At 59.9% G+C, this 92,842-nt stretch carries 84 protein-coding genes and 1 rRNA gene (1 of these 85 running past the window's edge); 53 read left to right on the top strand and 32 right to left on the bottom strand.

Going from position 1 to position 92,842, the window contains the following annotated elements:
* The first annotated feature begins 25 nt into the window (after nt 1-25).
* From rrf to LRL22_RS13335, 8 genes are all read left to right on the top strand, one after another.
* Nucleotides 26-140 (top strand): 5S ribosomal RNA (gene rrf / locus LRL22_RS13370).
* 165 nt (nt 141-305) lie between these two features.
* Nucleotides 306-1,271, top strand: coding sequence for a transcriptional regulator EbgR (gene ebgR, locus LRL22_RS13365; RefSeq protein ID WP_216979859.1), 966 nt, complete (start codon nt 306-308; stop codon nt 1,269-1,271).
* A 321-nt stretch (nt 1,272-1,592) separates the two neighbouring features.
* Nucleotides 1,593-4,667 carry a beta-galactosidase subunit alpha gene (gene ebgA / locus LRL22_RS13360; RefSeq protein ID WP_270905561.1) on the top strand — a complete coding sequence of 1,025 codons (3,075 nt, stop codon included), beginning with the start codon at nt 1,593-1,595 and terminating at the stop codon, nt 4,665-4,667.
* Complete coding sequence (locus LRL22_RS13355) at nt 4,664-5,119, top strand: beta-galactosidase subunit beta (RefSeq protein WP_270905560.1); 456 nt, start codon at nt 4,664-4,666, stop codon at nt 5,117-5,119. The genes ebgA and LRL22_RS13355 overlap by 4 nt, the downstream gene beginning before the upstream one ends.
* Nucleotides 5,120-5,221: 102 nt before the next feature.
* Nucleotides 5,222-6,667: an amino acid permease gene (locus LRL22_RS13350; protein WP_058056269.1), complete on the top strand. Its 1,446-nt coding sequence runs from the start codon at nt 5,222-5,224 to the stop codon at nt 6,665-6,667.
* Nucleotides 6,668-6,743: 76 nt separating this feature from the next.
* A complete protein-coding gene (locus tag LRL22_RS13345; RefSeq protein ID WP_179902794.1) occupies nt 6,744-7,082 on the top strand; it encodes a tRNA-binding protein in 339 nt (112 codons plus the stop codon).
* A 166-nt stretch (nt 7,083-7,248) separates the two neighbouring features.
* The gene (locus LRL22_RS13340) at nt 7,249-8,694 is read left to right on the top strand and encodes an amino acid permease (protein WP_040067598.1); all 1,446 of its coding nucleotides are present in this window, start codon (nt 7,249-7,251) and stop codon (nt 8,692-8,694) included.
* A gap of 295 nt (nt 8,695-8,989) precedes the next feature.
* Complete coding sequence (locus LRL22_RS13335) at nt 8,990-9,940, top strand: bile acid:sodium symporter family protein (RefSeq protein WP_058056266.1); 951 nt, start codon at nt 8,990-8,992, stop codon at nt 9,938-9,940.
* A gap of 79 nt (nt 9,941-10,019) precedes the next feature.
* On the opposite strand, the gene ovoA is transcribed toward LRL22_RS13335, so the two are convergent.
* Nucleotides 10,020-12,170, bottom strand: coding sequence for a 5-histidylcysteine sulfoxide synthase (gene ovoA / locus LRL22_RS13330; RefSeq protein ID WP_270905559.1), 2,151 nt, complete (start codon nt 12,168-12,170; stop codon nt 10,020-10,022).
* Nucleotides 12,171-12,533: 363 nt separating this feature from the next.
* On the opposite strand from ovoA, the gene LRL22_RS13325 reads away from it, so the two are divergent.
* Entirely contained in the window at nt 12,534-13,256 is a 723-nt protein-coding gene (locus LRL22_RS13325) for a head GIN domain-containing protein (RefSeq protein ID WP_201988094.1), read from the top strand.
* A 50-nt stretch (nt 13,257-13,306) separates the two neighbouring features.
* On the opposite strand, the gene fghA is transcribed toward LRL22_RS13325, so the two are convergent.
* Together fghA and LRL22_RS13315 are read right to left on the bottom strand one after the other, a co-directional pair.
* Nucleotides 13,307-14,143: an S-formylglutathione hydrolase gene (fghA, locus tag LRL22_RS13320; RefSeq protein WP_270905558.1), complete on the bottom strand. Its 837-nt coding sequence runs from the start codon at nt 14,141-14,143 to the stop codon at nt 13,307-13,309.
* 48 nt (nt 14,144-14,191) lie between these two features.
* A complete protein-coding gene (locus tag LRL22_RS13315) occupies nt 14,192-15,319 on the bottom strand; it encodes an S-(hydroxymethyl)glutathione dehydrogenase/class III alcohol dehydrogenase (protein ID WP_270905557.1) in 1,128 nt (375 codons plus the stop codon).
* A 119-nt stretch (nt 15,320-15,438) separates the two neighbouring features.
* Here LRL22_RS13315 and LRL22_RS13310 point away from each other — a divergent pair, with 119 nt between their 5' ends.
* The gene (locus tag LRL22_RS13310; RefSeq protein WP_270905556.1) at nt 15,439-16,344 is read left to right on the top strand and encodes a LysR substrate-binding domain-containing protein; all 906 of its coding nucleotides are present in this window, start codon (nt 15,439-15,441) and stop codon (nt 16,342-16,344) included.
* Between the two features lie 120 nt (nt 16,345-16,464).
* On the opposite strand, the gene LRL22_RS13305 is transcribed toward LRL22_RS13310, so the two are convergent.
* Nucleotides 16,465-17,328: a YicC/YloC family endoribonuclease gene (locus tag LRL22_RS13305; RefSeq protein ID WP_270905555.1), complete on the bottom strand. Its 864-nt coding sequence runs from the start codon at nt 17,326-17,328 to the stop codon at nt 16,465-16,467.
* A 147-nt stretch (nt 17,329-17,475) separates the two neighbouring features.
* Here LRL22_RS13305 and rph point away from each other — a divergent pair, with 147 nt between their 5' ends.
* From rph to LRL22_RS13260, 9 genes are all read left to right on the top strand, one after another.
* Nucleotides 17,476-18,192, top strand: coding sequence for a ribonuclease PH (gene rph, locus LRL22_RS13300; RefSeq protein WP_005339589.1), 717 nt, complete (start codon nt 17,476-17,478; stop codon nt 18,190-18,192).
* A gap of 75 nt (nt 18,193-18,267) precedes the next feature.
* Nucleotides 18,268-18,921 (top strand): orotate phosphoribosyltransferase, encoded by a 654-nt coding sequence (gene pyrE / locus LRL22_RS13295; RefSeq protein ID WP_139747657.1) that lies wholly within the window; start codon nt 18,268-18,270, stop codon nt 18,919-18,921.
* Between the two features lie 180 nt (nt 18,922-19,101).
* A complete protein-coding gene (locus tag LRL22_RS13290) occupies nt 19,102-21,531 on the top strand; it encodes a heavy metal translocating P-type ATPase (RefSeq protein WP_270905554.1) in 2,430 nt (809 codons plus the stop codon).
* The gene (gene cueR / locus LRL22_RS13285) at nt 21,532-21,921 is read left to right on the top strand and encodes a Cu(I)-responsive transcriptional regulator (RefSeq protein ID WP_270905553.1); all 390 of its coding nucleotides are present in this window, start codon (nt 21,532-21,534) and stop codon (nt 21,919-21,921) included.
* Between the two features lie 127 nt (nt 21,922-22,048).
* On the top strand, nt 22,049-23,203 hold the full coding sequence (locus LRL22_RS13280) for a GGDEF domain-containing protein (RefSeq protein WP_005339596.1): 1,155 nt from the start codon (nt 22,049-22,051) through the stop codon (nt 23,201-23,203).
* A 30-nt stretch (nt 23,204-23,233) separates the two neighbouring features.
* The gene (locus tag LRL22_RS13275; RefSeq protein ID WP_005339598.1) at nt 23,234-23,497 is read left to right on the top strand and encodes a YihD family protein; all 264 of its coding nucleotides are present in this window, start codon (nt 23,234-23,236) and stop codon (nt 23,495-23,497) included.
* 155 nt (nt 23,498-23,652) lie between these two features.
* A complete protein-coding gene (ccoG, locus tag LRL22_RS13270) occupies nt 23,653-25,104 on the top strand; it encodes a cytochrome c oxidase accessory protein CcoG (RefSeq protein WP_005357450.1) in 1,452 nt (483 codons plus the stop codon).
* Between the two features lie 103 nt (nt 25,105-25,207).
* Nucleotides 25,208-26,197: a serine/threonine protein kinase gene (locus tag LRL22_RS13265; protein ID WP_270905552.1), complete on the top strand. Its 990-nt coding sequence runs from the start codon at nt 25,208-25,210 to the stop codon at nt 26,195-26,197.
* 137 nt (nt 26,198-26,334) lie between these two features.
* Complete coding sequence (locus tag LRL22_RS13260) at nt 26,335-26,943, top strand: thiol:disulfide interchange protein DsbA/DsbL (RefSeq protein WP_005339604.1); 609 nt, start codon at nt 26,335-26,337, stop codon at nt 26,941-26,943.
* A 71-nt stretch (nt 26,944-27,014) separates the two neighbouring features.
* Here the strand turns inward: LRL22_RS13260 and pncB are convergent, their stop codons facing one another.
* Together pncB and LRL22_RS13250 are read right to left on the bottom strand one after the other, a co-directional pair.
* Nucleotides 27,015-28,193: a nicotinate phosphoribosyltransferase gene (gene pncB / locus LRL22_RS13255; protein WP_270905551.1), complete on the bottom strand. Its 1,179-nt coding sequence runs from the start codon at nt 28,191-28,193 to the stop codon at nt 27,015-27,017.
* Nucleotides 28,194-28,282: 89 nt separating this feature from the next.
* Complete coding sequence (locus tag LRL22_RS13250) at nt 28,283-28,918, bottom strand: nicotinamidase (RefSeq protein ID WP_005356142.1); 636 nt, start codon at nt 28,916-28,918, stop codon at nt 28,283-28,285.
* 74 nt (nt 28,919-28,992) lie between these two features.
* On the opposite strand from LRL22_RS13250, the gene LRL22_RS13245 reads away from it, so the two are divergent.
* Together LRL22_RS13245 and LRL22_RS13240 are read left to right on the top strand one after the other, a co-directional pair.
* Nucleotides 28,993-29,643 (top strand): NUDIX hydrolase, encoded by a 651-nt coding sequence (locus LRL22_RS13245; RefSeq protein WP_005339607.1) that lies wholly within the window; start codon nt 28,993-28,995, stop codon nt 29,641-29,643.
* Nucleotides 29,640-30,146, top strand: a complete 507-nt coding sequence (locus tag LRL22_RS13240) for a DUF523 domain-containing protein (RefSeq protein WP_042079758.1) — start codon at nt 29,640-29,642, stop codon at nt 30,144-30,146. Before LRL22_RS13245 ends, LRL22_RS13240 begins: the two co-directional genes overlap by 4 nt.
* Here the strand turns inward: LRL22_RS13240 and LRL22_RS13235 are convergent.
* The 3 genes from LRL22_RS13235 to LRL22_RS13225 all read right to left on the bottom strand — a co-directional run bounded on the left by LRL22_RS13235 (nt 30,071) and on the right by LRL22_RS13225 (nt 33,583).
* Nucleotides 30,071-31,036, bottom strand: a complete 966-nt coding sequence (locus LRL22_RS13235; RefSeq protein ID WP_270905550.1) for an acyltransferase — start codon at nt 31,034-31,036, stop codon at nt 30,071-30,073. The two genes, LRL22_RS13240 and LRL22_RS13235, sit on opposite strands and share 76 nt — an antisense overlap.
* Nucleotides 31,037-31,042: 6 nt before the next feature.
* Nucleotides 31,043-31,942 carry an acyltransferase gene (locus tag LRL22_RS13230; RefSeq protein WP_270905549.1) on the bottom strand — a complete coding sequence of 300 codons (900 nt, stop codon included), beginning with the start codon at nt 31,940-31,942 and terminating at the stop codon, nt 31,043-31,045.
* A gap of 126 nt (nt 31,943-32,068) precedes the next feature.
* Nucleotides 32,069-33,583 (bottom strand): YifB family Mg chelatase-like AAA ATPase, encoded by a 1,515-nt coding sequence (locus LRL22_RS13225; RefSeq protein WP_245132244.1) that lies wholly within the window; start codon nt 33,581-33,583, stop codon nt 32,069-32,071.
* A gap of 384 nt (nt 33,584-33,967) precedes the next feature.
* On the opposite strand from LRL22_RS13225, the gene ilvG reads away from it, so the two are divergent.
* The 6 genes from ilvG to ompA all read left to right on the top strand — a co-directional run bounded on the left by ilvG (nt 33,968) and on the right by ompA (nt 41,763).
* Nucleotides 33,968-35,614 carry an acetolactate synthase 2 catalytic subunit gene (gene ilvG / locus LRL22_RS13220; protein WP_179902783.1) on the top strand — a complete coding sequence of 549 codons (1,647 nt, stop codon included), beginning with the start codon at nt 33,968-33,970 and terminating at the stop codon, nt 35,612-35,614.
* On the top strand, nt 35,611-35,901 hold the full coding sequence (ilvM, locus tag LRL22_RS13215; RefSeq protein WP_042079763.1) for an acetolactate synthase 2 small subunit: 291 nt from the start codon (nt 35,611-35,613) through the stop codon (nt 35,899-35,901). The genes ilvG and ilvM overlap by 4 nt, the downstream gene beginning before the upstream one ends.
* Before the next feature lie 12 nt (nt 35,902-35,913).
* Nucleotides 35,914-36,858 (top strand): branched-chain amino acid transaminase, encoded by a 945-nt coding sequence (locus LRL22_RS13210; protein ID WP_236397756.1) that lies wholly within the window; start codon nt 35,914-35,916, stop codon nt 36,856-36,858.
* A gap of 143 nt (nt 36,859-37,001) precedes the next feature.
* Complete coding sequence (gene ilvD / locus LRL22_RS13205) at nt 37,002-38,843, top strand: dihydroxy-acid dehydratase (RefSeq protein WP_270905548.1); 1,842 nt, start codon at nt 37,002-37,004, stop codon at nt 38,841-38,843.
* 3 nt (nt 38,844-38,846) lie between these two features.
* Nucleotides 38,847-40,367: a threonine ammonia-lyase, biosynthetic gene (gene ilvA / locus LRL22_RS13200; RefSeq protein WP_043823214.1), complete on the top strand. Its 1,521-nt coding sequence runs from the start codon at nt 38,847-38,849 to the stop codon at nt 40,365-40,367.
* Nucleotides 40,368-40,668: 301 nt separating this feature from the next.
* The gene (gene ompA / locus LRL22_RS13195) at nt 40,669-41,763 is read left to right on the top strand and encodes a porin OmpA (RefSeq protein ID WP_270905547.1); all 1,095 of its coding nucleotides are present in this window, start codon (nt 40,669-40,671) and stop codon (nt 41,761-41,763) included.
* 79 nt (nt 41,764-41,842) lie between these two features.
* On the opposite strand, the gene LRL22_RS13190 is transcribed toward ompA, so the two are convergent.
* The 6 genes from LRL22_RS13190 to LRL22_RS13165 form a co-directional block, all read right to left on the bottom strand.
* Nucleotides 41,843-42,952 (bottom strand): YeeE/YedE thiosulfate transporter family protein, encoded by a 1,110-nt coding sequence (locus LRL22_RS13190; RefSeq protein ID WP_219296685.1) that lies wholly within the window; start codon nt 42,950-42,952, stop codon nt 41,843-41,845.
* A 121-nt stretch (nt 42,953-43,073) separates the two neighbouring features.
* A complete protein-coding gene (locus LRL22_RS13185) occupies nt 43,074-44,693 on the bottom strand; it encodes a methyl-accepting chemotaxis protein (protein ID WP_270905546.1) in 1,620 nt (539 codons plus the stop codon).
* Nucleotides 44,694-44,874: 181 nt separating this feature from the next.
* The gene (gene rarD / locus LRL22_RS13180; protein ID WP_270905545.1) at nt 44,875-45,771 is read right to left on the bottom strand and encodes an EamA family transporter RarD; all 897 of its coding nucleotides are present in this window, start codon (nt 45,769-45,771) and stop codon (nt 44,875-44,877) included.
* Between the two features lie 125 nt (nt 45,772-45,896).
* The gene (locus LRL22_RS13175) at nt 45,897-46,067 is read right to left on the bottom strand and encodes a hypothetical protein (RefSeq protein WP_005341999.1); all 171 of its coding nucleotides are present in this window, start codon (nt 46,065-46,067) and stop codon (nt 45,897-45,899) included.
* A gap of 126 nt (nt 46,068-46,193) precedes the next feature.
* Nucleotides 46,194-47,690, bottom strand: a complete 1,497-nt coding sequence (locus tag LRL22_RS13170) for an aldehyde dehydrogenase (protein ID WP_270905544.1) — start codon at nt 47,688-47,690, stop codon at nt 46,194-46,196.
* A gap of 124 nt (nt 47,691-47,814) precedes the next feature.
* Nucleotides 47,815-48,357, bottom strand: a complete 543-nt coding sequence (locus LRL22_RS13165; protein ID WP_005339643.1) for a cupin domain-containing protein — start codon at nt 48,355-48,357, stop codon at nt 47,815-47,817.
* A gap of 186 nt (nt 48,358-48,543) precedes the next feature.
* Here LRL22_RS13165 and LRL22_RS13160 point away from each other — a divergent pair, with 186 nt between their 5' ends.
* From LRL22_RS13160 to LRL22_RS13135, 6 genes are all read left to right on the top strand, one after another.
* Entirely contained in the window at nt 48,544-49,875 is a 1,332-nt protein-coding gene (locus LRL22_RS13160) for an aspartate aminotransferase family protein (protein WP_216952313.1), read from the top strand.
* A gap of 81 nt (nt 49,876-49,956) precedes the next feature.
* Nucleotides 49,957-51,453, top strand: a complete 1,497-nt coding sequence (locus tag LRL22_RS13155; RefSeq protein WP_167566080.1) for a CoA-acylating methylmalonate-semialdehyde dehydrogenase — start codon at nt 49,957-49,959, stop codon at nt 51,451-51,453.
* Nucleotides 51,454-51,536: 83 nt separating this feature from the next.
* Nucleotides 51,537-52,265 (top strand): glutamine amidotransferase-related protein, encoded by a 729-nt coding sequence (locus LRL22_RS13150; protein ID WP_069527013.1) that lies wholly within the window; start codon nt 51,537-51,539, stop codon nt 52,263-52,265.
* A 198-nt stretch (nt 52,266-52,463) separates the two neighbouring features.
* Nucleotides 52,464-53,435, top strand: a complete 972-nt coding sequence (locus LRL22_RS13145) for a LysR substrate-binding domain-containing protein (protein ID WP_270905543.1) — start codon at nt 52,464-52,466, stop codon at nt 53,433-53,435.
* 106 nt (nt 53,436-53,541) lie between these two features.
* Nucleotides 53,542-54,381: a PfkB family carbohydrate kinase gene (locus LRL22_RS13140; protein ID WP_270905542.1), complete on the top strand. Its 840-nt coding sequence runs from the start codon at nt 53,542-53,544 to the stop codon at nt 54,379-54,381.
* 347 nt (nt 54,382-54,728) lie between these two features.
* Nucleotides 54,729-55,181: an Rrf2 family transcriptional regulator gene (locus LRL22_RS13135; protein WP_005339654.1), complete on the top strand. Its 453-nt coding sequence runs from the start codon at nt 54,729-54,731 to the stop codon at nt 55,179-55,181.
* Nucleotides 55,182-55,253: 72 nt separating this feature from the next.
* Here the strand turns inward: LRL22_RS13135 and LRL22_RS13130 are convergent, their stop codons facing one another.
* Nucleotides 55,254-55,775: a ferredoxin-type protein NapF gene (locus LRL22_RS13130; RefSeq protein WP_005339657.1), complete on the bottom strand. Its 522-nt coding sequence runs from the start codon at nt 55,773-55,775 to the stop codon at nt 55,254-55,256.
* 140 nt (nt 55,776-55,915) lie between these two features.
* Here LRL22_RS13130 and LRL22_RS13125 point away from each other — a divergent pair, with 140 nt between their 5' ends.
* Nucleotides 55,916-56,131: a hypothetical protein gene (locus tag LRL22_RS13125; RefSeq protein ID WP_021231493.1), complete on the top strand. Its 216-nt coding sequence runs from the start codon at nt 55,916-55,918 to the stop codon at nt 56,129-56,131.
* Complete coding sequence (gene rmuC / locus LRL22_RS13120; RefSeq protein WP_019445769.1) at nt 56,128-57,468, top strand: DNA recombination protein RmuC; 1,341 nt, start codon at nt 56,128-56,130, stop codon at nt 57,466-57,468. Before LRL22_RS13125 ends, rmuC begins: the two co-directional genes overlap by 4 nt.
* Nucleotides 57,469-57,619: 151 nt before the next feature.
* Here the strand turns inward: rmuC and add are convergent, their stop codons facing one another.
* From add to glnA, 5 genes are all read right to left on the bottom strand, one after another.
* The gene (add, locus tag LRL22_RS13115) at nt 57,620-58,621 is read right to left on the bottom strand and encodes an adenosine deaminase (RefSeq protein WP_160881927.1); all 1,002 of its coding nucleotides are present in this window, start codon (nt 58,619-58,621) and stop codon (nt 57,620-57,622) included.
* 141 nt (nt 58,622-58,762) lie between these two features.
* The gene (gene glnG / locus LRL22_RS13110) at nt 58,763-60,181 is read right to left on the bottom strand and encodes a nitrogen regulation protein NR(I) (protein WP_005339666.1); all 1,419 of its coding nucleotides are present in this window, start codon (nt 60,179-60,181) and stop codon (nt 58,763-58,765) included.
* A 9-nt stretch (nt 60,182-60,190) separates the two neighbouring features.
* Nucleotides 60,191-61,246 (bottom strand): nitrogen regulation protein NR(II), encoded by a 1,056-nt coding sequence (gene glnL, locus LRL22_RS13105; protein WP_005356202.1) that lies wholly within the window; start codon nt 61,244-61,246, stop codon nt 60,191-60,193.
* Nucleotides 61,247-61,332: 86 nt separating this feature from the next.
* Nucleotides 61,333-61,911: a DUF4124 domain-containing protein gene (locus tag LRL22_RS13100; RefSeq protein ID WP_005356205.1), complete on the bottom strand. Its 579-nt coding sequence runs from the start codon at nt 61,909-61,911 to the stop codon at nt 61,333-61,335.
* Between the two features lie 115 nt (nt 61,912-62,026).
* On the bottom strand, nt 62,027-63,436 hold the full coding sequence (glnA, locus tag LRL22_RS13095) for a glutamate--ammonia ligase (RefSeq protein WP_005339672.1): 1,410 nt from the start codon (nt 63,434-63,436) through the stop codon (nt 62,027-62,029).
* A gap of 351 nt (nt 63,437-63,787) precedes the next feature.
* Here glnA and typA point away from each other — a divergent pair, with 351 nt between their 5' ends.
* Complete coding sequence (typA, locus tag LRL22_RS13090) at nt 63,788-65,599, top strand: translational GTPase TypA (RefSeq protein WP_041209495.1); 1,812 nt, start codon at nt 63,788-63,790, stop codon at nt 65,597-65,599.
* Nucleotides 65,600-65,838: 239 nt separating this feature from the next.
* Here typA and LRL22_RS13085 read toward each other — a convergent pair whose 3' ends face one another.
* The 5 genes from LRL22_RS13085 to def all read right to left on the bottom strand — a co-directional run bounded on the left by LRL22_RS13085 (nt 65,839) and on the right by def (nt 71,664).
* Nucleotides 65,839-67,281, bottom strand: a complete 1,443-nt coding sequence (locus LRL22_RS13085) for a TrkH family potassium uptake protein (RefSeq protein WP_005341967.1) — start codon at nt 67,279-67,281, stop codon at nt 65,839-65,841.
* Nucleotides 67,282-67,377: 96 nt separating this feature from the next.
* On the bottom strand, nt 67,378-68,754 hold the full coding sequence (trkA, locus tag LRL22_RS13080) for a Trk system potassium transporter TrkA (protein WP_005339689.1): 1,377 nt from the start codon (nt 68,752-68,754) through the stop codon (nt 67,378-67,380).
* Between the two features lie 87 nt (nt 68,755-68,841).
* Nucleotides 68,842-70,134, bottom strand: a complete 1,293-nt coding sequence (rsmB, locus tag LRL22_RS13075) for a 16S rRNA (cytosine(967)-C(5))-methyltransferase RsmB (protein ID WP_270905541.1) — start codon at nt 70,132-70,134, stop codon at nt 68,842-68,844.
* 60 nt (nt 70,135-70,194) lie between these two features.
* Nucleotides 70,195-71,139: a methionyl-tRNA formyltransferase gene (fmt, locus tag LRL22_RS13070; RefSeq protein WP_005357507.1), complete on the bottom strand. Its 945-nt coding sequence runs from the start codon at nt 71,137-71,139 to the stop codon at nt 70,195-70,197.
* A 12-nt stretch (nt 71,140-71,151) separates the two neighbouring features.
* Entirely contained in the window at nt 71,152-71,664 is a 513-nt protein-coding gene (def, locus tag LRL22_RS13065) for a peptide deformylase (protein ID WP_005357510.1), read from the bottom strand.
* Between the two features lie 108 nt (nt 71,665-71,772).
* Here def and LRL22_RS13060 point away from each other — a divergent pair, with 108 nt between their 5' ends.
* The 9 genes from LRL22_RS13060 (at nt 71,773) to LRL22_RS13020 (ending at nt 78,537) form a co-directional block, all read left to right on the top strand.
* The gene (locus LRL22_RS13060) at nt 71,773-72,864 is read left to right on the top strand and encodes a LysM peptidoglycan-binding domain-containing protein (RefSeq protein ID WP_270905540.1); all 1,092 of its coding nucleotides are present in this window, start codon (nt 71,773-71,775) and stop codon (nt 72,862-72,864) included.
* 1 nt (nt 72,865) lies between these two features.
* Nucleotides 72,866-73,981 (top strand): DNA-processing protein DprA, encoded by a 1,116-nt coding sequence (gene dprA, locus LRL22_RS13055; RefSeq protein ID WP_270905539.1) that lies wholly within the window; start codon nt 72,866-72,868, stop codon nt 73,979-73,981.
* Complete coding sequence (locus LRL22_RS13050) at nt 73,974-74,447, top strand: DUF494 family protein (protein ID WP_005339699.1); 474 nt, start codon at nt 73,974-73,976, stop codon at nt 74,445-74,447. Before dprA ends, LRL22_RS13050 begins: the two co-directional genes overlap by 8 nt.
* A 55-nt stretch (nt 74,448-74,502) precedes the next feature.
* Nucleotides 74,503-75,060 carry a DNA topoisomerase family protein gene (locus LRL22_RS13045; protein WP_005339702.1) on the top strand — a complete coding sequence of 186 codons (558 nt, stop codon included), beginning with the start codon at nt 74,503-74,505 and terminating at the stop codon, nt 75,058-75,060.
* Nucleotides 75,061-75,134: 74 nt separating this feature from the next.
* Nucleotides 75,135-75,638 carry a 5-(carboxyamino)imidazole ribonucleotide mutase gene (gene purE / locus LRL22_RS13040; RefSeq protein WP_005339704.1) on the top strand — a complete coding sequence of 168 codons (504 nt, stop codon included), beginning with the start codon at nt 75,135-75,137 and terminating at the stop codon, nt 75,636-75,638.
* 135 nt (nt 75,639-75,773) lie between these two features.
* Entirely contained in the window at nt 75,774-76,334 is a 561-nt protein-coding gene (locus tag LRL22_RS13035) for a Sua5/YciO/YrdC/YwlC family protein (RefSeq protein ID WP_019445779.1), read from the top strand.
* 112 nt (nt 76,335-76,446) lie between these two features.
* Nucleotides 76,447-77,355, top strand: coding sequence for an oxygen-dependent coproporphyrinogen oxidase (gene hemF / locus LRL22_RS13030; RefSeq protein WP_270905538.1), 909 nt, complete (start codon nt 76,447-76,449; stop codon nt 77,353-77,355).
* 103 nt (nt 77,356-77,458) lie between these two features.
* Complete coding sequence (gene aroE, locus LRL22_RS13025) at nt 77,459-78,280, top strand: shikimate dehydrogenase (RefSeq protein ID WP_270905537.1); 822 nt, start codon at nt 77,459-77,461, stop codon at nt 78,278-78,280.
* The gene (locus tag LRL22_RS13020) at nt 78,277-78,537 is read left to right on the top strand and encodes a DUF1488 domain-containing protein (protein WP_005357522.1); all 261 of its coding nucleotides are present in this window, start codon (nt 78,277-78,279) and stop codon (nt 78,535-78,537) included. The genes aroE and LRL22_RS13020 overlap by 4 nt, the downstream gene beginning before the upstream one ends.
* A 776-nt stretch (nt 78,538-79,313) precedes the next feature.
* On the opposite strand, the gene yihA is transcribed toward LRL22_RS13020, so the two are convergent.
* Nucleotides 79,314-79,970, bottom strand: coding sequence for a ribosome biogenesis GTP-binding protein YihA/YsxC (gene yihA / locus LRL22_RS13015; RefSeq protein WP_005339709.1), 657 nt, complete (start codon nt 79,968-79,970; stop codon nt 79,314-79,316).
* Between the two features lie 142 nt (nt 79,971-80,112).
* Between yihA and LRL22_RS13010 the strand changes: the two genes are divergently transcribed.
* From LRL22_RS13010 to hemN, 4 genes are all read left to right on the top strand, one after another.
* Entirely contained in the window at nt 80,113-80,730 is a 618-nt protein-coding gene (locus tag LRL22_RS13010) for a c-type cytochrome (RefSeq protein WP_005339710.1), read from the top strand.
* An 836-nt stretch (nt 80,731-81,566) separates the two neighbouring features.
* Complete coding sequence (yihI, locus tag LRL22_RS13005; RefSeq protein ID WP_019445784.1) at nt 81,567-82,154, top strand: Der GTPase-activating protein YihI; 588 nt, start codon at nt 81,567-81,569, stop codon at nt 82,152-82,154.
* Between the two features lie 11 nt (nt 82,155-82,165).
* Nucleotides 82,166-82,606 carry a DUF2489 domain-containing protein gene (locus LRL22_RS13000; RefSeq protein ID WP_164537978.1) on the top strand — a complete coding sequence of 147 codons (441 nt, stop codon included), beginning with the start codon at nt 82,166-82,168 and terminating at the stop codon, nt 82,604-82,606.
* 31 nt (nt 82,607-82,637) lie between these two features.
* Nucleotides 82,638-84,011, top strand: coding sequence for an oxygen-independent coproporphyrinogen III oxidase (gene hemN / locus LRL22_RS12995; RefSeq protein WP_270905536.1), 1,374 nt, complete (start codon nt 82,638-82,640; stop codon nt 84,009-84,011).
* A gap of 740 nt (nt 84,012-84,751) precedes the next feature.
* On the opposite strand, the gene LRL22_RS12990 is transcribed toward hemN, so the two are convergent.
* The 3 genes from LRL22_RS12990 to LRL22_RS12980 form a co-directional block, all read right to left on the bottom strand.
* Nucleotides 84,752-85,117, bottom strand: a complete 366-nt coding sequence (locus LRL22_RS12990) for a CopG family transcriptional regulator (RefSeq protein WP_270905535.1) — start codon at nt 85,115-85,117, stop codon at nt 84,752-84,754.
* A 1-nt stretch (nt 85,118) separates the two neighbouring features.
* Nucleotides 85,119-85,766: an AAA family ATPase gene (locus tag LRL22_RS12985; RefSeq protein ID WP_005339716.1), complete on the bottom strand. Its 648-nt coding sequence runs from the start codon at nt 85,764-85,766 to the stop codon at nt 85,119-85,121.
* A 97-nt stretch (nt 85,767-85,863) separates the two neighbouring features.
* Nucleotides 85,864-86,040 (bottom strand): hypothetical protein, encoded by a 177-nt coding sequence (locus tag LRL22_RS12980; RefSeq protein WP_005339717.1) that lies wholly within the window; start codon nt 86,038-86,040, stop codon nt 85,864-85,866.
* Between the two features lie 747 nt (nt 86,041-86,787).
* On the opposite strand from LRL22_RS12980, the gene arcA reads away from it, so the two are divergent.
* The 4 genes from arcA (at nt 86,788) to LRL22_RS12960 (ending at nt 91,611) form a co-directional block, all read left to right on the top strand.
* Entirely contained in the window at nt 86,788-88,008 is a 1,221-nt protein-coding gene (arcA, locus tag LRL22_RS12975) for an arginine deiminase (protein ID WP_005339718.1), read from the top strand.
* A 62-nt stretch (nt 88,009-88,070) separates the two neighbouring features.
* Complete coding sequence (gene arcC, locus LRL22_RS12970; protein ID WP_005339719.1) at nt 88,071-88,997, top strand: carbamate kinase; 927 nt, start codon at nt 88,071-88,073, stop codon at nt 88,995-88,997.
* Between the two features lie 79 nt (nt 88,998-89,076).
* Nucleotides 89,077-90,081 carry an ornithine carbamoyltransferase gene (gene argF, locus LRL22_RS12965; RefSeq protein ID WP_005339721.1) on the top strand — a complete coding sequence of 335 codons (1,005 nt, stop codon included), beginning with the start codon at nt 89,077-89,079 and terminating at the stop codon, nt 90,079-90,081.
* Nucleotides 90,082-90,204: 123 nt separating this feature from the next.
* Nucleotides 90,205-91,611, top strand: coding sequence for a YfcC family protein (locus LRL22_RS12960; RefSeq protein WP_042063764.1), 1,407 nt, complete (start codon nt 90,205-90,207; stop codon nt 91,609-91,611).
* A 132-nt stretch (nt 91,612-91,743) separates the two neighbouring features.
* Here LRL22_RS12960 and LRL22_RS12955 read toward each other — a convergent pair whose 3' ends face one another.
* Entirely contained in the window at nt 91,744-92,235 is a 492-nt protein-coding gene (locus LRL22_RS12955; RefSeq protein WP_005339728.1) for an arginine repressor, read from the bottom strand.
* Between the two features lie 200 nt (nt 92,236-92,435).
* On the bottom strand, nt 92,436-92,842 hold the 3' portion of the coding sequence (pyrI, locus tag LRL22_RS12950) for an aspartate carbamoyltransferase regulatory subunit (protein ID WP_005339730.1). The gene runs 58 nt beyond the window's last position; the window shows 407 of its 465 coding nt (coding positions 59-465); the start codon falls outside the window, past its right edge — the gene reads right to left on this strand; the stop codon is at nt 92,436-92,438.

Raw genomic sequence — 92,842 nt, 5'->3', positions numbered from 1 at the left:
TTCAAGTTAGTTTTAAAAGCTTTTGCCTGACGGCAATAGCGCCGTGGAACCACCTGATCCCATGCCGAACTCAGAAGTGAAACGCGGTAGCGCCGATGGTAGTGTGGCATTCGCCATGCGAGAGTAGGACACTGTCAGGCACCTATTTAGAAGAGGCCTCCCATTCGGGAGGCCTTTTTGCATTTCTGACTTCCAAAAATCTGCCATGCCGCCGGCATTTTAGTAAAAGTGCTGGGCTATCAAGGGATTGCCCGTTACTCTTTAGCCGTTGCCGATTAACACGTGATGCTGCCAGCGAGGTATTGATGGCTACGTTGAAGGAAATTGCACAGGAAGCGGGGGTTTCTCTCGCCACGGTATCCCGGGTACTGAACGAGGATCCCAGCCTGAGCGTCAAGGAAGAGACCAAGCAGCGGATCTTCGAGATTGCCGAACGGCTGGAGTACAAGACCAGCAGCGCCCGCAAGGGGGTACACAAGAGCAAGCTGCACTTTCTGGTGGTCTATGCCTATCCCCAGAGTACCGAGGTCAACGATCCCTACTATCTCGCTATCCGTTATGGCATCGAGACCCAGAGTGCCCGCCTCAATATCGAGCTGACCCATCTCTACAACTGTGGTGAAGGGCGTGAATTGAGCGCCGTGGATGGCATTCTGGTGGTCGGCACCCTCACGTCCGAGCGTCTGGCCCAACTCAGGGCTTGTTCCAGCCAGCTGGTGTTTGTCGACTGCCGTTCACCGGGAGAGTTCGACTCGGTCGATGTGGATCTTGCCCTGATCAGCCAGCAAGTGGTTGATTACTTTATCGCGCAGGGGCATCAGCGCATCGGTTATATCGGTGGCCAGGATGAGAATCCGGATCTGCGTGAATTGGCCTTCCGCGATTATGGCCAGCGGCTGGGGGTGGTGCAGGAGAGCGATCTCTATCGCGGCGACTTCTCCAGCGCCTCCGGCTACCAGTTGGCGAAGGAGATGCTGGCAGGGGATTGGCCCAAGGCGCTGTTCGTCGCCTCCGACTCCATCGCCATTGGTGTGCTGCGTGCCATTCATGAGAAGGGACTGGCGATTCCCCAGCAGATCGAGCTTATCAGCGTCAACGATATTCCGACCGCCAAGTTCACCTTCCCGCCGCTCTCCACGGTGCGGATCCACTCTGAGTTGATGGGCTCCCAGGGGGTCAATTTGCTGGTTGAGCGGCTGCGAGACGAGCGTGATATTCCACTCCGGGTGCTGGTACCGAGCAAGTTGACCCTGCGCGGCACCACTCGCTGATTTTAGTAAAACACCCTGCTTTTTAGTCGTGCCATCTTGCGGTGGTGCGACTCCTCTCCCAAGCAAACCTCTTTCCCATATCATCCAACAACTTCATATCATATTGTTTTATAGTTGATTTTATTGCTAATCAGCCAGCTGCCATCAACATCCATGCCACTCATCCATATCTTGCCCTCCTTTATCTCCCGCTTCTGATCTCGCTCACAAAACCATCTGTTCATTGTGATCAGGTTAAAACTTTACCAATCCCAAGCTGATATTTAGTAAATGTTTATCTAAAGTTTACCCAGTTAACGTTGCCTTGTTCCGGGAGGACATGTGAATAACTGGGAAAACGTCCAATTCGTTGGTGAAAACAGGCTGGCCCCGCGTGCCTACTTCTTCTCTTATGCCGACCACGCGCTGGCGGCCACCATGCAGCGCGAGCTGAGCCGCCGTTTTCTGAGCCTTGGCGGCCAGTGGCAGTTCCACTACTTCGACCACCCCCTGCAGGTGCCGGAGGCCTTCTATCACAGCCCCATGAGCGAGTGGGGCCAGATCACCGTGCCCAACATGTGGCAGATGGAAGGACATGGCCAGCTGCAGTACACCGACGAAGGTTTTCCCTTCCCCATCGATGTGCCCTTCGTGCCGACCAACAACCCCACCGGTGCCTATCAGCGCAGCTTCACGCTGAGCCCGGCCTGGGACGGCGAGCAGGTGATCATCAAGTTTGACGGGGTGGAGACCTACTTCGAGGTCTATGTGAACGGCCACTACGTCGGCTTCAGCAAGGGCAGCCGTCTCACCGCCGAGTTCGATATCAGTGCCTACGCCAAGGTTGGCGAGAACCTGCTGTCGGTGCGGGTGATGCAGTGGGCCGACTCCACCTATATCGAAGATCAGGACATGTGGTGGATGGCGGGGATCTTCCGCGACGTCTATCTGGTGGGCAAACCGGCCGCCCATGTGCAGGACTTCTTCATCCGCACCGCGCTGGCCGATGACAATCAGAGCGCTACCCTGAGCTGCGATATCCAGCTCGAGAACCTGGGGGCGGCCGCCCGTGATCACCGTCTGATCTGGTCGCTGCTGGATCAGGGCTGCGAGATCGCCAGTGGCTCCCTCGACCATCTCGCCATAGACGGCAAGTGTGATTGCCGCTTCACGCTGGATCTGGCCAACCCCCATCTGTGGAGTGCCGAAGATCCTTACCTCTATCAGCTGCAACTCTCCCTCTACAACGGTCAGGGCGAGCTGCTGGAAGTGATCCCGCAGCGGGTCGGGGTGCGTGAAATCAAGGTCAAGGATGGCCTCTTCTACGTCAACGGCCACTACCTCAAGCTGCACGGGGTGAACCGTCACGACAACGACCACCTCAAGAGCCGTGCGGTCGGTATGGACCGAGTGGAGCGCGATATCGTGCTGATGAAGCAGCACAACCTCAACTCGGTGCGCACCGCCCACTACCCGAACGACCCTCGCTTCTATGAGCTGTGCGACCAGTACGGCCTGTTCGTGATGGCGGAGACCGACGTGGAGACCCACGGTTTTGCCAACGTTGGCGATCTCAGCCGCATCACCGATGACCCCTTCTGGGAGCCGGTGTTCGTGGATCGCATCGAGCGCCACGTGCACGCCCAGAAGAACCACCCCTCCATCATCATCTGGTCGCTCGGCAACGAGTCCGGCTACGGCTGCAACATCAGAGCCATGTACCAGCGCTGCAAGGCGATCGACCCGACCCGGCTGGTGCACTACGAAGAGGATCGCGATGCCGAGGTGGTGGATGTGGTCAGTACCATGTATTCCCGCGTCTCCCAGATGAACTGCTTCGGCGAGTTCCCGATGGAGAAGCCGCGCATCCTCTGCGAATACGCCCACGCCATGGGCAACGGCCCGGGTGGCCTGAGCGAATACCAGCAGGTGTTCGACCGTCATCCCCACATTCAGGGTCATTACATCTGGGAGTGGTGCGATCACGGCATTCTGGATCAGGACGAGCAGGGACGCCCCGTTTACAAGTACGGCGGCGACTACGGCGACTACCCCAACAACTACAACTTCTGCATGGATGGCCTTATCTATCCGGATCAGACCCCGGGGCCGGGCCTGCGCGAATACAAACAGGTAATCTGCCCGGTCAAGGTGCGCGCCCTGGATCTGGCGAGCGGCAAGCTGGAAGTGGAAAACCGCTACTGGTTCTCCACTCTCGACGACATCCGTCTGCTGGTCGAAGTGAAGGCCGAGGGCGAACTGCTGGCCAGCCAGCAGATCCGGCTGGAAGGGGTGGCTCCCGGTGCCACCACTGAGCTGCAACTCGAACTGCCATCCCTCGATGGGCGAGAAACCTTCGTCCAGCTGCGGGTCATCAAGGCCACCGCCACCCGCTACAGCGCGGCGGAGCACGAGCTTGGCCAGTACCAGTTCCAGCTGAAGGTATCGACTCGCCAGCTGCGACCCTTTGCCAACCCCAACGCGACCCCGTTGCATATCGCCGATGAGCGGCTCGATTTGACCCTGAGCGGTAGCGGCTTTGCCCTGCGCTTCTCGCGCCTCGACGGCAAGCTGGTGAGCTGGCAGCAGGATGGTATCGAGCTGATTGAGCGCTCGCCGCGCCTCACCTTCTTCAAGCCGATGATCGACAACCACAAGCAGGAGTACGAGAGCCTGTGGCACCCCAACCACCTGCAGATCATGCAGGAGCACTTCCGTGGCTTAAGCTGGCGTCAGCTGGGTGAGGCGGTCGAGGTGACGGTGGAGAGCCTGATCGCGCCGCCGGTGTTCGACTTCGGCATGCGCTGCCGCTACGTCTACACCCTGAGCCCGAACGGCCAACTGCACGTGGCGCTCTGTGGCCAGCCCTACGGCGGTTATGACGACATCATCCCCAAGATCGGCTTCGAGCTGGGCATTCGTCAGGATCTCGACCGGGTGCACTACTACGGCATGGGGCCGGGCGAAAACTATCAGGACAGTCGCCAGAGCAACTGGATCGACAGCTTCAACAGCACAGTCGGCGAGATGTGGGAGCACTACCCCTTCCCGCAGGACAACGGCAACCGCCAGCAGGTGCGCTGGGCGACCCTGACCAACCGCCACGGTGCCGGTCTCTACGTGCGACCCGATGCCCCCATCAACCTGAGCGTCTGGCCCTACAGCTGGGAGCATATCCACGCGGCGCAGCACATCAACGAGCTGGAGCCCTGCGGTTATCTCACCCTCAATCTGGATCACAAGGTACTGGGGCTTGGCTCCAACTCCTGGGGCTCCGAGGTACTGGACTCCTGGCGAGTGCGTTTCGAGCCATTCAGCTTCGGCCTGACCCTGCTGCCCATCGCCCGTGGCAACCTCAATCCGGCTGCGCTGGCCGGGCTCGATCTCACCATCAACGGCGGGAGGAACCTCGCATGATCACCCTGGACAACCTGACCCTGTTCAAAAACATCTACCGGGAGGGCAAGAAGTGGGGCCGCTGCGTGGAGGCCATCAACAACCTGGCCAACCTCAAGCCTGGTATCTGCCACTCCATCGGTGACTCCCTCACCTATCGCTTGCAGGAGGGGGCCAGCCCGGCCACCTCACTGTTCGAGGGGCAGCGCCGCTACTTCGACGTCCACTACTACCTGGAAGGGGCAGAGACGGTGGTGTGGGCTCCCAAATCGGAGCTGGGGGTCGAGCAGGCCTATGACGACACCACCGACCGCGAGTGGCTGGCAGGCGAGGTGCGTGCGCGCCAGAAAGTCGGCAACGGTCAGGTGGTGATCTTCGAGAACGACGAGGCCTACCGTTTCGTCGGCGACGGGCCGGTGCGCAAGGTGATCATCAAGGTCACCGTCGAAGGCGGCTACTTCAAAAACAAATAACAAGCCGCTGGTTCTGCACTGACAAAAGCCGGAAGGGCGGGGCTCACCCTACAAATCATGCCCCGCCCTTTCGCGAGATAACTACAGGTCTGGAGATGCACCATGTCTGATTCCAAACGCAATACGATAGGCAAGTTTGGTCTGCTGTCGCTCACCTTCGCGGCGGTATTCAGCTTCAACAATGTCATCAACAACAACATCGAGATCGGTCTGGCCTCGGCCCCGATGTTCTTTCTGGCCACTATTTTTTACTTCATTCCGTTTTGCCTGATCATTGCGGAGTTCGTGTCACTGAACAAAAACTCCGAAGCGGGGGTGTATGCCTGGGTGAAGAGCTCCCTCGGCGGTCGCTGGGCCTTTATCTCCGCCTACACCTACTGGTTCGTGAACCTCTTCTTCTTCACCTCCTTGCTGCCGCGGGTTATCGCCTACGCCTCCTATGCTTTCCTCGGTTACGAGTACATTCTCACCCCGGTGGCGACCACGGCATTGAGCATGGTGCTGTTTGCCTTTGCCACCTATGTCTCCACCAACGGCGCCAAGATGCTCGGCCCCATCACCTCGGTGACCTCGTCCCTGATGCTGCTGCTGACCCTCTCCTACATCCTGCTGGCAGGTGCGGCACTGGTGGGCGGTGTGCAACCGGCCGACCCCATCACGGTAGAGGCCATGGTCCCCGATTTCAGCTGGGCCTTCCTCGGTATCACCACCTGGATCTTTATGGCAGCCGGTGGCGCCGAGTCGGTGGCGGTCTACGTCAATGACGTGAAGGGTGGCTCCAAATCCTTCGTGAAGGTGATCATCATCGCCGGGATCTTTATCGGCGTGCTCTACTCCATCGCATCACTGTTGATCAACGTGTTCGTGCCGAGCGGTACCCTGAAATATACCGGCGGCTCGGTGCAGGTATTTGAGGGGCTGGCCGCTTACTTCGGCCTGCCGGAGATCCTGATGAACCGCTTCGTGGGTCTGGTCTCCTTCACCGCCATGTTCGGCTCCCTGCTGATGTGGACGGCGACCCCGGTGAAGATCTTCTTCTCCGAGATCCCGGCCGGTATCTTCGGCAAGAAGACGGTCGAGCTGAACGAGAACGGCGTGCCTGCCCGTGCAGCCTGGATCCAGTACCTCATCGTGCTGCCGCTGATGGTGATCCCGACCCTGGGCTCCAACACCGCGCAGGATCTGATGAACACCGTCATCAACATGACCGCCGCCGCCTCCATGCTGCCGCCGCTGTTCATCATGCTGGCCTACCTCAATCTGCGTCTGAAGCTCGATCACCTGCCGCGGGATTTCAGGATGGGTTCGCGTACCACCGGCATCGCCGTGGTCTCGGTGCTGATCGCCATCTTCTCGGTGGGCTTCCTCGCCTCCACCTTCCCGACCGGCGCCGACATCATGACCATCATCTTCTACAACGTCGGCGGGATCGTGATCTTCCTCGGCTTCGCCTGGTGGAAATACAACAGATACGAGGCCTCCCTCAGCGCCGAAGCGCGTGCCAAAGAGGCTCAGCCGACGGCACAGGTCGCCATGCAGACGCCATAGGCACTGAATTGAATTCCAATCAAACCGGGTGGCCGTTGGCCACCCGCAAACCGTTGAACCAGAAAAGGAAAAGAGCATGAACGAGACGATCGAGTTTGCCGAATTCAAACGGGTCGAGATGAAGGTGGGCAAGGTGCTGGAGGTGGTGCGTCACCCCGGTGCCGACAAACTCTACATCGTCCAGATCGACGTGGGTGGCGAGCGGCCGCTGCAGACCGTCACCAGTCTGGTGCCTTACTACAGCGAAGAGGAGCTGATGGGCAGCGAGGTGGTGGTACTGACCAACCTCAAGCCCACCAGGATGCGCGGCGAGCGCTCCGAGTGCATGTTGCTCTGCGCCGAGACCCCGGACGAGAGCCAGAGCGTGCTGTTGCAGCCCCGGGTGCCGATGGCGCCGGGCACCCCGATCGTCTGACTGGTATTGCGAGCCGGTGCGGGAGACGGCACCGGTTCAGCAACGAGGCCGTGCACGCGGCCCGATCATAACAAGAGAGTAAAGCGCGGGGCCGACAGACCCTTGCCGAACACATCACAGAGTCACAGCGTTACCCGCAGGGAGCGCGAGTCCACTGGAGGACACCATGTCTGAATCCGTACGCGGCACCATAGGCAAGTTTGCCCTGTTGTCGATGACCTTTGCCGCCGTGTTCAACGTGCGCAACATCGTCAACAACAACATCGAGCTGGGGCTCAGCTCCGCCCCCATCTTCCTGCTGGCGACCATCGTCTACTTCATTCCGTTCGTCTTCATCATCGCCGAGTTCGTTTCGGCCAACAAAAACTCCGAGTCGGGGATGTACGACTGGCTGAAAAAGCCGCTCGGCACCCGGATGGCCTATCTGGGCTCGTTTCTCTACTGGTTTGTGAACCTGTTCTGGTTCGTCTCCCTGCTGCCCAACGTCATCGCCTACGCCTCCTACGCCATGCTGGGCTATGAGTACAGCTTCTCGCCCATGGTTACCTCGATCATCTCCATCGTGCTGTTTGCGGCGGCGACCCACATCTCCACCAAGGGAGCGAGCTGGCTCGGCAAGATTGCCGAGATCGTGGCCTACGGGGTATTTGCCCTGTTCGCCATCTATGTGCTGGGCGCCCTCATGGCTCTGAGTGGCGATCATGTGCCGGCCCAGCCCATCACGCTGGAGGCGATGACTCCCACCGTCAACTGGGCGACGCTGGGCATCATGTGCTGGATCTTCCAGGCGGCGGGCGGTGCCGAGACCGCAGCGGCCTACCTCAATGATGTGAAGGGGGGCCAGAAGTCCTTCATCAAGGTGATCATCAGTGCCGGTATCGTCATCGGTGCCATGTATGCGGTCGGTTCCCTCTTGGTGAACGTGTTCGTGCCGCGCGAGAGCCTCACCTATGCCGGCGGCATGGTGGAGATCTTCACCGGCATGGCGCAGTATTTCGGGCTCTCCGAGGCGCTGGTGGGCCGCTTCGTCGGCGTGGTGCTGTTCATCGCCATGTTCGGTTCCATGATGATGTGGACCTCGGCGCCGGTGAAGATCCACTTCTCCGAGATCCCGCAGGGGGTTTACGGCGAGAAGACCACCCAGCTCAACGAGCACGGCGTGCCGGTGCGCGCCGCCTGGTGGCAGTTTGTCTTCGTGTTCGCGATGCTGGTGGTCAACGGCTTCGGCTCCGAGTCGGTGCAGCAGATGATGAACACCGCCATCAACCTTACCGCCGGCACCGCCATGTTGCCGCCGATCTTCATCATGGTGGCCTACTTCGTGTTCCGCTGGAAACATGACGACACCCCCCGCGACTTCCGCATGGGGTCGCGCAAGTTCGGGATGGGCGTGGTATCGGTGCTGATCGCCATCTTCGTGGTGAGCATGAGCGCCTCCGCCTTCCCGGCCGGGGTGGATCTGGTGCGCGCCTTCTTCATCAACGTCTTTATGACCGCGGTATTCTCGGCGCTGGCCTACTGGTGGATCTCCCGCTTCGAGAAGCGGCAGGCCCGCAAGCTCGCCGGCAATGAGAAGAAAACCGGCAACGGCAAGCTGGCCAGCCAGCGCTGATCGGCTGGGTGAAAAAGCGGAACGGGCGGCCTTGGTCGCCCGTTTTTTTATCCATTTTTAGCCGTTTGGGAGCTGTCAGGGCCGGTTTATCGTCAACTTTTGCTACTCGATATGGCGAAGGCGTTAAGCATTGATGAACAATTATTCGCCGCTCAACTTTGCGCCTCTCCGTTATCGGGGTAAGCTGGAGGTTCGTTTTAGCGGGAGGTGCCAGACATCTCCCGCTCTGTTTCTTGTCTTCCCCAGTCCTGACTGCCGCCACGGCAGCAGGATGCCCTTCTGATGGAGACCTTTCGTGCGTCTGGATCCCTTTACTGTTGTGCTGATTGCGGTGGTCACCCTGGCCTCCCTCTTTCCCTGCGAGGGGCAGGTGGCCGTCTGGTTCGGTCTGCTGACCAAGCTGGCGGTGGCGCTCCTGTTCTTCATGCATGGCGCCAAGCTGTCGCGCCAGAACCTGCTGGCGGGCCTCGGTCACTGGCGGCTTCATCTGGTGGTGATGCTCAGCACCTTCGTGCTGTTTCCGCTGCTCGGGCTGCTGCTCACCCCGTTGGTGCCGAGCTGGCTGAGCCCGGCTATCTACCTCGGCTTCCTCTATCTCTGCGCCCTGCCTGCCACCGTGCAGTCGGCCATCGCCTTTACCTCGATGGCGGGGGGCAATGTGTCGGCGGCAGTGTGCAGCGCCTCGGCCTCCAGCATCCTCGGCATCTTCCTCTCGCCAGTGCTGGTGGGGATGATGATCCACGTGCAGGGGGAGGGGATCGACACCTGGCACTCCATTCAGTCCATCATGATGCAGCTGATGCTGCCGTTTGTGGTGGGGCATTTGTCCCGTCCGCTCATCGGCCGCTGGGTCGATAGCCACCGCCCGCTCATCGGCAAGCTGGATCAGAGCTCCATCCTGCTGGTGGTCTATGTCGCCTTCAGCGAGGCGGTGGTGCAGGGGATTTGGCACCAAGTAGGTTGGTACGACCTGGCCAGTATCGTGCTGCTGAGCTGCGTCTTGCTGGCGCTGGTGCTCTGCTGGAACGTCTGGATCAGCCGTCGTCTCGGTTTCGACAAGGCGGACGAGATCACCATCGTCTTCTGCGGCTCCAAGAAGAGCCTCGCCAACGGGGTGCCGATGGCCAACGTCATGTTCCCGGCCGCCAGCGTCGGGGTGATGGTGTTGCCGCTGATGATCTTCCACCAGATCCAGCTGATGGTCTGCGCCGTGCTGGCCCGCCGCTATCATGAGCAGGGGCATTGATACTCGCGCCATTTTGACTGCCATGAAAAGAGGGAGGCCCGTTGGCCTCCCTCTTTTCATCTGCATGTCGACCGGCGTGCTAGCGTTTGCGCCAGACGGTCAGCTGCGCCACCGTGTGCTGGTATTTGCGGGCGGTCTCGCGGATGACGAAAGGCACATCCCGCGGCGGGCAGTGCTCCTCGAACTCCGCCGCCAGCAGCCGTTGCAGCGCCTGATAGGTGGTGAGCGCCTCGCCGTTTTCGCGAATGCCGCCGAGCCAGTTGGCGGGCGGGGTATATTCCGCCAGCCAGGTATAGGGGCTGGTGAGCACCAGCAGGCCACCGCTGCGCAGTCGGGGAGCGATATCCCGCAGGAAGCGGGCGGGCTCCCGCAGCCGGTCGATCAGATTGGAGGCGAGCACCAGATCGTAGTGGTCATATTTGGGCTTGAGGTTGCAGGCATCCCCCTGACTGAAGTGGATGCGCTCAGCCTGACTCGCCCCCAGCCCGTGGCTCGACAGGCGCGCCTCGCAATACTCCACCAGTTCACCCTCCAGCGGAATGGCGTAGCGGAAGCTGTCCTGGCTGGCGAGGGCCAGCGCCACATCGATGAAGCGGGCCGAGTAGTCCACCCCGTCCACATGCTGGAAGTGGCGGGCCAGTTCGAAGCTGGCGCGGCCGGTGGCACAGCCGATATCCAGCGCCCGCTGGTGGTTGCTGCACAGCTCGCCAGCAAGATCAGCAAGCGTCTTGGCGTAGTTGGCTACCCCGAAGTGGCTCGGGCCGTACTGGAAGTCGAGGTACTGAGCGACCAGCGTGTCGGTTTCATAGGGATTCACGATAACGGGTTCCTGATAACGGGAGACCAGATAGCGGAAACCCGCATGCTGGAAGAAGTGACGCCGGAAGGCGTAACGGGATGATTTGAGCGCTTCGTTACCCGTGCTGATCCAGCTGCCGCCCTTGATCAGGGTGTGCTTGCCATCAAAGGTGGGGGTGGAGAAGTCGTCGTAGAGTGGGTGGATTTTAAAGCCGTCGAAACCGTCGATGGCGGTGCTGGTCCACTGCCAGACATTGCCCACCAGATCGAAGAACTCCCCTTGCGGGCAGGCATCCACCGGGCAGGAGGAGGCGAAACGGGCCAGATTGATATTGCCGGGGGCTTCCGTCCAGTCCGGCTGATCGCCGGGTAGCTGCTCGCGCAGCAGCATCCATTCCGCCTCGCTCGGCAGCTGGATGGGGAGTCCGGTCTGTGCCGCCTTCCAGCGACAGAAGGCAGCCGCCTCCAGCTGGTTTACCTCGACTGGCCAGTCCCAGGGCATGGCGATCTGCTCGGTCATCAGCCGCAGCTGCAACTGCCCGGGTTCGGCGGGGTCGCCGACCCAGAAGGTGGGCATCTGCGCCTTGGCGTACTGGCACCAGCCCCATCCCTCCTCATCCCACCACTGTTGCTGGCCATAGCCCCCCGCCTGGACGAAGGCGAGGTACTCGGCATTGCTCACCAGCATGCGGCTGGCCTGAAACGGGGCCAGCTCGATATGGCGCTCGCCATATTCGTTGTCCCAGCCGTAGGTGGCGTCCTGCTTGCCAAGGCGCACCTTGCCGCCGGCCATCGGCAGCAGGCTGTTGGCGGGCACCTGATCAATGCGATGGCGGGCTTCGGTGCAGGCGGGCCAATAAGGCTGCGGCCGCACCCAGGCGAGCGGCAACTGGCGGATCAGCACGCTGGAGGTCTCGAGGTGGATGCGCTCGTGCTCTATCCCCATCAGGATCACCCAGGCCGGGCTCTGCCAGTCGATGGGCAGGGTGAGCGGCATCTGGCGAATGAAATCGCACACCAGCGAACGGACTCTGGCCCGATAGCTGCGCAGCTCGGTGACTTTTGGCCAGTCGTAGTGGGTCTCGTCCAGATCATCCCAGCTCATCTCGTCCACCCCGATGGCGACCATGGCCTCGATGCGGGCATCCAGCCGCTGATCGATCAGGCGCGCCGCCAGCAGCTTGTTGATAAAGAAGGCGGCGGTGTGGCCGTAGTAGAAGATGAGCGGGTGGCGCAGCGGGATCGCCTTGTTGAACCAGGCCCGCTCATCGGCCAGACAGTCGAACAGCGAGTCGTAGAGATCGAAGGTCTGGCAGAAGTAGGCGAGCAGTTCGCGCCGTTTCTGCTCGGGATCGCTGCCGGTCAGCAGCGGGGTGCGAGTCGGTTCCGGCAGACCGGTGGCGGTGGCATAGAGAGGGCTTGCTTGGGTCACGCTCTGGCTCCTTGTTGGCAGTGAAGACTGACAAGACAGTGGTAATGACATTACCGCAATGGAGAGCTTGGTACGCACGAAGTACCACTATTGGCTCAACAGACCGGCAGGGCAATTAAAAACTTCCACGGGCTGTCAGCATAGTGACCGGCAGGACGACCCGCCAATCAGCCACAATCATATCCGTTCGAGAATGGTTATTTTCACCAAAATATGGTCTAAATGGCTCTCTTAATTCTTCGTTCTGTTCTGGGTGAAAAAGTTATTTCCTTTTGAATCATAATGTTAATTTTTGGCTCACGCTTTGCAGAGCATGAAAACCAATTGGCCCTGGATGGCCAACACATAAGGAGGAGAGTAGCGATGAAATGGATGATGGTTGTCATGTTGATGGCAGGGCTCAGTGGTTGTCACTGGCTGGATCAGACCAGAGTGACCGGAACGGGTGCTGTGGTCGAGCGCCAGCAGGCGCTCGGTGACGGGGTGACCCGGGTGCTGGCGGGGGTGCCTGCCACCCTCCATCTGGTAGCGGGGGAGCCGCGCGGTATCCTGATCAAGGGGCAGGAGAACCTGCTGCCCTATCTGGAGCTGACCGAGAGCGGCGACAAGCTGGAGATCGAGGTGAAGGAGGGTTACCGGCTCGATCCTACCGAGCCGCTGGAGCTGACCATCACCTTGCCGGTGTTGAACGAACTGGCATTGGCCGGGACCGGCAACGGCGATCTGAGCGGCTTCAAGGGCGATGAGCTGGTGCTGTCGGTGGCCGGTACCGGTGACATCGTCGCCAGTCAGCTGGAGCTGAAACGGCTGGAAGGGAATATCGCTGGCACCGGCAGTCTGGAGCTGGGCAGCGGTTCGGCACAGGCCATCGAGCTGAACATTGCCGGATCTGGCGATGTGCTCGGGAGCGAGATGCGCGGCAAGGAGGTAGAGGTCAATATCGCCGGCAGCGGTGATGTGGCTGTGCGGGCGCAGGAGACGCTGAAAGTCGGCATCGCCGGCTCAGGCAACATCGCCTACTGGGGCGATCCCAAGGTGGAGCAGCAGATCGCAGGCTCCGGCGGGGTGACCCGCGCGGGCAGCTGATATCAACCGATCACCACAACTGAAACAGGCCCGCAACGGGCCTGTTTTGATCAGAGGTGGCGGGCGTGAAAGCGCAGGTGCGCCTCGATAAAGCTCGCCACGAAGTAGTAGCTGTGGTCATAGCCCTCGTGGCGGTTGAGCTCCAGCGGCCACTCCTTGCTGGCTGCCACCTCGGCCAGCGCATCGATATGCAACTGCTCGGCGAGAAAGGGATCATCCAGTCCCACATCCACCAGGGTGGGCAGCGGCGTGACCGGCTGGTGGCGCAGCAGCTGGCAGGCATCCCACTCCTGCCACAACAAGGGATTGCTGCCGAGGTAGGCGCCGAGCGTTTTCTGGCCCCAGGGGCAGCGGCTCGGGTGGCAGATCGGGCTGAAGGCCGAGACCGAGCGGTAGCGACCCGGCTCCCGCAGCGCGGCGATCAGCGCCCCGTGACCCCCCATGGAGTGGCCGCTGATGGCGCGGCGGGTCGAGACCGGGAAGTGGGTCTCTATCACATCGGGCAGCTCGCGGGTGACGTAGTCATACATCTGGTAGTGCGCCTGCCAGGGGCTCTGGCTGGCATTGACGTAAAAGCCTGCCCCCATGCCGAGGTCATAACCGGGATCGTCTGCCACGCCGTCGCCGCGGGGGCTGGTATCCGGCGCCACTAGGGCTATGCCGAGCTCGGCGGCGATGCGGTGTGCCCCCGCCTTCTGCATGAAGTTCTCATCGGTGCAGGTGAGGCCGCTGAGCCAGTAGAGCACCGGTACCTTCTGGCCGGTGAGGGCCTGAGGCGGCAGATAGATGGCAAAATTCATCTCGCAGCCGAGCACGCTGGCGTGGTGGCGATAGCGCTTGTGCCAGCCGCCGAAGCTCTTGTTGCTGCTGATAATCTCCAGATTCATCGAAGGACTCCTGCACCCCGCCCACGAAGGCGGGCGGGGCGATCATGCTCAGTAGTGGATGACGGTGCGGATGCTCTTGCCTTGGTGCATCAACTCGAACGCCTCGTTGATCTGTTCCAGCGGCATGGTGTGGGTGATGAAGTCATCGAGGCGGAACTCACCCTGCATATAGCGCTGCACATAGCTCGGTAGCTCGCTGCGACCACGTACCCCGCCGAAGGCGCTGCCGCGCCAGACCCGACCGGTCACCAGCTGGAACGGACGGGTGCTGATCTCCTGACCCGCTCCGGCCACGCCGATGATGACCGACTCGCCCCAACCCTTGTGGCAGCACTCCAGCGCCGCACGCATCACCTTGACGTTGCCGATGCACTCGAACGAGAAGTCGACGCCGCCGTCGGTCAGCTCGACGATCACCTCCTGAATCGGTTTGTCGTAGTCGTTCGGGTTGATGCAGTCGGTGGCGCCCAGCTTGCGGGCCAGTTCGAACTTGCTCTCGTTGATGTCGATGGCGATGATGCGACCGGCCTTGGCCAGACGAGCCCCGATCACCGCCGAGAGGCCAATGCCGCCCAGCCCGAAGATGGCGACGCTCTCACCCTCTTTCACCTTGGCGGTGTTCATCACGGCGCCGATGCCGGTGGTGACGCCGCAGCCGAGCAAACAGACCTCTTCCAGCGGGGCGGCCGGGTCCACCTTGGCGATGGAAATCTCCGGCAGTACCGTGTATTCGCTGAAGGTGGAGGTGCCCATGTAGTGATAGATGGGCTGGCCATCCTTGGAGAAGCGGGTGGTGCCGTCCGGCATCAGCCCCTTGCCCTGGGTGGCGCGGATCTTCTGGCACAGGTTGGTCTTGCCGGATTTGCAGAATTTGCACTCGCCGCACTCGGGGGTGTAGAGCGGGATCACGTGATCGCCCACCTTGACGCTGGTGACGCCCTCGCCGACGGATTCGACGATGCCGCCCCCCTCGTGACCGAGGATGCAGGGGAAGACCCCTTCCGGATCTTCACCTGAGAGGGTGAAGGCATCGGTGTGGCAGACGCCGGTGGCGACGATGCGCACCCGCACTTCGCCCGTCTGGGGCGGCATGACCTCGATCTCTTCGATGGAGAGGGGCTGGCCCGGGCCCCAGGCTATGGCGGCCTTACACTTGATGCTTTGAACCTGTGCCATGACGGATGTCCTTATTGTTGAGCAGGGTGAGGTGAATGGGTTCGGACATCCAGTGTAGTTTCCCGCTTATTTGGTGATAATAAGGCGAAATCTGAAATCACTTTTACACATAGGTAATAATGTTCGGCTGGGAAGGGATCTGTGAATTTGTCAGCGTGGCGGAGCAGGGGGGCTTTACCCCGGCGGCGCGCAAGCTGGGGGTGTCGGTGGCGCAAGTGAGCCGGCAGGTGGCACAGCTGGAGGATCGGCTGCAGGCCAAGCTGCTGCTGCGCACCACCCGTCAGGTGCGGCTCACCGAGCTCGGCGAGATTTATTATCGCCACTGTCGCCAGCTGCTGGACAACCTCTATGAGGCGGAGCTGGCGGTGGGGCGCCATCAGGCGGTGCCGCAGGGCACCCTGCGCATCACGGCCCCGGTCTCCTACGGCGAGAGCCGCATCGCCCCGCTGGTGAACGACTTCATGGTGCGCTTCCCCCAGCTGGAGGTGACCCTCAACCTCACCAACCAGCTGCTGGATCTGGTACACGAGGGCTACGATCTGGCGCTGCGGCTCGGTCATCTCAAGGACTCCAGCCTGGTGGCGCGCAAGCTGGCGCAGCGGGTGCCCTATGTGTGCGCCTCGCCGGCCTATACCGCCCGCCACGGCATGCCCAACAGCCTCTCCGAACTCACCCGCCACACCTGCCTGGTGGGCAACAGCGACGAGTGGCACTTCACCCTGGATGGCCGTCCCCACAGCGTGCGGGTGCACGGCCTGCTGCACTGCAACAGCGGTCACGCCCTGCTGGATGCGGCGCTCAAGGGGATCGGCATCATCCAGCTGCCGGACTACTACGTCAGCGACCACCTGGCCCGGGGCGAGCTTATCGAGCTGCTGCCGGAGCTGCGGGCGCCGGCGGAGGGGATCTGGGCCCTCTATCCCCACAACCGCCACTTATCTCCCAAGGTGCGGCTGCTGGTGGACTATCTGGCCGAACGGCTGAGCGACCCTCACCAACCGGCGCTGGTGATGCCGATAGGCTAGGGTGTTCCCCGCCTGTTGACTCACTGGCGGCGGGCGACAGGTGCGATGGCCTGAAAATAAAAGAGCCCTTGAGGAATCAAGGGCTCTTTTGCAGGTAGCAACCGGATGGTCAGTGACCCATTACTCGATATTCTGGATCTGCTCGCGCATCTGCTCGATGAGGACTTTCAGCTCGACGGCGGACTGGGTCACTTCGGTATTGATGGACTTGGAGCCCAAGGTGTTCGACTCGCGGTTGAACTCCTGCATCATGAAGTCGAGACGACGGCCACAGGCGCCACCCTTCTTCATGATCTTGTTGGTCTCGCTGATGTGCATCTCCAGACGATCCAGCTCTTCGGCCACGTCGATCTTCTGGGCCAGCAGCACGATCTCCTGCTCGATGCGGGCCGGATCCAGCTCCACCTTGGCTTCGGCCAGGCGGTCGGTGAGCTTCTGGCGCTGCCACTCGATGATCTGTGGCAGGTGGACGCGCACCTTCTTCACTTCCACCTGAATGCCGGCCAGACGCTGTTCGATCAGCGCCTTGAGGTTGGCCCCTTCGCTGGCGCGGGAGGCGAGGAAATCTTCCATGGTCTGGTCAAAACCGCCGAGCAGCTCGGTGGCGACCGCGTCCATGTCCTGCTCGGCGGCGGCCATGACGCCTGGCCAGCGCAGCACGTCGACCGGGTTGAGCTGGCCCTGGCCCGCCTCTTTCATTACCCAGTTGGCGCTGTCGATGATGAGCTTGGCCAGCTCTTCATTGATGTGCAGCTGGCTGGCTGCGGCCTGAGCGGCTTCAAAACGCAGGTTGCACTCCACCTTGCCGCGCTGCAGCTTGGCGCGGAAACGCTCACGCAGTACCGGCTCCAGGCTGCGCAGTTGCTCCGGCAGGCGAATGTAGGTTTCCAGATAGCGCTGGTTGACCGAACGAATTTCCCAAACGGCTGTGCCCCAGTCGCCCTTGAATTCCTTGCGGGCGTAGGCGGTCATGCTGTGAATCATTGATTGTTCCGGGCTTGATGAAGTGTGCGGCCAGTATACTCAGCCCGGCCCTGCTCGTCAGCCGATGCCGAGGTTTTAGCGGCTGATATTTGGGGCGGGATCACTTATAATCCCCCGCCAATTTGAGCCAGCCCAGAGGTCCGTTCCATGTCACGTCCAAGCGATCGCAGTGCCGCGCAACTTCGCCCGGTTACCATTACCCGCAATTTCACCAAACATGCAGAAGGCTCAGTGCTGGTGGAGTTCGGTAACACTCGCGTGCTCTGCACCGCCAGCGTTGACACCAGCGTGCCGCGCTTCCTGAAAGGGAAGAACCAGGGCTGGGTGACTGCCGAATACGGCATGCTGCCGCGCTCCACTCACTCCCGGATGAACCGCGAAGCGGCCTCCGGCAAGCAGAGTGGCCGTACTCTGGAGATCTCCCGTTTGATCGCCCGCTCCCTGCGCGCGGCGGTAGACCTGACTGCGCTGGGCGAGCACTCCATCACAGTTGACTGTGACGTGCTGCAAGCCGATGGCGGCACCCGCACTGCTTCCATTACCGGTGCCTGCGTGGCGCTGGTGGATGCGCTGAACTGGATGGTCGAGAAGGGCATGATCAAGCAGAGCCCGCTCAAGCAGATGATCGCCGCCGTATCCGTCGGCATGTATCAGGGCGAAGCCATCTGCGATCTGGAATACATCGAAGACTCCGCCGCCGAGACCGACATGAACGTGGTGATGACCGAAGATGGTCGCATCATCGAGGTGCAGGGCACCGCGGAGGCCGAGCCCTTCACCCACGAAGAGCTGCTGGAGATGCTGGCGCTCGCCAAGGGCGGCATCGCCGACATCATTGCGCTGCAGAAGCAGTCGCTCTCCTGATTTTAAAAACGCGGCATTGACCGCGTTTTTTTATACCCCCACACAAGACAACGACAAGCCAAGCAAGGAGCCAGAATGAAAGCCTACCAGCGTCAATTTATCGAGTTCGCCCTGGAGAAACAGGTCCTCAAATTCGGTGAATTTACCCTGAAATCCGGTCGTAAAAGCCCCTACTTCTTCAACGCCGGTCTGTTCAACAGTGGCCGCGATCTGGCCCGTCTCGGCCGCTTCTATGCCGCCGCCCTGATGGATGCCGGTATCGAGTTTGATGTGCTGTTTGGCCCGGCCTACAAGGGGATCCCCATCGCCTCCGCCACCGCCGTGCAACTGGTGGAGCAGCACGATGTGGATGTGCCCTGGTGCTTCAACCGCAAGGAGGCCAAGGATCACGGCGAGGGTGGCAATCTGGTGGGCAGCCCGCTCAAGGGGCGCATCATGTTGGTGGACGATGTCATCACCGCCGGCACCGCCATCCGCGAATCCATGGATCTGATCCAGGCCAACGGCGCCTCGCTGGCGGGAGTGCTGATCGCGCTGGACCGTCAGGAGAAGGGCAAGGGCGAGCTCTCCGCCATTCAGGAGGTGGAGCGTGACTACGGCGCCCACATCATCGCCATCATCCAGATGAGCGACCTGATCCAGTATCTGGAAGAGAAGCAGGCCGAGCAGCCGGAGCTGGCCGAGCAACTGGTTGCCATGAAGGCTTACCGCGCCCAGTACGGTATCTGAGTCACCGCTCACACCGCACAATAGCTGAATGCGGCGCCCGTTTGTTCTCTGGCAGCAAACGGGCGCCGTTTTTTTCATCTGCAAAAAGTGGATCATGTGGCTTGAGCTTGCCCTTACAGTAAAGGTTAGGGTTTGCCTGTCGGCGTTTTGTGGTGCCGACGGGTTCCGGGGAGGAACAACATGACCACTCATCTTCAACCACCCATTCATCTGCAGTTGCCGCTCAGTGGCATGAGCTGCGCCAACTGCGCCAGCCGCATCGCGACCAGCCTCAACAAACTCGACGGGGTATCGGCCACCGTCAACTTCGCGCTGGAGCAGGCGGCCATCGAGCTGGCCAGCCCCGACCGTTTGCCTGCGGTGCTCGACAGCATCAAGAGTCAGGGTTACGACTACGGCAGCGAGACCTTTTTGTTCCAAATTACCGGCATGACTTGTGCCGGTTGTTCGGCTCGACTGAACAAGATGCTGGCCGCACTGCCCGGCGTTATCTCGGCCGAGGTCAACTTCTCCATCGAACAGGCCCGGATTGTGCTGGTACCCGGGATGCAGACCCCGGCCGCTTTGCGCGAGCAGATCGAAGCGCTCGGCTTTGGCGCCCAGCTGGCACAAGGCTCGGCCAGCGGTCGCCGCCAGCAGTTGCTGGAGCGGGAAGTGCAGGAGGCCGCCAGCGCCCGTCAGGCGCAGACCCGGGTCATCGTCTCGGCTTTGCTGACCCTGCCGCTGCTGGTTGGGATGCTGGCCATGGCCGGTCTGCTGCCTTGGCATCTGCCCGTCTGGCTGGAGCTGCTGCTCGCCACCCCGGTGCAGTTCTGGATCGGCGCCCGCTTCTATCGCGGTGCCTGGCTCGCCATCAAGAACCGCGCAGCCAATATGGATGTGCTGGTGGCTACCGGCACCAGCGCCGCCTACTTCTACAGCCTCTATCTGTTGTTGACGCTGGGGATGGCCGCCAGCGGCAAGCTCTATTTCGAGGCGAGCGCCATCATCATCACCCTGATCTCCCTCGGCAAGTTGCTGGAAGCTCGGGCCAGACGCAGCACCCAGTCCGCCATTCGCGAACTGATGGCGCTGCGGCCGGAAACTGCCACTGTCTGGCGTGGCGAGAGCTGGCAGAGCGTCGCCATCGACGAGGTGCTGCGCGGCGATCGGCTGCGGGTGCTGGTGGGGGAGCGGGTGCCGGTGGACGGCAGAATCGTGAACGGCGCCAGCGAACTGGACGAGTCGATCCTCACAGGCGAGAGCCTGCCGGTGCCGCGCGATGAGGGCGACTGGGTGCTGGGCGGTGCCATCAACCGCTCCGGCGTCCTAGAAATTGAAGCCACTACGGTGGGGGAGGATTCCAGCCTCAGCAAGATCATCGCGCTGGTGGAGAGCGCCCAGATGGGCAAGGCCCCGCTGCAACAGCTGGTGGACAAGGTCTCCGCCGTGTTCGTGCCGGTGGTGATGGCCATCGCCCTCTTCACCCTGCTGGCGTGGTACGCCATCGGCAACGATTTCGGTCAGGCACTGCTGGCGGCGGTGGCGGTGCTGGTGATCGCCTGTCCCTGTGCGCTGGGGCTGGCAACGCCGGCGGCCATCGTCACTGGCACCGGCGTCGCGGCGCGTCACGGCATTCTGATCAAGGATGTGGATACCCTGCAGAAGGCCCACGCCATCAAGGCGCTCATCTTCGACAAAACCGGCACACTCACTCAAGGCAAGCCGGTGCTGGCGAGCTGGAGCGGCAATGACGAGCAACTGCGCCTCGCTGCCGCCCTGCAGCAGGCGAGCGAACACCCGCTGGCGCTGGCCATGCGCGAGGCAGTCGGCAGCGGGGTGGCACTGCCTCAGCCGGAGGCGGTCGAGGTGCGGGTCGGTGCCGGCATAGTCGGTCAGGTGGCGGGCCACAGTGTCGCCATCGGCAATGGTTCCCTGCTGGCCCAGCTCGAGATTGAAATGCCGCAACAGGATGAACAAGCCGCCGATGGGGCGACCCGGGTTTGGGTTGCCGTTGATGGCACGGTCGCCGGCATCGCGGCACTGGCCGATACCCTGCGTCCCGAGAGCACGGAAGCCATCGCCACCCTGCGCCAGCGCGGTATCGCCAGCTGGCTGGTGAGTGGCGATGCACCGGCGCCGGTGGCCTATATCGCCGCCAAGCTGGGGCTGGACGGAGCCTTTGACTCCGTGTTGCCTGCGGGCAAGGTGGAGAAAGTGGAGGCGCTGCGGGGGCAAACCCGCGGGCTGGTGGCGATGGTGGGGGATGGAGTGAACGACGCCCCGGCGCTGGCGGCGGCGGATGTCGGTATCGCCATGGGCTCCGGCTCCGATGTGGCGATGGAGACTGCTTCCATCACCCTGATGCGATCCGACCCGCGGCTGGTGGCCGATGCCATCGACATCTCGGCGGCGACCTGGCGCACCATACAGCAGAATCTGTTCTGGGCCTTCGTGTTCAATATCATCGGCATTCCGCTGGCGGCGCTGGGCTACCTGAGCCCCGAGCTGGCGGGGGCGGCCATGGCCCTGAGCAGCATTACCGTTTTGAGCAATTCCCTGTTATTGAAACGCTGGCAGCCCAGGGCGGCGCACGGGCCAGCATCCAACCCGATCAGTAAGGAGGCATAAATGAACATCAGCAAGGTTGCCAAGGCCACAGGGCTGACCGCCAAGACCATCCGTTATTACGAGAGCATTGGCCTCATCACAGCCCCGGTACGCAGTGACAACGGCTATCGCAGTTACACCGAGGGGGCGTTGCGGGAGTTGCGTTTCGTCAAGCGGGCGCGGGAGACCGGCTTCAATCTGGAGGAGTGTCAGGAGCTGCTGGCGCTCTATCGGGATGAACACAGAACCAGCGCCCAGGTGAAGAAGCTGGCGCAGGAGAAGATCGTCGATCTGCGCTCCCGCATCGCCGGGTTGCAGGCCATGCTTACCTCCCTGGAAGGGTTGGTTTGCTGCTGCCACGGGGATGAAAATCCCGAGTGCCCGATCCTCGACGAATTGGAGAAGGGGTGAGCAAGGACTCACCTGCCAGCGCAGAAGAAATCGTTGTTGATTGATTAACTTCTTAATAAGCGGCGCTTTATTGTTGCGGGTCAGGGGGTAATGGTAGACTGCTCGGCTCTTGTACAGGAGTACTCAGTTGACCCAGAGTGTGACACGCCAGGTTAAGCAGGCCATTATGGCCCAGCTCTATACCCATGCATCGTTCAGTCTCCCCTGTTTGGGCGTGTTGGCATTTGGCTGGAGTCTGCTGTTTCACGACTATCTACCCGCCATCGAAGCGCTCGGTTGGCTGGCAGGCACTTTCCTGTGGCTGCTGGGTCGGGGCTGGCACCTGCGCTGGCGCCGAGCCCGCCTGCACCAGACACCGCTGCCAGTGCTGGAGCGGGAGCTCTTTATCGGAGCCACCATCACCTCCATCATCTGGGCTCTCGGGGTGCTGCTCTACATGGACAAGCTGCCCGATACCTACCGGGCCGCCATGATGATGCTCTCCAGCCTCATTCTTACCGGCAGCGCCATCATGCTGTTTGGCAGCCGCCGCACCCTCTATGGTTCCGCCCTGCCGCTGGGCATGGCGATGCTGTTCGAGCTGGGCAATGGCAACGAGCAGGAGCGGATCGTCTCCTGCATGCTGGCCGGCTATCTGTTTGTCTTTCTGCCAACTCTGTTGCGCCGGATGCGGCGAGATCAGATCGCCTCGCTCCACCACCGTTTCTCCAACGCCGAACTGGTGGCCGAACTGAAGGCGGTCTCCGAGCATTTGCGTCTCACCTCCCGCCTCGACGGCCTGACCGGCATCGCCAACCGCGCCCATCTCGACGACTCTCTGGAGCGGGCTTGGCGGCGCTGCCATCGCGCCCGGGCGCCGTTGTCGCTGGTGCTGGTGGATGTGGATTACTTCAAGCAGTTCAACGATCTTTACGGCCATCAGCTGGGGGATGACTGCCTGCAACAGGTGGCGGGGCTGCTGGCCGAGGTGGAGCGGCGCGAGGACGATCTGGCGGCCCGTTACGGGGGGGAAGAGTTTGCCTTGCTGCTGCCCTGCACCGGCATGCAGGGGGCACTGCAGGTGGCGGACAATGTCCGGCAGGCACTCAAGGAGCTGGCCATCCCGCACCAGAAGTCACTGGTCTCCGGTCGGGTCACATGTAGTTTTGGTGTTGCGACACTGATACCGGACAACAGCATGAAAATCGCCGATTTGATCCAAAAAGCGGATGCGGCACTCTATCAGGCCAAGCATAATGGGCGGGATCGAATCGAAGTAGCCTTGATGGGTAAGGTTGCCTGAATTTAACGTGACAGATTAAAGAGGTTGTCTATGCAATGTCATCGTATCGAAGAGCTGCTGGAGTTGTTGCAGCCTGCCTGGATCAAGGAACAGGATCTCAGCCTGGTGCAGTTTGTTGCCAAACTGGCCCAAGAAGCGGGATTTGAAGGGCCTCTGTCCGAGCTGACCGACGACATGCTGATCTATCACCTCAAGATGCGGGAATCCGACAAGCAGGCGATGATCCCCGGTCTGGCCAAGGATCATGTGCCCGATTTCAAAGAGGCACTGCTCAAGGCACGCGGAATCAAGTGAATCTTTAGCGGAAGCGCATCACCTCGGGGTGATGCGCTTTTTTGTTGCCGAAAATTGCGATCCAACCCCAATATTAGATACATCTAATCCACACAATTAGCATGCTGTTTAAGATATAATCCGCTCCATAACAAATAAGGGAGCGATGTCTTGCAATGGCCGACCACGATAAAATCGATATCAAGGACGTCACCGACAAGGGCGTAACCGGGACCTTCAACCCCAATACGTTCAAAGCCAGCGACGACAGATTCAACCCGGGTAACCGCATCTATGTGCGGGCCCAGAAAGGGTATTGGCAGCGGATGCGCAAGGCCATGGGCTGGTTCTTTGTGGCGCTGTTCGTGCTGCTGCCCTGGCTGCGTTACGACGGGCGACAGGCGGTGCTGTTCGACCTCGGTCACCAGCAGTTCCATATCTTTGGCGCCACCATCTGGCCGCAGGATCTGACCCTGCTCGCCTGGCTCTTCATGATCGCCGCCTTCGGACTCTTCTTTATTACCACCTTCCTCGGTCGGGTCTGGTGTGGCTATCTCTGCCCGCAGACGGTCTGGACCTTCATGTTCATCTGGTTTGAAGAGAAGCTGGAGGGGCCCGCCAACAAGCGGCGCAAGCTGGACGAGGCGCCCTGGAGCGGCGAGAAGCTGGCTCGCAAAGGGGCCAAGCATCTGGCCTGGCTGGCGATCTCGCTGGTGACCGGCCTGACCTTCGTCGCCTACTTCCAGGATGTGACTGAACTGGTGCCGGACCTCTTCACCCTGCAGGCCAGTGGATGGGTGCTGTTCTGGGTGATCTTCTTCACCATCATCACCTACGGTAACGCTGGCTGGATGCGTGCCATCATGTGTATCCACATGTGCCCCTATGCCCGCTTCCAGTCCGCCATGTTCGACAAGGACACCTTCATCGTCGGCTATGACACCAAGCGTGGCGAGACCCGTGGCGCCCGCTCCCGCAAGGCAGATCCCAAGGCGATGGGGCTGGGCGACTGTATCGACTGCGATCTCTGCGTGCAGGTCTGCCCGACCGGTATCGATATCCGCGATGGCCTGCAGTACGAGTGCATCAACTGCGGCGCCTGCGTCGATGCCTGCGACCAGACCATGGAGCGGATGGGCTACCCGAAAGGGCTCATCAGCTACACCACAGAGCACAAGCTGGCCAACGACTCCACCCATGTGGCTCGGCCCAAGTTGATCGGTTACGGGCTGGTGATGGCGGTGATGCTGGGGGTGTTTGTCTACAACGCCATGTCCATCATGCCGATGGGGCTCGATATCCTGCGGGATCGCAACCAGCTGTTCCGCGAAAACAGCGAGGGGCTCATCGAGAACACCTACACCCTCAAGATCCTCAACAAGACCCTGCAGTCCCAGACCTACCAGCTGGATGTGGAGGGCTTGCCCGAGTATCAGTGGTTCGGCCCCCGTGAAGTGACCCTGAAGGCGGGCGAGATCTACACCCTGCCGGTCAGTCTGGCGGTCGATCCTTACAACCTGAAACGGCCGGCGCTGGATATCCAGTTCGTGCTGAAACGGGAGGGTGCGGCGCCCGATGACAGCAAGGGCAACCTGCGCCAGGGCAGCAAGTTTATCAGCCGCTTGTAACTGCGTGTGGCTGCGGGCGGGGCGTGACAACTGTCCGGTCACCAGCGAGCACGGCAATGCCGATCAGTAGTGATAGAATGGGGCGCAACGGCGCCCCTTTCTTATGGTGGATGACATGCGTTTCAACTATTCCGACCTCAATCCCGACCTCATCATGGATGCGCTCGATCTCAGTGGCCTGCGGCTCGACTCCGGCCTTATCGAGCTCAACAGCTACGAAAACCGGGTCTACCAGTTTCAGGATGAGGATCGTCGCCGCTATGTGGTGAAGTTCTACCGTCCCGGCCGCTGGAGCAGGGCCCAGATCCTCGAGGAGCACGAGTTTGCCACCCGTCTCGCCGAGGCTGAGATCCCGGTCGCCGCACCGCTCGCCTTCGAGGGCGAGACCCTGCTGGAGCACGAGGGCTACCCCTTTGCCATCTGGCAGAGCGTCGGTGGCCGCCAGTTCGAGGTGGATAATCTCGACCAGCTTGAGTGGGTGGGGCGTTTCCTCGGTCGCATTCATCAGATCGGCGCCAGCAAGCCGTTTCATCATCGGGTGCGGCTCGATGTGGAGAGCATGCTGCACGAACCGCGTCAGCTGCTGGCGTCTGGCGAGTGGCTGCCAAGCGGGCTGGCGAAGCAATTCTTCGGGGTGCTGGACGAGCTGATTAAACATGTCAGCGATGCCATGACCCTGGATGTGGCGCAGATCTCCCTGCATGGCGATTGCCACCCGGGCAACATCCTCTGGCGCGATGGCCCCATGTTTGTCGACCTCGATGATTGCCGCACCGGCCCCGCGATTCAGGATCTCTGGATGATGCTGAGCGGCGAGCGCCACGAGCAGCAGATCCAGCTCGATACCCTGCTGGCGGGCTACGAGGAGTTTATGGAGTTCGACTCGCGGGAGCTGGCGCTGATCGAGCCGCTGCGGGCGATGCGCATCGTCCACTACATGGCCTGGCTGGCACGGCGCTGGGAAGATCCCGCCTTCCCCCGTCACTTCCCCTGGTTCAATACCGATCACTACTGGCGCCAGCAGATTGCGACCCTGCACGATCAGCTGGAGGCGCTCAAGGCACCACCGCTGAACCTGATGCCAAACTGGTGAAATTGAAGGGATCTTGCGTGGCAAGAGGGACTCGATCTCCGGCCCTGACCATTGACGTCAGCATGGCGAAACAATAGGCTTGGCACTGCTTCGGTTCGCCGGGCGTGCCTCACAGTGATCCCTTAACAGGAAACATCATGAAAAAAGTTCTATTTTTCCTTGCTGCCATGCTGATGATCCCCATGGTTCACGCCGCCCCCGAGTTCAAGGAAGGCGTCAACTACGATGTGGTCAAACAGACTGGCAGTGCCCAGCCGGAAGTGATGGAGTTTTTCTCCTACTACTGCCCGCACTGCGCTACCTTCGAACCGATCGTTGAACAGTTGAAGGCCGGGTTGCCAGAGGGTGTGCCCCTCAAGAAGAACCCGGTTGCCTTCCTCGGCCGCGAAATGGGCCCCGAGATGCAGCGTGCCTATGCCGTTGCCAGCCTGCTCAATGCCGAAGCCAAGCTGACTCCGGCCATCTTCACCAAGATCCACACCCAGCGTCAGCCGCCGATGAGCCGTGACGATGTGAAGAAGATCTTCGTGGACAACGGCGTACCGGCTGAAGAGTTCGACGGTGCCGTCGACAGCTTCGCCGTCTCCGGCATGGTCTCCCAGTTCGATCGCAACACCGAGAGCTACAACATTCGCGGTGTACCGGCTTTCCTGGTGAACGGCAAGTACATGGTGAAGATTGAATCCATCACCTCTCAAGAGCAGTTCAACAAGCTGGTGCAGTTCCTGCTGGCCAAGAAAGACTGATACCCCTTGAGTCGATAAAAAGCCCGCCGGTGCGAACCGGCGGGCTTTTTGTTTTCTGATTGTCGGGAAGATCAGACCCCGACGTGGAACGCCTGTTTGAGGTTGCGGATAAACTCTGCATCCCGGCAGAGGGTCTTGCCCGGGCTGTCGGAGATCTTGGCAACCGGGCCGCCATTGCACTCGATCAGCTTGAAGACGATGTTCATCGGGTTGACACCGGGCAGATCGCAGGTGAGCTTGGTGCCGATGCCGAAACTGGTGTTGATGCGGCCACGGAAGTGGCGGAACAGCTGCACCGCCTTGTCGAGGTTGAGCCCGTCGGAGAAGACCAGGGTCTTGTCGGTGGGGTCGATGCCGAGCCGCTGATAGTGGCTGATCGCCTTCTCGCCCCACACGACGGGATCGCCTGAGTCGTGGCGCAAGCCCTGATAGCTGCTGGCCAGCTCGAAGTCGAAGTCCCGCAGGAAGGCATCCATGGTGATGCAGTCGGTCAGTGCGATGCCGAGATGGTCGGTGAACTCGTCCAGCCAGCTGGTGAGGGCAGCGCGCTGGCTGTGCTCCAGCGGGAAGCCGAGCTGCTGGTGCGCCTGGAACCACTCATGGGCCTGGGTGCCGACCGCGGGCAGCTTGTACTTCTGGGCCAGCATGTAGTTGCTGGTGCCGCGAAACGCCGGCAGCCGCTCCTTGAGGCGACCCACTACAGCATCCTGTACCGCGTGAGAGAAGCGGCGGCGGGTGCCGAAGTCGATGAGGTTAAACTCGCTCATCTCGTCGCTGCTCAGCTCCTTCTCCAGCTTGTCGATCTTCTGATCGAGCCGCTCCAGCGCGTGGCTGACGCCGAACTGGGGGTAGCGGAAGCGGTTGCGCATCTCGCTGATGATGGCGAGCACCGGGATTTCCCACAGGATCACATCCTGCCAGGGGCCCTCGACCCGCACATTGATGCGGCCATCCTGCTCGAACACTTTGAGCAGCGAGGCGTCGAGTGGCTTGCGGCGCAGGTGGTCGAGGTAGTCAGGGGTGAAGAAGGGACGCTCGGCCAGAAAATCGAGCTCTGGCTTGGTCAGTCGCAGGGAACCGGCGAGGCGCAGTTGCTCCTCGATCTGCCCCATCATGGGCAGCAGATCCTCTTCATTGCGGCTGTGAAACTCGGCCACCACCTCGGCATCCGGATAGCGATGGAACACCGCCTGCTGCATATGCAGCTTGTAGGCGTCGGTGTCGAGCAGGCTGGTAAGAATCGGTGGCATATCAGGCTCCCCGCAGGCGAGCGAACGCCAGTTGCATAGTTAAATTGCAGGAGCCGCTATCGGATAGGCTGGTGAGGATTGCGGGCATATCAGGCGTCCAGCAGGCGTTGTACATCGATCAGGGTCTGGGCCAGTTCGGCCCCTGCCTCGATCATCTGGGTGTGGGCGCTGGCAACCGTCGCGGGGGCGATGCCACGGCAGGCATCGAGATGGACGATTACCCGGAAACCGGCGCGGCGCAGTTGCAGCACGCTGGTTTTGACACAGTAGTCGGTGGCGAGGCCGCCGACCAGTACGGTATCGACCTGGCGGGCTTGCAGGAATTCGATGAGTCCGGTGCTGCGCCGTTCGGCCAGGTCGTGGAAGCAGGTGCCGTAGGGATGGAGATCCGGTTCGACCCCCTTCCAGACGAAGAAGTCATAGTCGATGGGGGCGGGCAGGCCGTCGAGCAGCTCAAAGCCCTTGCTGCCCGGTACGCAGTGCACCGGCCAGGTGAGGTCTGCATTGGGCAGGTCCAGCGGCAGCAGCATGCCGGCGGGGTCAGAGACGGCCCAGTCGGCATTGGCGGGGTGAGAGTCTTTGCTGCCGATCCGCAGCGTGGCGAGGGTGGCCTGAGCGTTTAGCGCAGCCACAATATCATCACCGCCCGCGACGGGCAGTTCGTTCGGGCAGAGGGGGGTAAAGCCCTTCTGCGCATCAATATCCAGGCTGGCGACGGTTCCCATGATTGGCTCCTGCACATACTATTCGTGTGATATTATCTACCAAACATTAATGGAAGGCGAGCAGGGCGATCGGCATGCTGAGAATGAGTCTGGATATGGTGGTGCTGCGGTTGCATGAGGAGCGGCTCGAACTGCTGCTCGAGACCCGCGATCGCCCCCCCTTTGCCCACTGCTGGCAACTGCCTGCGCTGCGCATCGATGAGACCCGGGATCGGGATCTGGATGCCGCCCAGCGCCGTCTGCTGGCGGAGTGGGGGCTCGGTCACTGCTACAGCGAGCAGGTCTGCACCCTCGGCAATCTGGAGCGGGATCCCCGCGGCTGGTCCACGACCTTGGTCTATCTCTGTCTGGTTGATCCGGAAGTGGAAGCGATCCACGGTTGCTGGCATCCGCTCGCCAACCTGCCGGGGCTGAGCCTCGCCTTCGACCATGTCCAGCTCATCGCCAAGGGGCTGGAGCGGTTGCGGATCAAGAGCCGCTACAGCACCCTGCCACTGCAACTGCTGGGGCCCGAGTTCACCCTATCCGAGGTGCAGCGCGCCTTCGAAATCATCCTGCAGACTCCCATGAATACGGCGGCATTTCGCAAGCGGATCCATCGCGCCGACATTCTGGTGGATACCGGCCGCAAGCGCACCGGCAAACAGCGTCCTGCCATCCTCTACCGGCTGGAGAGCCCCTGCTGCGTGATGTTCGATCAGGTGATGCATGGAGCGGAAGCATGAGTGAGACCGGCGTGCACAAGGTGCTGGTGAGTGCCTGCCTGCTGGGTCAGCCGGTGCGTTACGACGGCCAGAGCAAGGGGATCGTCAGCGACTGGCTGAGTGCGCTGGGTGCCGAGGGGCGGGCGCTGGCCTTCTGCCCCGAAGTGGCGGGCGGTTTGCCGACCCCGCGCCCTCCTGCCGAGCGACAGGGCGAACGGGTAGTGACGGCAAGCGGAGTGGATGTGACAGCCGAGTTTGATTGCGGCGCCGAGCTGGCGCTGGAAATCTGTCAGACGCAGGGCATTCGCTTCGCCCTGCTGAAAGAGGGGAGCCCCTCATGTGGCAGCGGCCGTATCTATAACGGCCGCTTTGAAGGGGTTTCTGTGGCGGGCGAGGGCAAGACTACCGCCCTGCTACGCCGCCACGGTATTGCCGTTTTTTCCGAAGATCAGTTGGTCGAGTTGGCCTCGGCACTCTCTTTGGATTCCTCCCCGGATTTGGCGGCAACCGGCAGCGGCGCCTGACCGCTCTGCCACCCCTCCAGCACCTCGTCCTTCTCCTGCCAGCGCTGGTTTAGCCACTCCTGAAAACCGCGCTTGAACTGCTTGTCGTTGAAGTAATCTCCTATCAGCTGCTCATTCACCGGCAGCTCCTCAATCCGCACCTGAATGCGTTTTACCCGTCCCATCAGGAAGTCCTTGAACGGGGTCTCGGCGTTGTCCGGATAGCGGATGGTGACATTGATCAGGCTGTCGAACTGCTCGCCCATGGCCGCCAGTGTAAAGGCCAGTCCTGCCGCCTTGGGCGGCATCAGGTGACGATAGCGGGAGCGGGCCGCATCCCGTTTCTGCTCGGTGAAGCGGGTCCCTTCCACGAAGTTGATGACGGTAGTAGGGATGTGGCGAAACTTCTCGCAGGCGTTGCGGGTGGTCTCGATATCCTTGCCGCGCAGGTGCGGGTTCTTCAGCAAAAACTCCCGTGAGTAGCGACGCATAAAGGGCATATCGAGCCCCCAGCAGGCGAGCCCCAGCAGCGGGATGTAGATCAGCTCGTGCTTCATGAAGAACTTGGGCGCCGGCAGCCTATCGCGGAACAGGTGGCCGAGCACCACGATATCGGTCCAGCTCATATGGTTGCTGATGATGAGATACCAGCCATCCTTGCGCAGCTTGGTATTGTCCTCCACCTGCCAGTCAATACGGGTGGTGAGGCGGATCACCAGCGCATTGCAGGCAAGCCACAGTCTCATGAGGCGGTTGTTGAGGCGGCTGCAGGCGCGGCCAAAGGCCGGGATCGGCAGTACTAGTTTGGCCAGCGACACCAGCAGGATCAGGCTGGCGCACAAGGCGGTGAAAAGGATGGTCAGGCCCGCGCTGATGATCAGCACCAGCGGGCCGGGAAGCAGGGATAGCATGAATGTTTACTGCGCCTTGGTTGCCAGCAGTTGGCTCAGGGTCTGGTCCTTTTCGTGCCAGATCCCGTTCAACCACTGTTGAAACTCTTGTTGGAACTCGGGGTCATTGAAGTAATCCCCCACCAGCTTGCGGTCGATCGGCAAATAGCGGACCTGAACCTTGATTTGCCTGACCCGGCCACACATGAAGTCCCAGTAGCTGGGGATGCCGTCCGGATAGGCGATGGTGACATCCACCAGTTGATGCAACTGGTCACCCATGGCTGCCAGGGTAAAGGCGATGCCGCCTGCTTTCGGTTGGAGCAGGTGACGATAGGGCGAACCCTGCTTCTGATGTTTGCCCTTGGTGAAGCGGGTGCCTTCGACGAAGTTCATCACACTCACCGGAATGTGGCGGAACCTGGCACAGGCTTTACGGGTTGTTTCAATGTCTTTTCCCTTCAGATGGGGATGCTTTTCCAGAAATTTCCTGGAATATCGCCGCATGAAGGGGAAGTCGAGCGCCCACCATGCCAGACCGAGAAAAGGTACCCAAATCAGCTCTTTCTTGAGGAAAAACTTCAGGAAGGGGATTTTTTGGTTAAAAACCCGCTGCAGTACCAGTATGTCGACCCAGGATTGATGGTTGGCAATCACCATATACCACTCATTCCGGTGCCCTTTGTCCACTCCGACCACCTCGAAAGGGGTTTTGATGATGGTTTTCTGGATCAGATTGTTGAAACCGATCCAGCAGCTGGCACAGCCATCGAGCAGCCAGTTGCAGAGGGTGCGCCACCCCTTGAGGGGGAGCAGGAGCTTGAGCAGACCCAGCGAGAAGATGGGGACAAACCAGAAGAGGGTGTTGAAAAAATAGAGCAGGGTGGAGAGGCTGCCGCGCAGTCGCTCTGTCAGCTTGTTGGGCATGAGTCGGGTCCGTCTTGCTGTCGATAAAGGGCCATCAAGTGGTCAGATCTGTGGCCATAATATCAGCCGATTGCCCGTGAGACCATTCAGAGCCGTTATGGGGTCGGACTCACCCTTTCCCTTCTGTCAGCTGCTGCGCAGTCGCGACAGCAGCCGGTCCATGGCGCGATAACCGAGCGCCTCGATAAGATGCTCCTTGCCGATGGCGGGTTGCCCGGCCAGATCGGCGATGGTGCGTGACACCCGCAGGATGCGATGCCAGGCCCGGATGCTGAGCCCCAGCTTCTGGATGGCGTTCTCCAAAAATTCGGCATCTTGCGGTGATAGGCGGCAAATATCCTCTATCTCACGGCTATCCAGCAGGTTGTTGAGCTTGCCGTTGCGACTCAGCATGCGCTCCCGTGCCACCAGTACCCGATCGCGGATCTGCTGGCTCGACTCCCCCCGCTCCGCCTTGCCGGTCAGGCTCCCCTTGGGTAGCAGTGGCACTTCCACAGTCAGATCGAAGCGGTCGAGAAAGGGGCCGGAGAGCTTGCCGAGGTAGCGCAAGATCTGATCCGGGCTGGAGCGGGTCTGGCCGTCGCCATAGTGGCCACAGGGGCTGGGATTCATGGCGCCGACCAGCTGGAAGCGGGCGGGAAAATCCACCTGGCGGGCGGCCCGGCTGATGGTGATGTGGCCCGTCTCCAGCGGCTCACGCAGGGAGTCGAGCACCTTGCGCTCGAATTCGGGCAATTCATCCAGAAACAGCACCCCGTTGTGGGCCAGCGAAATTTCGCCGGGCCGCGGGTGGCTGCCACCGCCCACCAGCGCCACCGCTGAGGCACTGTGGTGGGGCGTGCGATAGGGTCTGTGGTGCCAGTGACCGGCGCGCGGGGTGAGGCCACCGATGGAGTGGATTGCGGCGGTCTGCTGCGCCTCCTGCTCGCTCAGCGGCGGCAAGATGCCGGGCAATCGGCTCGCCAGCATGCTCTTGCCGGTGCCGGGCGGGCCGATGAACAGCAGGTTGTGGCTGCCGGCGGCGGCGATCTCCAGCGCCCGCTTGGCCTGTGACTGGCCGATCACATCCTGCAGGTCCGGCACATCTGGCAGGCTCTCCGCGCTTTGGGGATCCGGCAGCGGCAGTTCGTACTGGCCTGCCAGCCAAGCTGTGACGGCCAGCAGCTGATGGGCGGTGCGCACCTCGGCATCCTGAATGAGAGAGGCTTCCGGGCCGTTCTCTCGCGGTACCAGCAGGGTGCGTCCCGCATCCCGGCAGGCGAGTACGGCAGGCAGTACCCCGAGTACGGGACGAATTTCGCCTGTCAGGGCCAACTCCCCTAAAAATTCGTGATCGAGCAGATATTTTGCCGGTATCTGCTTGGAAGCGGCGAGAATGCCGATAGCGATAGCCAGATCGAAGCGGCCTCCCTCCTTGGGCAGATCGGCGGGGGCCAGATTGACGGTGATGTGTTTGCTCGGGAACTCGAAATTGCCGTTGAGCAGGGCGCTGCGCACCCGATCCCGCGACTCCTTCACCGAGGTTTCCGGCAGGCCGACCATGTTGAAGGCGGGCAGGCCGTTGGAGAGGTGAACTTCCACTGTAACTTGCGGGGCCGCGATCCCGAGGCTGGCACGGCTATAAACCACAGCTAATGACATAAATCCCGTCCTTGAGTTGATATATGTTCTGACTAACTGCTTGTTGTTGGTTTTTTATTCCAGAGTTCCGGCTGAGGAATAGCCAAAATCAGTGGGTTGTCACAGAAAAAAGGCTTGCCCAATAAAAATCACCGTGCTAGTTCTAATAGCCATTCGCGGTAGAAACCGCCCCAATTTCACAGGATTTCCGGTTGTAACTATGAACATGGCCTCCCGTTTCGTCAGCATTATTGTGGTCCTAGTGGTGATTATTATCTCACCGCTCGGGGCTCGTTTAGCTGCACGGAACAAGGGATAGACCCACCACCGGACAGAACGAAACAAGCGACCCCCGAGCCTCACAGCTCGGGGGTTTTTTTTCGACCAAAGGACAGGATTTTCCACATGAACGGCGCGCAGTTTTTGGTACAGGCTCTCAAGAAACAGGGTGTGACCCAGGTGTTTGGTTACCCGGGCGGGGCCATCATGCCGGTCTACGATGCTCTGTATGACGGTGGTCTGGCCCATCAGCTCTGCCGCCACGAGCAGGGTGCCGCCATGGCCGCGGTCGGTTATGCTCGCGCCTCCGGTCAGGTGGGGGTCTGCATCGCTACTTCCGGCCCCGGCGCTACCAATCTGGTAACCGGTCTGGCGGAGGCGCTGCTCGATTCGGTGCCGCTGGTGGCCATCAGCGGTCAGGTGCCCTGTTCCGCCATCGGCACCGATGCGTTTCAGGAGGTCGACGTGCTCGGCATGTCCCTCTCCTGTACCAAGCACTCCTTCATGGTGACCGATGCCGCCGATCTGGGGCGGGTGTTGGCAGAGGCTTTCGCTATCGCCACCGAAGGTCGCCCCGGCCCTGTGCTGATCGATCTCCCCAAGGATGTGCAACTGGCCGCGGTGCCTGCCCAGAGCCCGCTGTTTGCAGTGGAAGAGCCGGAGGTGCTCAACCCCTCGGATCTGGCCGCGGCCCGCACCCTGCTGGCTGCCGCCGAGCGCCCGGTGCTCTACGTCGGTGGCGGAGTGGGCATGGCCAATGCCGAGCAGCAGTTGCGCGACTTTGCTGCCGCAACCGGCATGCCAGCGGTCACCACCCTCAAGGGGATTGGCGCGCTCGACCCCGACAGCGCCGTTTACCTCGGCATGCTCGGCATGCACGGTACCAAGGCGGCCAACTATGCGGTGCAGCAGTGCGATCTGCTGCTGGTGGTGGGTGCCCGTTTCGACGACAGGGTGACCGGCAAGCTGGAGGAGTTCGCCCCCGAAGCGAAGGTGATCCATCTCGATGTGGATGCCGCCGAGTTCGGCAAGCGCCGCGCCGCCGAGGTGGGGATCACCGCGGATCTCAAACAGGTGCTGCCGCGCCTCGCCATGACTCTCGACATCGCCCCCTGGCGTGAACACTGCGCCGCCATGGCCCGCGAATATGCATTTCGCTACGACCACCCGGGTCAGGCCATCTACGCCCCGGCCCTGCTCAAGCAGCTCTCTGCCCGGCTGCCGGAGAGCAGCGTGGTGGCCTGCGATGTGGGTCAGCATCAGATGTGGGTGGCCCAGCACATGCGTTTCACCAGCCCGCGCAACCACCTCTCCAGCGCCGGTCTCGGCACCATGGGTTTCGGCCTGCCTGCCGCCATCGGGGCCAAGATGTCGCGCCCGGAGGATGAAGTGGTACTGGTGAGCGGTGATGGCTCTTTCATGATGAACGTGCAGGAGCTCGGCACCATCCGCCGCGCTCAGCTCAAGGTGAAGATGGTGCTGCTGGATAACCAGCGCCTCGGCATGGTGCGCCAGTGGCAGGAGCTGTTCTTCGACGGCCGCTACAGCGAGACCATCCTCTCCGACAACCCCGACTTCGTCGCCCTGGCTGCTGCTTTCGGCATCCCCGGCGAGACCATCACATGCAAGGAGCAGATAGCCGGAGCCCTCGATCGCCTGCTGGCAAGCGAGAGTGCCTATCTGCTGCATGTGGCTATTTCAGAGGAAGAAAACGTCTGGCCCCTGGTTCCGCCGGGAGTCGCCAACCACCAGATGATGGAGCAACGCCCATGAACCCGCACACCCTTGCACAACCAGCATTTGCACAGCACACCCTGCATATCCACGCCCAGCCCAGACCGGAAGTGATGGAGCGGGTGCTGCGGGTGGTGCGTCACCGCGGCTTCAATCTCTGCGCCCTCACTATGGAAACGAGAGCGGAGCAGGATTGCCAACAGCTGCGGATCACGGTTACTGTCGAGTCGGTGCGTCCCATCCAGCAGTTGTGGAGCCAGCTGGTGAAGCTGGTGGACGTCTCCCGGGTCGATGCACTGGAACAGCAACCCCGGATCAGAGCTTAAGGAGCCAAGCCAATGTCACAGCCTTCCCAATCCGCCACTCACCCCCAATACATCTGGTTCAACGGCAAACTGGTGCCCTGGCAGGATGCCCAGGTGCACGTAATGAGCCACGCCCTGCACTACGGCTCCTCGGTGTTTGAGGGTGTGCGTGCCTACGATACCCCCAAAGGCACCTGTATCTTCCGTCTGCAGGAGCACACCCGCCGCCTGTTCGACTCCGCCAAGATCTACTGGATGGACGTCCCCTACAGCGAGTCCGACGTGAATGAAGCCTGCCGCACCGTGGTGCGCGAGAACGGCCTGAAGAGCGGCTACCTGCGCCCGCTGGCCTTTGTCGGCAACGTGGGGCTGGGGCTGCATCCGCCGCTGGATGCCAAGGCTGACCTGATGGTGGCCGCCCTGCCGTGGGGCGCCTATCTGGGGGAAGAGGGACTGAAAAACGGGGTGGATGTCTGTGTCACCTCGTGGAACCGGCTCGCTCCCAACACCATTCCCACCGGTGCCAAGGCGGGCGGCAACTATTTGTCATCCCAGCTGATCAGCCGTGAGGCCAAGCGCAACGGCTTCGCCGAGGGGCTAGCGCTGGATGTGAACGGCTACCTGAGCGAAGGGGCGGGGGAGAACCTGTTCCTGGTGAAGAATGGCGTGCTGTTCACCCCGCCCGCTACCGCCGCCATCCTGCCCGGCATCACCCGCGACACCATCATGACGCTGGCGCGCGACTTGGGTTATGAGGTCCGCGAGCAGGCGCTGCCCCGTGAGGCGCTCTATGTCGCAGACGAAATCTTCATGACCGGCACCGCCGCCGAGGTGACCCCGGTGCGCTCGGTGGATCGGATGCAGGTGGGCGCCGGTTGCCGTGGCCCGGTGACCGAGCAGCTGCAAAACGCCTTCTTCGGCCTGTTCAATGGCCAGACCGAGGACAAGTGGGGCTGGCTGACGCCCGTCAACGACTGATAAGAGAGGGGAGGCGCTGTGCCTCCCCGAGTCGCTTCCGGTGAGCGCTTCTCAGAGAAGCCTTCACCAGGATCGATTCCGATCCACTCGTATCATCACCGCATAACGCATCGAGCCCATATGGGCATTCAGGGAGTAGAGACATGCCGAAGTTGAGATCCGCCACCACCACCCACGGACGTAACATGGCCGGGGCCCGCGCCCTGTGGCGTGCCACCGGAATGACCGATCAGGATTTCGGCAAACCCATCATCGCCGTGGTCAACTCCTTCACCCAGTTCGTGCCGGGCCACGTCCACCTCAAGGATCTGGGCCAGCTGGTGGCCCGCGAGATCGAAGCCGCGGGTGGCGTTGCCAAGGAGTTCAACACCATCGCTGTGGATGACGGCATCGCCATGGGCCACGGCGGCATGCTCTACTCCCTGCCATCCCGGGAGCTGATCGCCGACTCGGTGGAGTACATGGTCAACGCCCACTGCGCTGATGCTATGGTCTGCATCTCCAACTGCGACAAGATCACCCCAGGGATGCTGATGGCGGCCCTGCGTATCAATATCCCGGTCATTTTTGTCTCCGGCGGCCCGATGGAAGCGGGCAAGACCAAGCTCTCCGACCAGATCATCAAGCTGGATCTGGTGGATGCCATGATCCAGGGCGCCGATCCCAAGGTCTCCGACGCCCAGAGCGAACAGGTGGAGCGCAGCGCCTGCCCCACCTGCGGCTCCTGCTCCGGCATGTTTACCGCCAACTCCATGAACTGTCTGACCGAGGCGCTTGGCCTCTCCCAGCCGGGTAACGGCTCGCTGCTGGCGACCCACGCCGATCGTGAGCAGCTGTTCAAGCTGGCGGGCCAGCGCATCGTGACGCTGGCCAAACGCTGGTATGAGCAGGATGACGAGACCGCTCTGCCGCGCAATATCGCCACCAAGGCGGCGTTCGAGAACGCCATGGCGCTCGATATCGCCATGGGCGGCTCCACCAATACCGTACTGCACCTGCTAGCGGCGGCGCAGGAGGCGGGTGTCGACTTCACCATGGCCGATATCGACCGCATGTCGCGCAAGGTGCCGCAACTGTGCAAGGTGGCGCCCTCTACCCAGAAGTACCATATGGAAGATGTGCACCGCGCCGGTGGTGTGGTAGCGATTCTGGGCCAGCTGGAAAAAGCGGGTCTGGTGCATGGGGATACCCGCACCGTGCTGGGTTGCTCCCTCGTCGAACAGCTCAATGAATATGACGTCAGCCGCCAGCCGAGTCAGGAGGTGGTGGACTTCTACCGCGCCGGCCCTGCCGGTATCCGCACCACCAAGGCGTTCAGTCAGGATTGTCGCTGGCCAGAGCTGGATCTGGACAGAGCCGAAGGCTGCATCCGCTCGCTGGACAACGCCTACAGTCAGGAGGGCGGTCTGGCGGTGCTCTCTGGCAACCTCGCTGTCAATGGCGCCATCGTCAAGACTGCCGGGGTGGATGAGGAGAACCTCACCTTCCGTGGCCCTGCCCGGGTGTTCGAGAGTCAGGAGAGCGCGGTGAACGGCATCCTCGACGGTACCGTGAAAGCGGGCGAGGTGGTGGTGATCCGCTACGAAGGGCCGAAAGGGGGCCCAGGCATGCAGGAGATGCTCTACCCCACCACCTATCTGAAATCCATGGGATTGGGCAAGGCGTGCGCCCTGATCACCGATGGCCGCTTCTCCGGCGGCACCTCGGGCCTCTCCATCGGCCACGTCTCGCCGGAAGCCGCTTCCGGCGGCACTATAGGTCTGGTGGAGGATGGCGACATCATCAGCATCAACATCCCGGCCCGCAGCATGGTGCTGGAGGTGGCCGACAGCGTGCTTGCTACCCGCCGCGTCGCCGTGGAAGCCCGTGGCTGGAAGCCGCTCGATCGTCAGCGTCAGGTCTCCTTTGCCCTGCGCGCCTATGCCATGTTCGCCACCAGCGCCGATAAAGGCGCGGTGCGCGATCGCTCAATGCTGGGGGAATAAATCATGGTCTCTGCGGCGGATTATCTACGCAAGGTGTTGCTCTCCCCCGTCTATGAGGCGGCGCGGGTCACCCCCTTGCAAACCCTGAAGAAACTCTCCGAGCGGCTCGGCAACCACGTCAGCCTGAAGCGGGAGGATCTGCAACCGGTCCACTCCTTCAAGCTGCGCGGTGCCTACCACAAGATCGCCACCCTGACCGAGGAGCAGAAAGCGCGCGGCGTCATCGCCGCCTCTGCTGGCAACCACGCGCAGGGGGTCGCCCTCTCGGCCGCCAAGCTCGGTATCAAGGCGATCATCGTGATGCCCAAGACCACGCCGGACATCAAGATCGACGCGGTGCGCCGGCAGGGAGGCAACGTCATGCTGTTTGGCAACAGCTTCGACGAGGCCTATGGCGAGAGCCGCCGCCTCTCCGAGCTGGAGGGTTACACCCTGATCCCGCCGTTTGACGACGTCGAGGTGATCGCCGGGCAGGGCACCATCGGCAAGGAGTTGCTGGAGCAGGATACCCACCTCACTCACGTCTTTGTGCCGGTGGGCGGCGGTGGGTTGGCCGCCGGGGTGGCGGTCTATATCAAGCAACTGCTGCCGGATGTGAAGGTGATCGGGGTGGAGGCGGAGGGGTCCGCCTGCCTCAAGGCGGCCATGGCGGCTGGCGAGCCGGTCAATCTGGAGCGGGTCTCGCTGTTTGCCGACGGGGTGGCGGTCAAGCGCATCGGCGAGGAGACCTTCCGCCTCTGCAACCAGTATCTGGACGAGGTAGTGACCGTCTCCAACGACCAGATCTGCGCCGCGCTCAAAGACATCTTCGACGACTGCCGTGCCATCGCCGAGCCGTCGGGGGCCCTGTCGCTGGCGGGCCTCAAGGCCTACAGCGAGCGGGAGCAAGTCAAAGGGGGGCGGATGGCGGCCATTCTCTCCGGCGCCAACGTCAACTTCCACAGCTTGCGCTACGTGTCGGAGCGCTGCGAGATTGGCGAGAAGCGCGAGGGCATGCTGGCGGTGACCATCCCCGAGCGCAAGGGGGCCTTCCTCGACTTCTGCCGTCAGCTCGGGCCGCGCATGGTGACCGAGTTCAACTATCGCTACGCCGATGCCGAGCAGGCGTCGCTGTTCGTCTCGGTGCGTCTCACCGGCGGTGATGAGGAGCTGGGTCAGATCATCGATCAGCTCGGTGGCAACGGCTACCCGGTGGTCAACATGACCGAGAGCGAGCTGGCCAAGAACCACGTGCGTTACATGATTGGCGGCCGCCCGGCCCGGCCCCTTGGTGAACGTCTCTACAGCTTCAAGTTTCCGGAGCAGCCTGGTGCCCTGATGCGCTTCCTCGAGACCTTAGGCTGTCGCTGGAACATCAGCCTGTTCCACTACCGCAACCATGGTGCCGACTACGGCCGGGTGCTCTGTGCCTTCGAGCTGCCGGACGAGGACGTAGCAGCCTTCCACGACTACCTGCGCGAGATTGGCTACGGCTGGAAAGAGGTGAGCGACGACCCCGCCTACCGGCTGTTCCTAGCCAGTTGAGCAAGGGGGCTGCAACAACTCATCAGGAGGGAGGCGTTATGCCTCCCTTTTCTATTGCTGCGTGTGGATAGGTCCACTCCGTACGACGCAACGTCATGGTTTAACTGGCAAAACAGTGTGAATAGGTACATAGGTGATTTTTACGCCGGATATTGCTGGCAAGCTCACACTCCTGATGGCTTGGTCATTTGAGGCTGCGTTCGGATGGGATACCCTGAATAGCGGAGAGGCCGCCTGACGGCTTCACACAGGGAAAGTGCGCACTCAGGCGCCCATAACGACTTATTGCAGAGGCGAAAATATGAATAAATCCATGCTTGCCGTATTGGTCAGTGGTTTGCTGGCGGCCGGTGCCGTGCAGGCCGCCGCTCAGGACAATACCTGGTATGTCGGTGGCAAGGCCGGTTGGTCCAATTACTATGGCGTTGACCACAATCAGTATGCCGAGTCGATTGCCCAGACGTTGGGTAATACCAGCGAGAACACGGATGATCTGGGTCTGGGCCTGTTCGCCGGTTACCAGCTCAACCCCAACCTGGGTTTCGAGCTGGGCTATGACTGGCTTGGCAAATACGACACCACTTCGGGCACTGGCACCAATACCCTCAATACCGAAGCCAAAGGCCAGATGATTCAGGCCACCATGAAGATCAGCTTCCCGGCAACGAATGTGCTCGATCTTTATGGCCGACTGGGCGGTGCTTATGCCTGGACGGATAGCGAGATCAGCTTCGCCAATACCAGCGAGACCGGCAAGAAGCATGGCGCCGCCTTCGTTGGTGCGCTGGGTGCCGAATATGCCATCGATCGTGACTGGGCCGCCCGTCTGGAGTACCAGTACACCACGCCGCTGGGAGATGCCTCTCTCGATCGCTCCGGTATCGAGATGGATAACGGCCTGATCTCGTTCGGGATGCTCTATCGCTTCGGTCAGCAAGGTGGCGAGGTCGTAGCACCGGCGCCCGCTCCGGCTGCCGAACCGGCCCCTGCGGTCGTGGTGGAGCCCAAGACCTTCAGCCTGAGTTCCGATGTGCTGTTCGAGTTCAACAAGGCGACCCTCAAACCGGCGGCCAATCAGGCGCTCGATGCCCTGTTCAGCCAGATTGTGGCGGCCAATCCGAAGGATGGCGTCGCGACAGTGGTGGGTTATACCGACCGCATCGGTTCCGACAACTACAACCTGACCCTTTCCGAGAAGCGGGCCCAGAGCGTGGCCAGCTATCTGGTATCCAAAGGCTTGTATGCCGACAAGGTGCGGGTCGAGGGGCGTGGCAAGGCCAATCCGGTTACTGGCAACAACTGCGCCAGCCGCTCCAAGCAGGAGCTGATCGCCTGTCTGGCACCGGATCGCCGGGTGGAAATCCATCTGGAAGGGGTCTCCCAGCCTGTCCAATAAGCAGAGCGACGGGAGCAATAAATGTAAAAACGGGAGGCTTGGCCTCCCGTTTCTTATGGGGTGTTTACGATGTCGCGCCTCAGAGCCCGAACAGCGGGCGCAGGCGGATGCCGATCAGGCTGCCAGCCAGGGCCATCAACATCCAGACCCAGCCGTGCAGGCTGCCAGAGGCGGTGCCATCGAAGAAGCCGCCGAGGTTGCAGGCGGCGTACATGGCGCCCATCCCCATCAACAGGCCGCCGATGATGGAGGCCAGACTGTTGCCGATCCGCATCGGGGCGAAGTTGCCGCCCCCGCTGATGCAGCGCGCCAGCATTGCCCCCAGAATGCCGAGCCAGAACATGCCGACCATGGGATTGATGAAGAGTGGCTGGGCCAGCTTGGGGTTGCCCTCGAACAGGCCGAACAGAGAGGCGCCGCGCAGCGCCATGTCATAGACGGCGCCGGTGATGGTCCAGGCCGAGCCGTGCAGAGCGACCACGGACGAGTTGAGCAGAGCTATGATGATGCCGCCGGTCAGCACGGTAAAGCGGCCATCGCGCCAGAACAGATTGCCGCCGCTGAAGAGGGGCTTGAGCTCGCCGGTACGCTTGAGTTCGCTGTTGCGAAACAGCAGGAACAGCGCAGCGACCAGCGCCAGGTTGAGCAGCATGCCGCTCCAGATATTGCCGGTCAAATCCTTGGCCAGCACCACATGGCTGGAGAAGGTAGCCTCCAGTTCGGGGCGGAACTGGTTGCTGATAAGGGTGCCGATGCCGTAGCAGATCAGCACCAGCCAGAAGCGGGGTTGTCCCTCGCCGCAGCAGTAAAGAGTGCCGGTGGCACAGACGCCTGCCAGCTGCATGCCGATGCCGAACAGGAAGGCACCGACGATGAAGGGAATGCCGATAGCCATCACGTTACCCACCATGGCATCGCCAAACAGGGCGTGGCTAAAAGAGAGGAAGGTGGTGAACAGCAGAATCTCGATGGCGATGGTGAGCAGGTGAACCCGTACGTAGTAGCTGTTGCGTTTGGTCAGCATCTCGCGCCAACCGAATACGATGCCGAAGCGACTGAAGGAGAGGGTGAAGCCGAAGCCGAATCCGATCAGGGCCATCAGAGCCCATTTCATACCAAAGGTGTTGCCAAGCCAGAGTAACGCTCCCCCCGCGATTACCACGATGGGGAGCGACCATTTTCGAGTCATGTCAGTTGATCCTTGCAGTTGGTTTTCAGAGGGGCGGATCCTATTCCCTCATGGAGTCTAATGCTACCCATTTAACCAGTGCAGAGAAAAAGGGGGCGCTGACTCCCGTCAGCGCCGGGGATCAATGGCGGGTGGTGTCGAGATGGAAGTGGTGAGTCTGTCTGGTCAGGATGCGGGCGTGCTGGGCGACCATGGTCGCCTCTTCGGCGGCCTGACTGGCGCTCTGGTTGGCCTCTGCCGCCAACCGCGACATCTCCCCGACCTGATGGTGGATCCCCTGCACCAGTCGGGTCTCATCGCTCATCAACTGATCGACCTGAGCGATGCGCTGGTTGATCTCCTCGCAGCTCTGCGCGATCCGGGCGACGCTCTGGCGCGCTGTCATTGTGTGAGTGACCGCTTGTTCGACCCGTGCCAGTTCGGTATCCATCTCGTTGGCGGCGCGCAGGCTGACATCCTGGATCTTGCCGATGATGGTGTTGATCTCGGTGGTGGCGCTGCCGGTGCGGGTCGCCAGCGAGCGTACTTCATCCGCCACCACGGCAAAACCTCGTCCCTGTTCACCTGCCCGCGCCGCTTCAATGGCCGCGTTCAGCGCCAGCAGATTGGTCTGCTCCGCAATATCGTGAATGGCGCCCGCCAGCCCGGCAATCTGCTGCGAGAGGCCAGCCAGATCCGAAATGGTATGGGAGACCTGCTTCACTCCCGTGACTTGCTCCCCGATCACCTGTTCCACGGTGTGGATGGCGATCGTCGCCTCTTGTGCCCGCTCTGCTGACTGCAGGGTTTGCTCCCCTACCTGATGCAGCTGGCTACCCGCCTGTTCAATGGAGTGGGTGAGCTGCTCGATGGCCTGTTCGATATGGTGGGCCGCCCCGACCTGCGCCTGACTGTCATCGGTGTGCCGTTGTGCCATGGTGGTCAGGCTGGTGGCGCGATCATCCAGCGTACTGGCGCTGCGTTGCAGGGACTCCACCAGGGTTGCCAGTTGGTCACGCATGGCCCCGATCTGGCGGATCAGCTCGCCGATGGCATCAAGGCCCGGCTCCGGCATGGGGCGGTTCAACTCCCCTTCGGCGATGGCGGCGGTGGCCTTGCCAGCGGCCAGCAGTCGCTGTTGGGTGGGGCGTCCCAGCCAGAATATGAGTCCGACCCCCAGCAGAGCGGCGCACAACAGCAGGCCGTAGCAGAGTCGGGTGGTGTTGGCGAGATGGGCCATCTGCTCGGCGGCATACTCGTTGCCGCGGATGACGGTGGCGTCCACCCCTAGCCGGTGGGCGTTATAGAGGGTGTGCAGGCGCGCCGCAATCGCGCCCGCCTGCGCCAGATCCCCCGCCTTGATGGCGGGGACAAACTTGTCGTTGAGCAACTGCCAGAACAGTTCCCCCTGCATTTTTTGCTCCCCCAGCAGCAGCTCCCTGAGGGGCTCGTTCAGGTTGCTCTCTTGCCAGAAGCGGTTACGGCCCTCGAACTCTTGCTGAAGCCGGGTGAGTGTTTGCAGCAGGTGCTCCCGCTCCTCCGGTTTGGCATGGAGCAGGGTGTAGACCTGCAACTGGGATTCGATGAGGTAGAGAGGCGGCGGCAGAATATCGGCTACCACATCCTTCCCCTGTCCCATCTGATCGGCTGCGCTCCGGACCGAATAAAGCCCGAAAAAGCTGATGGAGATCAGCGTGATAATGACCATGATCCCCAGAACCTGACCAAAAAGCAGGGATCTGTCGTGAATGTGCTTGAGCATGTTGCCTCCATTCGGCTCCGTTCATGGATAGCATAGCTCTCTGGCGGGATAGTGAGACTCGGGTGTGTTCTGTTGATGGTCAGTCGGCTTCTGGAGAAGGGGAAGTCGCAGTCTGAAAACCGCCGGTGGCACGAAAAAGAACCCCGGCTGATGAGCCGGGGTCGCTGGTGGTGAGGCTGTGTCAGGTCCGGCTTGGCGCGGCTTTGCCGCTGCGCAGCCCATCCAGACTGAACAGCACCAGCGCGCTCCAGATGCAGGCAAAGGTGAGCAGTTTGTCCATCGCCAGCGCTTCCCCATAGAGGGTGACTGCGAGGATAAACATCAGGCTGGGGCCTATGTACTGGAAGAAGCCCAGGGTGGAGAGCTTGAGCCGGGTCGCGGCGGCGGTGAAGCAGAGCAGGGGGGCCGTAGTGACGGCGCCTGCGGCGATCAGCAGCAGGTTGAGGTGCCAGTCGTTCTGGGTGAGATGGCTGGTGGGGCTGTCGGCAAAGCCCCACAGATAGATGGCCGCTGGCGGCAGCATGATCATGGTTTCGATCAGCAGACCGGTGAGGGCATCGAGGGCCAGTTTTTTGCGCACCAGTCCATAGATAGCGAAACTCGACGCCAGCACCAGCGCAATCCAGGGCAAGGAGCCAAAGGCGATAAGCTGGATGGCCACGCCGGCAAAGGCCAGCGCCACCGCCCACCACTGCAGGCGGCGCAGCTTCTCGCTCAGAAACACCATTCCCAACAGTACGTTGAACAGCGGGTTGATGTAGTAGCCGAGGCTGGCATCCAGCATATGGCCGTTGTTGATGGCCCAGATGAACAGCAGCCAGTTGCCGCCGACGGTAACCGAGGTAAACGCCAGGGTGAGCAACACTTTTGGCTGGCGCAGCACCGCCTGCACCTTGTGCCACTGGTGTCCTGCCAGGGTGAGTACCATCAGCAGCACGCAGGACCAGATCATCCGGTGGGTCAGGATCTCGGCGGCCGGGACGGCAGAGATGGTCTTGAAATAGATGGGGGCTATGCCCCAAAGGGTATAGGCGCACAGGGCGTAGATGACGCCCTGACGCTGGATCTGTTGCGGCATGCGGATGACCTTTACTGAAGCGTTGGATGCGGGAAAACATCGCAAAAAATCAGTGTAGCGATCCTTTTGCGGGGAAAGAAGCGAATAAACGAAGTTTGAGGGATAGGAGGAGGGTGGCTGGCAGGTCAGCCTTTACCACGGCGGATCTTGTCGACATCCATCAACAGCCACAACATCAGGGCAATGGCGGAGATCCAGGGGCCCCAGGTCACGTAGGCCTCGCCGTGCCCCAGCACGAAGAACAGCAGGGGCAAACCGATCACCAGAAAAAGTACGCTTCCCAGAAAAAATAGCATTTTTGTCTTTATATTTAACATGTTGGCTTTTTTATCATTATAAGGATTGAGCCCGGTGATGGAAGGCCAAAAATACAAAAGGGGGATTTCTCCCCCTTTTTGATCCGATAGTGCTGCTTTGTCGTGTTATTCCAGCTGAATCCAGGTGCTTTTCAGCTCGGTGTACTTCTCCAGCGCATGAAGTGACTTGTCGCGACCGTTACCGGACTGTTTGAAGCCGCCAAATGGCATGGTCATGTCACCGCCGTCCCAGTTGTTGACGAACACGGTACCGGCGCGCAGGGCGCGGGAACCTTTCACCGCCTTGTTGAGATCAGCCGTCCAGATCGCCGCCGCCAGCCCATAGTCGGTGTCGTTGCCCAGCGCAATGGCTTCTTCCAGCGTATCGAAGCCGGTCACCGCCAGCACAGGGCCGAAGATCTCCTCGCGGAAGATGCGCATCTGCGGGGTCACGTCGTCAAAGATGGTGGGTTCGATATAGAAGCCGCCACTCTCCATATTGGTGCGGTTGCCCCCCAGCAGCAGTTTGGCCCCCTCCTGCTTGCCAATCTCGATATAGCGCAGCACCTGCTCCATCTGGATGTGATCCACCATGGCGCCGATGCGGGTCGCAGGGTCGAGCGGGTTGGCCGAGATCCACTCGCGGGCATGGGCCAGCAGTCGCTCCATAAATTGCGGTTTGATGCTGTTTTGTACCAGCAGGCGGGAGGCGGCGGTGCACACCTCGCCCTGGTTGTAGAAGATGGCGCCAGCGGCGCTCTTGGCCGCAGCGTCCAGATCCGGTGCGTCGGCCAGTATGATATTGGGGCTCTTGCCGCCGCACTCCATAAAGGCGCGCTTGAGGTTGGACTTGCCGGAGCACTCCACCAGATGTTTACCGATCTTGGTGGAGCCGGTGAAGGTGATGCAATCCACATCCATGTGCATGGCCAGCGCCTCGCCCACGGTGTGGCCAAAGCCCGGCAGCACGTTGAACACGCCGTCCGGAATACCCGCCTCCTTAGCCAGACCTGCGATACGCAGGGCGGTCAGGGGGGATTTCTCGGAAGGCTTGAGAATGACCGAGTTGCCGGTAGCGAGCGCCGGGCCCAGCTTCCAGCAGGCCATCACCAGCGGGAAGTTCCATGGAACGATGGCGGCAACCACCCCGAGCGCTTCGCGGGTCACCAGCGCCAGTGCTGACTCCTCCACCGGGGCGACCTGATCGTAAATCTTGTCGATGGCTTCGGCATTCCAGGCGATGCAGTTGGCGGCGGCGGGGGCGTCATAGCCCATGGCATCGCCGATGGGTTTGCCCATATCCAGCGACTCCAGCAGCGCCAGCTCCAGTTTGTTGAGACGCATCAGTTCGGCGAAGCGCTGCATGATCTGCTTGCGCTGTTTCGGTGGCAGGCCGCTCCAGCGTTTATCATCGAATGCGGCACGAGCGGCCTTAACCGCCAACTCGGCATCGGCTGCATCGCAGGCCGCCACCTTGGTCAGCAGCTTGCCGTTGGCCGGGTTGATGCAATCGAAGGTGGCGCCATTGACGGCATCCCGATAGCTGCCGTTGATAAAGGCTTGCGAGGGCAGGGTCAGATGGGCGGCCTTGTGTTGCCACTGGGCCAGGGTCAGGTCACTCATGTTCACTCCTTGAACCGGCAAAAGTCAGTTTCCGCGTATCAATATGCTAAACATCCTGCCGCTTGTAAATCCACCTTGTAACAATTCATTAAACATTGCCCCCCTGCCGATGCGCCTCTGAATGTCAGAAACTGGCGGGGGTGTTGGCCGAAATCAGCACGCACTCCTGTTCGCCACTATTGCGAAAACGGTGGGGGGTACGGCTGTCGAAGTAGTAGCCATCCCCGGCGCCCAGCAGGTAGATCTGCTCGCCCACGGTCACTTCAACCTCGCCCTTGATGACGATGCCGCACTCTTCACCCTCGTGGCTCAGCATGTCGTCGCCGGTGTCGGCGCCAGGTGGCAGCACCTCCTGCAACATGCCGATGGCGCGGTTGGCACGGCTGTGCCCGACCAGCCGGTAGCTGATGGGATGCGTGCCGAGATCCGGCATATCGGCGGCGCGGAAGATCACTTCGGTGCCCATTTCGGTCTCTTCGGTGAAGAAGCTGGCCAGCGACATGGGGATCCCTTCCAGCACCTTGCGCAGGGAGGCGACAGAGGGGCTCACCTGATTTTTCTCGATCTGGGAGATAAATCCGTTGGTCACACCGGAGCGCTTGGCCAGCTCGCGCTGGGAGAGGGCCGCCTTGGTGCGAACCGCCTTGAGGCGGTGACCGATATCCATCGATAGACACTCCTTGACTGTTTACTATTATTAAAATTGTGTTAAATATCTTATACCACCCTGCTGATGCGTCTAGCTAGGGGTGGCACCAGACAGGGCGATAACGGGCCCTTTTTTATGGATTCAGGTGTTTAATTTAATAGGCATTGGCCGACAGTTGCTAAACACCTTAAGGATGAGGTGACCATGAAACCGATCAGCGACATCAATACGCCCTCCGACATGTCCGCCTTCTGGATGCCGTTCACCGCCAACCAGCAGTTCAAGGCGGCGCCGCGTATCCTGAAGTCGGCAGAGGGGATGTATTATCACTCAGAGGATGGCCGCAAGATACTGGATGGCACAGCCGGACTCTGGTGTTGCAACGCGGGCCATGGTCGGCGCGAGATTGCCGAGGCGGTCTCCCAGCAGATTTCCCACCTCGATTTCGCCCCCACTTTCCAGATGGGCCACCCGTTGCCGTTCGAGCTGGCCAACCGGCTGGTGGAGATCGCTCCCCAGGGCTTTGGCCATGTCTTCTATACCAACTCCGGCTCAGAGTCGGTTGATACCGCGCTCAAAATCGCACTGGCCTGGCAGCGGGCTCGCGGTCAGGGCACCCGCACCCGGCTGATTGGTCGCGAGCGGGGTTATCACGGGGTTGGCTTTGGCGGCATCTCGGTGGGGGGCATTCCTGGCAATCGCAAGTGGTTTGGCTCCCTGCTGACCGGGGTGGATCATTTGCCCCATACCCTCAACATCGCCAAAAATGCCTTCACCAAAGGGTTGCCTGAGGAGGATGTGGCGCTGGCCGACGAGCTGGAGAAGATCGTTTTTCTGCACGATGCCAGCAACATAGCGGCGGTGATCGTCGAACCCATCGCCGGCAGTACCGGCGTGCTGATGCCGCCCAAAGGCTACCTCAAGCGGCTGCGGGAGATCTGCACCAAACACGGCATCCTGCTGATTTTTGACGAGGTGATCACTGGTTTCGGTCGCCTTGGCTCTCCCTTCGCCGCGCAGGAGTTCGATGTCATCCCCGACATGATCACCTGCGCCAAGGGGCTCACCAACGGCGCTATCCCCATGGGAGCTGTGCTGGTGCAAAAGCATATTTATGACGACATGATGGCGGCAGGTAAGGGGGCTATCGAGCTGTTCCACGGCTACACCTATTCCGGTCATCCGGTGGCTGCTGCTGCGGGTCTGGCGACCCTCGAGATCTATCGCAACGAGAACCTGCTTAGCCGCGCCGCGGATCTGGCGGGCTACTGGGAGGAGGCGGCCCATTCGCTGAAGGGCTGCAAGCATGTGAAGGATGTGCGCAACTACGGGCTGGTGGCCGGTATCGAACTTGAATCCATGCCGGATGCGCCGGGCAAGCGCGCCTATGAGGTGTTTGTCCGCTGCTTCGAGAAGGGGGCGCTGATCAGGGTGACCGGCGACATCATCGCCCTGTCGCCACCCCTCATCATCGAGCGCAGCCAGATCGATGATCTCTTCACCCTGCTGCAGGATGCCCTGCAGGCACAACCCTAACCCATTTGATGGCCCCGCGCTGGCGGGGCCTTGCGTTGTCTTGTTCAGCGCAATCACCACATCAATTATCACGGAGGATACATGACATACAGGGTCAGCAACTTCATCAACGGCCAGCCGCAGGAGAGTCGCAGCGAGCGCCAGGGTGCCATCTTCAATCCCGCCTGCGGCAAGCAGCAGGGGAGTGTGGGGCTGTCGAGCGCCGCCGAGTGTCAGGAGGCGATCGCCATCGCCGAGCGCGCCTTTGCCGACTGGTCGCAAACCCCGCCGCTGGTGCGGGCCCGGGTCTTTTTCCGCTTCAAGGAGTTGATGGAGCAGCACAGAGATGAGCTGGCCCAGCTCATCAGCCGCGAACATGGCAAGGTCTTCTCCGATGCGCAGGGTGAGTTGACCCGCGGGCTGGAGGTGGTGGAGTTTGCCTGCGGCATTCCCCATCTGCTCAAGGGGGAGCATTCCCTCAACGTCGGTCGCGGGGTAGACAGCTACTCCATGATGCAGCCGGTGGGGGTTTGCGCCGGTATCACCCCGTTCAACTTCCCGGCCATGGTGCCGCTCTGGATGTTCCCGGTCGCTATCGCCTGCGGCAACACCTTCATTCTCAAGCCCTCCGAGAAGGATCCCTCCCTCTCGCTGCGGATGGCCGAGCTGCTCAAGGAGGCCGGTCTGCCGGATGGCGTGCTAAACGTGGTGAACGGTGACAAGGAGGTGGTAGATGTGCTGCTGACCGACCCGCGAGTAGGTGCCGTGTCATTTGTCGGTTCCACCCCCATCGCCCAGTACATCTATGCCACCGCCTCGGCCCATGGCAAGCGAGTGCAGGCGCTGGGCGGTGCCAAGAACCACATGGTGGTGATGCCGGATGCGGATCTCGATCAGGCGGTCTCCGCCCTGATGGGGGCTGCTTATGGGGCAGCGGGCGAGCGCTGCATGGCGATCTCGGTAGCCGTGGTGGTGGGTGACGAGACCGCCGATGCGCTGGTAGCCAAGCTGACGCCGCTGGTGGAAAAACTGCGGGTGGGCCCGGGGTTGGGCCAGAGCCCGGAGAACGAGATGGGGCCGCTCATCAGCAAGGAGCATCTGGCCAAGGTGCGCGGCTACGTGGATCAGGGGGTGGCCGAAGGGGCCGCGCTGCGGGTCGATGGTCGCACGCTGAGCCACGACGAGGGTTACTTTATCGGGGGCTGCCTGTTTGACGAGGTGACTCCCGAGATGCGCATCTACCGCGAGGAGATCTTTGGCCCTGTGCTCTCCATCGTGCGGGTGCCGGATTACGAGACGGCGCTGCGCCTCATCAATGAACATGAGTACGGCAACGGCACCGCCATCTTTACTTGTGATGGGGATACCGCGCGGGACTTCACGGCACGGGTGCAGGTCGGTATGGTAGGGGTGAACGTTCCCATTCCGGTGCCGATGGCGTTTCACAGCTTTGGCGGTTGGAAGCGCTCCATCTTCGGGCCGCTCAACATGCACGGGCCGGACGGGGTTCGCTTTTATACCCGGATGAAGACGGTGACGGCGCGCTGGCCCCAGAGCCTGCGCAGTGGTGCCGAGTTCTCCATGCCGACCATGAAGTGACGCGCTGGCGCGTGCTCATGGCCTAACCTCTTGCCCCCGCCGGTCGTTGATTGGCGGGGGCGAACTCTGTAAAGGAACAACAGATGCGATTGGGAATTCTCGATTGTGACCGGCTCGATCCCGATCTGGCGGATCGTTTTGGCCCCGTTTACTCCGAGATGTTTATCAGGGGCTTTGCGGCCCTGGCCCCCGAACTGGAATTTCGGGTCTGGTCGGCTCTCGATGGGGAGCTGCCGGAGGATCTGCACGAGTGCGATGCCTGGCTAATTACCGGCTCGCGCCACGATGCTTACAGTGATATCCCCTGGATTCAGGCACTGCGGGCGTGGATCCGCCAGGCGCACGATGCCGACGTCAAGCTGGCCGGTGTCTGCTTCGGTCATCAGGTGATCGCCCAAGCGCTGGGCGGAGAGGTGGTGAAGTCCACCAAGGGATGGGGGCTGGGAGTGTCGGTGCATCCCATGCTGGCAGATGAGCCCTGGATGGCGCCAGCGCGGGATCAGATCCGCATTCTGGCCAGCCATCAGGATCAGGTGGCCCTGCTGCCGCCGGGGGCGACCCGACTGGCGGGCAACGATTTTTGTCCCAACTTCATGTTCCTGCAGGGGAACAACATAGTGGCCATTCAGGGACATCCGGAATTTTCGGTGGAGTACAACCGGGCGCTGATCGAGCGACGCCGCGGCCTGTTGCCCGACGAGCGCTACCAGAGCAGCCTCTCCTCGCTGGAGGGAGAGGTGGATTCGGCGACCATGATGCAGTGGCTGCTGCAGTTTCTGGGGATCCTGCCGCTGCGGGCTGGCGCGGCCTGAGCCCGGTTTGTCAGCCACCCCTTCGGATGCTAGATTTTGTAGCAAAATGAAGGATCAAGCGCTGAGATGTCGGGATCGGATGGTACACTGGCCGCCCATGTGGCGGCCTATTTGTCTGGCTTGATTGCCGTCCCGGCCTGAGCCAAACCTGTCTGAGCCAAACCTGTCTGAGCCAAACCAGTGTGAGAGTGTGACGCCTTGAAACTACAGCAATTGAAGTACTTGATCGCGATCCGGGACCACAACCTCAACGTCTCGGTGGCATCCGATGCGCTCTATACCAGCCAGCCCGGGGTCAGCAAACAGATTGGCCTGCTGGAGAGCGAGCTGGGGGTGCGGATCTTCGAGCGCCGTGGCAAGCATCTGCACCGCATCACGCCGGTGGGGGAAGAGATCATCAAGTGTGCCGAGGCGATGCTCAACATTGAGAGCAAGATCAAGGCGATCTCCCGCGAGTATCTGGATCCGACTGTGGGCACCCTCAATATTCACACCACTCATACCATCGCCCGCTATCTGCTGCCCAAATCGGTTACCTACTTCACCAAGAAGTACCCCAAGATCTCGTTCCACCTCCATCCGGTGATGTCGGCGAGTAAGGAGCAGATCAGCAAGGGTTACTCCGATTTTTCCATCGTTGCCCACGAGATTGGCTTCGACAAGGAGCTGATCGCGCTGCCCGCCTACCTCTGGACCCTCTCGCTGGTGGTGCCGCAGGATCACCCGCTGGCCAAGGTGAAGAAGCCGACGCTGGAGCAGCTCTGCCACTACCCCATCCTCAGCTACGAGAGTGGCGCCACCGGTCGGCAGGTGCAGGACGAGGTGTTTCAGGCGGCGGGGCTGACCCCGAGCTACTACATGACGGTGATGGACGCCGGGGTGATCAAACGCTACGTGGAGCTGGGCTTTGGCATCGGCATCATCTCCTCGCTGGTGGCCAACGACACCGACAGCCCCGGGCTGGTCTCCATCAATCTGGAGCACCTGTTCAAACCCTGTCCGGCGCAGATCTGTTTCAGCAAGAGCATCTTGCTGCAAAACTACATGTATGACTTTATCAGCTCCTTCTCACCCCACCTCACCAAAGAGGTGATCCAGAGCGTGATGCAGCAGCCGAGTCAGGCGCGCATCGACGAGCTGCTGGCCGGGGTGGAGCTGCCCATCTATTGATCCCGGTCGGATTCCCGATCGCTGCCGGTTGTCTCTTCTGTCAGGCTGGGCTCTACTCGGGGTTCAGCCTGTCTCTTTTGGGCTATCTCCATCGTCCGAGGTCTCTATGTCCCGTATTCTGCTGCTTGCCAATCTCAACTGTGATCATGTGCTCTCCCTCTCCGAACCGCTGGTGGCGGGGGCCCGGCTGCAATATGTGGATCAGGGGCGCAGGCTCGGCGGTGGCGCCGCCAACACCGGCATCGGGCTGGTATGGGCGGGTCACGAGGTGACCATCGCCTCCCGTATCGGGCTGGACGAGACCGGCGACTGGCTGCTGGAGCAGGCGGCCGGTTACGGGCTGGATTGCAGCCATGTGGAGCGCTTTGGCGGTGAGACCGGCGAGTTGCTGATCCTGGTGGACTCCACTGGCGAGCGCACCATACTGCGCCGCCCGCGGCGTCCCGACCAGCCCGGCGATCTGCCGCTGGAGGGGGTGGATTGCCTCTATGTGAACTATCCCGGCACCGCCATCATCAGCTACATGCGCCAGATGCTCGGCAAGAGCTTCGTGGTGGCCCAGTATCCCAAGGGCGGCCAAGCGCGCCGCCCCTGTCATGTGCTGGTGGCCTCCCGCTCCGATCTCGGCGAGGTGAGCGACCCCTGGCAGCATGCCCGCCAGCTGGCGGGGGAGCAGCTCGAATGGCTGGTGCTGACCGAAGGCAAGGCAGGCGCAGTGGCCATCCACGGCGATGAGCAGATTAGGGTTGCCGCCCGTCCTGTTTCGGTGGTCGATACCACGGGGGCAGGGGATGCTTTCGCTGGTGGATTGATCCACGGTCTGGCGCGGGGCATGGCGATCAAGGATGCGTTGCAGTGCGCGGTGGACTGGGGGGCGTTTGCCGTCGCCTCCGAGAGCTCCATCCCCTCGGTTGCCCTGAAAAACTGGTTGAAACAACCCCACTGAACCACCTCCTTGACTGTCGATTGAAGGGCGGTTCGCAGGCCATATGGCTGCTGGTCGAAGGGGCTTGGTGAGGGGGACTATTCGGGAGATTTACCCGCCATAAAGCGGGTAAACGCCGGGCTAACCCGGCAAGTTTGCGATCAATCAAAGAAAGTGTCGATTTATGTGCATCTTCATCGACACCCGGTTGTGCTGCTCTTAACCTGTCACTCCGCAACTCAGATTAAGAGACAGGCCCCCCCCTCTGGCGAACCAATGGGCAAACAGAGGCAAACCGGTTGTCTCCTGCCTCTTAGCTCAATGTTGTCGTCCTGATTCCTGGCTTGTAGTAAGAGGCAAGTGCGACCATGCAACTGACACGATTTACCGACTACGCCCTGCGTACCCTGACCTTCCTGGCGGTTCAGCCGGGGGATCGCCTGTCGACCATTACCGAAGTGGCCGATACCTTCGGCATCTCTCGCAACCACGTGGTCAAAATTGTGCACCAGCTTGGCATCAAGGGGTACATCGAGACGGTACGCGGCAAGCACGGTGGCATCCGCCTCGGTCGCTCGGCGGTCTCCATCAATTTGCGGGATGTGGTGATGGACATGGAGCATGTGCTCTGTCCGGTCGATTGCAAGCGCGAGAACTGCCGTCTCTCCGGTGGTTGCCGCATTCAGGGCATTCTGCGCCGCGCCATGAACGCCTTCCTCGAAGTGCTGGGTGAGTACACTCTGGCCGATGCGGTGCGCGATCCCAATCGTCTCTGCCACCTGCTGGGTATCGAGCAAGAGACTATCGTGACCATGGCCTGACGGGGCGTGGAATATCGAACAAGATGTGAAAGGGGCCTGATGGCCCCTTTTGCTTTTGTACGCAGGTGGTTTTTAGCGACTGCCTGGCTGGCGGATCAGGGTGATGGCGCCGTGCAGGCAGGCGAGGCCACAGGCACCGCAGCCATTGCAGGCATCCATATTGACGTTGATGCCGTCGGCTGTGGCCTTGATCGCCTGTTGCGGGCAGGCATCTTCACAGAGCAGGCAGTAGAAGCCCTGCCGTGCCTGACAGCTCTCTTCAATCTGCACCCGGGTCTGCACCTGACGGCCCAGTTGCAGGTCGAGGGCGCCGGTGGGACAGGCTCTGGCGCAGCTGCCGCAGTAGCTGCACTGGCCGCAGGCGAGATCGAGCACCGGGGTACCGGCGATGGGGCTTCCTTCGTACTCCTCCTGGGTGGCCGGTTTGAGCAGACCGCGCGGGCAGGCTTTGAAACACTCGCCACAGCGGGTGCAGAGGGAGAGGTACTGGGACTCCTCGATGGCCCATGGCGGGCGCGCTTCATGGCAAACCACGGCGGGCTTGCGCGAAGCTTGCCAACCTTGTGTCAGCCAACGGAGGAAATAGTGAGTCATGCTCGCCCCTGATACCTATTAGGGGTTAATTTTATCGAAGTTTCGGGAAGCAGGCCAGAGAATAGCGGCCGTCAGGATCGCAAGCGCAGTTGCCCTTGTGTAAGCTAGGCGGGTCTTTTTACGTGGTTGAATGAAATCATATGTGGCTATTTCTCTGGCGTGCGTCCCTGCTCTATGTCTTTCCCCTGCTGATGTGGGCCTACTGCCGCATCAAGGATATCGAGTTCGCCGAGCTCGATACCGGCGTCAACACCCACAAGTGGGTGGTGCTGGCCGCCTACCTCATCTACGTGGTGATCTGGATTCTGGTTAACCGCTATCTCGAACTCTTCCTGCGTCAGCGGAGCCGCAAATGATCGACCCCGGGCTCTGGGGGATCTTGCTGCCTGCCGCCGTGCTGGCCCTCGGACTGGGCTGGTTGATCGGACGACGGGCCGCCACGGCGCAGGCTCAGGAGCTGATGCTGGCGCAGGAGCGTTATCAGGCGCTGCAGGATCGCTTCGACGAGTTGCAGGATGAGCGGATGCAAGGCCAGCAGAAGCTCGATCAGCAGCAGACCCTGCTCATCAAGCTCACCGCCCGCCTCAAGGATGCGGAAGCGACCCTGCGCAGCGAACGGCTGGCCGCCGCCGAGAAGCTGCAACTGCAACAGGAGGCGGAGCAGCGCCTCAGCCAGCAGTTCGAGAACCTTGCCAACCGGATCTTCGAGCAAAACTCCGGCAACTTCCGCGAATTGAACCAGAACAGCCTCGATTTGCTGCTCACGCCACTCAAGGAGCAGCTCGAGGGCTTTCGTCGTCAGGTGGGGGAGACCCACGCGCAGGAGACGGCCCAGCGCCACAGCCTCAAGTTCGAGCTGGAGCGCCTCGCCGAGCTCAATGCCCGCATGACCGAGGAGGCGGCCGCCCTGACCCGCGCCCTTAAGGGCGACAGCAAGCAGCAGGGCAATTGGGGTGAAGTGGTGTTGGCGCGGATCCTCAGCGAGTGCGGTCTGCGCGAGGGCCACGAGTACCACACCCAGGTCAATATCGAGGTGGAGAAGGGCAAGCGCTACCAGCCCGATGTCATCGTCCACCTGCCGCAGGAGAAGGACATCATCATCGATGCCAAGGTGTCGCTGACCGCCTACGAACGCTGGTACAACGCCGATGACGAGCTGGAGAAGGCGGTGGCGCTCAAGGAGCATGTCGCCTCGGTGCGCAACCATATCCGCGAGCTGGGCCGCAAGGATTACCAGCAGCTGCCCGGGGTGCGCACCCTCGACTATGTGCTGATGTTCGTGGCGGTGGAGCCCGCCTTCCTCACTGCCATGGAAGCCGATCCCTCGCTGGTGCGTTACGGTCTCGACAACAACATCCTGCTGGTGAGCCCCACCAACCTGATGGTAGCGCTGCGCACCATCGAGAACCTGTGGCGCTACGAGCGGCAGAACCAGAATGCCCGCCAGATTGCCGAGCGGGCCGGTCGCCTCTACGAAAAGCTGCGGCTGTTTGTCGAGGAGATGCAGCAGATGGGCGGCAGCCTGCACAAGGCGCAGGAGAGCTACGACAAGGCAATGGGACGGCTGGTCAACGGCCGTGGCAACCTGATTGCGCAGGTCGAGCGTTTCCGCGAGCTGGGGGTGGAGGTGACCAAGAGCCTGCCCGAGCCGCTGGTGGAACGGGCGCTGGAGCGCGACAAGGAGCGGGAGTAGTTAGCCTGATCCTGCTTGTCAGCAAAAGGCCCAAACCCGGTTTGGGTCTTTTGCTATCTGCCAGCTGGCCCAGTGCTTACTCATCATCAGAAATCCGCAAAGCAAACGGCCCACCGAAGTGGGCCGTTGTTATTTGCACTGCCGATGTGGATCAGCGGCTGGCAGCGCGGGCGCTCAGTTCGGCTTTCTCGCTATCGCTCAGGAAGGCCAGGGTCAGGCCGTTCTGCTGGGCAGTGCGGATCTCGCTCGCCGTCATGCCAGCGGCCGGGGCGGCTACTCCATATTCGTGTGGCAGGTCGATCCCTTCCACCGCCGGATCGTCGGTGTTGAGGCAGGCCAGCACTCCAGCGGCCAGGAACTGGCGGATCGGGTGTTCGGTCAGGCTCGCTACCGTGGTGGTCTGGACGTTGGAGGTGAGGCAGGATTCGATGCCGATGCGGTGCTCGGCCAGATAGGCCATCAGGGCCGGATCCTGAATCGCTTTGACGCCGTGGCCGATACGCTCGGCGCCCAGCTCGCGAATGGCTTGCCACATGCTCTCGGGGCCAGCGGCTTCACCGGCGTGTACGGTGACGCGCATGCCTGCATCGCGCACCTTGCGGAAGTGGTCGACAAAGAGTTCGCCCGGGAAGCCCAGTTCGTCACCGGCCAGATCGATGGCGACCAGCTTGTCGCGGTGAGCCAAGCAGGCGGCCAGCTCCTGATTGCACTGCTCGGTGCCGAAGGTGCGGCTCATGATGCCGATCAGGTTGGTCTTGATACCGAAATCGCGGCTGCCCGCGGCCACGCCGTCGATGATGGCTTCCACCACGCCCTGCGGGTGCAGCTTGTGGGCCATTGCCATATAGGCCGGGCTGAAGCGCAGCTCGGCATAGTCGATACCGGCGCGCAGCAGATCTTCCACGTTCTCGTAGGCGACCCGGCGGCAGGCGTCATAGTCAGCCAGCACGGCCACGCCCCAATCCAGCTTCTTCAAAAAGGCAACCAGACTCGGCTCGTTTTCGACGATCTGTACGTGGGGGCGCAGCGCCTCCAGCTCGAAGGCGGGCAACTGAATGTTGTGTTGGCGACCCAGCTCGAGGATGGTTTGCGGGCGGATGTTGCCGTCCAGATGGCGGTGCAGGTCGGTCAGGGGGAGAGATCTGTCAATCATGGGGGCGCCCTCGTCGAGTCAGGTTTGAAAGCCTGCCATTCTAGGCGGGGCTTTCAAAAAAGATACCCCGTTTATGGTTAAACGGGGTTCTGGCGGACGGTGATTTGTCAGGGCGTGATGGGAATCGTTTTTCCCCGGGACTCAGGAGAGATCGAGTTCCTTCAGCTTGCGGGTGAGGGTATTGCGACCCCAGCCAAGCAGGCGGGCGGCCTCCTGCTTGTGGCCGTGGGTGTGCTCCAGCGCCGTCTCCAGCATGATCCGCTCGAACTGGGGCATGGCATCGGCCAGGATGTCTGTCTCTCCCAGCGCCAGCTTGCTGGCCACCCACTCCTGCAACTGTTGCTGCCAGCAACCGGGTAACGCCGGTTGACCCGGTTCGGCGTTGTGGGTGATGGGGGTGAGCAGCTCGGCAGGCAGGTCGCCGACCAGCACTTCCTGACCGGATGCCATCACGGTGAGCCAGCGACAGACGTTCTCCAGCTGGCGCACGTTGCCCGGCCAGGGCAGGCGACTGATATAGGCCTGGGTATCTGGGTGCAGGCTCTTGGCCTCGACGTTCAGCTCTTTGGCGGCGCGTAGCAGGAAGTGGCGGGCCAGCTGGGGAATATCCTCACGGCGCTCCTTGAGGGCAGGAATATGGATGCGAATGACGTTGAGGCGGTGAAACAGATCCTCGCGAAACTCGCCATCGGCCACCCGCTTTTCCAGATTCTGGTGGGTGGCGGCGATGATCCGCACGTCTACCTGCACCGGCTGGTGGCCGCCGACTCGATAGAACTGGCCATCGGCCAAGACACGCAGCAGCCGGGTCTGCACATCCAGCGGCATATCGCCGATCTCGTCGAGAAACAGGGTGCCGCCGTCGGCCTGCTCGAAGCGGCCGTGGCGGATGTTGTTGGCGCCGGTAAAGGCCCCCTTCTCGTGACCGAACAGCTCGGATTCGATGAGATCTTTGGGGATGGCCGCCATGTTGAGGGCGATAAAGTTCTTGTGAGCACGCGGGCTGTGCTTGTGCAGAGCATGGGCGACCAGCTCCTTGCCGGTACCGCTCTGGCCGTTGATCAGTACCGAGATGCTGGAGCGTGACAGGCGGCCGATGGCACGGAACACCTCCTGCATCGCCGGCGCCTCACCGATGATCTCCGGTGTGGCTGTCGCCTCTTGCTGGCGAGACTTGCGCTTGGTGCGCTGCTCCTTGAGGTGATTCTCGGCGCGGCGCACCAGGGTCACCGCTTCGTCGATGTCGAACGGCTTGGGCAGGTACTCGAAGGCGCCGCGCTGGTAGGCGTTGACCGCGCTGTCGAGATCCGAGTGGGCGGTCATGATGATGATGGGCAGATCGGCCTGACGGCGGTGGATCTGCTCCAACAGGCTCAGGCCGTCGATACCGGGCATCCGGATATCGGAGAGGATCACATCGGGCGAGCGCAGCTCAAGGGCGTGCAGCAGGGCCTCGCCATCGGCAAAGCTCTCGCAGTTGAAGCCTTCGCTGCCGAGAGTGCGCTCCAGCACCCAGCGGATAGAACTGTCGTCATCGACGATCCACACTTTGGCGGTCATGGGGTTCCCTTACTTGCGAAGCGGTAGAAAAATGGTGAATTCGGTGTGACCCGGCCAGCTGATGCAGTCAATCCGCCCCTTGTGCTGGTCGATCAGGTTCTGGGCGATGGAGAGGCCGAGCCCGGTTCCCCCCTCCTTGCCGGTGATCATGGGATAGAACAGGGTGTCGCGAATGGCATCGGGAATGCCGGGGCCGTTATCGATGATCTTGATCTCCGCCGCCAGCCGGTAGCGCTGGCCGTGGATGGTGATCTGGAATGCAGTGCGGGTTTTGATACGAATAAGCCCGGTCTGATCGCCCAGTGCTTCGGCCGCGTTGCGTACTATGTTGAGAAACGCCTGCTGCAGCTGATCCGGCTCCATCTCGAATTCGGGGATGCTGGGGTCGTAATCCCGCTCGATGCGAACAGAGGGAGGGAGTTCGAGCTCCACCAGTCGGCGTACCTGCTCCAGCACCGAATGGACATTGTGCATCTGGTGACGGCCGGGGCGCTGGGGGCCGAGCAGCCGATCGACCAGTACCCGCAGCCTGTCAGCCTGTTCGATGATGATGCCGGTATATTCGCGCAGGGCCGGATCCGGCAGCTCTTTTTGCAGCAGCTGCGCCGCGCCGCGCAGGCCGCCGAGGGGATTCTTGATTTCGTGGGCCAGCCCGCGCACCAGCTCCTTGGCCGCCAGCTGCTGGGCATGTTGCTGCTGCTCCTGGCTGATCTTCTTCTGCTGGTCGATCTTGCGCAGCTCCACTACCAGCAGACGCTGTTCGTGGTCGGCCATCGGGGTGGCGCTCAGCTCCACCAGTCGCGGTTCTCCCTCTACCACCAGAGTCACTTCGCTATCGGTAAAGCCTTGCCCTGACACGAGGCACTGCTTGAGTCGCTGCAAATCGAGGGAGATATGTTCCAGCAGATGGGGCAGTTCGATGCCGATCAGCCTGCGTTCACTGAGGGAGAGCAGCTGTTCAGCCGCCGGGTTGACGAACTGGATGCAGAGCCGCTCATCCATCAGGATCACGGCGGTCAGCAAATTATCCAAGAGTGTTTTGGCGTTGTCCGAGCGGGTTGGCACAGGTTTCTCCCTAAAACGGTGCTACACACCTGTTATGCACCGATATGGTGCATAGAGTTTACCCGCATCGGTGCGCTATATCACCCCTAGTCGGCTTTGGGGGTGGGTTTGGGAGCCGGCGTCACGCTCGCTCTATGCAGGTAAAAGGTGACTGCACTGGATTTAGCAAGGATCGTACCGTCTTTGGCGAGCAGCTCGAGCTGAGCCTCGTGGGCGCCGCGATCGACGTTTTCGACGCGGACAGAGAGGCTGTTGCTGACGATGGGGGCGGCTTTGCCATCCAGGGTCAGGCGCACATCATACTGGGTCGGAGGTTTGGGGCTGATGGTGCCCTGAAAGACGATGTTGCCTGTGTTGTCGCGCAGGGTGCTGCCCTGTTCCGGGGAGAGGAGTTCGATGGTCAGCTTGGCCGCCTCTTTCTCTTTCTTGGCATCGGCGCCGGTCAGGCTGTTGAAGTTATCCACCTGCACCGATCTGGGCGCGCTGCTGCCCAGCAGCGGGGCGACCCGCAGATCGACCTCTTTGGCGTTTTTGCCGGGTGGTGGCGCATCCGAGTAGTGGGTGATGCCATTGCCATCGACCCAGGAGTAGACCTTGGCCGCGTCCGCACCGAACGAGGTCAGCAACAGGAGGCTGAGCACCCCTATGCCATGCTTGTTGTTCATCCATCTCTCCTTGACGGTATTTTGCTTAATCCTATCAGAGAAAAAACCCGCCAGATGGCGGGTTTTGTCACGATTAAGCAAGCTGACCAGATTTAAACGGACAGTCTGCTGAGACTTAGACGGAGTAGTACAGTTCGAACTCCAGCGGGTGCGGGGTCATGCGCACACGGTCAACATCCTGCTGTTTCAGTTCCAGATAGGAGTTGATGAAGTCATCGCTGAACACGCCGCCACGGGTCAGGAACTCGCGGTCAGCATCCAGAGCGGCCAGGGCTTCGTCCAGAGAACCGGCAACGGTCGGCACTTCTGCGGCTTCTTCCGGCGGCAGGTCGTACAAGTTCTTGTCCATGGCATCGCCCGGATGGATCTTGTTGATGATACCGTCCAGACCGGCCATCAGCTGAGCAGCGAAGGCCAGGTACGGGTTGGCAGCCGGATCCGGGAAGCGCACTTCGATACGACGGGCTTTCGGGCTCGGTACCACCGGGATACGGATGGAGGCAGAGCGGTTGCGGGCAGAGTAAGCCAGCATGACCGGTGCTTCATAACCCGGAACCAGACGCTTGTAGGAGTTGGTGGTCGGGTTGGCGAAGGCGTTGATGGCCTTGGCGTGCTTGATGATACCGCCGATGTAGTGCAGCGCCATCTCGGACAGACCGCCATACAGGTCGCCAGCGAACAGGTTGACGCCGTTCTTGGCCAGAGACTGGTGGCAGTGCATGCCGGAGCCGTTGTCACCGAACATGGGTTTCGGCATGAAGGTGACGGTCTTGTTGTAGGCGTGGGCCACGTTGTGGATCACGTACTTCAGTACCTGTACTTCGTCAGCTTTCAGCGTAAGAGTGTTGAAGCGGGTAGCGATTTCGTTCTGACCGGCAGTGGCTACTTCGTGGTGGTGAGCTTCAACGACCTGGCCCATCTCTTCCAGCACCAGACACATGGCGGCGCGGATATCCTGGGAGGAGTCGACCGGTGCAACCGGGAAGTAACCGCCTTTCACGAACGGACGGTGACCCTTGTTGCCATGCTCATAGGCAGTGCCGGAGTTCCATGCGGCTTCTTCAGATTCGATTTTCACGAAGCTGTGGCCCATGGTGTTGGAGAAAGTAATGTTGTCGAACATGAAGAATTCCGGCTCCGGCCCGAACAGCACGGTGTCAGCGATGCCGCTGGACTTCAGGAAATCTTCTGCACGTTTGGCGATGGAGCGCGGATCGCGATCGTAGCCCTGCATGGTGGCAGGCTCCAGCACGTCACAAACGATGTTCAGGGTGGTCTCTTCGGTGAACGGGTCCAGCTTGGCGGAGGCTGCGTCCGGCATCAGTACCATGTCGGATTCGTTGATGCCCTTCCAGCCGCCGATGGAGGAACCATCGAACATCTTGCCGTCTTCGAAGAAATCTTCATCAACCTGGTGAGCAGGGATGGATACATGCTGCTCTTTACCCTTGGTGTCGGTAAAGCGCAGATCAACAAACTTGACTTCGTGTTCCTGGATCAGGGCCAAAACGTTCTGGGCTGACATGCTAAGTAACCTCCGGTGTTAAAACTCTCTGGGTGAATGCGTCGTCGTATTCACATAAGCCAGTATCGTGCCAAGTTTGTGACAGCTTGATTTCAGGGCAATCTCGCTGAAGAGGCTCCCCAAAATCAGGCGATCTCGACTCGCGTTGCATCAATTTAGTGCGATGGTGGATCGTTTTGGTGCACTGTAATGGTGCGCGAAATACGGTCACTGCCCATCTAAGCAGGGTTTGTCAGAGAGGTCTATGATCCAGATCTGTTGTTATGCGCGAATGTACTGCAATTCTGCTAGGCAGATCACAAAGGCAAGAGTACAATTAGCGCCCAATTTTACCCGGTGATTGAGGCGAGAATGTTAGAGAATTTACGCAATATTGCGATTATTGCGCACGTTGACCACGGCAAAACGACTCTGGTTGATAAGCTGCTGCAGCAGTCCGGCACCCTGGACCGCTCCACGGAAGGCCAGGAACGGATCATGGACTCCAATGATCTGGAACGGGAACGTGGCATCACCATTCTCGCCAAGAACACTGCGATCCGCTGGAATGACTACCGCATCAACATCGTTGATACCCCGGGTCACGCCGACTTCGGTGGTGAAGTTGAGCGCGTACTGTCCATGGTTGACTCCGTGCTGCTGCTGGTTGACGCTGTTGACGGCCCGATGCCGCAAACCCGTTTCGTGACCCAGAAAGCATTCGCTCAGGGTCTGAAGCCGATCGTGGTCATCAACAAGGTTGACCGTCCGGGTGCTCGTCCTGACTGGGTAATGGATCAGGTATTTGACCTGTTCGACAACCTGGGCGCGACTGACGAACAGCTGGACTTCAAAGTGGTTTACGCCTCTGCACTGAACGGTTGGGCCACCATGGATCAGGACGTCGAGTCCGAGAACATGGAGCCGCTGTTCCAGGCCATCGTCGACAACGTGGAAGCCCCGAAAGCTGACACCGAAGGCGCGTTCCAGATGCAGATCTCCCAGCTGGACTACAACTCCTATGTGGGCGTTATCGGTATCGGCCGTATCACCCGTGGTCGCGTCAAGACCAACCAGCAGGTCACCATCGTTGGTGCCGACGGCAAGACCCGCAACGGTAAAGTCGGTCAGGTGCTGGGCTATCTGGGCCTGTCCCGTACCGAAGTTGCCGATGCGCAAGCTGGCGACATCATCGCCATCACCGGTCTGGGCGAGCTGAAGATCTCCGACACCATCTGCGACAACGGTGCTGTTGAAGCCCTGCCGCCGCTCTCCGTTGACGAGCCGACCGTGAACATGACCTTCCAGGTCAACACTTCACCGTTCGCCGGTAAAGAGGGCAAGTTCGTGACCTCCCGCAACATTCTGGAGCGTCTGAACCAGGAGCTGGTCCACAACGTGGCCCTGCGCGTGGAAGAGACTGATGATCCGGACAAGTTCCGCGTCTCCGGTCGTGGTGAACTGCACCTCTCCATCCTGATCGAAAACATGCGTCGCGAAGGTTACGAGCTGGCGGTATCCCGTCCGGAAGTAATCCTGCGTACCGTTGACGGCGAACTGCAAGAACCGTTCGAAACCGTTACTGTGGACGTGGAAGAAGCGCACCAGGGTTCCGTCATGGAGCAACTGGGTCTGCGTAAGGGCGAAATGACCAACATGACCCCGGATGGCAAGGGTCGTGTCCGCTTGGACTTCATGATCCCGAGCCGTGGCCTGATCGGCTTCCAGACCGAGTTCATGACCATGACCTCCGGTACCGGTCTGCTGTACCACACCTTCGACCACTACGGTCCGCACAAGGGTGGTAGCATCGGTGAGCGTCAGAACGGCGTGCTGATCTCCAACGCTACCGGTAAGGCTCTGACTTACGCCCTGTTCGGTCTGCAAGACCGCGGTCGTCTGTTCATCGGTCACGCGACCGAAGTGTACGAAGGCCAGGTGATCGGTATCCACTCCCGTTCCAACGACCTGACTGTTAACTGCCTGAAAGGCAAGCAGCTGACCAACATGCGTGCCTCCGGTACCGACGAAGCTCAGGTGCTGACTCCGCCGATCCGTATGACTCTGGAACAAGCTCTAGAGTTCATCGACAACGATGAGCTGGTAGAAGTGACTCCGAAGAGCATCCGTATCCGTAAGAAGCTGCTGACTGAGCTGGATCGCAAGCGCTCTGGCCGTGGTTAATGCCATGTGCTGAGCCTCAGCAGTCCTCGCGGCCGCTGACGGTTCACTGATAAACGGACCCAAACCTCTGGTTTGGGTCCGTTTTTTTATGCTTGTGATCCGCTCTGGCAATCCTGATGAGCTCGTTCAGGCTATCCGGTAATGGGGCTGATGAGCGTTGAGCGAAGGTCGTGGGGATGGTGAGATAAAAAGCCGCAGCGGGTGAACGCTGCGGCTTTTTGCTGGCTTGCAGTGAGGGATTACTGGCGCCAGAAGGAGGGGAAGAAGAGCACGGCGACTGTCAGGATCTCCAGTCGTCCCAGCAGCATGCCGAATGACAGCAACCATTTGGCCGATTCCGGCAGACTGGCAAAGTTGGTACTGGGGCCGACCACCGGGCCCATGCCCGGGCCGACGTTGGCAACGGCGGTGATGGAGCTGGATATGGCCGTCAGGGGGTCAAGCCCGATAGCGCCCAGCAGTGCAGCTATCACCAGAATGATGGCGAAGTAGGCCAGTACGAAGGAGATCATCGAGCGGATGATGGCGTCATTGACCGTCCGGCCGTTGTACTTCTGGGGGAATACGGCAGAGGGGTGCATCAGCTGGCGCATCTGCTTTCTGAACAGGGCGAATGCCACCTGTACCCGGAAGATCTTGAGACCGCCCGCAGTGGAGCCGGAGCAGGCCCCAAGAGCCAGCAGCACGATGAAGACGATGCTGGCGAGCGGCCCCCAGGTGCCGAAGTCACCAAGGCCGTAGCCGGTGGTGGTGAGTACCGAGACGATGTTGAAGCAGCTGATGCGCAGGGCATCCCAGAAGCCGAACAGGTCTCTCTCCCACAGATAGAAGGTCATGATGACGGTGACCCAGACCACCAGCCAGAAGAAGCCGCGCACCTGGGCATCCTTGAACAGGCTGTTGTCCCTGTGATTGAGGCTCTGCACATAGAGCAGGAAGGGCAGGCCGCCGAGGAACATGAACAGGGTGCCAATCCAGTGTGCCGAGTTGGAGAAGTGGGACATGGATTGATCGGAGGTGGAGTAGCCGCCGGTACTGAGAGTGGTCATGGCGTGGTTGATCGCCTCGAACATGTTCATGCCGCTGGCCCAGTAGGCCATGAAGCAGAGCATGGAGAGCACCAGATAGACCACGACGATGTTGTTGGCCACCGTCTTGGCACGCGGGGCGCTTTTGTCTGACCAGTCAGAGCTCTCGGTCTGGAACAGCTTCATGCCGCCAACGTTGAGGTAGGGCAGCACGGCTACCGCCATCACGATAAAGCCGACCCCGCCCAGCCACTGCAGGATGGAACGCCACAACAGGATACTGTGGGCCATGTTGTCGAGGCCGGAGAGCACGGTGGAGCCCGTGGTGGTTACCCCCGACATGGTCTCGAAGTAGGCGTCGGTGAAGTTGATGTGGGTGATGAAAACAAAAGGCAGGGCGCCGAAGGCGCAGGCCACCACCCAGACCGAGGTGGTGAGCAGGAACATCTCCCGCACCCCCAGATGAAACTCCGCCTTGCGACCATAGTGGAGGCAGAGCAGGGCGGCGCCGTGGGTGATCAGCACGGACTTGAGAAACTCGACAAATCCCTCTGACCCGGTGAGCAGTGCCAGCAAGGTGGGCAGCCACATGAAGAGCGCCAGCTTGGAGAGCACCAGCCCGAGGGTGAAGATGATGGGACGCAGCTTGATCATGTTCGATAACCTGGTCGTTGATTAACAAAAGACCCGGACCATCCCCTTGGGGGAGCTGAGCCGGGTCTGGTTTGACAGCCTGTGCGCATGAAGACGTTACAGGAAGAAGGGACTTGGCTGGAACAGCCGCTCCACTTCCGGGATGTACTTCTTGTCCACCAGGAACATGACCACGTGGTCATCCTGCTGGATTTTGGTGCGATCGTGGGCGATCAGCACCTCATCCCCGCGCACTACGGCACCGATGGTGGTACCCGGCGGCAGCTTGAGCTCGCCTACCGTCTTGCCGACCACCTTGGAGGTGTTCTCATCACCGTGGGCAATCGCCTCGATCGCCTCGGCGGCGCCGCGGCGCAGGCTGTAGACGTTGGCGATATCGGCCCGGCGCACGTGGGTCAGCAGGGCCGAGATGGTGGCCTGCTGGGGCGAGATAGCGATATCGATGGAGCCACCCTGCACCAGATCGACGTAGGCGCCGCGCTGGATCAGCACCATGGTCTTCTTGGCGCCCATCTTCTTGGCGAGCAGCGCCGACATGATGTTGGCCTCATCCTCGTTGGTCACGGCGATGAAGACGTCGATCTGGTCGATGTGCTCCTCGGCCAGCAGCTCCTGATCCGCCGCATCGCCACAGAAGACGATGGTGTTCTCCAGCAGTTCGGAGAGCTGCTCCGCCCGCTTCTGGTTGCGCTCGATAAGCTTGACGCTGTAGCGCTTCTCCAGCTGGCGGGCGAGACCGGCGCCGATGTTGCCACCACCGACGATCATGATGCGGCGGTAGGGGCTCTCTAGGCGCTGCAGCTCCGACATCACGGCACGGATATGGCCTGCGGCGGCGACGAAGAAGACCTCGTCATCCGCTTCGATGATGGTGGTACCTTGCGGGCGGATCGGGCGGCCCTGACGGAAGATGGCCGCTACCCGAGTTTCGATGTTGGGCATGTGCTCGCGCAGGGTGGAGAGGGCATTGCCCACCAGCGGGCCACCGTAGTAGGCCTTGACCGCCACCAGACCGACGCGACCACCTGCAAAATCAACCACTTGCAGGGCACCCGGATATTCGATCAGGCGACGCACATAGTCGGTCACCAACTGCTCCGGCGCGATCAGGTGATCCACCGGCACCGATTCCGGCAGGAACAGGCGATCCCGCTCGGTCAGATAGGCCGGTGAGCGGATCCGTGCCACCTTGTTCGGGGTGTTGAACAGGGAGTAGGCCACCTGACAGGCGATCATGTTGGTCTCGTCACTGTTGGTGACGGCGACCAGCATGTCGGCATCCTGGGCGCCCGCTTCGCGCAGCACCTTGGGGTGGGCGCCGTGACCGTTGACCACCCGCAGGTCAAACTTGTCCTGCAGTTCGCGCAGGCGTTCGCTGTCGGTGTCGACGATGGTGATGTCGTTGTTCTCCCCGGCCAGGTTCTCGGCCAGGGTGCCGCCGACCTGGCCGGCTCCCAAAATGATGATCTTCATAGGGAACGTCTACTCACGTTGATGCTGTAAAGGGGGGCGCCAGAATGGATCTGGCAGCTCTCCCGAATGAGGTTTGTCATGCCCGGCTCAGAGCTTGACCAGTTTGGCGTAGTAGAAGCCATCCATCTCGGCTTCACCCGGCAGGAACTGGCGACCCGGGCAGTCCGGGGTGTCCTGTTCGTGCAACGGTACCAATTTGGCATCTTTGGTCGCGGCAAGGAAGGCGCGGATCTGTTCGCGGTTCTCTTCCGGCAGGACGGAGCAGGTAGCGTAGAGCAGGGTGCCGCCGCTTTTCAGCTTGCCCCAGAGGGCATTGAGAATGCCGCGCTGCAGCTCGGCCAGCTCGCGAATGTCCTGATCACGGCGCAGCCACTTGATGTCTGGGTGGCGTCGGATGACGCCGGTGGCGGAGCAGGGGGCATCCAGCAGGATGCGGTCGAACTGGCCCTCCGGCCACCACTGTTCCGGCGCCGCGGCATCGCCATGGATCACCTTGGCGGTCAGGCCGATGCGATCCAGGTTCTCCTGCACCCGCTTGAGGCGGTTTTCGTCGGCATCGACGGCAACCACGCCAGCCAGCTTGGGCTGACGCTCCAGCAGGTGGGCAGTCTTGCCACCAGGTGCCGCGCAGGCATCCAGTACCCACTCACCCGGTTGCGGGTCGAGCAGTGCCGCGGCCTGTTGTGCTGCTCCATCCTGTACCGAGCAGTCACCCACTTCAAAGCCGGGCAGCTTGGTCACATCGCAAGGACGCTCCAGCAGGATGCAATCCTCGCCCTCTTCACCGGCCACGGCATTGATGCCGGCTTCGGCCATGCGAGCCAGCATTGCATCGCGGCTCTGGCGCTGGCTGTTGTTGCGGATCCACATGGGAGGGCGCTGGTTGTTCGCCTCCATGATGAATTCCCACTCATCGTGATAGGCCTGACGCAGGCGCTTGGTGAGCCACTCCGGATGACCGAGGCGAATGCTGGGAACGCGGTCGATACGCAGCAGAATGACTTCGGCGCTGCGCTGGAAGTTGCGCAGCACGCCGTTGATGAGGCCACGCAGGGAGGTGCCCTTGAGCAGTTTGACGGCGTTGACGGTCTCGGCCACCGCGGCGTGAGCCGGAATGCGGGTGTAGATGAGCTGATAGAGACCGACCAGGATGAGGTAGTGGAAAATGCGGCTCTTGTTTTTGAGCGGCTTGTCCATCATCTCGTTGACTGCCGCATCGAGGCGGGGCAGCCAGCGCAGGGTACCGTAGCAGAGTTCTTGCAGGAGAGCGCGATCACGGGGCGCAACCTTCTCCTGGGCAGCAGGCAGAACAGCGGAGAGGGATTGACCCTGATCCAGCACCTGTTGAATAACGAGAGCGGCCTGTGCACGTGTTTTCATAGAGTTACCTTAGATGCGCAAGTCGGGGCCTGGGCCCCGCTTGTGTCAATTCAATCCAGTTCAATTCAATTGCGTGCCGGGTTCAAACCAGTCGCGGCGAGAGTTGAGCAGATCCGAAACGGACATCGCCTTCTTGCCGGGCGGTTGCAGGGTCAGCAGGCGCAGTACCCCTTTGCCGGTAGCGATATCGATCCCCTGCTTGTCGGCCTTGAGCAGGGTGCCGGCGGGTTGGCCGTGGTCGCTGTCAATGACGGCGGCTTGCCATACCTTGACGGTCTGGTCAGCCACTTCAAACCAGCTGATGGGCCAGGGGTTGAACGAGCGGATGCAGCGTTCGATGGCAACAGCCTCCATCGACCAGTCGATGCGGGCCTCTTCCTTGGAAAGCTTTTCGGCGTAGTTGGCCAGCGCATCATCTTGCGCCTCGGCAGCGGTTTCACCGGCGGCCATGGCATTGATGGTGTCGACCAGAGCCTGCGGGCCCAGCTCGGCCAGCTTGTCATAGAGGCTGGCGGAGGTCTCGTCGGCGGCGATGGGGCAGCTTACCTTGCGGATCATGGCGCCGGTATCCAGTCCCACATCCATCTGCATGATGGTGACGCCGGTTTCGGCATCGCCCGCCCAGATAGAGCGCTGGATCGGTGCGGCACCGCGCCAGCGGGGCAGCAGGGAGCCATGGACGTTGATGCAGCCCAGCCGCGGGGTATCGAGTACCACCTTGGGCAGGATCAGACCATAGGCCACCACCACCATCAGGTCGGCACCCAGTGCAGCAAGCTCGGCTTGCGCCTCTTCCTTGCGCAGAGAGGCTGGTTGGTAAACCGGCAGGTTGTGGGCCAGTGCCAGCTCTTTGACTGGGCTGGCGGTGAGCTTCTGGCCACGGCCAGCAGGCTTGTCAGGCTGGGTATAAACGGCAACGACCTCGTGGTCGGAAGACAACAACGCCGCCAGGTGACGGGCGGCGAAGTCGGGAGTACCGGCAAAAATCAGTTTCAGCTTATTCAATGGGGCAGATCCTCAGAGGACTTTGCGATCTTCACGGGCCATCTTTTCCAGCTTCTGGCGAATGCGCTGGCGCTTGAGCGGGGACAAGTAATCCACAAACAGCTTGCCGACCAGATGATCCATCTCATGCTGGATGCAGATGGCGAGCAGATCGTCGGCTTCCAGCTCGAACGGCTTGCCGTTGCGATCCAAAGCGCGGATTTTGATCTGTTCAGCGCGAGGCACCAGAGCACGGCTGCCGGGCACGGAGAGGCAACCCTCTTCAATGCCGGTGCTGCCGCACTGCTCGATGACCTCCGGATTGATCAATACCAGAGGATCTTCACGGTTTTCAGAGACATCGATCACTATGATGCGCTGGTGAATGTCGACCTGAGTCGCGGCCAGGCCAATGCCTTCCTCCGCGTACATGGTTTCGAACATATCATCTACAATCTGTTGTAACTCGGGTGTAAAGGTCTCGACAGGGGCTGCAACGGTGCGCAGGCGCTCATCGGGAAAACGCAATACATCTAGAATGGCCATAGTTTTTTCTTTAGTTTCGTATAAATGCAGTCAATATTGGCGTAATTCTAGTCATTTACGCCGACAAAAAACAGCAACACTTTGCGTACAGAAGTAACAGGGAGTGTTATGTATCTGAAGCAAACCATCCTCGCCTGTCTGCTGGTGACCGTGAGTCAGGCAGCAGTGGCCCATCAGCTGAGGCTGAAAGCGGGTTACCCCGAAAGCTATGTAGTGCAAAAAGGCGACACCCTGTGGGATATCTCCGGCAAGTATCTTTCCGAACCCTGGCTCTGGCCCCGTCTCTGGAACATCAATCCGCAGATAGCCAATCCTCACTGGATCTACCCCGGTGATGTACTGCATCTGAGCTGGGTCAATGGTGAACCCCGGCTCGGCAAGGCGATGCAGGGTGGCAAGCAAGTCATTCGTCTTGGCCCGAAAACCCGTTACGAGAACAAAGCCAACCCCATTCCGACCCTGCCTATCAGCGAGATCGGCCCCTTCCTGCAAACCGACCATATTCTGGTTGACAGCCAGCAGCAGAAAACCCTGCCCTATCTGCTGGGGTCGGATCAGAAACATATCGGCATGCTGGAGGGGGACACCCTCTATGTGCAGGGCTCCCTGACACCGGGGCAGGTTTATGGCATTTATCACCCCGGAGTGGTCTACAAGGATCGCGAAACCGGTGAGCTGCTGGGCCAGGAGGCGATCTTTGCCGGTGTGGTGCGGGCCGTGGCGCGTCTTGATGGCGATCGGACCGAGGTGACTCTGACTCATAACCAGCGCGAAGTGCTGCAGGGCGACAAAGTGATGCCGCTGCCCGCTCAGGAGAACATGCCCGCCGTCTTCACACCGAAAGCGGCACCTGCCATCACGCCGGGCTATATCATCGATTTGCCGAACAAGACCCGGGGCGGTGGCAAGTTTGATGTAGTGCTGATCAACCGGGGCGGCCGCGATCAACTGGTCGCCGGGGATGTACTGGATGTCAGACGACCCGGTGCTGCTCTGGTCACCAAGAATGGCGATGTACAGTACAAGGAGCTCTCGTCGGTTTTTAACCGGGTGTTTTACAGCAGCAACAAGAAGACACCATTGCCCTCTGAAGCGATTGCCCGCGTCATGTTGTTCAAGGTGTATGACAAGCTGAGTTACGGTCTCATCATGCAGAGTAACGACATGGTGAGTGCGGGCTATCAGGTCACTCACTTCTGACGTGAACTACCCCGACGCGCGTCTGGCGCTCTGGCTAACTCTCGATGCGGTCACCGGTATTGGCCCGGTGACCGCTGCACGTCTGTTGGAACGGGCCGGGGGAAGTATTGAGGCTCTGTTTCAGAGCGATGAAGCGCAATTGCATGGTATGGGGTTGTCGTCAGAGCAGATCAAACAACTGCGCTGGCCCTCGCCGGTGGTTGAGCAGAGCCTGGCTTGGGCCGCTTTGCCTGACAATCTCCTTATTCCGCAAGATCACCCGATTTATCCACCCTTGTTGCGGGAAATTCCCGCGGCACCCCTGTTGCTCTACTGTCGTGGCGATCTTGCTGCGCTGTCGCTACCTCAGCTGGCAATGGTGGGGACACGCCATCCTACCTATGCAGGCAAAGATAATGCCTCCCGCCTTTGTAGCGAGCTGGTTGGATGCGGGTTAGCCATCACCTCGGGCCTTGCGCTCGGTATCGATGGTGTCTGCCATCAGCAAGCGCTGGCTGGTGGCGGTATCACCCTTGCCGTGTTGGGTTCCGGGCTGGATTGCCTCTACCCCAAACGCCACCAGGGGTTGGCAGGCCAGATTCTGGAGAGTGGTGGTTTGCTTATCTCCGAGCTGGCACCGGATAAAGGGCCGCTGGCTGAACATTTTCCTCGTCGCAACCGTATTATCAGTGGTCTGTCGCTGGGAACTCTGGTAGTGGAGGCGACCGAGCAGAGCGGTTCGCTGATCACCGCCCGCTATGCGCTTGAACAGGGGCGCGAAGTGTTTGCAGTGCCCGGCGCTCCGCAAAACGCCCAGGCGATAGGGTGCAACAGATTAATTCAGCAGGGGGCCAAACTTGTGCTGAGTGCGGCCGATATAGTGGAAGAGCTGCCAGAGTGGGTCGCACGGCCAGATCCGTCGGTCATACCATCTGAGCAACCGCATAATAGCGAATTGCCTTATGCCGATTTGTTGGATAACGTAGATTATGAGACCACGAGCGTGGATACCGTTGCCGAGCGGGCCCAGCTTCCTGTCGAAGTGGTATTGGGCAGGTTGGTAGAGCTGGAGCTGGTCGGTGCAGTGATGGCGGTAGCCGGTGGATACGTCAGAGCGAGGAGGGCGAATCATGTTTGATGTATTGATGTACCTTTTCGAGACCTACATCCACAGCGATGCAGATGTGATGGTCGAGCAGGATGAGCTCACCGACGAGTTGAGCCGGGCCGGTTTCGATAAAGAAGAGATCGACAAGGCGCTCGACTGGCTGGAGCGGCTGGCCAATCTGCACGATAGCGAGCGGGAGGTCTATGTTACCGCCAGCGCGCAAGGCTCGATGCGTATCTATGCTCCGCAAGAGCTGGCACGCCTCAGCACCGAGTGCCGCGGCTTCCTGCTCTTTCTGGAACAGGCCCAGGTGCTGAATGCCGAAACCCGCGAGATCTGTATCGAGCGCCTGCTCGAACTGGACAAGCCGGATATCGAGCTGGATGACCTTAAGTGGGTCGTCATGATGGTGCTGTTCAACGTACCGGGCAGTGAAAATGCCTACCAGCAGATGGAAGAGCTGGTGTTTGATGAGTCAGACGGCGTCATTCACTGACAGTCCGGTGCCGCGCTGGTAGAATTCAGGCCATCTGGATTTCAAGGCGCGGCCCATGTCAAAAATCGATCATCACCTCTTTTCAGCCCACGAACATGCCTTCGAGCGCGAGCCGTGCCCGCAGTGCGGGGCCGAGCTGGTGATCCGCCAGGGCAAACATGGCCCCTTTCTCGGCTGTTCTGCCTATCCTGCCTGTGATTACATTCGCTCCCTGACGCCATCCGGCCGTGACATCGAAAAGGTGCTCGAAGGCTCTGCCTGTCCCGATTGCGGAGAGCCGCTGGCGATCAAGAAGGGGCGTTACGGTCTGTTTGTCGGTTGTACCCAGTATCCGGCCTGTCAGCACATCGAATCCCTGCAGGAGAGCGATGATACCCAGATCCTCTGCCCCGAGTGCGGCAAGGGTCATCTGGTGAGCCGTACCTCCCGCTACGGCAAGCAGTTTTACTCCTGTGATGGCTATCCCCATTGTAAATATGTGGTGAACGACAAACCGATCCCCATGCCCTGCCCCGCGTGTGGCTGGGGCATCATGGTAGAGAAAAAAGTGAGGGGAACGCTGCGTTGGGTCTGTCCGCAAAAGAAATGCGGCCACCAAAGTGAGCAGGTATAATCCCGCCGCCGCAACCAGATTGAAACGTTTTCGGTGAACTTCAACCCCCCACTTGGAGTAAGGAAATTCCCACCATGAATAAACCCTTTGTTGCCGTATTGATGGGCTCTGATTCTGATTTCCCCGTGATGCAGACTACCCTCGAGGTGCTCAAGTCATTTGATATTGCAGTGGAAGTCAAAGTCACCTCCGCGCACCGCACGCCGGCTGCGACTCATCAGTATGTGACCGATGCCGAGGCCCGTGGCTGCAAGGTCTTTATCTGTGCTGCCGGTCTGGCTGCGCATCTGGCGGGTGCCGTAGCCGGCATCACGACTCGTCCCGTGATCGGGGTGCCCATCGATGGTGGCCCGCTCAAGGGGCTGGATGCGCTACTCTCCACCGTGCAGATGCCGGGTGGTGTACCGGTGGCGACCGTGGCGATCGGCAAAGCCGGTGCCAAGAACGCAGGTTATCTGGCAGCCCAGATGCTGGCAGTAGCCGATGATGAACTGGCGGCCAAGGTTCGGGCCGAACGCCAGAAGAATGCCGAAGAGGTGATGGCCAAGGATGCCGCCCTGCAGGCTCAACTCAAGTAAGTGAACGGGTGACGATCCGGATGTGTCGTATTTTTCCTGTGCTACAGCAAAACGTCACTTTGTTGTGGTCGCCACCGTATGGATTCAACTTGCTACTAAGCGACGAGGCGGCAGCTAGGCTGCCGCATTTTTCCTATGCCAAATGAATTTGAACAGGCGGTTGCTGCCCTCCAACAGGAAGGGGTGATTGCCTATGCGACCGAGGCCGTGTTTGGTCTGGGGTGTGATCCCGACTCCGAAGTTGCGGTGCAGCGACTGCTGGCCATCAAACAGCGTCCGGTGGAGAAGGGGTTGATCCTGATTGCTGCCGATTTGGCGCAATTGCAGGACTACATCGATCTGAGCCAACTTAGCGGTGAGCAACTGGCTCGGGTTGAAGCCAGCTGGCCCGGTCCTTTTACCTGGATCATGCCTGCCCGTGCGACGACGCCGGCCTGGCTGACCGGGCAGTTCGAGACCCTGGCGGTGCGCGTGACGGCTCATCCTCAGGTGCAGGCGTTGTGTCGCGCCTTTGGCAAGCCGCTGGTCTCTACCAGCGCCAACCTGACCGGTGAGGAGCCTGCCCGTCGGGTGGCCGATATTGGGGAGCGGCTGGCAAGCAAGTTAGCCTATATCCTGCCCGGTGAAGTGGGTGGTCAAGCTAACCCCTCCGAGATCAAGGACGCACGAACCGGCGCCATTATTCGCCCCTCCTGAGCTGGCGGATACATCATGATTTGCTATCAATCCGCTGAGTGGTGAGTTCACCGGATTGATTTAACTATAAAAATGGACAGGGCGTTCACGATCCTGCCTGACTGGAGACAAGATGAGCAAACCGGATGTGGCCCAGGTCAAGGCCTTCCTGTTGCAGTTGCAGGACGAGATCTGCCGTGGTCTGGAGCAGGCCGATGGCAGTGGACACTTTGTGGAAGATGCCTGGAGCCGTGAAGGCGGTGGCGGTGGTCGCACCCGTGTGCTGCGCCACGGCGCGGTGATCGAGCAGGGGGGCGTCAACTTCTCCCATGTCTATGGCGATGCCATGCCTGCCTCTGCTACAGCCCATCGGCCAGAGTTGGCCGGTCGCAAGTTCGAGGCGATGGGCGTGTCGCTGGTGATCCATCCGCACAACCCCTATGTGCCGACCAGCCACGCCAACGTCCGTTTCTTCATCGCCGAGAAAGAGGGTGAAGAGCCTATTTGGTGGTTTGGCGGTGGTTTCGATTTGACGCCCTTCTACCCGTTTGCCGAGGATGTCCAGCATTGGCATCAGGTCTCCCGTGATCTCTGCCTGCCCTTTGGTGATGAGGTCTACCCCGAGTTCAAATCCTGGTGCGATCGCTACTTCTTCCTCAAGCACCGCAACGAGACGCGAGGGGTGGGCGGTCTCTTCTTCGACGATCTGAATCGCTGGCCTTTTGCCGACTGCTTTGCCTTTATGCGGGCGGTAGGTCGGGGTTATCTCGATGCCTACCTGCCGATCATCGAGCGACGCAAGGCAGTGCCCTATGGCGAGAGGGAGCGGGAGTTCCAGCTCTATCGTCGCGGCCGTTATGTGGAGTTCAATCTGGTGTATGACCGTGGCACCCTGTTCGGGTTGCAGACCGGCGGACGTACCGAGTCGATCCTGATGTCGATGCCACCGCTGGCACGTTGGGAGTATGACTGGCAGCCGGAGGCGGGTACTCCTGAAGCCTTGCTCTACACCGATTACCTCACGCCGCGAGAGTGGCTGTGACCAGAGGGACCATGATGGTCCCTTTTTACTGGCCGTTATTCGGCTTGTTCCCGAGTGCGAAAACCCGTTAAATCGGAATATTGCCCTCTGATGGAACTCTTTGATGGATCGTTATCTGGTTTTTGGCCACCCGGTGCGCCACAGCAAGTCCCCCTTCATTCACACCCTGTTTGCCAGACAAACCCAGCAAGAGCTGGAGTATGGGCTGGCTGAACCCGCCGTCGACGAGTTTGCCCAAGCCCTGCGCACCTTCTTTGCCCAAGGGGGCAAGGGATGCAATGTCACCGTTCCCTTCAAGGAGCAGGCATTCACTCTGGTCGATCGCTTGAGCCCGAGGGCCAAGCGGGCGGGTGCGGTCAATACCATCAAGCTGACCGATGATGGTGTGTTGCTGGGGGATAATACCGATGGCGCCGGATTGGTCGCCGATCTCAAGTCCCATGGTGTGACGCTGGCGGATAGCCGGATCCTGCTGCTGGGTGCCGGTGGCGCTGCTCGCGGTGCATTGGCGCCGCTGCTGGCTGAGTTGCCGAGCGAGCTGGTGATCGCCAACCGTACCCACACAAAAGCGCAACAGTTGGCTGCCGAATTCCACGATCTGGGGCCTGTGACTGCTCAGACCTATGAGCAGTTGGCAGGGCCATTCGATCTCGTCATCAACTCTACCTCCGCCAGCCTGCAAGGAGAGCTGCCGCCGTTGGCCCCAGCCCTGATCCACACTGATATTGCCATCTACGACATGATGTATGGCGCCTCGGATACGGCTTTTATCAGTTGGGCCAAACAGCATGGGGCTCGTCAAACCATGGATGGACTCGGCATGCTGGTGGAACAGGCCGCCGAAGCGTTTACCGTGTGGCGCGGAATTCGTCCCGGGACTAAACAGGTATTGAGAGAGTTGAAGCGTAACTTGGGGGTGATATGAACCAGGGTATTCTGTTTCCCGACCTGATGGAGTGGCAGGCTGACGAACAGCGGGTGCGTTTTCCTGCCCAGCAGATGGGGGCGCTGATAGATTGTTACATCAGCCATCGGCGACTGGAGAGAATGACAGGTCTGGCGCTGACGAGAGAGGATGACATCGTCAGAGCCTTCGAAAGTGTACGTTTTGATATTGAAGACATGGCTGAAAAACTCATTGAAGAACAAGAGTTTGCTGAGGATGGCGCTATCTACCTCTGATTTTTTAAAGTTTTTTTGTTTTGTAGCGGAACTACTTTGAAATGGCGCTGACTAACTAGATAGTTGAGGAAGTGCTAGCTAGTCACCTTTATAACTCCCCGGTATTCGTACTGGGGATTTTTTTATCTATATGAAAATAAAAGATTTTTTCTTAATCTGTAAGTTGTGAAACTAAATTACATAAATTACTTTCACTTTCTGCTGCTTTGCTGTACAGTTGTCTGCGTAGGGTACAGAGGTAAGATGTTCTATCTTTCAGACCTTTTATTTCACGTAATTGAATGTGGCTGAATAGCTGCCCCGATGAGGTTCTCGTCGGGGTGTTTTTTTATGCGCATCATTTAGAGTAAATGCTTTAAATTGGCGATGCATTTGATAGAATGAGGCTGCTTCTTGAGGAATACCTGTCGTCTGGTACTCAAGATTCAGCTTCTTCCCAATTTTTTGAACTTATTATTTCAGGCTGGATGGCATCACTGTCGTCCGGCCTCATTTTTATCCCTTTCGGTTAGGTTTTGTAATTAAATTTCATTTTTGTCTCTTTTTGTAATTATTGTTCGTTTTGAAAGAACGAATTTGAAAACGCTATCAACGCCTACTTAAGTTAATTATTTATGTGAATTAACTGCCTATCTATATGAACTGTAAGCGGTAATGGATATAGCAAGGGAGCTGAATACGGGGTGTTTGTCGTGAGGCAGGTGAAAGCAGTAATCTGAAACCCTTTCAATCAGCGGAGGAGTGCTCCGCCAATTGCAAGGAGAGCGAGGAGTAGATTACTCCTCGGCAGGTTGCTGTTCGTCAGCGTTCAGCAGGTCGGTATCGTCACCACTGACGTACCATTCGGTCAGGGTTTGCGCCAGCTTCTCCACACCGATATTGGTGAGGGAGGAGAACGCTTCGACCTGGATCTGGGAGCCGAGGTTGGCAACGGCCTGGCGCACCTTGATCACCTGGTTGTTGCGCGGACCCGGGCTCAGTTTGTCGGCCTTGGTCAGCAACAGCATAACGGGCAACTGACGGTGCGAGCTCCACTCCAGCATGTTCATGTCGGTATCTTTGAGCGGGTGGCGGATGTCCATCAGGATCACCAGACCTTTCAATGACTCACGGCGCTGCAGATACTCTGCCAGTGACTTTTGCCACTTGAGCTTCATTTCCAGCGGAACTTGCGCATAACCATAACCCGGCAAGTCGACCAGACGCTTGCCCGGTTCCAGCTCAAACAGGTTGATCAGCTGGGTACGACCAGGTGTCTTACTGGTGCGCGCCAGGTTCTTGTGTTTGGTTAAGGTGTTCAATGCAGATGACTTACCGGCGTTGGAACGGCCGGCAAACGCGATCTCGACACCCCCATCATTTGGCAGGTGACGGATGTCGGGTGCGCTGGTCACAAAATGCACCTTATTGAAATTCAGAGTTTGTGTATCCAACGTAAATTCCCCATGGAGATAGAGGGTTATAGAGTTACTTTTTTGTAAAATGGTGTAAAATAGCGTCGCTTAAACGCGTTTATTTTAACATGCCTTCAGCGGCATGGGATCTGGAAGCCTAATAACGAAAAGTTGGAACGCCATGAAGAACCTAGTCATTACTCTTGCTCTGATGGTTGGCGTAACGGGGATGGCACAAGCCAAGGGCGATGCCGCTGCGGGACAGACCAAGGCTGCCGTTTGTGCGGCTTGTCATGGACCGGACGGAAACAGCCTGGTTGATATGTACCCCAAAATTGCTGGTCAGCACGCATCATATATCAAAAAGCAGTTAGTTGAACTGAAGGCTGCCGCTTCTGGTCAAATTGGCCGGGTTGCGCCAGTGATGGGGCCGATGGCGTTACCTTTGTCGGAACAGGACATGGATGACCTGGCGGCTTATTTCTCCAGCCTGAAGGTTACCCCTATCGCTGTCCCTGACGACGTGGTCGAAGCGGGCAAGGCACTCTATATGGGTGGTGACATGAGTCGCGGTCTGGCAGCTTGTACGGCTTGCCATGGTCCCCGTGGCTCGGGTGTCGAACAGGCGAAGTATCCAAACCTGTCCGGCCAGCATCCTGCCTATATCAAGGCTCAGCTCACCGCATTCCGTGCCGGGACGCGTGACAACGATCCGAATGGCATGATGCGGGACGTTGCCAAGAAACTGACTGATCAGGATATCGAAGCCCTCTCCAAATATGTGGCGGGTCTGCACTGATATAGTCGATACGGTCGATTTGAGTTGAAACGGGGAGCCTGGGCTCCCCGTTGTTTTTATGGCTTTCAGATAATTCTCGGTTTAATCCCCCCGTTCTGTAAGAGATCTCCCATTCTCAAGGCAGGCCAAGGCTCATAAAATTGCATAAAATATTAAATAATCATTATTTATCAACAAATTATATGAATATTGATATCTTTCGACATGTTGAGAATGTTTTGAGTGGATTGAGCCGCTTTATAGAGTTGGTACAGTAGGCTTAATGGATTCACCCACGGATTGGGTGGCGGTTTCACGACAGGGTGTTGTGAGCAGAGGATGGCTGGCGTGGCGGGATGCCATGGGCTCGGATGAGCTGGCAAAGGATTGAAGGATCAGGATGGTGACCATCTCCGGAGCGGGATGGGGTTGCGGGATGCAGACTCCCCGGCACGATGGCAGGATGCGGTCGAGACGGGTCAAACAAGCACACGCACATTCAGGAACGACCAATATAAGGTCAGGATGACCACACAACGATATGATGCGGCGACAAGTTGTCATGGAGAGGACGAAACAGACTGTTTTGCCATTCAGGATGGCGCACGCATGAACATATCAAGGCAGCTTCGGCTGCCTTTTTTCTTTTGGGTCATTAACCCGATTAGCCATTCTGTGTCAAAATACCAGCAACATGCCCAGAGGATACCGATCCTGCGGTGTTCAGTGGCCTGATTGGGCCGGATTGGTGCGGGATCCTGCTCTTGTTCCAGCCTTACTGTTCCTCGCATCGTATCCCACCGGGTGAGATCATCCCGGGTACGGGTCAAACCAGTTATTTTCGGAGTTAGCCATTCATGTCTGCCAAACAACCCACTCGCAAGCCTACTGGCAAGCGCAAAGAATCTGATGTCAGTGCTCAGGAAGGCCGTGAGCGTAAACGGGCTGCCAAGCGAAAGGGCCTGAAGGCTGGTTCTCGTCAGCAAGTTGAACAGCCGAAGAACAAGTCTGGCAACAGCCAGTCCAAAGATCCGCGTATCGGTTCCCGCAAGCCGGTAGTTCTGGTGGTGGATGACAAACAGAAGAAGCCGGCAGCACCCAAGGCGGTGAAAGAGAAGAAGCTGGTGATGACCCCCGAGCAGGAGCTGGCTTCCATCGAAAACGATGATCGCTTGAATGATCTGCTGGATCGTCTTGATGCAGGTGAAACCCTGGAAGCGGCCGAGCAGGCCTGGGTTGATCAGCGTGTCGACCGTTATCAGGAGCTGATGGATGAGTTGGGCATCATCGACAACGACGATGATGAAGATGATGAGCTGCCGTTTGATGATGGCGATGACGCCGAGTTCGACGAGCAGAAACCAGCCTCCGAAGAGGAGCTGTGGGACCGTTTCAACCAGGTCGATTTCAAGCCGGAACCCAAGCCTGAGCCGAAGAAAAAGTGATGAGTGGATGGATGCTGGCCGCCCTGTTGGGCGGCCTGATTTTGTCAGGGTTGGCCATCTATGCAGGCATGCTGCTGGCCAGGCTGAGACGGCAGCAAGCGATGCAGTGGCGGGCTATTACTGCTCGCAATGAACGAATTCTGGAGAGCGTACGGGTCATTGCTCATGCGGTGCAGGAGGGGCAGTGCGATTACTCCGAAGGCGCCATTCGGCTGACCAATCTGCTGGATGCGTTGCAGATCAAGGGGGGACGAGCGTTCGTTGCCGAGTTCCCGGGTCTGTACGGGCTGTATGAGAAGGTGAAAGATATGCCGACTCATGAGGCCAGACGCGCCCTCAAGCGCAATGAAGTGATGAAGATGGATCTCGAACGCAGCGGCTACGAGGCCGAGCTGGAGGCTCAGATCCTCAAGGATGTGGCCCAGCTGAAGGATTTTCAGTTAGGTCGGTGAGCCAACAATAACAACAAGAGAGGAAGCAAGCGTGCAAGCAGAACAGATTGTGTGGGATCAGGCCCTGATCGAAAAATATAACTACAGTGGCCCGCGATATACCTCTTATCCCACTGCGCTGGAGTTCAACGAGAGCTTCGGCTATCCGGATTTTGTCCGCGCTGCCGGCCAGTATCCCGAGCGCAATCTGTCGCTCTACGTGCACATCCCTTTCTGTCACAAGCTCTGCTACTACTGCGGCTGCAACAAGGTCATTACCCGCCATCAGCACAAGGCTGACGAGTACCTCGACTACCTGGAGCAGGAGATCAAGGCGCAAGCCCCGCTCTTCAAGCACCGTATGGTCACCCAGCTGCACTGGGGTGGCGGTACACCCACCTATCTGGATGAAGCGCAAACGCGCCGCCTGATGGCCATGCTGCGTGAGCACTTCCATTTCGCCGAAGAGGGGGAGTTCAGCATCGAGGTCGATCCGCGCGAGATTGCCATTACCATGCTGGATGTGCTGCGAGACGTCGGCTTCAACCGCATCAGCCTCGGGGTGCAGGACTTCAACAAGGATGTGCAGGTTGCGGTCAACCGCGAGCAGGACAACGACTTTATTAAAGCCATGTTGGAACGGGCCCGTGAACTAGGCTTCCGCTCGACCAACCTCGACCTTATCTATGGCCTGCCGCATCAGGATCGTGCCAGTTTCCACCATACGCTGGAAGAGGTGCTCAAGACGGATCCGGCGCGCCTCTCCATCTTCAACTATGCCCATCTGCCGAGCCGCTTTGCCGCCCAGCGCAAGTTGAAAGAGGTGGATATGCCTGCGCCGCAGGAGAAGCTGGCCATGCTGCAGGATACCATCGCCTTCCTGACCGGTCAGGGTTACCAGTTCATAGGCATGGACCATTTTGCCAAACCCGATGACGAACTGGCGGTCGCGCAGCGCGAGGGCAAGCTGCACCGCAACTTCCAGGGCTATACCACTCAAGGTGATTGCGATCTGCTGGGGCTGGGGGTCTCCTCCATCAGCATGATCGGTGATGCCTACTCCCAGAATCAGAAAGAGCTCAAGACCTATTACGCACAGGTTGCAGAGCTGGGTCATGCCCAGTGGAAAGGCTGCTCGCTCAATCAGGATGATCTGATCCGCCGTGAGGTGATCAAGCGGCTCATCTGTGATTTCCGCCTGAACTTTGCCACTGTCGAGCAGGCGCACGGGCTCAATTTCAGAGAGTATTTTGCCGACGATCTCAAGCTGCTGCAGACCTTCATCAACGATGGATTGGTGCGTATGACGGAGGATGGTCTGGAGGTCTCCTCCACCGGGCAGCTGCTGATCCGCAATATCTGCATGTGTTTTGACGTGTACTTGCGCAACAAGGCACGCCAGCAGCAGTTCTCTCGCGTGATATAAGCTTGTTTGCCGATTAGAAAACAGAGAAGGGCGCCATCGTGGCGCCTTTCTCATCTGTATTTTTGCTTAAGCAGCGGGTCGGGAAGGTTCTGGTAAGAAGTCTCTGCGCTGAGGCAAGCAATTGAAAGCCAAGCAAGGGGACGGTGAAATGCAGATAAAAAGATGGGGGCGACTTGCGTCGCCCCCGGTAGTCGTATCGCTCAGATCCTTGAACGAAGTTGCTCCCTGCAATCCCTGACTGTTTACCTCTTCCTTTAGGTTTCCCCTTCCCAATCCTTTGGGGTGTCCTTTAGCCATCTTGGCCTGACGAGTCATCCTGTCCCGTCGCACTTTCTCCGTCCCGGGAGGTGTCCTTTGCCACATCCTGTGGTGAGTCCATTTGCCCAACCCTGGCAGCCAGCCTTCCTGACCGACTTCATTGCGTCCGTGCATGAGTAACTATAAGGATTTTATAACCGGCTACAACGCCAGATTGGAAAACGTTTTTGTCATTAGCTATTTCGAAAGTTATGGGTTTCTATTTTTTCATTTATAAACAGCTGGTTAAGTTAATCATCTTCATGTTTTAAGATCTTATCTTCCGATTATCTCGGGGATCTTTTCGGCTGTTGGCTTACATCTGGAATGGCAGATCTCTTACGCGGCGTTTTGGTTGCTTCAGAAACAGATTTTGCCGTCTGATGATGGTCATTCGGGGTGAGTGGGCGAGGCACACAAAGAGCGGCTGAATGGAGAAATTATTAGCGCTGGTTGAGCCGCTCATAGATGGTCTGGCGTTCTTCAGGAGTCAGCGAAGAGAAGTAATGGGTAAAGAGGCGCAGCAACAGGGACTTGTTCATGCCATCTTGCTGGGTCAGATTACCCAGCTCGTCGATGGCCACCGTGCTCATGGAGAAAGTGGCTTTTTTGTAGCTGGGCTTCAGGTGCTCGCCACTCTCGATAAAGGCCAGCGCCGACAACGCCTCGTCACGATGCAGGCCCAGTTCAAGGCTGACCACCTTGGGTTTGCCCTTGGCGTAGAAATCCGCATCTTCGATAAATTCGTCGACGGTGAACTTCTTCTGGTGATGCAGCTGGTGCTTTTTCTTCAGATCGGCCAGACCCATCTCACACCCCCACTTGCAGGAACTCTTTGGCGATGGCCCGGATCTCTTCGGCGGATTTGCCATCCGGCTCGATCTCCATCACCGACAGTCCCTTCTCTTCGCTGTCGTCATAGACGTTGCGGCCATAGGTGATGGCGTTCAGGACGTCGACACCGAACGAGGAGCAAACCTCTTTCGCTTCCAGAATGCGTTTTACCTGATTGGGCAGGGCGGGGCACTGGGTCAGCACTACGGCTGCATTGAGGGTCGGGTTGACCATCTTGCAGGTGGTGATGAGATCTTCCATGTGGGGCAGGGTCTTGAGGTCGCGACGTTTCGGGCGCAAGGGGATCAGGGCGTGGGTGGCGACAGCCATGGTGGAGCGCAGAGCCCGGTTATCTTGCCCGCCGCAATCGACGATGACGTAGTCGTAGCGGTTTTTCAGGCTGAGCAGGTCGTTGCGAATATTACCATAGAGCTGTACGCAGTTGATTTGTGGCAGCTCCGGGTTGTCATTGCGCTCCTGAATCCAGTCAGAGGTGGTGCGCTGAGGGTCGCAGTCGACCAGTAATACCTCCCCCTGAAATTGGGATCTGAGGTAGACCGCCAGATTTTGTGCCAGGCAGCTCTTGCCACTCCCCCCCTTCTCTCCACCGACCAACAAGATCATGACGTTCCCCTATCCATGAGAAAACCGCTGATTTCAGTATAGGAGGGGCCTGTCTCATCACAAGGCGAGAGGAGTGATGCTCCTCTCGTTGTTTCGACTAGTAATGAACGCTGCCTCCCTGCCAGCGGCAGACATAGTCAGGCACCAGCATTTGAGGGGCCTTGTCGACATGGCAGACCACCATGGGCATGGCAGGGGCTCCTTCAGCCTGACTGAGGGTGGGGAGCGCAGAGAGCAGCAAAGTCGCGAGCAACAGCATGGGTTTCATCTTCATAACAACTCCTTGGTAGTGCCATTCCTGTGTGATCTGGATCACTTTCTGAGTTAAGTCGAGGTTGGCGCCAGCGCAAGGTGAGACGAATAAATTCAATTAATGAAAAAAGTATCAAAAGGCGTTGTGATGACCGACGAGGATGGCTGCCCACCTTGATGCGGACTTTGTGCATATTAAGTTGAACTGCACAAAGAGGTGATGACTTATAAGGCCGAGCCTGATGGGGTTGGCATCAATGCCATGATCTGGAACAAGAAAAGATTTATGCAGTGAATGTGGTCGATGTGAGTATTTATTTCTCCCGCATTCCTCCCGTCACGGCGATGTATTCAATACCTAGGGAGTAATATTCAAATTCTATTTGTAAAGTTATTTACAGTAATGATTTTTAACGGTTTTTGTTATTTGCATTTAATCACTCCAGTGAACAGGCATGAATAAAAAATGAATCAATCTGAAATATAGCAGGGTGGTTTTGCATGGTTATTCGGTGCTATTTGTTTGGAAAATGCGCAATTTGCTACCGGGGTCATAGATTGGATGGTGAATATATTCAGTTCTGAGTGAATGTGATCAATGTCTAAGTTTGTCGCGATTTGCAGGGTTAACCTCGGTCTCGAAAGGCAAGGGCAGGATAGAACATAAGCCGATTACCCTACATAAAGAATATCCCGCCTTAGCCACGAGCATGAATAGAAGGAATCTATTCAATCACTCGCAGGGACCACTGCTAGACGGAATATAATCATGAGCAAATTTTATGTAGGTTCTGAAGTTGGCCAATTGCGCCGTGTCATGTTGCACCGCCCCAACCTCAGTCTGAAGCGTCTGACTCCTTCCAACTGCCAGGATCTGCTGTTCGATGACGTCCTGTCAGTTGAACGCGCCGGTCAGGAGCACGACAAATTCGCTCAGGTACTGCGCGATCAGAATGTCGAAGTTTTCCTGCTGACCAATCTGCTGGCGGAAACCCTGGATGTGCCGGAAGCCAAAACCTGGCTGCTGCAACATCAGGTCTCCGACTACCGCCTCGGCTCTTCTTTTGCCAACGACGTGCGCTGCTTCCTGGCTGACATGCCGCATCGCGAATTGGCCCGCATTCTCTCCGGCGGCCTGACTTACTCCGAGATGCCCTACAGCGGCGTCAACATGGTAGTGGGCATGCACGCTCCGACCGATTTCATCATCGAACCGCTGCCCAACCACCTCTTCACCCGTGACACCTCCTGCTGGGTTTACGGTGGCGTCTCCATCAACCCGATGGCCAAGCCGGCTCGTCGCCGCGAGACCAACCATGTGAAGGCCATCTACCGCTGGCACCCGATGTTTGCCGGTCAGGACTTCATCAAGTACTTCGGTGACGAGGAGCGTGACTACGACAACTCCACCATCGAGGGTGGCGACGTACTGGTTATCGGCCGCGGCGCTGTGCTGATCGGCATGTCCGAGCGCACCACCCCGCAAGGTGTCGAGCACCTGGCTCGCAGCCTGTTCAAACATGGTCAGGCCAAGCAGGTCATCGCCATGGAGCTGCCGAAGCACCGCAGCTGCATGCACCTGGATACCGTGATGACCCACATGGATATCGACACCTTCTCCGTTTATCCGGAAGTGATCCGCAAGGATGTGCAGTGCTGGAGCCTGACTCCGGGCGGCGCCACCGGCATGAACATCAAGGAAGAGGGTTACTTCGTCACCGCTATCGAGAAAGCACTGGGCGTGGATCAGCTGAAGATCATCACCACTGGTGGTGACAGCTTCGAAGCCGAACGCGAGCAGTGGAACGACGCCAACAACGTGCTGACCGTGCGTCCCGGCGTGGTGGTGGGCTACGAGCGCAATACCTACACCAACGAGAAATATGACAAAGCTGGTATCACAGTTCTCTCCATCCCGGGTGATGAACTGGGCCGTGGCCGCGGCGGCGCCCGCTGCATGAGCTGCCCGATGGAACGCGACAGCATCTGATGAGACGGCGTGGCGCCGGCAGAAGCTGGCGCCACACAGAACCAAACTCGAGATTAACCACTATGAAAAAACCAACTGTCGTCGTCGCTCTGGGTGGCAATGCACTGCTCCGTCGTGGTGAGCCACTGGAAGCGGATATCCAGCGCAAGAACATCGCAACTGCCGCCAAGACCATCGCCCTGATCGCTCAGGAGTACAACGTGGTGCTGGTGCATGGCAACGGCCCGCAAGTCGGCCTGCTGGCCCTGCAAAACAGCGCCTATACCAAGGTATCCCCCTATCCGCTGGATGTGCTGGGTGCCGAGTCCCAAGGCATGATCGGCTACATGCTGATCCAGGAGCTGAAAAACCTGATGCCGAGCCGCAACGTCACCGCGCTGCTGACTCAGGTGCAGGTCGATCCCAAGGATCCGGCATTCGCCAACCCGACCAAATTTATCGGCCCCGTCTACGAAGAGGCTGAAGCCCGCACCCTGGCAGAAGAGAAGCACTGGGTGGTCAAGGCTGACGGCAAGTTCTTCCGCCGCGTGGTGCCGTCCCCGCTGCCCCAGCGCATCGTCGAAGGCGATGCCATCGAAACCCTGATTGCCCAAGGCCACCTCATCATCTGTACCGGTGGTGGCGGCATCCCTGTGACTTGGGATGGCCAGAGCCTGACCGGTATCGAAGCCGTCATCGACAAGGACATGTCTGCCGCCTATCTGGCCAAGCAGATCAAGGCCGACGCCCTGCTGATCCTGACCGACGCCGATGCCGTCTATCTGGATTGGGGCAAACCGACCCAGCGTCCGCTGCGAGTCACCAGCCCGGACGAGCTGGCCGGGGTCAAGTTCGACGCAGGTTCCATGGGACCGAAAGTCGAAGCCTCTTGTGAATTTGTCAAAGCGACCGGCGGCATGGTCGGCATCGGCTCTCTGGAAGATGGCCTCGCCATCCTCAAGGGTGAAGCCGGCACCAATATCGTCGCCACCCGCACCGTACATGCGTAATTACCGACATCTGTACTGAGAATGCGTAGTCAACACTACTGCCCGAACTGGTCTGAAACATATATAGAGAGAACTCATCATGGCTTTTAATCTGCGTAACCGTAACTTCCTGAAACTGCTGGACTTCACCCCGCGCGAAATCCAATACATGATCGACCTGGCCATCGACCTGAAGAAAGCCAAATACGGTGGCTACGAGCGCAAGCATCTGGTCGGCAAGAACATCGCCCTGATTTTCGAGAAGACCTCCACCCGTACCCGTTGTGCGTTTGAAGTGGCGGCCTTCGACCAGGGCGCGCAAGTCTCCTACCTTGGCCCAAGCGGTTCCCAAATCGGTCACAAGGAGTCCATGAAGGACACCGCTCGTGTACTGGGTCGCATGTATGACGGTATCGAATACCGCGGCTACGGTCAGGAGATCGTGGAAGAGCTGGGCGCCTACGCCGGTGTCCCGGTCTGGAACGGACTGACCAACGAATTCCACCCGACCCAGATCCTGGCCGACTTCATGACCATGCTGGAACACGGCAAGGGCAAGCGTCTGGATCAAATCAAGTTCGCCTACCTGGGTGATGCTCGCAACAACATGGGTAACTCCCTGATGGTCGGCGCTGCCAAAATGGGCATGGACATCCGTCTGGTTGCACCGAAAGCCTTCTGGCCGGAAGAGGAGCTGGTTGCCAAGTGCCGCCTGATCGCCGAAGAGACCGGCGCACGCATTACCCTGACCGAAGATGTGAAAGAGGGTGTGCTCGGTGCTGATTTCCTCTACACCGACGTCTGGGTATCCATGGGTGAAGCAAAAGAAGCCTGGGATCAGCGCGTCAAACTGATGACCCCGTATCAGGTCAACATGGATGTCATCAACGCCACCAAGAACCCGGATGTGAAGTTCATGCACTGCCTGCCGGCGTTCCACAACGACGAGACCACCATGGGCAAGGAAGTAGCTGACAAATATGGCATGAAAGGCCTGGAAGTGACCGAGGACGTGTTCGAATCCGAGCACAGCATCGTGTTCGACGAGGCCGAAAACCGGATGCACACCATCAAGGCAGTGATGGTTGCTACGCTGGGCGACTAAGGTCGCAGTAGTGGTGCCGGGGGGCGACCCCCGGCTTTTCGACCATGTGACAGCGGCATAATACCTCTAACCCTACAACCCGCAGCCTGCATGGATACCACACCCACAGAAGGAAGCTGGACCATGACCAAATTCAAGTTCCCGTCAGCCTACACGATACTGTTTGTGCTGATCGCCCTGGTGGCCGCCCTGAGCTGGATAGTGCCGGCCGGCAAATATGAGATGACCATGAACGAAGCCCTCGGCAAAGAAGTGCCGGTGGCGGGTACCTACAAACTGGTGGAGGGGAATCCCCAGGGGATCGTCGACGTGCTGCTGGCACCTATCGATGGCCTCTACAACCACGACACCTATGAGGCAGGCGCCATCGACGTCTCCCTCTTTATCCTGATCATCGGTGGTTTTCTTGGCATTGTGACCAAGACAGGTGCCATCGATGCCGGTATCGAACGTGTGACCGACCGCCTGCGCGGCCGGGAAGAGTGGATGATCCCGATCCTGATGGCGCTGTTTGCCGCAGGTGGCACCATCTACGGGATGGCCGAAGAGTCGCTGCCGTTCTACACCCTGCTGGTGCCAGTGATGATGGCCGCACGCTTCGACCCTGTGGTGGCGGCTGCAACCGTATTGCTGGGTGCCGGTATCGGTACTCTGGGTTCCACCATCAACCCGTTTGCCACCGTTATCGCCGCCAACGCCGCGGGTATCTCCTTCACCGACGGTATCTGGCTGCGCGTCGCCATGCTGGTTGCCGGTTGGCTGCTCTGCGTTGCCTACGTCATGCGTTACGCCAAGATGGTGCGCAGCGATCCGAGCAAATCCCTGGTGGCTGACAAGTGGGAAGAGAACCGTGCCCACTTCCTCGGCAACAAGAGCGACCAGATGCTGGAGTTCACCCTGACCCGTAAAATCGTGCTGGGTATCTTCGTCGCCGCTTTCGCCGTGATGATCTACGGTGTGGCCGTGCTGGGCTGGTGGATGGCGCAGATCTCCGGTGTGTTCCTGGCTGCCGCCATCATCGTCGGTATCATCTCCCGCATGAGCGAGGAGGAGCTGACTTCCAACTTTATCGACGGTGCTCGCGACCTGCTGGGGGTGGCGCTGATCATCGGTATCGCCCGCGGTATCGTGGTGGTAATGGATAATGGCATGATCACTCACACCATTTTGCACAGTGCAGAAGGGATCGTGACTGGCCTCTCCACCATCGTCTTTATCAACGTGATGTTCGTGCTGGAAGTGGTGCTCTCCTTCCTGGTGCCGTCCTCCTCCGGTCTGGCCGTACTGACCATGCCGATCATGGCGCCGCTGGCCGACTTCGCCAACGTGGGCCGCGATCTGGTGGTGACTGCTTACCAGTCAGCCTCCGGTCTGGTGAACCTGGTGACCCCGACCTCCGCCGTGGTCATGGGCGGCCTGGCCATTGCCAAGGTGCCTTATGTGCGCTGGCTGAAGTGGGTGGCTCCGTTGCTCGGTATCCTGACCGTGCTGATTGTGGTCTGCCTGAGCCTGGGCGCCGTGCTCTCCTGAGGGATAACAAGCAAGATGAAACGGGAGCCTGCGGGCTCCCGTTTTTTATGGGCGCAAGAAGTGATGGGCACAAAGTAGCAGGCAACAAAAAGGCGACCCGCGGGTCGCCTCAGTGCATTTGGGGGAGAGAGCTTAGCGGGCCTGCGCCAGTGTGCGCACCACGGCGGCATGGGCCTGACGGGTACGGCTGATATGGCGCGGCGCGACCAGCACCACGTCATTGCCTGCGACGGCGCCCATGATCTCGGGATTGGCGTTGCGATCCAGCAGGCGGGCCACCACGGTGGCGGCTCCCGGAGTGGTGTGGATCAGCACCATCTGCTGGTTGTGTACCACTTCGCGCACCATGTCGTGGATAGAGCGGGTGCTGCCAGCGGGTTCCAGCTGCTCGTCGACCAGGGTGTAGACCTTCTTGCCGTTGGCATTTTGGGCCTTGGCCACGCCGAGGCGGCGCAGCAGGCGGGAGATGGTGGACTGGCTGATGTCGGCAAAGCCGCGCTCCGACAGCTCGCGGCGGATCTCTTCCTGGGTGCTGTAGCAGTGCTGACCGATGATCTGGCGACAGGCATCCAGCTGGGCCAGATCGGGCTCTTGGGCAACGGGACGACTGAGGGTTTTGACCACGGCGAATTCCTTTGATGATGACCGGAGGTAAACGCGCGATATCTGCCATAGCAGTCAGTTATCAGGCAAAAACACTGATAATCCATCTATATGCAGGGAATGAGCGGGCATTACCATCTTGCGATGGCAAATTATAGCTGACTGGAAATTCGGTGATGTGACAGGGTTCAAAAATGGGCCCCGCAGGGCCCAATCAGATATCAGTAACGCTCGCTGACGATGTCCTGAGTGAAGGACTTCTCGCAATATTTGCACTTCATCCGCACGACGCCTTTCACTTCGCGCACCCGGAAGTAGCTGTCTACCGGCTCGTTGTGGGAGATGCAGTTGGAGTTGGGGCAGTGGAACACCCCGGCGATGAACTCCGGCAGCTCCAGCTGGTGCTTCTTCACCACATTGAAGTCTTCGATGATGTTGACGGTCGCTTTCGGGGCGAACAGCGCCAGCTGGTTGGCCTGTTGCTCGGTCAGGCGGGTGTTCTCAATCTTGATGAGATCCTTCTTGCCCAGCGCGCCGGATTTCAGGTTGAAGCCGACGGTGATCCGCTCCTGGGTTTCGACCAGCTGGAACAGCTTGAGGATCTTGATGCCCTGGCCAGCGGGGATGT

The sequence above is a fragment of the Aeromonas sp. PI_26 genome, assembly GCF_027854445.1.
GTDB lineage: Bacteria > Pseudomonadota > Gammaproteobacteria > Enterobacterales > Aeromonadaceae > Aeromonas > Aeromonas veronii.
Note: the sequence above shows the minus strand (reverse complement) of the source record. Positions and strands in the feature narration are given on the sequence as shown.

Excerpts from the sequence above, each read along its gene's own strand:
- LRL22_RS13175 (WP_005341999.1), bottom strand. The coding sequence starts at position 46,067 with ATGCTATTTTTTCTGGGAAGCGTACTTTTTCTGGTGATCGGTTTGCCC.
- yihI (WP_019445784.1), top strand. The coding sequence starts at position 81,567 with ATGTCTGCCAAACAACCCACTCGCAAGCCTACTGGCAAGCGCAAAGAA.
- ilvD (WP_270905548.1), top strand. The coding sequence starts at position 37,002 with ATGCCGAAGTTGAGATCCGCCACCACCACCCACGGACGTAACATGGCC.
- ilvM (WP_042079763.1), top strand. The coding sequence starts at position 35,611 with ATGAACCCGCACACCCTTGCACAACCAGCATTTGCACAGCACACCCTG.
- ebgR (WP_216979859.1), top strand. The coding sequence starts at position 306 with ATGGCTACGTTGAAGGAAATTGCACAGGAAGCGGGGGTTTCTCTCGCC.
- LRL22_RS13190 (WP_219296685.1), bottom strand. The coding sequence starts at position 42,952 with ATGACTCGAAAATGGTCGCTCCCCATCGTGGTAATCGCGGGGGGAGCG.
- LRL22_RS13250 (WP_005356142.1), bottom strand. The coding sequence starts at position 28,918 with ATGGGAACCGTCGCCAGCCTGGATATTGATGCGCAGAAGGGCTTTACC.
- LRL22_RS13035 (WP_019445779.1), top strand. The coding sequence starts at position 75,774 with ATGCCAAATGAATTTGAACAGGCGGTTGCTGCCCTCCAACAGGAAGGG.
- glnA (WP_005339672.1), bottom strand. The coding sequence starts at position 63,436 with ATGTCAGCCCAGAACGTTTTGGCCCTGATCCAGGAACACGAAGTCAAG.
- LRL22_RS13305 (WP_270905555.1), bottom strand. The coding sequence starts at position 17,328 with ATGATTCACAGCATGACCGCCTACGCCCGCAAGGAATTCAAGGGCGAC.
- LRL22_RS13000 (WP_164537978.1), top strand. The coding sequence starts at position 82,166 with ATGCTGGCCGCCCTGTTGGGCGGCCTGATTTTGTCAGGGTTGGCCATC.
- LRL22_RS13100 (WP_005356205.1), bottom strand. The coding sequence starts at position 61,911 with ATGAACAACAAGCATGGCATAGGGGTGCTCAGCCTCCTGTTGCTGACC.
- rarD (WP_270905545.1), bottom strand. The coding sequence starts at position 45,771 with ATGCCGCAACAGATCCAGCGTCAGGGCGTCATCTACGCCCTGTGCGCC.
- LRL22_RS13265 (WP_270905552.1), top strand. The coding sequence starts at position 25,208 with ATGGTGGATGACATGCGTTTCAACTATTCCGACCTCAATCCCGACCTC.
- arcC (WP_005339719.1), top strand. The coding sequence starts at position 88,071 with ATGAAAAAACCAACTGTCGTCGTCGCTCTGGGTGGCAATGCACTGCTC.
- aroE (WP_270905537.1), top strand. The coding sequence starts at position 77,459 with ATGGATCGTTATCTGGTTTTTGGCCACCCGGTGCGCCACAGCAAGTCC.
- LRL22_RS13020 (WP_005357522.1), top strand. The coding sequence starts at position 78,277 with ATGAACCAGGGTATTCTGTTTCCCGACCTGATGGAGTGGCAGGCTGAC.
- LRL22_RS13210 (WP_236397756.1), top strand. The coding sequence starts at position 35,914 with ATGTCACAGCCTTCCCAATCCGCCACTCACCCCCAATACATCTGGTTC.
- ccoG (WP_005357450.1), top strand. The coding sequence starts at position 23,653 with ATGGCCGACCACGATAAAATCGATATCAAGGACGTCACCGACAAGGGC.
- glnG (WP_005339666.1), bottom strand. The coding sequence starts at position 60,181 with ATGACCGCCAAAGTGTGGATCGTCGATGACGACAGTTCTATCCGCTGG.
- ilvG (WP_179902783.1), top strand. The coding sequence starts at position 33,968 with ATGAACGGCGCGCAGTTTTTGGTACAGGCTCTCAAGAAACAGGGTGTG.
- LRL22_RS13240 (WP_042079758.1), top strand. The coding sequence starts at position 29,640 with ATGAGTGAGACCGGCGTGCACAAGGTGCTGGTGAGTGCCTGCCTGCTG.
- LRL22_RS13310 (WP_270905556.1), top strand. The coding sequence starts at position 15,439 with ATGTTCGGCTGGGAAGGGATCTGTGAATTTGTCAGCGTGGCGGAGCAG.
- LRL22_RS13345 (WP_179902794.1), top strand. The coding sequence starts at position 6,744 with ATGAACGAGACGATCGAGTTTGCCGAATTCAAACGGGTCGAGATGAAG.
- ompA (WP_270905547.1), top strand. The coding sequence starts at position 40,669 with ATGAATAAATCCATGCTTGCCGTATTGGTCAGTGGTTTGCTGGCGGCC.
- ilvA (WP_043823214.1), top strand. The coding sequence starts at position 38,847 with ATGGTCTCTGCGGCGGATTATCTACGCAAGGTGTTGCTCTCCCCCGTC.
- LRL22_RS13125 (WP_021231493.1), top strand. The coding sequence starts at position 55,916 with ATGTGGCTATTTCTCTGGCGTGCGTCCCTGCTCTATGTCTTTCCCCTG.
- LRL22_RS13350 (WP_058056269.1), top strand. The coding sequence starts at position 5,222 with ATGTCTGATTCCAAACGCAATACGATAGGCAAGTTTGGTCTGCTGTCG.
- add (WP_160881927.1), bottom strand. The coding sequence starts at position 58,621 with ATGATTGACAGATCTCTCCCCCTGACCGACCTGCACCGCCATCTGGAC.
- pyrE (WP_139747657.1), top strand. The coding sequence starts at position 18,268 with ATGAAAGCCTACCAGCGTCAATTTATCGAGTTCGCCCTGGAGAAACAG.
- LRL22_RS13130 (WP_005339657.1), bottom strand. The coding sequence starts at position 55,775 with ATGACTCACTATTTCCTCCGTTGGCTGACACAAGGTTGGCAAGCTTCG.
- LRL22_RS13165 (WP_005339643.1), bottom strand. The coding sequence starts at position 48,357 with ATGGATATCGGTCACCGCCTCAAGGCGGTTCGCACCAAGGCGGCCCTC.
- LRL22_RS12985 (WP_005339716.1), bottom strand. The coding sequence starts at position 85,766 with ATGATCTTGTTGGTCGGTGGAGAGAAGGGGGGGAGTGGCAAGAGCTGC.
- pncB (WP_270905551.1), bottom strand. The coding sequence starts at position 28,193 with ATGCCACCGATTCTTACCAGCCTGCTCGACACCGACGCCTACAAGCTG.
- LRL22_RS13060 (WP_270905540.1), top strand. The coding sequence starts at position 71,773 with ATGTATCTGAAGCAAACCATCCTCGCCTGTCTGCTGGTGACCGTGAGT.
- LRL22_RS13275 (WP_005339598.1), top strand. The coding sequence starts at position 23,234 with ATGCAATGTCATCGTATCGAAGAGCTGCTGGAGTTGTTGCAGCCTGCC.
- LRL22_RS12980 (WP_005339717.1), bottom strand. The coding sequence starts at position 86,040 with ATGAAGATGAAACCCATGCTGTTGCTCGCGACTTTGCTGCTCTCTGCG.
- LRL22_RS13010 (WP_005339710.1), top strand. The coding sequence starts at position 80,113 with ATGAAGAACCTAGTCATTACTCTTGCTCTGATGGTTGGCGTAACGGGG.
- LRL22_RS13045 (WP_005339702.1), top strand. The coding sequence starts at position 74,503 with ATGTCAAAAATCGATCATCACCTCTTTTCAGCCCACGAACATGCCTTC.
- LRL22_RS13155 (WP_167566080.1), top strand. The coding sequence starts at position 49,957 with ATGACATACAGGGTCAGCAACTTCATCAACGGCCAGCCGCAGGAGAGT.
- purE (WP_005339704.1), top strand. The coding sequence starts at position 75,135 with ATGAATAAACCCTTTGTTGCCGTATTGATGGGCTCTGATTCTGATTTC.
- LRL22_RS12990 (WP_270905535.1), bottom strand. The coding sequence starts at position 85,117 with ATGGGTCTGGCCGATCTGAAGAAAAAGCACCAGCTGCATCACCAGAAG.
- LRL22_RS12960 (WP_042063764.1), top strand. The coding sequence starts at position 90,205 with ATGACCAAATTCAAGTTCCCGTCAGCCTACACGATACTGTTTGTGCTG.
- fghA (WP_270905558.1), bottom strand. The coding sequence starts at position 14,143 with ATGAATCTGGAGATTATCAGCAGCAACAAGAGCTTCGGCGGCTGGCAC.
- LRL22_RS13290 (WP_270905554.1), top strand. The coding sequence starts at position 19,102 with ATGACCACTCATCTTCAACCACCCATTCATCTGCAGTTGCCGCTCAGT.
- trkA (WP_005339689.1), bottom strand. The coding sequence starts at position 68,754 with ATGAAGATCATCATTTTGGGAGCCGGCCAGGTCGGCGGCACCCTGGCC.
- LRL22_RS13135 (WP_005339654.1), top strand. The coding sequence starts at position 54,729 with ATGCAACTGACACGATTTACCGACTACGCCCTGCGTACCCTGACCTTC.
- LRL22_RS13160 (WP_216952313.1), top strand. The coding sequence starts at position 48,544 with ATGAAACCGATCAGCGACATCAATACGCCCTCCGACATGTCCGCCTTC.
- LRL22_RS13085 (WP_005341967.1), bottom strand. The coding sequence starts at position 67,281 with ATGATCAAGCTGCGTCCCATCATCTTCACCCTCGGGCTGGTGCTCTCC.
- def (WP_005357510.1), bottom strand. The coding sequence starts at position 71,664 with ATGGCCATTCTAGATGTATTGCGTTTTCCCGATGAGCGCCTGCGCACC.
- LRL22_RS13150 (WP_069527013.1), top strand. The coding sequence starts at position 51,537 with ATGCGATTGGGAATTCTCGATTGTGACCGGCTCGATCCCGATCTGGCG.
- LRL22_RS13325 (WP_201988094.1), top strand. The coding sequence starts at position 12,534 with ATGAAATGGATGATGGTTGTCATGTTGATGGCAGGGCTCAGTGGTTGT.
- LRL22_RS13355 (WP_270905560.1), top strand. The coding sequence starts at position 4,664 with ATGATCACCCTGGACAACCTGACCCTGTTCAAAAACATCTACCGGGAG.
- rmuC (WP_019445769.1), top strand. The coding sequence starts at position 56,128 with ATGATCGACCCCGGGCTCTGGGGGATCTTGCTGCCTGCCGCCGTGCTG.
- LRL22_RS13050 (WP_005339699.1), top strand. The coding sequence starts at position 73,974 with ATGTTTGATGTATTGATGTACCTTTTCGAGACCTACATCCACAGCGAT.
- LRL22_RS13235 (WP_270905550.1), bottom strand. The coding sequence starts at position 31,036 with ATGCTATCCCTGCTTCCCGGCCCGCTGGTGCTGATCATCAGCGCGGGC.
- arcA (WP_005339718.1), top strand. The coding sequence starts at position 86,788 with ATGAGCAAATTTTATGTAGGTTCTGAAGTTGGCCAATTGCGCCGTGTC.
- LRL22_RS13185 (WP_270905546.1), bottom strand. The coding sequence starts at position 44,693 with ATGCTCAAGCACATTCACGACAGATCCCTGCTTTTTGGTCAGGTTCTG.
- cueR (WP_270905553.1), top strand. The coding sequence starts at position 21,532 with ATGAACATCAGCAAGGTTGCCAAGGCCACAGGGCTGACCGCCAAGACC.
- rph (WP_005339589.1), top strand. The coding sequence starts at position 17,476 with ATGTCACGTCCAAGCGATCGCAGTGCCGCGCAACTTCGCCCGGTTACC.
- argF (WP_005339721.1), top strand. The coding sequence starts at position 89,077 with ATGGCTTTTAATCTGCGTAACCGTAACTTCCTGAAACTGCTGGACTTC.
- LRL22_RS13170 (WP_270905544.1), bottom strand. The coding sequence starts at position 47,690 with ATGAGTGACCTGACCCTGGCCCAGTGGCAACACAAGGCCGCCCATCTG.
- LRL22_RS13245 (WP_005339607.1), top strand. The coding sequence starts at position 28,993 with ATGCTGAGAATGAGTCTGGATATGGTGGTGCTGCGGTTGCATGAGGAG.
- typA (WP_041209495.1), top strand. The coding sequence starts at position 63,788 with ATGTTAGAGAATTTACGCAATATTGCGATTATTGCGCACGTTGACCAC.
- LRL22_RS13260 (WP_005339604.1), top strand. The coding sequence starts at position 26,335 with ATGAAAAAAGTTCTATTTTTCCTTGCTGCCATGCTGATGATCCCCATG.
- LRL22_RS13225 (WP_245132244.1), bottom strand. The coding sequence starts at position 33,583 with ATGTCATTAGCTGTGGTTTATAGCCGTGCCAGCCTCGGGATCGCGGCC.
- LRL22_RS13140 (WP_270905542.1), top strand. The coding sequence starts at position 53,542 with ATGTCCCGTATTCTGCTGCTTGCCAATCTCAACTGTGATCATGTGCTC.
- hemF (WP_270905538.1), top strand. The coding sequence starts at position 76,447 with ATGAGCAAACCGGATGTGGCCCAGGTCAAGGCCTTCCTGTTGCAGTTG.
- rsmB (WP_270905541.1), bottom strand. The coding sequence starts at position 70,134 with ATGAAAACACGTGCACAGGCCGCTCTCGTTATTCAACAGGTGCTGGAT.
- LRL22_RS13340 (WP_040067598.1), top strand. The coding sequence starts at position 7,249 with ATGTCTGAATCCGTACGCGGCACCATAGGCAAGTTTGCCCTGTTGTCG.
- LRL22_RS13230 (WP_270905549.1), bottom strand. The coding sequence starts at position 31,942 with ATGCCCAACAAGCTGACAGAGCGACTGCGCGGCAGCCTCTCCACCCTG.
- LRL22_RS13315 (WP_270905557.1), bottom strand. The coding sequence starts at position 15,319 with ATGGCACAGGTTCAAAGCATCAAGTGTAAGGCCGCCATAGCCTGGGGC.